Raw genomic sequence first — 114056 nt, forward strand, 5'->3', positions numbered from 1 at the left:
TCGCGGCCGCTGTGCGGAATAGCGGCCGGCCGCTGCCCGTAGCCGCGGTGTTGCACCGTCGTCCTGCCATGCGTTGTCGCTTTGCCTTGCCGTTCCATTCCCGCCATTGCCCCGTCAGGAACCGTCATGACCGCCCTTGTCACCCTGCGCAACATCACCAAGACCTACCAACGCGGCCCGGAAAAAGTGCAGGTGCTGCACGGCATCGACATGGAAATTGCCCGCGGCGATTTCGTCGCCATGATGGGGCCCTCCGGCTCCGGCAAGACCACCCTGCTCAACCTGATCGGCGGGCTGGACACGCCCAGCGGTGGCGAGATCGAGATCGAAGGCGAGCGCATCGATCGCATGAGCGGCGGCCAGCTCGCCACCTGGCGCAGCCACCATGTCGGCTTCGTGTTCCAGTTCTACAATCTGATGCCGATGCTCACCGCGCAGAAGAACGTGGAGCTGCCGTTGCTGCTCACCTCGCTCAACGCCGCCCAGCGCAAGCGCAATGCCGAGATCGCCCTGACCCTGGTCGGCCTGCAGGAACGCCGCAACCACAAGCCCAGTGAATTGTCCGGCGGCCAACAGCAGCGCGTGGCGATTGCACGCGCAATCGTGTCCGACCCCACCTTCCTGATCTGCGACGAACCCACCGGCGATCTGGACCGCCACAACGCCGAGGAAATCCTGCGCCTGCTGCAGGAACTCAACCGCGAACACGGCAAGACCATCGTGATGGTCACCCACGACCCGAAGGCCGCCGAATACGCCACCCATACCATCCACCTGGACAAGGGTGAGCTGGCCGACGCGCCACTCGCGCTGTAAAGGAGCGCTGCCATGAAGTATCTCTCGCTGGTGTGGGCGCAACTGTTCCGCAGCAAGACGCGCACCTTGCTGACACTGCTGTCGGTGGTGGCGGCGTTCCTGTTGTTCGGCATGCTCGATTCGGTGCGCGTGGCGTTTACCTCCGGCGGCAATGTCAGCGGCGTGGACCGGCTGGTGGTGGCCTCGCGGCTATCGATCACCCAATCGCTGCCGATCCGCCTGGAAAACCAGATTCGCAGCGTGCCAGGCGTGCGCGATGTGACCTCGGCGATGTGGTTCGGCGGCATCTACCAGGACCCGAAGAATTTCTTCCCGAACTTTTCGGTGGCGCCGAACTTCTTCGATGTCTACAGCGAATACCAGTTGCCCAAGGACCAGCTCAAGGCCTTCCAGACCACGCGCACCGGCGCGGTGGTCGGCGAGTCGCTGGCCAAGCAATTCGGCTGGAAGATCGGCGACACCATTCCACTGCAGGCCACCATCTTCCCGCGCAGCGGTAGCAACGATTGGCCGCTGCAACTGGTCGGTATCTTCCGCATGAAGGACCGCACCGTGGCAGCCAACCAGGAACGCCAGTTGATGATGAACTGGAAATATTTCGACGAATCCAACGACTACATCAAGAACCAGGTGAGCTGGTACACGGTGACCTTGCGCAGTGCCGACCAGGCCTCGCGCGTGGCGTTGGCGATCGATGCGTTGTCGGCCAACTCCGATCATGAAACCAAGTCGCAGACCGAATCAGCGTTCCAGCAGGCGTTCCTCAAGCAGTACGCCGACATCGGTTTGATCGTCACCTCGATCATGGCCGCAGTGTTCTTCACCTTGCTGCTGCTGACCGGCAACACCATGGCGCAGGCGGTGCGCGAGCGCATTCCGGAACTGGCCACGCTCAAGACGCTGGGATTCCAGGACCGCACCGTGCTGACGTTGGTGATGGTCGAATCGGTGTTGCTGATTGGCCTGGGCGGGTTGATCGGCATGGGGCTGTCGGCGTTGGTGATTCCGATGGTGGCCGCGCGTAGCGGTGGCCTGATGCCGACACAGACGGTGCCGCTGCAGACCTGGTTGGTCGGCCTGGGCCTGATGGCCGGGATCGGCATCGTGGTGGGTGTGCTGCCGGCGTTACGCGCGCAGCGCTTGAAGATCGTCGATGCCCTCGCCGGCCGCTGACAGGAGCACGCAGATGCAAAGCAAATGGAAGAACCGTCTGGTCAATCTGCTGTCGGTGGTGCTGCTGGCAATCGGCCTGGCTGCGTGGATCGCCTTGCCATGGACGTTGTTGCTGCCGATCGCCGCGCTGTTGGCGGTGTGGTTGGTGGTCACACGCAGCGGCCGGCTGTCGCTAGCGGCGGCACGCATCGGCATTGCGACGTTGCCGCAACGCTGGGGCTCCAGCTCGGTGATCGTGGTCGGCATCGCCGGTGTGGTCGGGGTGCTGGTGGCGATGCTGGCGATGGGCCAAGGCTTCCAGGCCACGCTCAACAACACCGGCGACGACAGCACCGCCATTGTGCTGCGCGGCGGCTCGCAAGCAGAAACCAACTCGGTGATTACCCGCGATCTGGTGCCGTTGATCAGCAACCTGCCCGGCATTGCGACCGATGCCAACGGGCGCCCGCTGCTGTCGCCGGAATTGGCGCAGGTGGTCAACATCGCCTCCAAATCCGATGGCACCGACGTCAACGCGCAATTGCGCGGGGTGGGTGAACAGGCCTGGGCGGTGCACACCAAGGTCAAGTTGGTGCAGGGCCGCCACTTCACGCCCGGCCTGCGCGAGATCGTGGTCGGCAAGGGCGCGTTGAATCAGTTCCGCGGGCTGGAACTGGGCAAGACGCCCACCCTGGGCAGCCAGCAGTGGACGGTGGTGGGCGTATTTGCGTCCGGCGATGCGCACGACTCGGAGATGTGGACCGACGCGCAGACCCTGGCCACCACCTACAACCGCAGCGCCTATCAGTCGATTACTGCGCGCACCGCCGGTAAACCGGGGTTTGCACAGTTCAAAGCCGCCATGGCGGCCGATCCACGGCTCAAGCTGGATGTGGACACCACCCGCGCGTACTACGGCAAGCAGGGCGGCGGCTTGAACAAGTTGATCAGCATCCTGGGCACGGTGATCGGCGCGATCATGGCGGTGGGCGCGGTGTTTGGTGCGCTCAACACCATGTATGCCGCCGTGGCCACGCGGGCGCGCGAGATCGCCACCATGCGCGCGATCGGCTTCCGCGGGGTGCCGGTGATCATGGCGCTGATGCTGGAAACCATGCTGCTCGCCTTGCTCGGCGGCCTGCTGGGCGGGCTGATCGCCTGGGCAGTGTTCAACGGCTACACCGTCTCCACGCTGGGCAACAACTTCAGCCAGGTGGTGTTCCAGTTCAAGGTGTCGCCGGAGCTGCTGTGGAGCGGGCTGAAGTGGGCGCTGGGCATTGGGCTGGTGGGCGGGCTGTTCCCGGCATTGCGCGCGGCGCGCTTGCCGATCACCACGGCATTGCGCGAGGTGTGAGGCGGGCGGCTGTCCGCCGGAATTGGGGAGTGGGGATTGGGAATGCATGACAGCCAGGGCAAACCATCTGGCTGCAGCTGAACGCCGGGCGGGCTGTCATCGTTTTGTCACCGCACTGCGGTAGATGCACGCGCCCGACAGGCCGTAGTCTGCTCGGCCGCTTCGCCCTTCGATGCATTGCCATGACGCGCCTGCTCCTGCTGGCCTGCGCCTGCCTTTGGCTGGCCGGCTGTTCCTCGTCCTCCACCTCGCTGAGCGAGCGCCTGGTCGCGCCCGGTGGCACCTCGCCGTTGCTGGACGAAGAGCGCATTGCCGCCACCATCGCCAGCGTGCCCAGCCGCAGCGGGCACGTGGTCACCCGCGATCAGGTGCCGATCTTCTGGCGCGCGATCGACCCGGGCCAGTACGCCATGCGCTACCGCTACCGCGGCCAGCGGCATGACCCGGCGCATGCGCTGGACGTGGATTTCAGCTTTACCGCGCCCACTGCGGCCGCGCCGGCCACACCGCGCGGCACCGTGGTGCTGCTACACGGCTGGATGATGGATGGCGACTCGCTGCTGCCGTGGTCGTTGGAGTTGGCGCAGGCCGGCTACCGCGTGGTCACCATCGACCTGCGCAACCACGGCCATTCCGGCGGTGGCCCGTCCGGCTACGGCACGCGCGAGTCCGACGACGTCATCGATGTGATCAATGCGCTGCAGCCGCGCGGCGAGATCCAGGGCCCACTGTACCTGTTCGGGATTTCCTACGGCGCGGCCACCGCGCTGTTCACCGCCGACAAACTGGGCGACCGCGTGGCCGGCGTGGTGGCCATGGAATCCTTCGCCAATGCCGGGCGCGGCATTCGCGACATGGTGCCGCACCTGCTCGCCAGCCAGCCCAACGGCTGGCGTGGTCAGGCGGTGGCGGCGTATGCGCGCTGGCGCTACGGCGGCCAGGACATCGATGCGGTGATTGCCGCGGCAGACACGCAATTGCAGCTGGATCTGGACCATGTCGACGTCACCCAGGCATTGGCCGCCACGCGCAGCTGCGTGCTGCTTTTGCATGGCGATGCCGATCAGCACATTCCGGTGGCGCATGGCCGTGCCCTCGCCCTGGCCAGCCCGCGCGCGCACTACCTCGAGCTGCACGACGAAGACCATCTGAGCCTGCCGTTGCGCCTGGACCTGCTGGCGCAGCCGATCGATGCCTGGCTGACGCAAACGCAACAGGACCGCGGCACTTGCCCAGCCCCGCAGGCACTGCCGGCCTCCACACTTGCTGTCGCGGCGGCTGCAATGCCGCCGCGTAGCTGATCGCAGGTAAGCCGTCGCTTCAGATCACTGCGCGGCGGCACGCAAGCGCGCGTAGCGAAACCAGATCGCACATCGAGTCCCGCACGCGCAGGTGCATCAAGCACACGACCACATTCCGCGCGCACTCTCACACCTGCATGCCACACGCTCCGCGTTCAGCGCGACGCCGCAGGCCTGCGCGCACGCCACACGCTGTCACCGACGAACAGCAACAAGCCCAGCCAGATCGCGGCAAATCCAATCGCACGGCCCTGGTCGAACGGCTCATGGAAGAACCACACGCCCAGCAGCAGCTGCAGGCTCGGCGCGATGTATTGCAGGATGCCCACCAGCGACAGCGGAATGCGCCGCACACCGTAGGCGAACCCGATCAACGGCAAGGCCGTGACCACGCCGCCGAAGATCAGCATCGCATCGGTGCCCAGGCTCCAGCTGCCGATAAAACCGCCGCCGTGGCCGTACTCGCCCCAGCCCACCAGCAGCAGTGCCGGCATGAACAGATACACGCTTTCCACGCCCAGGCCGGCCACCGGATCCACCGCCACCAGTTTGCGCAGCAAGCCATACAACCCGAACGAACTCGCCAGCCCCAACGCGATCCACGGCGGCGCGCCCGCATCGAGCGTCAGCCACAGCACGCCCAGCGCCGCGCATGCCACCGCCACCCATTGCAGGCGCCGCAGGCGCTCTTTCAACACCACCACGCCCAGCAGCACGCTCAGCAGCGGGTTGATGAAGTAGCCCAGGCTGCTTTCGATCACATGCCCGGCGTTGATCGCCCAGATATACAGGCCCCAGTTGAAGGCAATCGCCACGCTGCTGCCGGCCAGCATCGCCAGCGCGCGCGGCTGCGCGGCGATCGTGCGCCACCAGCGCAAGCCGGAGGTGGCCACCAGCCACGCCACCACCAGCAGCGCACTCCAGACGATGCGATGGCCAATGATCTGCAGCGACGGCACCGCCTTGAGCACATGCCAATACAGAGGAATCACGCCCCACAACACGAAGGTGGACGCGGTGATCAACAACCCGCGGCGCGCTTCGACCGGCGACACCGCGCTCATCGGCGCGCCTTGGCAAGCGTCACCACCAGCACGCCGCACAGGATCACCGCCATCGCGCCGATATCGTGCGCACTGAAACGTTCGTGGCCAAGCCAGGCGCCCAGGCTCACCGCAATCACCGGGTTGACGTACGCATAGCTGCCGGCCAGCGCCGGGCGCACGTGATGCAACAGCCACACGTACGCGGTGAACGCCACGATCGAGCCGAACACGCACAGGTAGGCCACCGCCAGCAGGCCCTGCGTGGTGGGCCAGGCGTGCGGGCGTTCGCCCAGCAACAGGCCGGTGCTCACCAGCAACACGCCGCCGCACAGCATCTGCCCGGCGGCGGTCATGAACGGGGTCGGCAGATCACGCCCGCGCGACCACACCGAGCCGAACGCCCAGCCGATCGGCGCGATCAGCAACAACACCAGCCCGCCCGGCGTGGAGGTCAGGCTGCTGCCGGCATTGAGCCAGACCACGCCAAGAAATCCGATCACGATGCCCAGCCATTCGCCGCGGCTGGCGTGCTGGCCGCGCAACGCGCCGAACAAGGCCATCCACAACGGCACCGATGCCACTGCGGTCGCCGCCAGGCCCGACGACACACTGCGCTCGGCCAGCACCACCATGCCGTTGCCCAACAGCAACAGTGCCGCGCCCATGAACGCCACATGCGTCCATTGCGCGGGTGTCGGTGCGGCCACGCCACGCCAGCGCAGCACCGCATACAACAGCGTGCCGGCAACGATGAAGCGCGCGCCGGACACCATCGTCAGCGGTTGCGCGCCGCCGGCCAGGGCGAAGCGGATCACCAGGTACGTCGAGCCCCACACCACGTAGACCAGCAGCAGCGCGAGAACGACCAGCCCGTTGCGCGCAGGCGCAGGCGCGGCAGCGTTGTGAGAGGAAGACATCGGACATGCCAAGTGCAGCGGAAGCTTCAATTCTAGAGCACCTGCACACGCCCACGTGCCGCATGCGCTCGCCTGCCGCGCGCGTTATGGTGCCTACCGACTCTCATCACGATGGAATGCTTATGCAGCGTCGCATCCCCTTGCTGGCCCTGGCCGCCCTGAGCCTGCTCTCCACCACTGCAGCGGCGCGCACGCCCGAGCCGTGGGAACTCACCGGGCAGGCGCTGATCGATGCCGGACTGGACGGTTCGCTGGCACCGGAAATCGACGCACCCGGGCAGCCCGAACTCAAGGTCATGGTCTCGGCCAGCCGCGCCGGCGCGTACGTGCTCGGCGTCGCCAGCACCGGCTATCGCACCAAGTGGTGCATGCCCGCAGGCAAGGCCGGCCCGCCAGACTTGCAGGCGATCATTGCCGATCTTGCGGCGCTGCCGTTGAAGCGTCTGGAAGAACCCGCTCCCGGCTTGATCCTGCAGGCGCTGGCCAAACGCTACCCGTGCCGCTGAGGGTCAGATTGCTTGGGCACTGCCGCAATCCTTCGGCGGCGTGCGCGATGCAGCTGAAGGTGCATCTGCACTCAGCGACGCCCGGGCCTGACCACCGCGCCGGGCACCTGCACCACGCAGCGCTTACTTTGCGCGCCGCATCGCTTTTGCTGCGGATCGCCTTGAATTCCGAACCGTCCTGCCAGCTCGGCCATTGGCGGTTGTTGGCCAGCGCCACACCCACGTCGTAAACCAGCGTGGTGTCGGCCGCATGGCCGCTGGCATCCCACTGCGGGGTCCAGCGATCGCAGGGCTGGTGATAGCACTGCGCAAAGTAGGTATCGCGCAGCGCCTTGCCGGCAGCCACACCACCGTCGAGCATGTCCAGGCCCGGGCCTGCGGTGATCGCCGGCACACCCATGCGGGCAAACGCGAAATGATCGGCGCGGTAGAAGAAGCCCGCTTCCAGATTCGGGTCCGGCGAATACGTGCGCCCACGCGCCTTGGCCGCCTGTTCCAGATCGCCCTCCAGCGAGACCCGCCCACGGCCCCACGAGGCGATGTCGCGGGTCGGGCCATTCGGGCTGAACATCTCCATGTTGAGCACCGCCACGGTCTTGTCCAACGGCGCCAGCGGATGTGCCGCGTAGTAGTTGGCACCCAGCAGGCCCTTCTCTTCGGCAGTCAACGCAATGAAGTACAGCGTGCGCTGCGGTCTGGGGCCGGCGGCGAATACGCGCGCCAGTTCCAGCACGCTGGCCACGCCGGTGGCGTTGTCCACCGCACCGCGCCGGATCGTGTCGCCGCTTGCATCGGCCTTGCCAACGCCAAACGCATCCCAGTGCGCGGAGAAGATCACCGTCTCATCCGGATGTTGGCTACCGGTGAGCTTGCCCACCACGTTGTGGGTCACCACCCGCTCGCGCTTGAGCTTGAAGTCTACCGACAGGCGCGCATCGCCCAGCGCGATCGGTGCGAAGTCGCGCTGCTGCGCACGCTGCTTGGCCTGCTCGAAATCCAGGCCGGCGCGCTGGAACAACGATTCCGCCAACGCACGCTGCATCCAGCCACGTACCGACACGTGCTGCGCGCGGGCGTCGGCATCGCTGCGTTCGATATCGAACAGCGGCGACAGGCCGGAGCTCTGCACCGTGGCCCAGCCATACGCGGCCGGCGCGGTCTCGTGCACGATCAACACACCGGCCGCGCCGCGGCGCGCGGCTTCTTCGTACTTGTAGGTCCAGCGGCCGTAGTAGGTCACCGCCTTGCCGTCGAACGCGCCCGGCTGCGGCGTATCGAAGTCGGCATCGTTGATCAGCACCACCGCGATCTTGCCGCGCAGGTCCACGCCCTTGTAGTCGTCCCACTGCCGTTCCGGCGCGCTGATGCCGTAGCCCACGAACACCAGCGGTGCATTCTTCAATGCCACCGTGTCGATCGGCCGCAGGCTCTGCAAGGTCACATCGGTGCCGTTGACCAGAGATTGGTCCTTGCCGCCCACATGCAACGTCGCGCGGACCGGCCCATCCACCTGCGCACGCACCAGCGGCACCGCCTGGGTCCACCCGCCCTGCTCGCCACCGGGCTGCACCCCTGCGGCCTTGAATTGCTCGACCAAATAATCCACGGTGCGCTGCTCGCCGGTGCTGGCCGGTGCACGCCCTTCAAAATCGTCGGACGCCAGCAGGCGCACATGCCGCGACAGCGCTTCGGCATCGATCCCGCCGCCGGGCAGATCGTTGGCGGCCTGCGCCACGCCTCCCACAAACAGGCAGGCGGACAACAGCAGGATGCGCATCGGATTCACGGCGTGGCCTTGCAACTCAAAGATGACCAACAGTTTACAAAGCGCGCGCGCAAAACCGTAGCGCTGTGTTGCTGCGTGATATGGGCAAGCGTGCTGCGCAGTGATTCGCACGCGGTTGCCGCCACTTGCAGCGCAACCACACGCCATACGCTGCCTCAGCCCGCGCGCACCGGCCGGTCCAGCCAGCAGGCCAATCCCTGCGCATTGAGTTCGATATCGGTGGCCAGCAAGTGCTCCACCGCGGCATCGTCCAATGGGCAGCCATGCTGGCGTGCGCGCTCCAGGTAGAGCGCGGTCAATGCGGCCACCAGGCAGCGATGGCGGTCGGCACGCTCGGCACAGCCGTGCGCGATCTCGGTCATCGCATGGATCTGCTGCACCAGCGCCTGCGCCAATCGCTGCGGATGGGTCACGCGACCATAGTGGGTGAGATACATCGCCTCTGGCGCCATTGCCATCAGCCGTGCGATGGACTGCAGCATGGTGTCGGGCTCGAACTGCACCGGCGATGAGGTCGGCAGGATGAAGGCGCCCTGCGCGCTATCGAGCTGGCGATACGACAAACCGAAGGTGTCGCCGGTGAACCAGCTGCGGCTGCGCGCATCCCACAGGCACAGGTGATGCCGCGCATGCCCGGGCGTGTCGATGCACTGCAACGCACGTGTACCCAACAGCAGCGTGTGCCCGTCCGGTGCCTGCACCACGCGTTCGGCCGGCACCGGCAGGATCTCGCCATAACTGCGCGCCAGCGCTTCGGCGCCATAGACGGCGGTGGCGCCGGCAATCAGACGCGCCGGATCGATCAGATGCGGCGCACCGCGCGGATGCACCAGCACGCGCGCATTGGGCAGGTGCTGCAGCAAGGCACCGGCGCCGCCAGCATGATCCAGGTGCACGTGGGTCAGGATCAACCACTCCACCTGCGCCGGCGTCAGCCCGCCATGAGTCAACGCCGCCAACATGTGCGGCACCGACAGACTGGTGCCGCAATCGACAAATGCGCCGCGTTGTTCGTCGACGATCAGGTAGGCGGCATCGAAGTTCGCGCCGCCAAAGCCGGTGTCGATGGTCTGGATGCCATGCTCGACGGGTTCTGTCATGCCCACCACACGATTGCCATGCGCAGCCTCAAGTGTAGACGCGTGCGCAGCGGGCCGCTGTGGACCACGTCAAGCGGCGACAATCACGCCTCGCGCAGCGCGCGCAATGCGGCAAGCACCGGCGCCGCATCGGCGGGCAGCTGCACACCCGGCAGTTGCAGCTGGGTGGTGTCTTCGGCCTGTTTCAAGCGCGCAATCAGCTGGCCCGCCTCGCGCGGCGATGCAAAGCCATCGCTCTGCAACAGCAAGGTGCCGGCCGCGTCGTGCAACTTGAAATAGAACTGGCCATCGCTCTCGCGGTATTGCTTGAATACCGGTAATGCAGCCTTGACCGCCGTCGCCGGACCCACCGCGCTGGCCTGGCTGGACAGATCGCGCAAGCCCACCGCATCGCGCAGTTGCGCCAGCAACGGCGTGGCATAACGGGCACGCAGGCGCGCACCGCCGGCACGCAGCGTCGCCTCGATCTTGGCCGGCTCGGCCATCAATGCCTCATAGCGTGCGCGCAGCGGTGCGATCTCCAGATCGATGCGTTCGAACAGCTGCTGCTTGGCATCGGCCCAGCTGATGCCATCGGCAAAGGCCTGTGCAAACGCAGCGGTTTCCTGCGGCGTGGCGAAGGCCTGGTACAGCTGGAACAGCGCCGAGCCCTGCGTGTCCTTGGCCTCGCCCGGCGCACGCGAGTCGGTCAGGATCGAGAACACCAATTTGCGCAATTCCTCGCGCGGGGCGAACAGCGGAATGGTGTTGTTGTAGCTCTTGCTCATCTTGCGGCCATCCAGGCCCGGCAAGGTGGCCACCTGCTCATCGATCACCGCATCGGGCAGGGTGAAATAGTCCTGCCCATACACATGGTTGAAGCGCTGCGCGAAATCGCGCGCCATCTCGATGTGCTGGATCTGGTCGCGCCCCACCGGCACCTTGTGCGCATTGAAGATCAGGATATCGGCGGCCATCAGCACCGGATACATGAACAATCCGGCGGTGACTCCGGCGTCTTCGTCCTCGCCCTCGGCGCGGTTCTTGTCCATCGCCGCCTTGTAGGCATGCGCGCGGTTGAGGATGCCCTTGCCGGCCACGCAGGTCAGTAGCCACATCAATTCGGTGGTCTCCGGCACATCGGACTGGCGGTAGAACCACACCTTGTCCGGATCCAGGCCACATGCCAGCCAGCTGGCTGCGATTTCCAGCGTGGAGCGCTGCGTCCGCGCCGGGTCCTGCGCCTTGATCAGGCTGTGCAGGTCGGCCAGGAAGTAGAAGCTCTCGGCATCGGTGGCCGTGCTGGCCTGGATGGCCGGGCGGATCGCACCGACGTAGTTGCCCAGGTGCGGTGTGCCGGAGGGAGTGATGCCGGTAAGAACGCGAGTGGTCATCTGCATAGGCCAGGGAATCAGCCTGCAAGTTTAACGGTTCCGCGCCAGGGCATCCGTTAGCGCCTGGCGCCGTTGCCGCGTACAACGAAAGACGGGCCGCAGTGCGGCCCGTCCCTTGCACACGCTGCTCAGCCGATGGGCGAGCGGGCACGGCGTGCCTTAGCGGTCGTCGCGCAGCGACTTCTCGAAGGCGCGCACCTCGGTCTGGGCGCGATCACGGTCCCAGCCATAGCGCTCCTGGAGCTTGCCTTGCAGGTATTCCGCATTGCCTTCGGCCACCTTGAAATCGTCGTCGGTGAGGTCGCCCCACTTGGCCTGCATCTGGCCTTTGAGCTGGGTCCACTTGCCGGAAATGATGTCAGTGTTCATTGCGATTCTCCGCTGCTTGCGGCCGCGATTGACCGTGGTGCCAGCTTGATTCTGGCCGCGTTCGGCACAGGTCAAAAGATGTCGAGCGCGCACTCACCGCGATGAACGGTTGCCATCGCAACGGCGTGCGACGGAGGTGCCTGCACCCGCACATAGCGCCGCGCGCCATTGCGTCATCCACAAAAAAAACGGGCCTTTCGGCCCGTTTTTGTTCACCGATGCAGCAAGTGGATCACTTGCGCGCGGCGTCTTCCACCTTCTCGCCAGCGCCCTGCACGTCCTTGCCGGCACCTGCGACGGTGTTGCAACCCGCCAGCATTCCAACCGACAACATCGACAGCACCAACAATGCAATTGCACGCTTCATAAACTCACTCCTTCATAGGCACGCGGCGGTCGCCGCAGATCAATCAAGACCAACCAAACAGATCAAACAAAACCGATTAGCACTTACCGTCGCTGCATTTGTCGGCGGTCTTCTCGACCTTGTCACCCGCACCCTGCATGTCCTTTCCGGCACCAGCCATGGTGTTACAGCCAGTCATCATGCCGGCCGAGAACAGGCCCAGCACCATCAGTGTCAGCAGTCGCTTCATTTGGTCTTCCTCGGTTCCGCGTCCGGTGCCGATGCACCCCGCTTGGCGCCAAATCTGACTGCGCGACCGTGGATTTGATGTGAACGCCGGGCCAGACGTTCAGGCACCGATCAATCTCGCATCAGCGTCGACTTGCCGAACAGGCTTTCCACCAGATCCACCGCCAGCTCGGCGGTGGCGTTGCGGTTGTCTAGCACCGGATTGAGCTCCACGATATCCAGCGACCCCATTCGCCCGGTGTCGGCGATCATCTCCATCACCAGCTGGGCCTCGCGGTAGTTCGGCCCACCCGGCACGGTGGTGCCTACGCCCGGCGCAATGCTGGGGTCCAGGAAGTCCACATCGAAGCTCACATGCAGGTGGGTATCGGCGCTCATGCCTTGCAGGGCCGCTTCCATGGTGCGCTTCATGCCGGCTTCGTCGATGTAGCGCATGTCGTAGACGTCGATGCGGTGCTGCTTGATCAGGCGCTTCTCGTCCGGGTCCACCGAGCGGATGCCGATCTGCCGGATCTGCTCGGGCAACACGGCGGGCGCGCTGCCGCCCAGGTGGGTCAGCGCCTGCGGGCCAAGGCCGCACAGGCAGGCCACCGGCATGCCGTGCACGTTACCGGACGGGGTTACCTCGCTGGTATTGAAGTCCGAATGCGCATCCAGCCACAGCACCCGCAGCGGGCGATGCTGCTCGCGGCAGTACTTGGCCACCGCGGTGATCGAACCGATGCCCAGGCAATGGTCGCCGCCCAGCATGACGGGCATGCGGCCTGCGCACAGCTGTGCGTAGCTGGCGTCCATCAACGCCTGGTTCCAGGCCACCACCTCGTCCAGATGCCGGTACCCGGCCTGCGGTGCCTGCCACGGATTGCGCGGGCCATCCAGATTGCCCAGGTCACGCACCTCGACGCCGCGCCCGACCAAGGCCTCCTGCAGCCCGGCGATGCGCAATGCCTCCGGCCCCATCCGGGCACCACGGTGGCCGGCACCGATGTCGGTGGGCACGCCAATCAGGGAAACCGGCACGTACTGCGTTGCCATGCATTGCTCCAGCATCGGGAAAGCCGCGCAGTCTAGTCGTCGCATCGCGCAACTACGCGCGGCAGCGCAGCACGGCACACCGCTTGCATCGTGGTGCGCAGTCGTCATGACTGCCGTGAGCACCGTCATAAGTGACGTTGCGGGGCAGTTTGTGGCACGCGCAGCTTTGCGGACTGTGCTTGTCTGACCGCACAGTTAAGAAGCTGAGGCCGGTATGACTTTGCCCTCATATGCCGATGGTATCGTTCGCCCGCCAGCGCAGGACCGGTGTCACTTATTCGCGCAGGCCGTTCGCAACAGGGGGAAAATTTTCATGCCGCACAACGCCGTCAACCAGGTCGTCAAGGCTGCCGTGGGCGAAGTCGCGCGGGCGTCGCATCAGTACGACCTGCAGCGCATCGGGCGCGAATTTGCGCAGACCATCGAGCGCGAACCGGGGATCCGGCTGCTGATGTTGTCCACCGCCGACGGGCGCGCGATCACCGAGCAATCCAGCCTCGACGCCGATGGCCGCCGGCTTGCCGCCATGGCCAATTCGTTTTTGACGCTGGGCGAGACGCTGGCGCGCGAATCGGGCCTGAGCGAAGCCGATTACGCCACCATCAGCACCCGTGGCGGGCAGTTGGTGCTGATCCGCATCCGTGCCGACAAACCGTTGACGCTGACCGCCGTGGGCGCCAGCGATCTCAATGCCGCCGCGCTGCTGTTCAACGCACGCGATTGCGCGGGCCGGCTGGCCACGGTGCTGGCAACCCCACCGCCGGCCGCCGCGTAGCAGTGCTCGCTTGGCACTGTTCGTGCTTGCGTGTGCGCACGGCATCCGCCCACTCATTTCTCAACGCTGGTAAGGACGACTCGTGTCAAAACTCAATCTGGAACAACTGCATTCGCTGGCCGGTTTCGTTGGCGCCGCGCTGGTCGATAGCGACAGCGGCATGGCGCTGGGCATGACCGGCGGCACCGAGCTCAACCTGGAACTGGCTGCGGCCGGCAACACCGAAGTAGTGCGCGCCAAGCGCCGCATCGCCGAACAGCTGGGCTTGAACGACACCATCGAAGACATCCTGATCACCCTGAGCAAGCAGTACCACCTGTTGCGCCCGCTGGAAAGCAACGGCGCGCTGTTTCTGTACGTGGTGCTGGACCGCGCCAAGGCCAACCTGGCCATGGCACGTCACGAACTGAAGGCGTTCGAGAAGACCCTCGACTTCGGTTGATCGGTTGATCGTTAAAGAACGGCGCCACTGCGCCGTTGCTATTGGCCTGCCGGCGCCCGCCGGCAGGCGTTGCTGCCTCGATGCGCCGCCAGGCGCCAGATCATGACCACACCCATCCACACCATGCGGGTCGCCACGGCCGGCCTGGACCTGCTGCACACCACGCGCCTGAAACTGGCCTGCTCGCTGCTGCTCGCCGAACGCATCGACGTGCAGCTGGGCGAGTGGCCCGAGCACGCCGCCGATGTGGTGGTGCTGGGTCTGGAAAGTGCCGATGGCCTGGCCGCGTGGCAGGCCTTGCAAGGCCAGCCGGTGCGGGTGTTGGTGGTGTCGCGCACGCCGGTGGCGGGCGCATGGCTCAAGCACGGTGCCACCGTGCGCGAACTCAACGAACAATTGCGCCTGCTGCTGTCCTCGCCACAGCACGCGCCGGCCGCCGAGCCGGCGCTGTTGCTGCGCCATTGCCGCGGCGAATTCGGCACCGATGCGGTGGTGCTGCAGCAAGCGCAGCTGCGCGTCCGTGTAGACCCGGGCAATGGCTGGCTGGAGTTGCCCGCCTCGCTGCCGCTGGCTGCCTTGGTGGCTGCGCTGGATCGCCCCGATTGGCAACGCGCAATGGGCGACATCGGCACCACCGCCACCCGACGCATCTCGCTGGAAGCGCTGTATTTCGCCTTGCCCGAACACCTGCGCCCGGCACTGCCGGCGGTGGAACCGGGCCACGCGCTGCAACTGCGCCAATGGCCGGAACTCAGCGCCGATACCAGCACGCCGTCACAGTTGCTGGCCATCGCGCACCTGCATGCCCGGCCGTGGCGCCCGCAGGCGCTGGCCAATGCTTGCAAGCTGCCGCTGCAAACGGTGGAATGCCTGTTCGCCGCCGCGCTGGCCAGCGGCCTTGCCCAGACAGCGGAGATTGCCGTGCCGTCCACGCCGCGTCGTCAGAACAGCAGCAATTCCCGGTTCTTTTCCTGGGTTGCACGTCGGTTCGGTCTCACCCTCTCCCAGGCACAGTCATGAGTCTTCCGGCCAACAAATTGGTGTTCGTGGGCGGCATGGGCGCGGGCAAGACCACCGCGGTGCGTGCGATCTCCGACGTGGAGCCGGTCAGCACCGAAATGCCGCTGAGCCAGGATGCCTACGGCGACAAGACCTACACTACCGTGGCGCTGGACTACAGCTCGATCGAGCTCGAAGACGGCGAGCTGCTGCACGTCTACGGCGTGCCCGGCCAGAAATACCTGGATTTCATGTGGCCGCTGGTGTGCGACGGCGCCCTGGGCGTGATCGTGCTGACCAGCGCACGCGATACGCAGATGCGCGACACCACGCTGGAGCTGCTGCGCGAATTTTCGCGGATTGCGCCAGAGGCCAGCCTCGCCGTTGGCGTCACCATGACCGACGAAGTGCAGGAATTTCTGCTGCCGCCGTTCCGCGAGGCGCTGGTGGTCGAAGGCTTCCGCATCCCGGTCATGCGTGTGGATGCGCGCTCGGCCACCCAGATCACCTTCCTGGTGAAAACGCTGCTGTCCTATCGCTACACCTCCGCGCCGGTCTGAGCGGAAGGTGGCCGTGCGCAATCAACGCGCACACAAAGTGAGTCAAGGAATCCGGTCACGACGGTGCCTGCAGAGGGCGTCACGCGGGGGATGCCGCCTCTAGGGTGGCGGCGACGCGTCCTTCATCCTTGAAGTCAGTAAAGCGTCGCTCAAACGCTACACGATTGAGCACCGTGCCTGACTTGTTCAGTATGACAACCGGGCACGAGCGGCGGCATCGGGACATTCCTGACACATACGGCGGCGAATGCTGCATGCGCTTGTCGGTGCACTGACCAGCACGCGACTGCACGCAGCAATCGGCGGATTCAGGGGGATCGGCTAAAGTAGCGTGATGACTATCGAACTCACGCCAGGCGGCTTGTTGATCGCGATCGAAGGGATCGACGGAGCCGGCAAGACCACCCTCGCCAGGAGCCTGGCCACACTGTTGGAGCAGGCCGGCGCGCGCGTCGTGCTGAGCAAGGAGCCGACCAACGGCCCCTGGGGCACACAGCTGCGGCAGTCGGCCGCCACCGGGCGGCTGAGCGCCCAGGACGAGGTCGACCTGCTGCTCCGCGACCGCCGCGAGCATGTGGAAGCCTTGATCGCCCCGGCGCTGGCGCGCGGAGAGATCGTGATCCTGGACCGTTATTTCCCGTCCATGGTTGCCTACCAGGGCGCCGCCGGCCTGCCGCTGGATGCGCTGCTAGCCGCCAACGATTTCGCGCCGCGCCCGGACCTGCTGTTGCTGCTCGACCTGCCGCCGCCCACCGGCCTGGCGCGCATCCGCGCACGCGGCGATGCCCCCAATCATTTCGAAACCCAGGACAACCTGGAACGCTGCCGCGCGATCTTTGCGGCGCTGCAGCTGCCGGGCAAGCACGTCATCGACGCCAGCGTCGATGCGGACAGCGTGCTCCGCCAAGCCCACGCCGTCGTCGTTGCAGCACTGGCCGACCGCCTGCGCGTCGGTGCCACCCACACCGACGCCGAAAAGGCCGCGCTGGAACTGCTATCGGCCGGTCGCCCGGCCTGAGTTGCTGCGCGTACTGCGCGCAGACAACAACAAACTGCACAATGCGCTTTGCGCGTACGGCGCAACGTATGTAAAGGCCTCTCCTTGCGGGAGAGGAATTGGTGCGGCCAGCAAGATTTCCAGAAAACGCGCAATCTCACCGTGCGCCGCGGAAACTCCGACAATCAATGCAGAGGCTATTGCATAGCTTTCAGGGCTCAACCGCACACGATGCTGGCCATGTGTGACGCATCAGCCAGGCGGGCTTGAAGAACACAGCGCAGGCGACAGCGCGCTGCCGTGGCATGCAATCAATCCGCAAGCCGATAACGCCGCCGAAAGTCCGAAGGCGTGCACCCCACTTCGCGCCTGAAAAACTTGTTGAAGTTGGTCGCTTCATCGAAGCCCAGCTTCTCTGCGATGGCAGCAACCGGCATCGACGTGTGCACCAGCAGGCGCTTGGCTTCCAAATTGATGCGTGCGGCAATGAAGGTCTTTGCGGTGGTGCCCATTGCCGATCGCACTGCGCGCGCCAGGCTCTTTTCCGTGCACCCAAGGCGATCGGCATAGTCCGCGACCTGATGCCACTGTGCGTGGCGGTCTTCGACCAGCTGCTGAAACCGGTGAAAACGTCGCAGCGCCGCAGACACTGCAACATCCCGCACTTGGGTACGACCGTGCAAAATGCTCAGCCGCGTCAGCAGCGCATGCAGCTGATGGCGCAACAGCGCATGGACGTCCTCTTGCGGGGCCAGCATCAGCGTGTCCTCGCGCATTTGCGCGATCACATCGGTCAGCCGCTTCAGATCATCGCCACCGAGCAGCACATGATCCGGCAACGTGCCCAGATCGAAGGCGAGCTTCAAATCGCCCGGCGTTGTCGCTGCCGGCAGCACGAACTCCTGGCGAAAGATCACATTCCAGCCATCCCAGTCGTCCTTGACGCCATAGCTGTGCGCCTGGCCGGGCCGCACGATCAGGAGCGAGCCAGGCGCGCAGGCGATGGCCTTGAAGTCGACCAGCTGGGTGCACTCGCCATGGGTCACACACAACAGGGTATGGAATCCGTAGCGGTGCGTTGCCTGCACTTCCTCCCTGGTCGCACGGGTTCGCAAATCGGCAACCGTGAAGACTTCCAGGTCGAGACGATAGGGATCTGCGGGCTGGTAGGCCAGATGCAGGATCTGGGAGGTCGCCTGCGCCGCCGCAGCGCGTGCGCGTCTGGTCGTCGTCATTGGCGTAGGCTCTTCAAAACATGTCCGCAAATGATCAGCATGTGTCCACTCTGGACCGCTCGGGCTGGCCAATCAAGTCCAATAATCACTCCTACACCACGTCCCGCCTGATTGAGAAGACCGACCATGAGAGTCGATATTGCAGAGATCACCCAGGCCATTCTGGCCGTGGACGACGGCATCAACGAACGCTGGAACCGCGGCGACGTCGATGGCGCACTGGAGGTCTACAGCGACGACGTGTCGTATTTCGCCCCCCTCACCGAGTTGCGTCTGGACGGCCACGCCGCGGTGGAGGCGTATTTCCACAAAGTGTTTGAGGGCAAGCTCAAGATCCTGCGCAACGACTACCTCCACCCGGTCGTGATGGTCAGCGATGGCGGCGACATGGCCGTGCTGCGCAACATCGTGAGCGACGGCCAGGGCGGTGAAAAGCCGGGCACTCCGTGGAATTCGACGCAGGTCTTTCGCCACATCGAAGGACGTTGGCGCGTGGTTCACGTCAATTGGTCGATCACCTTGCATCCGGGCGCCCTGCAAAGCCTGATGTCCTGACGGATCGCGGCAGATCGCACCGCTCTCTCCCACGACAGATCGGCCAGCCGGGCAGAAGCGCCGTCAAACCTTACGCTCCGACATTTCAACCAACCAAGGAAAGCACCATGAACACCATCGACATCGCCAAGTCCTACATCACCGCAATCCAGACCGGTGACCACGCAACGCTGGGCAGCATCATTTCGCCCGACGTGATCTGGCACCAGCCGGGTAACCATCAGTTCTCCGGCACCCACCGCGGCATGGCTGTCGTCGGGCCGATGTTGGGCAAGATGATGGAGGTCTCCAACGGCACCTTCGCCATCAGCCGTGCAGACGACTACATGGCCAGTGGCGACTGGGTGGCCATCACCCTGGAATTTTCCGGCCAGGCCAACGGCGTCACGCTCAAGCAAGCGGGCGTGGACCTGCTGCGCATCGAAGACGGCAAGATCGTCGAAGTCCGGCTGTTCTCGGCCGATCAAACCCAGGAAGATGCCTTCTGGGGACGCTGAACCACAGCGCGGCCAATGCCTGGAGACATGGACGTTTCCGGGATGCAGCGAAAGACCTTATGGTGCCGGCACCCGGATTCGAACTGGGGACCTACCGCTTACAAGGCGGTTGCTCTACCAACTGAGCTATGCCGGCAAAGGCCAAGCGCGTTGCGCGCCGGTGGGCATTCTAGCGCAGCGCGGTGCAGTCTAGCGATCGTTGCCGGCTCGCGCCCGCACTGCGCTGCAGGCTGGACACCGACGCACTGCTGCGCACGTCGATCCACCAGCGTGACTGGCCGGTGCCACTGGGCACCAGTTGCGCGGGAAAGCCGGCGCTGACCAGGCTGGCCTGGCGCCGCTCTGCACGCTCACGGCTCTGGTACTGCCCCAGCGCGATGCTGTTGTCCTCCCCCTGGGCAATGACGTAGTAATCGCCGATTCCGGCCGCAGCAATGCGCTTGACCAGCGCCTGCGCCGCGGCGCGGTCGCCGACATTCGGCAGCATTACCCGAAAGGTACTCACTCCCGCATCCTTGTCCTCGCGCACGCTGGTCCGGCTGGCCTGCCCGCGCAGTGCGGGCAAGGCCGCATCGGCTTCGGCACGCGCCGCATACGGCCCCAGGCTGGTACAGCGCTCGGCGGGTGCGGCAACGGCGGGCGGCGGGCTTGCGGCAACCGCCGCTGGGGTGACAGCGGCGGTTGCCGCCGGCGTGGGCGGTGGAGTGTTGTCCACCGCTGCGACAGCCGGCTGCGCTGCAGGGGCCGCCGGGGGCGGCACGGGCGCTGCTGCTGGCGCCACCGTGGCAACGGCGGGCGCGGCAGCGGTGGGCGGCGTGGGCAGCAGCTCCAGCCGCGCCACACCTGCCGGTTGCGACGGCGCCGCCGGCGGGACAGCCGCCGGTTGCAGTGCCCACCACAACGCCACGCCGGCGTTGAGGATGATCAGGACAACGATGAGTGCGCGTACGTACATGCGGCCGATTCTACGGCGCGGCCGAATGCGTCGCCCAGGTCGCCAGGCCGTCCAGCACCAGCGCGGCGCGGAACTCGGCCGTGGGCAGCAACGGCAGCAACGGCGGCGCGCCACCGCCGTGCACCAGCAAGCACACCGGCATGCCAAGGGTGCGCGCGGCGTGTTGCAGGCTGCGTTCGATCAAGGCCACCGCCGCGCCATCGCAGCCGGAGGTCAGCGCATCGTCGGTGTCGTTGGCCAGTTCGGCATAGGCGCCGCCGGTGGGCGGTAGCTGCACGGCGCGCGCATGCAGCGCCTCGCGCATTGTGGTCGGCGAGGCAGCGATCCGCCCGCCGTGATGCTGGCCGTCTGCGCCCAGCACGTCGATGGTCAGCGCGGTGCCGACCCCGGCCACCAGCACCGGCGCATCACCGCGCGCGCCGAGCAGGGCCAGGAAGCGGTCCACCCCGAACCGGCTCGGGTCGGCATAGGCAATCCGCACGCCGGCACAGGCAGCGGCGGTGCGCACCACCCGCACCTGCTCAAAGCGCGTGCGCAGGCTGGCCAGCACGCGCTCGGTCAGGCCCGCGGCGGCCACGCTGGCCACGTGCGCAACCTTGCCCGACGGCAGCGCCGACAACGCGGCGGTATCCATTGCCTCGGCCCCGTGCGCCCAGGCCTGCACATCGCCGGCGCGAGTGCCGTCCAGCGGCGCGTATTTGAAACGCGAATTACCCAGGTCGAACAGCCACTCACTCATGCAGGTCTCACGCTCACTTCTCCGGAGTGGAACAGGCGCACATCGCTGCCGATCTGCACACGCAGCGCGCCATCGGCCGCCAGGCCAAGCGCGGTGCCGCGGTGCAGGCTGCCGGCTTCCTCCACCTGCACCGCGCGCCCGCTCAGCAGGTCCAGCGCGGCATAGCGGCTCAGGAACGGGGCCAGCCCCTGCGCCTCGAACAACGCCAGCGCCGGGATCAGCCCGGACAGCACGGCCGCCACCATCTGGTCGCGCGACACCGGCCGGCCGGCCAGGGTATCCAGGTCTACCCAGGGCTGGTCGATGCTGGCAGCCGCAGCCGGCGGCATGTGCACATTCAACCCCAGCCCGATCACCGCGCGCGCATTGCCGGCCATCTCACCGCCGCCTTCGATCAACAGGCCGCCGAGCTTGCGCCCGCGGGCCAGCAGGTCGTTGGGCCACTTCAGCCCAACTTCGTTGAACCCGCAGCCGCGCAAGGCCTCGGCCACCGCCACCCCGACCGCCAGGCTCAACCCGGCCAGCTGCCCGAGCCCACCACTGAAGCGACGCGATGCCGACAGGTACAGGTGCGCGCCCAACGGCGAAGCCCATTGCCGGCCCCGGCGACCGCGCCCGCCGGTCTGCCGCTCGGCCAACAGCACCGCCACGCCCTGCTCGGGCGCTGGCCGCGCCAGCAGGCTGGTGTTGGTGGAGTCCACGGTCCAGGCCAGCTCCAGCGCCGCCAGCCCGGCGGCGGCATCGGCTTGCAGGGCGGCGCGGATGCGCTGGGCGTCGAGCAGGTCCAGCGGCGCCGCAAGCTGGTAGCCCTCGCCGGCCTGGCCGTCGATCGCAACCCCGGCCGCGCGCAGGTTCTGAATGCGCTTCCACACCGCGGCGCGGGTCAGCCCGGCCTCGCGCGCCAGCGTGTCGCCGGAGAGCCGGCCAGTCGCAAGTTTGGCCAGCAACGCGCGGTCGTCCACGGCAAGGTCCCCAAATCGATCCTTGAAATTATGCGCCAAGCTCCCCCAGGCGCCCAGCGCGGCTTGCGTGATGGGGTGAAAACCACGTTATGATCGGGGACTTACGCCGCTTGCCCTGGATGTGGACGATGCGCCGACTCACGCTCTGCCTGCTCTTGTTGTTGGCTCCGCTCGCCGCTCTGGCAACGGACCAGCTGGCCGACGGCGATCATGAGAGCTGCGTCAGCAGCAACTCGGCAGCACGCGGCAGAACGCCAAATGGCGAGGCACCCGCCGCGTCGCGCGCACCAGCCCACAAGCCTGCACCCGCCTCCAATGGCGGTGGTGGCGAAGGCGATGCGTTGTTCCCACGCATGCGCATGATGCCGCGCTGGCACAGCTTCCTGCCGGGCATGTTCCGCTGATCCAGTGGGTGTTGCGCTGGCTACGCCGGCCACCTGCTGCCCTTGACGATGTACTGTGGCAGGCGGTCTGCACAGAGTGCGCCTGGGTTGCCGCGCTCGATCCGCCGCGGCAACACCGCCTGCGCGCACTGACCACGCAATTCCTGCAGCAAAAGACCATTTCGCCGGTGCATGGGCTGACCCTGACCCCGCACGATGCCGTGCTGCTGGCGGCCACCTGTTGCCTGCCGCTGTTGAACATCGGCGCCGCCGGCTGGCGCGGCTGGTCGCAATTGATCGTGTATCCGGATGCCTTTCGCGTGCAGCGCACCCACATGGATGCGGCCGGCGTCATGCATGCGTGGGACGACACCCTGATCGGCGAGGCCTGGGAGCATGGCCCGCTGATCGTCAGTTGGGCCGATGTGCAGGCCGATCTGGCCGACCCCACCGCTGGCTTCAACGTGGTGGTGCACGAGATGGCGCACAAGCTCGATGCACTGGATGGCGCGCTCGACGGCACGCCGCCGCTGCCGGCAGCGCAGTACCGCGACTGGGCACGCGATTTCCAGCAGGCCTATACCGCGTTCTGCCGCCAGGTGGACGCCGGCACGCAGACCGACATCGACCCGTATGCCACCGAAGCGCCCGAAGAATTCTTCGCCGTGCTCAGTGAGTATCACTTCTCCGCACCGCAGGTGATCGCACGCGAGATGCCGCGCGTGGCCGCACATCTGACCCGCTTCTACGGCGCCTCGCCGTTCGCGCACACGCCGCCAAACTGAAGTAACACGACGGCCACGGCATCGCTTGCGATCACTGCCGCAGTGCCGGCAACGCACGCGCACCTGATACGCCGTGCCGCAGGTTCTGCATCATCGTGACTGCATTGGTTTGCTGCCTTAGACCAGCCCAAGATTGCGCGGCCTGGCGCCGGGGAATACCCGCTCCAGCTGCGATGGCGATAGCCCCCACAGCCGGCCCAACAGGCCACCAAACAGGTCGCGGTAGTTGTTGAGTACCGGGTAATCGCGGTTCTGCAGCAGTTGCGCCTGCGCCACCGCGACCTGCTCGCCGGCGATGCGCCCGCCATGCACGGCGCCGCCCAGCACCCAGTACGCGGTGCCGTGGCCATGATCGGTGCCCTTGCTGCCGTTTTCGCGGAAGGTGCGCCCGAACTCGGAAATCACCACCACCACGGTGTCCTGCCATGCCGGTCCCAGCGCGTCCGCATAGGCGGCCAGGCCCTGCCCGAGGTTGCGCAGGTTATTGGCCAGCCCACCTTCGACGCTGCCCTGGTTGGCATGCGTGTCCCATCCACCAACATCCACAAATCCCAGCCGGTAGCGGTCGCGCATCAAGGTCGCCATGCGCCGGGTCTCGTCGGCAAAGGTGCGTGCGCTGGCCGCACCGCGGCCGGCCTGTTCCATTTCCTCGCGCAGTTGGGTGGTCACCTGCTGCCGCAACGCCAGGCCATCGCGCGCGGCCGCGGCCAACGGCGTGGCGCCATACATCTGCGCCAGGATCTGCGCCTGGCGGTCATCAAGGCCGCGCTTGCCAATGCCCTTGAGCGAGACATTCGGCAGATCGCCGGCGCCCTGGAACGTCAGCGGCAAGGAATCGGTAAAAGCGATCGCCGGCACGCCGCTGAGCACACCCGACAATCGCGCCATGAAGCCGGAGCGGTAATCGCGGCGCTGCGTGGCCACCTGGCCGGATTCGATATCGTCCTGGGTTTCGAAATGGCTGCGCGACAGATCATCGGTACCGGCGAACGGCACGAACGCCAGTTGCTTGCGTTGCCACAGCGGCAGCAATGACTCGCCCACCACCGGGTTGAGACCCCACTGCGCATCCAGTGCCAACGCGCTGCGCGGATTGTTGGTGTCTGGCCGGGCGATCGCCAGCGTCGGACGCGCCTGGTAGTAGAAATCGCTGCCATGCGGCACCAACAGATTGTTGCTGTCGTAGCCGCCGCGCAGGAACACCACCAGCATGCGGGCGCTGTCGCGTGGGGCAGCAAACAGGCGGCCGCTCCACGGCAGACTCGCAGCGGCAGCGGAGGCCAGCAAAAATTGACGTCGTTGCATCGGTGCACCCCCGCTCAGCGATAGTTGAAATCCGGCGAAGACAGCAAGAACCCATTCCACTCCTGCGGCGTGCACGCCTGCTCCAGCGCCTGGCGCGTCTGCACCGACAGCGACGGTTGCAGCCAGCGGTATGCGGGGCGCGCATCGATGCGCGTTATTGGTGGTTTGCGCGCGTTGCTCAGCTCTTGCGGCACATCGTCACGTTGAAACAATTGCACCGGCGCGCTGCCCAGCGTGCGTGCCACTTCGAAGCGACGCGCCAGCTGCCCGGAACTGGTCCAGGCCTGCGATTGCAGCGACCATCCATCCGGCGTGATCCGTCCGAACAACGGCTCACCGAGTTGCTGCACCCAGCTCACCATCGGCGCGGCATTGGTGATGACTTCCCCGTCGTAGGCAAGCCGCATCGCCGACACCACCAGACGATTCGGGTCCTTGAATTTGCGCGGTTGCGCAGTGGCAAATTCCGGTGCGGCGAGCATGGTCTGCATTACTTGGGCGATGTCGCCGTCGCTGCGCTGGAACGTGGCGGCCATGCGCTTCACCAACGCCGCAGGCGGCTTGTCGCTGACGAAGTATTCGGCGAGCTTGTGCGAGATGAACTGCGCACACGCCGGCTGCCGCACCAGCAGTTGCACAGCCCGCTCGATCTCATCCAGGCCGCCACCGGCAATGCGCTGACCCAGCAAGGTCTTGTCGCCGGGCTGATGACGGGCCGGGTTGAATTCGAACAGCCCCTTGCGCACGACCTGTGCTTGATCCTTTGCGGGCGGCGGCACCAGGCCCTCGCGTTTGACCTGCACCAGGCCGGCGCCAGTGAGTATCAAGGCCAGCTGCTGCACATCCTGCTGCGTGTAGCCGCCATCCACGCCGAGCGTATGCAGCTCCATCAGCTCACGCGCGTAGTTCTCGTTGACCTTGCCCTTGGCATTCTTGGCGTTATCCAGATACTCCAGCATCGCCGGGCTCTGCAGCGTGGCCATCACCAGATCGGCGAACTTACCGGTGGCATTGGGGCGGATGGCGGTTTCCATGTAATCGGCGGCCATCCACTTCACGCGGCCCTTGTCGGCATACACGCTGAAATGATTGAGCCAGAACCACACCAGTTGCTCGCGCATCTGATCCGGCGCATACACCGCGCGCAATAATTGCGCCTGGCGCGCCTGGGTGAGCATCTGCCCACCGCGCGCGCGCCACTGTTTGCTCGCGGCCACCTTGTCATCGCCATCGGGCATCGCCTGCAAACGCGCCTTGTCGGCCTCGTATTGCACCAGCAAGGTGTCGAGCGGGGTATGCAATGCATCGAACTGCTGCAGCTGCGCGCGCACCGGTGCAGGCAACGCTGCATCGTCGCTGGCTTGCAGCAGGGCCGCGCTGTAACGCGCCTGGCCCAGCCGCAGCAACTGCGCCACGTTCTCCGCACTGGCACCGTAGGTAGCGCGCTGCAGCCATTGCAATTGCTGCGGTGTCGGCGCCGGCGCGGCGGTGGCCACCGCGCTGCAGACAAGCAGCCAGCCCGCGGCAAAAACGCCAACCCAATCGCGGCCGCGTATCACCCGCGCGGACGTGGCAGCTTCACTCTGCATGGCGTCGCTCTCCATCGTGGCGGCCGAATACCGGCCCAGTATGGTCAAGGCAACGCGTGAGGCGTTAAACGGTTGTCGGTGCGCCGCGCGGCAGTCGCAACGGGTTCATGCGACCGTGGGTGTCAGTTACAAGCCTGGCGGCAGGGTGACTTCGAAGCGTGCGCCGCCCAACTCCTGCGAGCGCAGCACCTGCAGCTCGCCGCGGTAGGCCTTGATCAGGTCCTGCACGATCGACATGCCGATGCCATGGCCCTGCACACGCTCATCGCCACGCACACCGCGCTGCAGGATCTTGGCCACATCTTCCGGCGCAATGCCGGGGCCATCGTCTTCCACCGACAGAATCATGCCGGCGCGGCGGCTGCCCGTGGTCGGGCCCGGCTGCGCGGTCAGCAGCACGCGGCTGCGCGCCCACTTGAAGCCGTTCTCCAGCAGGTTGCCCAACAGCTCCTGCAAGTCACCAGGCTCGCCGTGGAAACGCGCATCGGGCGAAATATCGAATTCGCACAACACGCCCTTGGCCGCGTAGACCTTTTCCAGGCCACGCACGATTTCCTCGGCGGTCGGCTCGATCGGCAATGGCGCGGCAAACAGCTTGTGGCCGCTGGAAGCAGCGCGCGCCAACTGGTAGGACACCAGATCATTCATGCGGCGCAGTTGCACGTCCATTTCTTCGTGCAGATCGCGCTCGGAGGCGCCGCTGTCCAATTGGGTGCGCAGCACCGCCAGCGGCGTTTTCAAACTATGCGCCAGATCGGCCAGCGTGTTGCGCTGGCGATCCAGGTTGTCGCGCTCACTTTCGATGAAGGCGTTGATGCTTTCGGTCAGCGGTTCGAGCTCGCGCGGATGCTGTTCGCTCATGCGTTGGATCTCGCCGCGCTGCACCTTGGTCAGCTCGTTGATCACTCGCCGCAGCGGGCGCAGGCTCCACTGCAGGATGAAGGCCTGCAGCACCAACAGCACCACACCGGCACTGCCCAGGTAGAACCACACCGCGCCGCGGAACACGCGCAACTGCGCGCCCATCGAGCGCGCATCTTCCATCACATAAATGGTGTACGGGATCTCGCCGCCGTTCTCGCGCTCGACATAGCTCACGCCCAGACCGTAGCGATAGACCTGCCCAGGGCTGCCGTCGATCTGGGTCATTTCCATCGGGCCGATGAATTCTTCCTGCCGCGGCTCCAGCATGCGCCCATGCGGAATGCTCGGCCCTTCGGCCGATACGGACGTATAGCTTTCATCAGGTCGCACCACTTCCACATACAGGCCGCCGCCCGGCACGTCGAAGCGCGGGTCCGGCGGCTGGCCGCCGAGATACAGCGAGCCATCGCGGACGAAGTCGATGTTGTAGGTGTAGGCGTTGGCGTAGTTCTTCAGCCGCTCACGCAGATTCTTCTCTGCGGTGTCGGCGAACGCCACGTCGAGGGCGTAGCCAGCCAAGGCCAGAAAGGCCACCAGACTGAGGCTGGCGGCCAACAGCTGGCGGGCCTGCAACGAGCGCGGCCGCCAGCGCCGATACCACTTGGAACGTCCCGACACTGGCCGATCGCCGCTGCGCTGACTCAGCCTTCGGTACGCGGGATGGCGAAGCGGTAGCCGCGACCACGCACGGTCTCGATCGGCTTCAACTCACCATCCGGGTCAAGCTTCTTGCGCAGGCGACCGATGAACACTTCCAGCACGTTGGAGTCGCGGTCGAAATCCTGCTGGTAGATATGCTCGGTGAGGTCGGCCTTGGAGACCAGTTCGCCGGCATGCATCATCAGGTATTCCAGCACCTTGTACTCGTAGCTGGTCAGATCCACATTGGCGCCGTTGACGCTCACCGTCTGCGCAGCAAGATCCAGGGCCACCGGGCCGCATTCCAGGGTCGGCTTGCTCCAGCCAGCCGCACGACGCAGCAGCGCATTGACGCGCGCCAGCAACTCTTCGACGTGGAACGGCTTGACCAGGTAATCGTCGGCACCCTGCTTGAGGCCTTCGACCTTGTCCTGCCAGCTCGAACGCGCAGTCAGGATCAGCACGGGGAATTTCTTGCCCTCGTCGCGCAGCGCCTTGATCAGTTCCATGCCCGACATCTTGGGCAGGCCCAGGTCGATGATGCCGACATCGAACGGCACTTCACGGCCCATGTAGAGACCTTCTTCGCCGTCCTGTGCAGCGTCAACAGCAAAGCCTTCGCGCTTCAGGCGCGCGGCAAGGGTCTCGCGCAGCGGAGCTTCGTCTTCGACCAAAAGGATACGCATGCACTCTCCCTACTTACGTTGTGTGGCCACAGGCCAGGGGATTTATGTCACTGAACGCAGAAGTATCTGCGCTTACTGGTGATCGGCGCGTGGTGGTGGCGGCGCGTCGGACGGAGATGGTGCCGGGCTGCGTGCATTGGCAGGCGGTGGTCCGCCTTGCCCGCCTTCGGGGTGGTAGACGATATGCACGCGGCCGCGTTCGTCCATGTACTTGACGCGCGTCAGCCGGCTATCGCCAAACGGAACACTCTCCGCACCAAGAATCTGTCCACCGGTAGACCGCTGCACGCGGCGAATGGTGTCAGAGAAAGAGCGGCTGTCGCGCGGGCCAACGCCTTCGCGACCGGCCTGCGCCATCGGATATCCCTGGCCCCACGCGGACGGCGCGACCACAGCAACCCAGAGGGCCACCAGGGCGAGACGACGGGACGTGTGGAAGGGCTGGGTCACGGATGAATCCTAGCGGGTTGTTCAGAAACATTCAAAATTCGTGAAACCGGCACCGTGTCACACCAATGCCAGCCGCAGAAATCGAGCCAAATTCTTGATTTTTCGGGGTGAATCCGATCTGAACTTTTTAGCTCGGTGTTAACGCCATTCAGTGAAATGAACATCTAGACGGCAATTCCGGGAAAGGACTGGAGTGGATAGCTGGCGCAATCGCGATGGCGCATGCCGCTGGCATGCCTCAACCGTACAGCAGCTGCCCATGCCCGAAAGATTGCAAAAACCGGGCCGAACTTTCGTCTTGGAGGTACTGACTGTTCAGGCAGCAATACGCCGCGCCTGATCGTCGGTGCGCTGTGACGCCTGTTCCACCAGCTCCCAACCCGCGCCGGGGCGATGGGCGCCCTCGCTCAGCACCTGGCGGAACACCCGGCCGCCGGGCTGCCCGTGGAACAAGCCGAGGATGTGCCGGGTCATGTGCTTCAGGGCCAGCCCCTGATCCAGTTGCGCCTGCACGTAGGGCTGGTAGGCCTGCAGCAGGTCTGCGCGCGCGCGCTCGGGGCGCCCGGACAAGGCCGCCTCCAGCTGATGCAGCACGTACGGGTCGTGATAGGCGGCCCGGCCCAGCATCACTCCGTCGGTGTGCTGCAGATGTGCCAGGGAGGCCTCGACGCTGGCGATGCCGCCATTGAGCACCACCGGCAAGGCCGGACGCTCCTGCTTGAGGCGGTAGGCCCAGTCGTACCGTAACGGCGGGACTTCGCGGTTCTCTTTCGGCGACAGGCCCTTGAGCCAGGCGTTGCGCGCGTGCACCACCACCATGGCGGCGCCAGCGCCGACCACCTGGTCGATGAAGCCGGCAAACACGGCGTAGTCGTCATCGTCGTCCACACCCAGGCGGCACTTGAACGTAACCGGCAGGGCGGTGGCCGCGCACATGGCCGCGACGCAATCCGCCACCAGCGCCGGCTCGCGCATCAGGCAGGCGCCAAAGCGCCCGGCCTGCACCCGATCGGACGGGCAGCCGCAATTGAGATTGATCTCGTCATAACCCCACGCCTGGGCGATCTGCGCCGCCTGGGCGAGCAACGCAGGATCGCTCCCGCCCAGTTGCAGGGCCAGCGGGTGCTCGACCGCATCGAAGCCGATCAGGCGCTGGCGATCGCCATGGATCACCGCATTGGCGTGCACCATTTCCGTGTACAGCCGCGCCGACGGCGCCAGCAGCCGGTGGAAGACCCGACAATGACGGTCGGTCCAGTCCATCATCGGGGCGACGGACAGGCGCAGGGAATCGGCGTACGCAGCGGGAGGGGGCAGAGTCATCGACGATGGGCCGCGCAACCGGCGGCCTGGAATGCGGAGCAGGATCAACAGCTTACACGGCAGGCGCTGAATCTGCGGCAGCGCGGCGTGCATGCTGGCGCCCCTTGCTGTCGGGCCCTGCTCGAGAATCAGCTGTTCGCTGCGCTATGTGATCGACCCTACCTGCTGGCCGAGTTCGAACAGTACGCGCGCTTGTGGATCCCGCTGGTGACGCGCTGTGGCGGCCAGCATCATGGCGACTTGCTGCCGTCCGAAGGGCGAACAACAGCGTCGCTTGCCGCGTACGAGCGCTATCGGAGCGCTTCACTAGAGGACGCCGAGTGCCTGGCGGCGTTTGCGTATGCCGAGCACACGCGGTGCATCATCAGTGACGAGCGGAGCTTCTTTCGTCCGCTACTGGGGTGAGCGCTGCGGCGCTCCCCATCACCGTCCGCCTTAGCTGCGGATGCTGGCGCGTTCTTCAACGCTGAGCGGCTTGCCGAGTGCGTGGTACGAGGCGACCAGCGTGATCAGGGCGGTGCCCATCACGGTGTAGAAGCTCCACGACTTGGCCAGCAGATGCACCTGACCGAACACCAGGGCCACGACAGCTGTCGCGGTGCACAGCACCATGGCCAGCAGGGACATCAGAAACGGGATGGAGGGATCGAGCTTCATGGTCCGGGTGTTCCAGGGTGCGATAGCTCCAGCATCGGCGTTCGCCGACCTTTCTTGAAGGATTTTTTGAGGTTTTTATCGCCGCTTTTTTCGCAAGTCAGCGAGCGCTCAGATAAATGTCAAACCCTTGGCGTGCAAGGGTTTGCGCGTCAGAAATTCCCTGACAGCAGCGCAGAAAAACGACCACGCGTGTCGGCATTCCAACGCACGTGCGGCGGAAAACCGACGGTGTTGCTGGTGAGATTTGGTCGGCGGAAATCGGGGTGGTCGACGGGCTGCGCGCCACCGTGGATGTCTATGCCGGAGCGCCAGATCATTGCAACGGTGCAAAGAGGAGCCAGCAGCAGGGACCCTCATCCCTGGCTGTCGCCTGGCGTGTTGCGGGGGCGGGACGACATCACCAACCCCGAAGTCCGCCTGCGGGATCGTTCGGCAAGCACACGAACGAGCGCCCTCTCGCACGCTGAAGCGCTGCTGCGCCTTCAGCGTGCCGGCGCGGTGGCGAATTCGCCGCGTTGCAGCTTGGTCACTTCATTGCCCTGCGCATCCTTGATGCTCAGGTCCGCTCCCTTGGCGGCGAGATCCTTGAGCACGTCGGTGCGCTGGAACAGCGCGGCGTACATCGCCGCGGTCTGGCCGGCATTGTTGCGCTGGTCCGGTGCGCAGTCGGCCTGCATCAGCCGTTTGGCGATGGCCAGCTCGCCCTTGAAGATCGCGCCCATCAGCGCGGTATTGCCACGCTTGTCCTGCGCGCACGGGTCCGCACCGGCCTGCAGCAACTGCTCCACTGCCGGGGCCTGGCCGTGATACGCGGCCAGGATCAACGCGGTGTAACCCTTTTCGTCGCGCGTATTGAGGTCGTAATGCGAGCGGATGAATTCGCCCAGCATGTCCTGACGCCCCTCACGCGCGGCGTCGAAGAAGTAGGTCTGCAGCTGTGTCTTGATCTGTGCAGGCGTTGCCGCCGCGGTCGGCGCCTTGGCCGCGACCGGTGCCGGCGAGGCAGCGTTGGCGGTTACGGCCAACGCCGACCACGCTAGAAACAACAGAGTGCGCATCTCGCTCTCCCGAAACGAAGGACGGCACCGCGGCATGGCGCCGCGATGCCGTCGGGTGGATCAGTCCTGCAGGGTCGACGCGAGCTGCTTCACGCGTGCCAGATCGCCCTTGGCCACGCGGGTGACGCCTGCGCCGTACTCGGGGTCGGCCTTGTACAGGAACGACAGCACCAGGTGCTTGCTCTCGGTGTCGGTGGTGGCCAGCGACTCGCCAAAACTCTGCACCAGATCGGCGCGATCCTTCTTGCTGTAGGACCGATACAACTCACCGGCCTGCTTGAAGTTCTGCTCGCGGGTGATCTTGGCCTGCTGGGTGGTGCCCGACAACGGCAGCTCGCTGTAACGGGCGGCGGTGTCCTGCGGACGCGGTTCAAGACGGCTCGGCTCGTAGTTCACGCCGCTGGTGGTGTGCCCGGTGTTGGCTTCGCCGTCCTGGTTGCCATTGTTGACGGCCACACGCGGACGGTTGACCGGCAGGCTCAGGCCATTGGTACCGATGCGGTACAGCTGCGTGTCGGCGTACGAAAAGATACGGCCCTGCAGCAGGCGGTCTTCCGACGGTTCGATACCCGGCACCAGATTGGCCGGCGCCATCGCGACCTGTTCGGTCTCCTGGAAGAAGTTGTCGACGTTCTTGTTCAACACCATCTGGCCAACCTTCTGCTCCGGCACATCCGGCCAGATCTTGGTGGCATCGAGCGGGTCGAAGTCAAACTTGGCCAGGTCGTCCGGCTTGAGCACCTGCACGTACAGGTCCCACTTCGGGTAGTCGCCCTTCTTGATCGCACCGACTAGATCGTTGGTCAGATGGCTGTAGTCCTTGGCCTGCACCGCGGCGACCTGCTTGGGGTCGAGATTCTTGATGCCCTGCAGCGTCTTCCAGTGGAACTTGACGTAATGCACCTCGCCTTGCGCGTTGACCAGCTTGTAGGCGTGCACGCCGTTGCCATCCATGAAGCGATAGCCGGCCGGGGTGCCTTCATTGGAATACAGCAGGGTCAGCGTGCGGGTGGATTCGGGCACGTGCGAGAAGAAATCGAAACGACGCGAATCATCGTCCAGGTTGGTGCGCGGATCCGGCTTGAACGCGTGGACCATGTCGGGGAACTTGATCGCATCGCGAATGAAGAAGGTGGGGAAGTTGTTGCCGACCAGATCCCAGTTGCCTTCGCTGGTGTAGAACTTGGTGGCGAAGCCGTGCGGGTCGCGCAGCGTTTCCGGCGAATGGTTGCCATGCACCACCGAGGAGAACCGCACGAACACCGGGGTCTTTTCGCCGGCGCTGAACACCTTGGCCTTGGTCAGGTTGGACAGATCGGCAGTGGCGGTGAACTCGCCTTTGACGCCGGTGCCGCGCGCATGCACCACGCGCTCGGGAATGCGCTCGCGATCGAAGCGCTGCAGCTTCTGGATCAGCTGCACGTCCTGCAGCAACGTCGGGCCGGTGGCACCGGCGGTCTGCGAATTCTGGTTGTCACCGACCTTGGCGCCGTTGTCGCGGGTCAGGACGGATTGGGCGAAGACCGGCGGGGCGATCAGCGTGGGGGCTAGCAGGGCTAGCACCATGAGGGATCCAGGGCGCATGGCGTCAGCTCAAGTTGAAGGTGCTGAATCATGGCTAGCCAGCTGATGCGTGAGAAGTCGTTAGTTCTGATAGCTGCGATAGGGGAACATGATGATGACTGCGTAGCGTGATATGCATCGCCAAATTCATCGGCAGCGTGTTGCAGATCGTCGCTGCATGCTTCGTCTTTGCGTTGAGCATCTCGCGGCGATGGTCAGCAGCTGCCGTGCGTTGCGTGCGCTGCGCGCTATAAATGCTGCGCTGCACGCATGCGTGCGTGCCTGGTCAAGACGGTGACTTACTTGGCAGGCCTGATCAAGGCAGCGATACGCGGATGTGCATGCGAATGGCAATGCAGACACGCATTTCTCAACCGCGCGACAGCGACATGCCGTGCGCTTGCAAGACGCACGCTCCAGCGTGCTGCTCGTCTACTGCATGGAGCAGTCTGTCTCGCGTGCATGACCTCACGACACGCCTGCCAGCTGCTACTGATGCCGCAATGATCATCATGGCTGCACGCGAGACGCGCTCACGCCCACCTCGCCAAGCAGTAGTGTGGATGCGCGGATGTGCATCGTGCCTGGCATCGCGCATCCATCCGCTGCACTGCGCGCCGCGCGCATCCGTCAAGCGTGCAGGCCGATGCACGCACACCAGCTCAGCGCCCGATCACCCGCTTGAACGGCGGCAGCGCATCGAGGATGCGTTTGCCATAGCGGCGCGTGAGCAGGCGCGAATCGAGGATGATGACGCGGCCGTGGTCGTTGGAACTGCGGATCAAACGGCCAGCAAACTGGGTGAGCGTGCGCAGTGCGTGCGGGATGGCGATCAGGTTGAACGCGTTGTGGCCGCGGCTTTCCAGCCACTCGCTCAAGGTGGAGGTCTGCGGGTCGGTGGGCACGGCGAACGGCACCTGGGTGATCACCACCGTGGTGCAGGCTTCGCCGGGCAGATCCAGACCTTCGCCGAAGGAGTTCAAGCCGAACAGCACCGAGCCCTCGCCTGCCGCGATCCGGCGCAGATGCTCGGTGATCAGTTGCGACTTGTTGCCTTCGCCCTGCACCAGCACGCGGTTGCGCTGGGCCAGCGGCAGCAGGTCGGCGACCTTTTCCATCTTCCAGCGCGAGGTGAACAGCACGATGCTGCCCTTGGCGGCCCAGTCCAGTTCGCGCACCAGATACTTGGCGACTTCCTTGGGATGGCCTTCGCGATCGTCGGGGGTGACCGGGAAATTGGGCACGATCAACTCGGCCTGGTTGGGCAGATCGAACGGCGAGGCCAGCGAGGCCATTTCGGCATGGTCGGGCAAACCGTTGTCGATGGCGAAGGATTGGAAATCGCCGCCGCCGGTCAGCGTGGCCGAGGTCATCACCACCGAATCGACTTCGTTCCACAGCAGGGTGCGCAGCACCTGGGCGGCGGAGACCGGCGAGCAATGGCAGATCAGATCGCCATCGCGCGAGAGCGTGATCCAGCGCGCCATCGGCGGCTGGCCGTCCTTGTCTTCGCGGCGCCAACCGCTCCACAGATTGTGCTGCTGCTCGGCCATCTCCAGCGCCATGCCCAGGCTGCGCTGCAGGCGCTCGCGCGCGGCATCGTCCTGCTTGCCCTTGGCCACGGTGCCGTGTGCGGCGTGTACCCAGTTGAACAGCGCGCGGGTTTCCTCGCCCAGTTCTTCGATCGCCGGGCCCCATTGCGGCGGCAGCTTGCCGTTGGGCGCACGCCACAACGGATCGCGCTCGCCGGGTTCGGGCTTCCAGACGCGTTCGACTTCGGTATGGAACGCCTTGAGCAACTTGGACACGCGCGCGGCCACCTCGATGGCTTCGCTGGGCAGCAGGTTGCCGATCTTGTCCTTGTCCACCGCGCGGTACGCGGCGGCGATCAGGATCTGCATGCGGCCGGTGCGCTTGGCCATGTCGTCCAGCGGCAGGTTGGCCGCGCCCTGGTCAATCGCCACGCCGGCAATGTGATGGCCTTCGTCGAGCACCAGCAACATGTCCGAAGGCGGCGCAATCAGCGGCTGGCCGTTCTCGGCATCGCCCAGCGACAGCGACGACAGCAGCAAGGCGTGATTGGTGACCACGATCTGCGCCTCGCGCACATCGGTGCGCGCCTTGAGCACCGGGCACTGCGCCGCATAGCTGCAGCGACGTCCGGCGCAGCCGGAGGCCGGCGTGGTGACGCGCATGCGCAGCGGCACCGACACCGGCTCCGGGGCGTCGTCCAGGTCACCGTTCCAGGTACGTGCGGCGTAGGCCTTGGCCAGCCGCTTGGCCAGGTCGGCATCGGCCGGGCTGAGCGGGCGGTCGTATAGCACCTGCTCGTCCTCGAACATGCCGTTCTGGCTGGTTTCGCCTTCCAGCTCGGCGGCGTTGCGCGTGCACAGGTACCGGGTGCGGCCCTTGGCCAGCGCGACGGTCGCCTCCAGGCCGGTGGCCTTGAGGAAGGCGGGGATGTCGCGTTCCACCAACTGCGATTGCAATGCGACCGTGCCGGTGCTGATCACCAGCTTCTTCTTGGTGGCCAGCGCGATCGGCACGCCGGCGGTCAAGTAGCCCAGGCTCTTGCCCACGCCGGTCGGCGCCTCGGCCACGCCGATGCCGCCGGAGGTGGCCAGCGCGCGCGACACCAGGCCGATCATCTGGCTCTGCGCGCGGCGGGTGGCGAAGCCGGGTGTATTGGCCTGCAGCTTGGCGTAGGCCTCGCGGATGCCGGCCTTGACCGGCTCGGTCAGGGTGCGCTGGGTAGGAACGGGCGCCGACGGGGCGGCCGGTGTGGCAATGTCACTCATCGCGCTATTTTCGCACGGACCGACGCAGCGCCTGCGACCGCGCCGCGCACCGGCTGAACCGCTGGGCAAAGTACAGGGGTGGCGCGATCAGGCACGCTGCGGCGGGCCTGAGTGCCACCGGGCCGGCGTGCCGCCGGTTCGGGCGCGATCACCTCCTGTGACTGCCGCTCGCCTGACTGCCGCTCGCCCGTTTCAGACGCGGCGTGGCCAGGCGTAGCGGGCCCAGACCAGGCCGATCACCAGCATCGCCAGGCCCATCACCAGCATGCCCACGCCCACGCCGTTTGGCCCGAAGCGTTCGTACAGCAGGCCGCCGCGGTTGACAGTGGCCAGCCGATCCGGGTGCAGCAGCGTCCAACCGCCCTGCCCGGCACAGACCAGCCCGATCAGGGTCAACGCGATCGCCTTGAGCGGAATCACTGCAACGCTTCCGGCGTAGGCCGCGCCCGCTGCAGGCTACTGGCCAGGGTCCAGACCAGCACGCCCAGCGCCACGCCCTGCACGCTGACCAGCACCAGCCGCGACACGCTCATCACCATCGAGATGCGCGCCACGCTGCCCTGCTGCATCAACCACAACGCCACCGCCTGGATCGTGACTTCGGCCACCGAGCAGGCCAGCAGCAACCACAGCGCCGCCAGCGCGGCCCGGCGTGCCGCCACCGGCGGCGTGCGCCAGACCAGCACCAGGCCCAGCACCAGGGCAATCAGCACCGGCACCCGCGACAGCAGGCTGGTGACGATGGACAACAGCAGATCGGTGGTGGTCATCGCAACGCGCTCAGTCGGCGCTGACCAACACGGCGTCGCGCGCACGCAGCGCGTCGTACACCGGGTCGGTCTGCGGGCGCACGCCGTGCCACAGCGCAAAGCTTTCCGCGGCCTGCTCGACCAGCATGCCCAGGCCGTCGATGGCGTAGCGGCACTGCGCCGAACGTGCCCAGGCAAGGAAGGCGATGGCGGTGGCGCCGTAATTGAGGTCCACCGCCGCAGTGAGGCTGTTGACCAGGCCCAGCGGCAGCGCGAACGCACCGGCGTCGCGATCGCGGCCGGCAGCGGTGGCATTGACGATCAGCTCGAAGTCGCCCAGCTCGCGCAGGTCTTCCAGATAGCGCGACACCACGCGCCCGGGTTCGCCCAGCGCATCGCACAGCGCATCGGCGCGCTCGGGCGAGCGGTTCACCACCACCATCTCGGTGATGCCGGCCTCCAGCAGCGCCGGCGCAACGCCGCGTGCGGCACCGCCGGCGCCCAGCAGCAGCACGCGGCGGCCGCGCAGATCCAGGCCGTGCCGCTCGGTGAGGTCACGCACCAGGCCGGCGCCATCGGTGTTGTCGCCCTGCCACTGGCCGTCGTTGCGCACCAGCGTGTTCACCGCACCAGCCACGCGCGCGCGGTCGCTCGGGCTCGCCGACAGGGCGAACGCGGCTTCCTTCAGAGGCAGGGTCACGTTGGCGCCCTTGCCACCGTCGGCCGCGAAGCGCTCCAGCGCGGCGGTGAATTCCTCCGGCGCGGCGTCGATGGCGGTGTAGTCCAGCGCGATGCCGGTCTGCTTCCCGAAGTCGGCATGGATGGCCGGCGACAGCGAATGGGCGACGGGGTGTCCGAACACGGCATAACGGGATACGGGCATGAAACGCTCTCTGGGTTGACTAGACTGGGCGCGACTCAGGCAGGAACACCCCATGCAACTTCGAGTGACGCTGCTCGCGCTGGCGGCAAGTTTACTCTTCGTCCCGTCTGCTTCGGGACTTGCCGAGTTCGGCATCGAGGGCATGGGCGTGGTCTCCACGCCCGCCAACGAGGCACGCGCCACGCTCAGCCCCGACGGCCAGCGCATCGTCTGGGCCAGCGATCGGGCGGGCGGCGCGGGTGGCTGGGACCTGTGGCAGGCGCAGCTGGTCGGCGGACGCTGGCAGCAGGCCACGCCGTTGCCGTTGAACACGGCGCAGGACGAGACCACGCCGGTGTTCAGTGCCGACGGGCGCTGGTTGCTGTTCGCCTCCACGCGCGCCGGTGGCGTCGGTGGGAGCGATCTGTATCGCTTGCCGGTGGACGCACAAGGGCAACTGGGTGCGGTGCAATCGCTGGGCCCGGCGATCAACAGCCGCGGCAACGAGACCGCGCCGACGCTGTCGCTGGACGGTACCGCCCTGCTGTTCGCCAGTGACGGCCATGGCGGTGCCGGCGGCCTGGATCTGTTCGTCGCGCACTGGAACGGAGCCGCCTTCATCGCCCCGGCAGCGCTGGGCGAGGTCAACAGCGCCGCGGACGAACGCGACGCGGCCTGGCTCGGCGATGGCCGCGCACTGGTATGGGCGCGCGGCACGTCCGCAGGCCCGAGTCAGCTGTTGCTGGCTGCCTGCAAGGGCGGCCACTACGGCCAGGGCCAGCCGCTGCCGCTGTCGTTCAACGGCCCGCAGGAACGCACCTTCGGCGCAGTGGTGGACGCAGCAAAGCCCGGCGAACTGCTGGTGACCGGCAGCGCCCGCGCGCCGCGCGCCGGCCAGCTGGATATCTACCGGATGAAGGCACCGGTGGCGGATGGCGAGATGGGGTGTCGGTGAGTTGGCCGAGTGTGGTCGAGCGCTGCGTCAGGTGATGCTGCGTTGACCGTGTTGGGGGCGAGCTTGATCGGATAGTCGGCCGTCGAACTGGCACGGTTTTAGCCACCGGCAAGTCTGGTTGCGCGGCCGCGACGTCTCGCCACGAGGGCAGGCAGGTTGACACCACCCAACCCTATGCTGGTCGAGAACATCAGGTCGCCTGTTTCCAGGCGTTGCTTGGTGTGCACGCTGCGTAGGACGCCATTCTCTTAATGCACGCGGGAATGGCGGGTGTTGGCTTTCCCGATATCGATATCGATATCGATATCGATGTCCTCGCCACACTGCCAGCACAGATGAGGTGTGCCTGAGCACATGCGATCCATCGACGCTGCTCGTCACTCCAAACCAATGCGCTTGGCGTCCCGTGTCGGCGCACAAGGTACGCCTGCGGACTGCACTCAATACACGTCGCGTCGATACCGGCCGGCGGCGGTGAGCAACTCCAGCCGCGTCTCGCCCAGGATCTCGCGCAGGGCCGCATCCACCTCACGCGCCATGCTGTCCAGGCTGCCGCACACATAAATGACGGCGCCGCGGTCGATCCAGTGCCGCAGCGTCTCGCCGCGCTCGCGCAGGCGGTGCTGCACATAGCGCTTGTCGGCCTGGTCGCGCGAGAACACCCAATCCAGTTCCTGCAGATGTCCGGCGGCCTGCCAGGCCTGCAATTCATCGCCGAACAAGCGGTCGTGCGCGCGATGGCGTTCGCCGAACAGCAGCCAGTGGCCGTGCACGCCCGCCAGCTCGGCGTCGCGCAACAACGCGCGTAATCCGGCAATGCCGGTGCCATTGCCGATCAGCACCAGCGGCGCACCGTCCACACGGTGGAAGCCGGGATTGGTGCGCAGGCGTGCGCGCACCGGTGCGCCCAGCGGCGCATGGCAGACCAGCCAGCCAGAGCCCAGGCCCGGGCTGCCATCGGCGCGCGTGGTCAGCCGCACCACCACCTGCGCGCTGCCATCGGCGGGCACGCTGGCGATGGAATAGTCACGCGTCGGCAGCCACGCGCAGCCATCGAGCCAGGCCTGCGCCACCGTGCCGGGCACCGGCGGCTGCGCAGGCGGCTCGGGCAGCACGCGTTCGGCGGCGGCCTGGTGCAGCGGCAGCAATTGCGCGTCCACATGCACCAGCGCATCGGCCGCCAAGCCCCAAGCTTGCAGGCAGGCGCGCACGGCGGCGTCGGCATGCGCAGGTTGCACTTCCAGGATGTCGCCGGCCAACCACTGCGCCCCTGCCGGCGGTTGCAGGTCCACCTGCCAGATCGGTGCGCCCACGCTGCCTGGATTGAGCTGGGTCCGCGACCGCACCGGCCAGTCCATCAGCGCCGGGCGTGCCAGCGGCACGGCCGCCAGCGGCGCGCCGCTGACCTGCGCCAGCTGCGCGTGCCATTGCGCCAGGGCCTGCGGATCGGTCTGGTCCATTTCCACCGCCGGGAACAGCGCACGTGCGCCCTGCGCCTCCAGCCACTGTTCGATACGCCGCGAAAACCCGCAAAACCGCGCGTACTGCCGGTCGCCCAATGCCAGCACTGCGTAGGCCAGCTGTGGCAATGCCAGTGTCTGCCGCAGCATCTCGCGCTCGAATCCGCGCGCCGCATCCGGCGGCTCGCCGTCACCGAAGGTGCTGATGACAAACAGCGCATGCCGCGACTGCTGCAGTTGCGCCGCATCCAGTTGTGCCAGCGAGCGCACCTGCACCGGTACCCCGGCCGATTGCAGATGGCCGGCCGCCTGCCAGGCCAGCCGCTCGGCAAATCCGCTTTGACTGGCAAACCCGATCAGCCACGGCGCGGCCTGCGAGGCGGGCGGCGCGCTCTGCAGCACCTCGCGCGCTGCGCGCAGCTCGCGCTTCTTGCGCCGGCGATCCAGATACAGCATCCAGCCGGTCACGAAGAACACCGACATGCCCGCACTGGCCAGCAGCACCACGATGCGCCCGGGCAGGCCGAAGAAACTGCCCGAATGCAGCGGGAACATGCTCACCAACAGCTGCTGGCCAAGCGGCAGCCGGGCGTAGTCCTGGCGCCGCAACAGCACGCCGCTGTGCGCATCCAGCTCCAGGTTGTCGTAGGCGCGATCATGGGCGGGCGCATCCGGCAGGAAACGCACGCTCAGCGGCTGACCGGCGCGGGTGGGAATGCGCAGATCCATCGCCGCGCTGCGGGTCCCCGCAATCCCGTCGAGGGTGCGCTGCACACGGGTGAAATCCACCGCGGGCGGCCGGTGCCCGCGCCCATCGCCGCGCATCGCCGGCTCAGTACCCAGCAGCGCCACCATGCCGTCGCGGTACCAGGTGTAAGACCAGGTCAGCCCGGTCAAGGCAATCAACAGATACACCAGCAGGCACCAGGTGCCGAACACCGCGTGCAGGCTCCACAGAAAACTGCGCCCCTGCCGCCGCCATTCCACCGCCCACCAGGTCCGCAGGCTCCACCAGCGACGCGGCCAGCGCAGATACAGGCCCGAGGCGCAGAAGAACAGCAGGATCAGCGTACTGGCGCCGGTGATGGCCTGGCCGCGCTCGCCGGCGGTGAGATGCCGGTGCAGGTCTTCGATAAAGGCGAATGCCCCGCTCAGCCGTGGCGCGCCCACGCGCGCGCCGGTGTACGGATCGAAGTACACACGGCCGCCGGGCTTGCCGGCCAGACGCACCGTGGACGGGCGCCCACCGGTCGGGTCGATCAGCATGCGGGTGATGCCCTGCCCCGGCGCCAGGTCGAGCCGGCGCACCAGCACATCCACGGGCAGTGGCGCCTGCCCGGCGGCATGCCGCTCGGCCAGCTGCGCGATGGCCGGGTTGGCCAGGCGCACGATCTCGTTCTCGAAGGACATCAATGCGCCGGTCAGTCCCATGACGGACAGCACCAGCCCGGCAGTGATGCCCAGCAACCAGTGCAGTTGGAACACAACCGTCTTGAACACGCGCGAGCAGCCTGAAGCAGATGGCTTGCCATTGTAGATGAGAATCGTTATCGCAGTTGCGCAGGCGCGGGAGCGCCGCGCACCGCATTCAATCGCTCACCACATGAAAGAGGCGCCCGCAGGCGCCTGTTCGTGGGCTTGCTGCTGCGCTTAGCCCTCGCGCAGCCAGCGCGCCACCTGCGGCGCGAAGTAGGTCAGCACGCCATCGGCACCGGCGCGCTTGAACGCCATCAGCGCTTCCAGCACACACTTGCGTTCGTCCAGCCAGCCATTGGCGCTGGCGGCTTTCAGCATCGCGTACTCGCCGCTGACCTGGTAGGCGAAGGTCGGCACGCGGAACTCTTCCTTGACCCGCCGCACCACATCCAGATACGGCATGCCCGGCTTGACCATCACCATGTCCGCGCCCTCTTCCAGGTCCAGCGCGATCTCGCGCATGGCCTCGTCGCTGTTGGCCGGGTCCATCTGATAGGTGGTCTTGTCGGCCTTGCCGAGATTGCCGGCGCTGCCCACCGCATCGCGGAACGGGCCGTAGAACGCGGAGGCGTACTTGGCCGAATACGCCATGATGCGCACGTTGAGATGGTCGTCGGCATCCAGCGCGCGGCGGATCGCGCCGATGCGCCCGTCCATCATGTCCGAGGGCGAAATGATGTCCACGCCCGCCTGCGCATGCGACAGCGATTGCTTCACCAACGCCTCGACGGTGATCTCGTTGAGCACATAACCCTTGGCGTCGATCAAACCGTCCTGGCCGTGGGTGGTGTACGGGTCCAGCGCCACGTCGGTCATGATGCCCAGCTCGGGAAAGCGCGCCTTAAGGGCGCGCACTGCACGCTGCGCCAGCCCGTCCGGATTCCAGGCTTCGGCCGCGTCCAGGCTCTTGCCGGCGGGGTCGATCACCGGGAACAGATCGATCACCGGGATGCCCAGTTCCAGCGCGTTTTCCGCCTCGCGCAGCAACTCGTCAAGCGACAGACGTTCGACGCCGGGCATCGAGGCAATCGGCGCGCGCCCTGGCAACTCATGCACGAACACCGGCCAGATCAGATCGTCGGTGGTCAACGTGTTCTCGCGCATCAACCGGCGCGAAAACGCATCGTGGCGCATGCGGCGGGGACGGTAGTGGGGGTGGGCCATCGTGGGCTCCTGTCAGCAGTCGGTAAGTTTACGCCCGCCATCTGTCGCTGGACGTGCTGCGACGCTGTGTCGCAGCACTGCAACGGGTCAGATCACCCCACCGCCCAAGCCCAGGCGGATCACCCCGACCACGATCACCACGGCATTGAGCAGCAAGCCGGTCTTGGCACGCCCGCGGTTGCCGACCGAGGTAAACAGCAGCGCGATCGCCGCGATCAGCGCACCAAAGGCCGCAAACGGAATCAGGAACCAGTTGCCCCAACCCAACAAGGGGATAAAGGCCAGAACCATCCACAGCAGCGCCACAATGCCCCACAGCAGGCTGATCAATCCCACGTGTCACCTCGCCATTCATAGAAGGCCTGAGCTTAGCGCCGCGTTCGCCAAGACGCAGTGGGCAGGTGGTCACCCTGACCAATGGCGGCTTGGCAGCAGCCTCACATGGGCATGGCTAGGGTGCGGCAAAGTCCGGCGCGATTCAGTGCGGGCGCCGGATCATCGCAGTCACTGTCGTTCAACAGGGGGCTTCACCATGAACAAGCATGTCGTCATCGCCGCTGGGCTCGCCATGCTCCTGGCCGGCTGCGCCAGCAGCTCCAAGGTCATGCTGGGTCAGGCGCGTGCACCGATAGACCCGGCGCAGGTCCAGGTGTATTCCAACGCCCCGGTCGGCTCGGTGGAGATCGCCCAGCTCGAATCCACCAGCGCAGCCGGCTTCGGCACCCAGGGCCAGACCGATGCCGCCGTCATGCGGCTCAAGCGCGAAGCCGCCAAGCTCGGCGCCAACGGCGTGATCATCGTCGGCGTAGGCTCCGAACGCTCCGGCGGCGGCTTGTCGGTGGGCGGCGGCAGCTACGGCGGACGCGTCGGTGGTGGCCTGGGGATCGGGATCCCGACTACGCAGAAACGCGCGGCTGGTATGGCGATCTGGGTGCCTGCGGGGACAGGCGATGAGGCGCGACCGGAGCGGCGGCCAGAGCACTGAATCTCTGGCTGCTCGCGGTGCTTTTAAATCAAGGAAATGGCCAGAGTTAGCTAGACGCTGGTCATTTTTAATCGGTTTGTGGCCGACCGCAGACGGTGCGCCAGCCCCTGGTGAAACCCCAAACCGGATGCAGTATCCTCCGCCGACGGACAGGTTGAGCCGGCCAGGCGATGGTTTTGCTAGCGACTTGCAAGACATCACTAGCTTTTGGCAGAGCGCAACCCTTGATCTCAATCACCTAAGGAATAGCCATGAAAAGCTTGATAGGGATGTTGATGTTGGCGGGATGCTTCGCTGGACAGGCAGCAGCGCAGACCAAGGGTGTCACGCTGGTATGCCGCATGGATGATCCTTTCCTTTTCTGCTCAGACGGCTGTGCGGACCCGGACCACCATTGGGCACCGCTGGATCCCATCCAGGCCACGATAAAACCTGTTGTGCCCTATTGCCCGTTTCCGACAACTGCGGATACGAATTACTGCAAGGGTTGGTCACAACGTGCGTTTACGGCTTATTTCCAGTACGTCAATGTCTGCCCGAAGGCAAACAAGACGGGCGAGTGGAAGGGCAAAAAGCCTGCGGACATGGTGCCGTTCAAGCATTGAATCCAGCCCAGGCGGTATGGAGCGGAAACTTCGCCTCGCTAGTCCAGGGACGGCCTCTTACTAAGATGCGCTAACGGGCATCTGCACATGCGCATCTCTTTCAACGGCTGTCGGTTTTTTGCAGTGCTCAGGCACCGAAGCAGTTGATATTCCTGGCTAGCTTGAAGAGCGCACCAGGATATCGAGCAACAGAAAATCAGGGCTTGCTGAATTCTGTAGCGGCCCTGCCTCTATTGGCGTGCGCTGGAATGAACTGCTTTTCCACCGCCTGGGCCAGCTGGTCTGGCGGCAGCAGGCCCTGGTCGAGCAGGAAGTTGTTGAAGGCCAGGCGGTCGAACTTCTTGCCCAGGGCCAGTTCGGTGCGCATGCGCAGTTCCAGGATGCGGGTGTAACCGTAGAAATAACTGCCAGCCTGGCCGGGGGCGCGAACGGTGTAGCGGTCCAGTTCCTGGCGGGTCATGGCGGTCGACAGGCCGACGTCGTCTTCGAGCACCTGGCGGGCGCGTTCGCGGTCGATCAGGCCCAGGTTGAGCATTGGGTCGAGCATGGCGCGGGCGGCGCGCAGCAGGCGGAACTGCAAAGCGATTAGCTGCCCGTCGAGCGGTTCGTACGGCACCATCTCGGCTTCGGCATATAGCGCCCAGCCTTCGACATTGACGGAGTTAAAGGCGAACATGCTGCGCGCCAGCGACACGCCGCGCTCCACCATCGCAGTGAACTGCAGTTCGTGCCCCGGGCGGCCTTCGTGGGCGCTGAGCGTCCAGGCGGCCGAGCCGAAGTTGAAGTCGTCGTACTGTTCCTTCTTGCCACCCTCCGCGCTGGGGTTGCCCAGCGGCAGCACGAACTGGCCCTGCTGGCCGGTGTTGCCGATCAGCGGTGCGGGCAGGAAGTGCGGCGCCGGCTGCGCGGCGCTTTCGGCAGCACTGCCCAGGCGCATCTGCATCGGCCGCTTGGGCACATCGACGATGCGCTGCTGGCGGATGATCGGGTCGATCTGGTCGATCACGCCGCGGTAGTGGGTTTCCAGCTGGTCATCGGCAATGGTGTTGCGCTTGAGCGCGCGGATCACCTGAACGTAGTCCTCACCCTGCACACCTTTGGCCTTGGCCACCAGCGGCGCGAGCTGGCGCATCGCCGAGCGGGTTTCCATGAACTCCAGCTGCGCGCGCTGGATCAGCTGCTGCGGCGCGATGTCGATACCCACCTGCTTGAGCTGGTAGGCATACAGCGGCTCGGGCAGGCGGGTGTCCTTGCGCGCCTTCGGCAGCACGGTGCTGCGGGTCCAGCTGGCGTAGTCCTTGAGCTGGGTGGACATGGCCTTGAGCGCCTCGTCGGCGCCGGCGATCTTGTACTTGGCAAACAACTCGCCGATGCCGGCCACATAGGTGTCCACGTTCGCCAAGGCCTGCTCGACCTCGCGCTCGGTCGGCTGCAGCAAGGTCTTGTTGCCCAGCTGCTCCTCGTAGCGCTGGCGCGCCAGGGTGGTGGTCGGAGTGGTGCCCGGGACCAAGCCCACGTAGCGCTTGAGACGGTCCAGCGCCTTGGCGCGGCGATCCGGCGCGGTCTGGTCGGACAACAACCCGTTGAGGCCACTGAAGACCAGCTGCGGCGCATCGTTCCATGGCAGCAGGTAGCGCTCGTTGAGCTCGCTGCCTTCGATGTTGTCGGTGGCCGCACCGATCATGATCTGCAGGTCCTGGCGCACGTTGGGATCGCGCTCGCTGGCCAGCTTGGCCTGCAGCGCGGTGCGCGCGGTGGCCATCGCCTCGCGGTAGCGCTTTGCGTTGTTCGGACCCAGATCGACCACCTGATCGTCGTAGCCGGGCACGCCGAAGAAACTGGCGTATTCCGGCTGGAACGGTGCCTGGGCGCTCAGCAGGAGTTGCGCGTAGCCGTTGCTGGTCTTGACCCATGCCGGAGTGGCGGGTGCGCTGGTGGTGCCGGTGGTGGCAGGACTGTTTTGCGCGTGCAGTGGCAGGGAGGCGCCGAGCGCCAGGGCGACAGCAATCACGAGAGGCTTCATCGGGCGGATTTCCAACAGGAGATGCGCGACCGTACGCGGCACACGCGGCGCCGGCAACCTGCCGGAGGTCACGGCCGGCGAACTCGGATCAGGCGGCGGCCGCGGCCGTGGGGTGAGATGCAGTGCGCCGTCACAACGTGCAGCGTCGCTACCAAAATGTGAACCGCTACGGCTAGGTGCGTCGCTGAGCGCCTAGCGCGCGTTACCGATGTTGTTCTTTTCCTGGCGCGACAGTGTCGGTCGTTTCAATATCCGGATCAGTCCCGGCATCGGTCGCGCGTGGCCGGCCGGCGGCAGCCGTGACGGCGTCCAGCAATGCGATCGTGTCGCCGACGTCCGGAACCACCTGCACGCTGGTGTAGTGCCATTGCCCGGCATGGCGCTCGGCTTCGATATACAGGGTGCCGTTGCCACGTGCTCCGTGCAGCGACACGCTGAGGGTGGCGTGTCCGCCACCACCGCTGGTCGCGATGTTGCCGCTGGGGAGGAAGCCGTCTTCGATCGGCGCACCGAGTACGGTGGCAACGCGCGGATCGTGTTGCGCCGTCAACACGCCGACACGGTAGGGTTCGGTCGATTTCATGACGCGCGCGATGCCTGCCACGAGCGCGCCGATGGAGACGGCCAGGACCACGATCAACAGCAGCGCCAGCAGCGGCACCGCCCATTTCCAATGCCGTGACCACCAGCCGCGCCTCGCCGGTGGCGACGGTGTTGCGGAATGCGGCAGCGATGGGGGCATGGACATGCGCAGAGCTCCTTATCGACGGCGAACGTGGGGCGGCGTGCTCAGGGCTGCAGGCAACGCGCCAGGAACGCTTCTGCCGTCTTGTAGCGATGCAATGCGGTCTTGCCCGACAACCCATGCTTGGCGCCGGGATAGGTCATCAGTTCGAATGGCGTGCCGCGTTGTTGCAGGCCGCTCATCAGCGCGGTGGAGTTGGTGAACAGCACATTGTCGTCGGCCATGCCGTGGATCAGCAGCAGCTTGGCGCGCAGGCCATCCAGGTGGGTGGCGATGCGTGCCTCGCGATAACCGGCCGCGTTGCCGGCAGGCAGGTCCATGTAGCGCTCGGTGTAATGGGTGTCGTACAGGCCCCAATCGGTGACCGGTGCGCCCGCCACCCCGCAGGCATACGCCTCGCTGTGCTTGGCCAGCAGCATCAAGGTCATGTAACCGCCGTTGGACCAGCCCTGCACGCCGATGCGTGCCGCGTCCACCCAGCGTTGCGCTTTCAACCACGCCACGCCCTGCAACTGGTCGTCCACTTCCACCGTGCCCTGCTTGCCGTACAGCGCGCCACCGAACGCGCGGCCACGCCGCGGGGTGCCGCGGTTGTCCAGCGAAAACACCACGTAGCCACGCTGCGCCAGGTATTGATCGAACAGCGCATCGCCACGACCGGGCCAGGCATCGACCACGGTCTGCGCGGCCGGGCCGCCGTAGACATACACTACGACCGGATAGCGTTTTGACGGGTCGAAACCGGCCGGCTTGATCAGCCGGTAGTGCAACGGCGTGCTGCCATCGGCGGCAGTGAGCGTGCCGAATTCCACCGGGCGCTGCGCCTGGCGGTATTTGGCATAGGGATGCTGCGGGTCGGCCACATCGTTCTGCAACAAGGTGGCGATCTTTTCGCCATTGGCGCGAAACAGTTCGATCTGCGGCGGCGTGGTGGTGTTGGACCACGTATCCACATACACGCTGGCGTTGTTGGCGAAGCTGGCCGCATGCGTGCCGTTGGATGCCGAGCGTTTTTCGATGGCGCCGCCGCCCAGTGCCACCGCGTAGATGTGGGTTTGCGTCGGCGAGTCCTTGCTGCCGGCGAAGTACACCAGGCCAGCCTGCTCATCGACCGCCAGCAATGCATCCACCACCCAGGCGCCGGAGGTCAGCGGCGTGAGCGTGGTGCCGTCCTCAGAGGCAACGTACAGGTGCTCGTAGCCGCTGCGCTCGGAGTTCCAGAGAAAGCGGCCGTCCTTGAGAAAGCGCAGATCGTTGGTGAGCGGCACCCAGGTTGGCGAGGTCTCGGTGATCAGCACACGCTGCTTGCCGCTGGCCAGCGTGGCTTCGATCAGCTGCAGGGTTTTCTGGTCGCGTGACTGGCGCTGGAAGGTCAGCCGCTGCGCATCGCGCCAGTCCACCCGCGCCAGGTAGATGTCCGCTTGCTTGCCGAGGTCGATCCACTGCGGCGTTGCTGACGCGCGCGGCACGATCACGCCGAGCTGCACGGTGACATTCGGTTGGCCGGCTTGCGGATAGCGCTGGTCGATCACCTCGGTGTGGTCGGCGTAGACCTCCGGGCGCTTCTGGATGGGCACGGCGGATTCATCGATACGCGCGAAGGCGATCGCCGAATCGTCCGGTGCCCACCAGTACCCGGTGTGGCGATCCATTTCTTCGTCGGCGACGAATTCGGCCACGCCATTGCCGATGGTGTCGCTGCCATCGCGGGTCAGCTGCAGCTGTTTGCCGCTGGCAAGATCGATCACCCACAGATTGCGCGCCCGCACGAAGCTCACAAAACCGCCCTTGGGCGAGAGCTTGGCATCGGTGGCGAAACCTTCGCCATGCGTGAGTTGGCGCACCGCGGCGCTGCCGGTCTTGCGCAAGTCGTACAGATACAGCTCGCCGCCCAGCGGGAACAGCAGCGCGTGCGCATCCGGCGCCCATTGGTAATCGACAATGCCGGCGAAGGCCGCGATGCGTTGGCGCTCGCGGCGGGCTTTTTCGGCATCGCTCAGGGTCTCGGTGCCGGGCAGCACCACCTTGGAATCCACCAGCAGCCGGGTCTGGCCACTGGCGATGTCGTATTCCCACAGGTCCAACTGGTTACGGTCGCTGTCCTTTCCGCGCAGGAAGGTCACCCGCGAACCATCAGGCGCGACCTTGGGCTTCATCAGCGTCGGGCCAGACAACGGCAACGGGCCGGTGATGGCCTCCAGAGTGAGTTTTTCGGCGTGGGCCATGGGGACGGTGCTGAGCATGAGGGCAAGGGCGGCGAACAGGGCGCGCATCGAAGATCCTGTCTTGGGATAGCGCAAAGGATGCGGGCGCGTGGAGTATTTGAGAAGCACGGTGGTGGTGCGTGTGTGCGATGAGGGGCTGTGTATGCGGCGGTGCGCGAGTGCTGCAGCGTGGTGCTGGGGTGTTGTGGTTGCGCTGCTTTCCGGCGAGCAGGGGTGCCTGTGGGCTGGTGGCTGCAATTGGCGCGCTGCCGATGAGGGGCGCGCTTTTTTCATGCGGCGCACGTTGCGGGAGCGGTGGGTCTGGCGCCACTTGCGTACCCTCACCCCAACCCCTCTCCCGGGGGGAGAGGGGCTAGAGCTGCCGGGTTGTGTCGTGCGCGGCTGATGTATGCGCGTGCCGCTGCCAACCCCTGATGCTGCTTGCTGTTGTTGCTTGCTGTTGCTACTTGCTGTTGCTGCTTGTCTTTGTTACTTGCTGATGCGGTTTTACGCTGATTCTTGCTGCGCAGTTGCAACAGTCGCCGCTCTCGCCGCATGTCCTGTTGCGCGACCGCTCCTACCGCTTTGCCTCAGCGCTTGCCGAACAGGTGCTTGCGCTCTTCCTCGCTCAGCGGCTTGCCGGCATCCGGGTTGACCTTGTCCTTCAACGCGTACGCGCGCTGGGCGGCCGGGCGTGCGGCGATGGCGTCGTGCCAGCGCTTCACATGAGGGAACGCGGCATAGTCCGGCTTGAGGTCGCCATACACTTCGATCCACGGGTAGCTGGCCATGTCGGCGATGCCGTATTCCGGGCCGGCCAGGAACGCGTGCTCGGCCAGGCGCTTGTCGAGCACGCCATGCAGCCGGCGCACCTCGGCGTTGTAGCGTTCGATCGCGTAGGGAATCTTTTCCGGCGCATAGACAGTGAAGTGGCCCATCTGGCCGCTCATCGGGCCCAGCCCGCCCATCTGCCAGAACAGCCATTCCAGCGCCGCGATGCGGCCGCGTGCGTCGCGCGGCAGAAAGCGCCCGGTCTTCTCGGCCAGGTACAGCAGGATCGCGCCGGACTCGAACACGCTCAGCGGCGCGCCACCGCCGGCCGGTGCGTGGTCCACGATGGCCGGCATCTTGTTGTTGGGCGAAATCTGCAGGAAGGCCGGCTCGAACTGGGCGCTCTTGCCGATATTGACCGGCTTGAGCGTGTACGCCAGCCCGGCCTCTTCCAGAAACAAGGCGACCTTGTGGCCATTGGGGGTGGGCCAGTAGTACAGGTCGATCATCAGATGCTCCAGTTCGGAAGGAATACGCACGCAGCGGCGCGCCGGCAACGTCCGATGGTACGGCCAAGCGTAGCCAGGCAACGGTGATCAATGCCGCGCAGGCTGGAACGATGTGTGACGCGATTGGCTCGCGGCCGATGCTGCAGTGCAAGTTGACTTGTTAAGAGCCGCGCTAACAAATGCACGACTGCTTAATTAACCTTGCCTGTCCAGCTCGGACCGGCGTTTTGTTCATTTGGGGAAGAAACACCGTGAGAGAGCCACGCACCTTGCCGCGTACGCGACGCCTGACGTCTGCCTTGCTGTTTGCACTGTCCGCACCGCTGGCCGCGCAAACCGCGCCGGCGCCGCAGTCGGCCTCGACCGTCCCCGGCTCCAGCCAGGCCGACCCCGCCACGCTCGATACCGTGCAGGTCAGCGGCATCCGCGGCAGCCTCACCTCGTCGATGAACGTCAAGCGCGATGCGCAGGGCATCGTCGACGGCATCGTGGCCGAAGACATCGGCAAGTTCCCCGACACCAACCTGGCCGAGTCGCTGCAGCGCATCAGCGGTGTGTCGATCGACCGCTCGCTGGGCGAAGGCTCGCGCGTCACCGTGCGTGGCGTCGGCCCGGACTTCAACCTGGTGCTGTTGAACGGCCGGCAGATGCCCGGCGCCAGCATCGAAGAATCCAATGCCTCCAACTCGCGTGCGTTCGACTTCGCCAATCTGGCGTCCGAGTCGATTTCCGGCATCGAGGTGTTCAAGACCAGCCGCGCCAGCACGCCCACCGGCGGCATCGGCGCCACCATCAACATCAAGACCGCCCGGCCGCTGGACAACCCGGGCATGCATGCCAATGTGGGGCTGAAGGGCGTGCACGATGCGTCCAACGAGAACCTGCCTGGCCGTCTGCAGGGCGATGCGCTGACGCCGGAAATCTCCGGCATCTTCAGCACCACCTCGGCCGATGGACGCTTTGGCGTGTCGCTGAGCGGCAGCTACCAGGAACGCGACTTCGGCTACAGCCAGGTCGGCGTGCCCAATGGCTGGCGTTCGTTCCGCGGCGATTCCACGGCCTACGGCACCATCCCGCAGCCGGGTGCGCCGGGCTCGGAAAACATCACCAACCGCCCGGGCCCGAACGACATCTACTCGGTGCCGCAGAACCTCAACTACCGCGTGGTCGGCGTCGAACGCCAACGTACCAACGGGCAGCTGGTGCTGCAGTACAAGCCACTGGACAACATCACCACCACGCTGGATTACACGTACTCGGAAAACAAGATCCAGCAGCAGCGTAATGAAATGTCGGTGTGGTTCAACTATGGGCCTTCGGCCAGCGCCTGGACCAATGGTCCGGTCGCCGGCCCGGTGACCTATTCGGAAATCGTCAATCCGGCCACCAGCGATCTGGCCACCGCCGGCTCCAATGCGGCCACGCGCAACCAGAACAAGTCGCTGGGCTTCAACGTGGATTGGGCGGTGAACGATCAGTTCAAGCTCAACTTCGATATCCACCGCTCCACGGCCGAAGCCGGTGCAGATAGCCCGTACGGTTCTAGCAATTCGTTGGGCGTGTCCGGCTTCTACCGTGGTACCTCGGTGGTGGATTTCAGCAAGGATTTTCCGGTGTTGCAGCAGCAGTTGGGCTTTGGCCTGAACGGGCTGGACCCCTCGCGCACGCTGGTCACCGGCTCGGCGTTCCGCAACAGCTACATGAAGTCGGAGATCGACCAGGCGCAGGTCAACGGCGACTTCACCTTCGAAAACTATTCGCAGTTGAAGTTCGGTATCGGCAGCACCGAGGTCAAGAACCGCTCGGCGTTCTCCAACGTGCAGCGCGATACCTGGGGCGGCAACGGCACCGCAGCCGATTATCCGGACGATCTGTGGATTCCCAGTTCGTTTGCGCAGTATTTCGATGCGATCGACGGCAGCGGCAACCCGCCGCAGTTCAACCAGCTGTTCCTGTTCGACTTCGAACGCGCACGTCAGGCCGCCGCGCAAGTGGCCGGCGACGATGCGCTGTACCGCATCTCGCCGGTGTTCACCACCGACCGCCGCGTGACCGAAAAATCCAAGAACGCCTACCTGCAGTGGAACAACAGCTGGGACGATCTGCGCGTGCCGATCAGCCTGGCCGCCGGTGTGCGTTACGAAGAAACCAAGGTGGACGCGCAGGCACTGGTGCCGGTGGCAGTGGGCATCGACTGGGTCGCCAACAACGAGTTGCCGATCCGTGTGGCCAACTCGGCGTTTGCCAGCGGCAGCGGCAAGTACGAATACTGGCTGCCCAGCCTGGACCTGAGCTTCAAGCTCACCGACGACCTGGTGCTGCGCGCCAGCTACGGCGAAACCATCGGCCGGCCCGGCTGGGGCGATATCCAGGGCGGGCAGACGCTTAGCGAGATCGCGCGCGTAGAAGGCGGCACCGGCCAGGAAGGCAATCCCGGCCTGAAGCCGCTGCTCTCGCACAACATCGATTTCTCGCTGGAGTGGTACTACAGCGATGCCAGCTACGCCTCGGTGGGCTTCTTCCGCAAGAACATCGACAACTACATCGGCGTGACCACGCGCAACGACACCTCGCTGGGATTGAACACCCCGATTGGCGGCGCGTACTGGAACGAAGCACTGGGCAACGGCTGCGCCTCGGCCGACCTGACCTGCATCCGCAACTACATCTTCCGCAACCGCGGCGGCGCGCCCGGCGTGGTACGCGGGGCCGATGCCAACGGCAATGCCACCGGCGTGATCAGCGGCCAGCCCGGCGACCCGGTGGCCAACTTCGCCATCACCGCGCCGGCCAACCAGCGCTCGGCGTCGCTGGACGGTTGGGAATTCAACCTGCAGCACATGTTCGGCGACAGCGGGTTCGGCGTCTCGGCCAACTACACCATGGTCGACTCGGGCCTGACCTACGACAACTATGTGATCGGCGAGCAGTTCGCGCTGGAAGGCCTGAGCGATTCGGCCAACGTGGTGGGCTTCTACGACCGGGACAAGTGGCAGGTGCGTGCGGCCTACAACTGGCGCGACGAGTTCCTGGCCGCACGCTTCGATGGCAGCGGCCAGCCCAATCCGGTCTATACCGAAGCCTATGGCCAGCTGGATCTGAGCATCGGCTACCAGTGGACCGAGAACCTGTCGCTGAGCCTAGAGGCGATCAACCTCACCGACGAGGTGCAGCGCCAGCACGGCAGGCAGTCGAACCAGATCGTCTATGCCACCCAGACCGGCCCGCGCTACATGCTGGGCGTGCGCTACAAGTTCTGGTGATGCGGTTCTGATGCGATTGCTGTGTTGATCCAATGCGTTTCCCGGCAGCCTGGCTGGCGGGAAACGTACATGGCCGTTGCGGCCGGCCCTGCGGCGTTGCGCCATGGGGCTTGCCGTCGCACGGCGATTCGTTGAAGCATGGGCCACGCGCCCCGCGTGCTGTGCCATTCCCCATGACCGATCCCGTGCTGTTGAACAATCTCGATCACCGCGACCTGCGCGTGATCACCACACACGGCGCCGCCTATGGCGACAACGTGATGTCGGCCGCCACTTTTCCGCTGGAATTTCGCCAACTTCAGGCGCAATACCCGATCGTGTTCCATCGCGATGCCGATGGGCAGTTCCAGCCGCTGTCCCTGCTGGGCCTGCGCATGGGCGAAAACCTGTTCCTGGACGGCGCGCGCTGGGATGCGCCGTATGTGCCACTGGCGATCCAGCGCCAACCGTTTTTGATCGGCCAGCAGCCCGACGGGCCGATGGTGCATGTGGATCTGGACAGCCCGCGCATCAGCACCGCCGAAGGCGAGCCGCTGTTCCGCGAGCACGGTGGCACCACTGAGTTTCTGGAGCGCATCAGCCAGGTGCTGCGCACGCTGCATGACGGGCTGCATGCCACGCGGGACTTCATGAGCCGCGTGCTGGCGCACGACCTGCTGGAACCGTTCGTGTTCGAGGCCACGCTGGACAACGGCGTGGAATGCCGGCTTGCCGGCCTGTATGCGGTGCACGAAGAGCGCCTACGCGCGCTGGGTGACGAAGCACTGCTCAGCCTGCACAAGCATGGCGATCTGGAACCGCTGTATATGGCGGTGGCCTCGATCGCGCAGTTCCGCCACCTGCTGGACCGCATGAACCGCCGCCATGCCGGCTGAGCCGCGCCCCATCCCCGAAGTGCACGGGCTGGATCCACTGCAACTGGATCCGGCACTGCTGCGCTCGACCACGCCGCTTGTGTTGCGCGGGCTGGTGCGCGACTGGCCGCTGGCCCGCGCCGGCGCGCAGTCTGCGCAGGCCGCCGCCCAGTACCTGCGCAGGTTCGACCGCGGCGAGGCGGTGGTGGCGCAGGTCGGGCCACCGGAGATCGCGGGGCGGTTCTTCTACAACGCCGACATGAGCGGCTTCAACTTCCGGCCCGAGCGGGTGCCGCTGGCGGTGGTGCTGGAGACCCTGCTGCGCGATCTGGAGGTTGCGCAGCCGCCGGCGATCTACGTGGGCTCCACCACGCTGGACACCTACCTGCCCGGCCTGCGCGCGGACAACCCCATCACCCTGCCGCAGGCCGAGCCGCTGGCCAGCATCTGGATCGGCAATCGCACCCGCATTGCCGCTCACCAGGACCTGCCCGACAACCTCGCCTGCGTGGTGGCCGGGCGCCGCCGCTTCACGCTGTTTCCGCCGGAGCAGCTGGCCAATCTCTACATCGGCCCGCTGGATCTCACCCCGGCCGGCCAGCCGGTCAGCCTGGTGGATATCACCGCGCCGGACCTGGAGCGCTTCCCGCGCTATGCGCAGGCGCTGGAGCACGCATTGGTGGCCGACCTGGAACCGGGCGATGCGGTGTTCATGCCCAGCATGTGGTGGCACCACATCCAGGCACTGGACGGCTTCAACGTGCTGGTCAATTTCTGGTGGCGGCAAAGTCCGGCCTACATGGATTCGCCAATGAACGCGCTGATGCTGGCGCTGCTCACCATCCGCGACCTGCCGGCCGAACAACGCGCCACCTGGCAGGAAGTGTTCCGCCACTATGTATTCGACGCCGATGCCGACACCGCCGCACATCTGCCCGAGGCCGCGCGCGGTGTGCTCGCCCCGATGGACGACGCCCGCGCCCGCGCCCTGCGCGCACGCCTGCTGCAACGCTTGAATCGCTGAGGATTTCCCATGCACGCCCCTGCCCCCTCCGAGTCGCAACGCCTGGTCCGCCGCGTGGTCATTGCCGGTGGCGGTACTGCCGGCTGGATGGCCGCCGCCGCGCTGTCCAAGCTGCTCGGCCGGCAGTTGCAAATCACCCTGGTGGAATCGGACGAGATCGGCACCGTGGGCGTGGGCGAGGCCACCATTCCCAGCCTGGTGACCTTCCACCGGCTGCTGGAGATCGACGAAGCGCAGTTCATGGCCGCCACCCAGGCCACCTTCAAGGTCGGCATCGCCTTCGAACATTGGCGCGATGTGGACCGCCACTACATCCATTCCTTTGGTCACACCGGCACCGATCACTGGAGCGCGGGCTTTCAGCACTTCTGGCTGAAGGCGCGCGCACGCGGCGTGGCGCGCGACTTCGGCGACTACTGCCTGGAGCTGCGGGCCGCGCAGGAAGGCCGCTTTGCGCATCTGCCCAACGGCGGCATGAACTACGCCTATCACCTGGACGCCGGGCTGTACGCGCGCTTCCTGCGCCGCTTCAGCGAAGGCTTCGGCGTGCAGCGCATCGAAGGCCGCATCGGCAGCGTGCAGACCGACGCGCACAGCGGCGACATCGCCGCCCTGGTGCTGGACGACGGCACCCGCATCGAGGGCGACCTGTTCCTGGATTGCACCGGCTTTCGCGCGCTGCTGATCGGCCAGACGCTGGGCGTGGGCAGCGAGGACTGGTCGCGCTGGTTGTTCGCCGACAGCGCGCTGGCCGTGCAGACCGAATCGGTGGGCGCGCCAGTGACCTTCACCCGCGCGCGCGCCGATCGCGCCGGCTGGATGTGGCGCATTCCGCTGCAGCACCGGGTGGGCAACGGCATCGTGTATTCCAGCCGCTACACGGACCAGGACAGCGCCGCCCAGGTGCTGGAACACAACCTGCAGGGCCGCGCACTCACCACCCCGCGGGCATTGCGCTTCACCCCCAACCAGCGCCATCGCGTGTGGGAAAAGAACTGCGTGGCGCTAGGCCTGGCCAGCGGCTTTCTGGAGCCGATCGAGTCCACCAACATCCATCTGATCCAGCGCGGCATCGTCCGCCTGCTGCAGACCTTCCCGCAGGTCATCGACCCGGTGGACATCGCCGAATACAACCGACAGGCAGCCGAGGAGATCGCGCATATCCGCGATTTCGTGATCCTGCATTACCACGCCACCGACCGCCGCGACACGGCGTTCTGGCGCGATTGCGCGAGCATGGAGATCCCCGACAGCCTGCGCCACCGCATGGAGCTGTTCCGCCAGAGCGGGCGCGTGTTCCACCAGGGCAATGAGTTGTTCGCGGAGAATTCATGGATCCAGGTGATGCTGGGCCAGGGCATCGTGCCGCGGCACCACCACCCGGTGGCCGACCTGATGGGCGATGCCGAGCTGAGCCAGTTCCTGGAGGGCATCCGCCAGCGCGTGGAAGCCACCCTGGCCCGCCTGCCGCCGCATGCCGAGTTCCTGCGCCGCTATTGCCCGGCCCCGGCACCGCCCGCGCCCATGCCACAGCCGGCACCGGGCACGCCGCTGGCCGCACCGGCTGCCTGAATTTCGCGGGCATCTCGGCAACCCTTGGCTTAGACCGCCCCAGCAATGCTAGATTGCGGCATTGCCGACCCTTGCGGGAACAAGGGCCGGCGCTCACCGCAGCAACGTTATCTTTCGCACTCGGGGTAAGGGGGACGCATGTTGGATCTGACACAGGGCCGTATGGCACGCCGGATCGCGCCGGTCATTTTGCTGGTTGGCCTGGCCGCCTGCTCCAAGCAGGAAGAAAAACCTGCCGCCACCGCGGGCACCACGCCAGCGGCACCGGCCACCGCGCCGGCACCTACGGCAGCCACTGCGGTCTCCCCGCAGGTGCAGTCGATGGCAGCCGATCAGCTGCGCGAATCGGCCACCAAGGCGCTGCAGGACAACCGCATGTACGCCCCGGCCGGCGACAACGCGGTGGAGTATTACCTGGCGCTGCGCGAGAAGCAGCCGCAGGACGCTACCGTCAACAGCGCGCTGACCGACCTGATGCCGTACACGCTGATCGCCGCCGAACAAGGCATCAGCCGTGAGGAGTTCCCCGAAGCGCAACGGCTGATCGCGCTGATCGAAAAGGTCGACCCCAGGGCACCGGCGCTGCCGCGTCTGAAGAGCGGCCTGGAAGCCGGCATGAAGACCGCCGCCAATCGCACCGAGCAGGACGCCGAACAGGCCAAGAAGCTGGTCGAAGACAAGGCCAAGCAGGCCGCCGAGCAGAAGCGCCTGGCCGAGCAGCAATCGCGCGAGGCCGCTGCGGCCCAGCAGATTGCCGCCCAGCAGGAAACAGCGCGCCAGCAGGCGGCCGAAGCCGAACGCCAGGCCGCCGCCAAGCGCCCGGCCGAGCCGGCGCCCACGCCCGCCGCGCCACGCCCGGCGCCGGCCGCTGCAGCCGCCGCCCCGGCGGCCGCGTCGCTGCGCCCGATCAGCACCCCGGCCCCGCGTTATCCCCCCGAAGCCCTGCGCGCCGGTACCTCCGGCGAAGTGCTGGTGGAGATCACCGTGGGCACCGATGGCTCGATCACCGCCTCGCGCGTGCTGCGTGCCAACCCGCCACGCGTGTTCGACCGTGAAGCCCTCAACGCCGTGAAGCGCTGGCGCTTCGAGCCGGTGGCCGCGCCGGTGACCACCCGCCGCACACTGTCGTTCAACCCGGGCGGCTGAGTGAGTGGCTGGGTACTCACAGGGGCTACGCGCGGCTGAGTTGGTACGTTGGTCGTTGTTGATGGCCAATGGCTGATGGTTGATGGTTGATGGTTGATGGTTGATGGTTGATGGTTGATGGTTGCTGACGATTGATGCACTGCACTTCTGGCAAATACCAGGCGCCCAACAAAAAACCCGCAGCGATGCGGGCTTTTTGTTGGCTGGCCATCCGTACCCTCATCCACCCTTCGGGCACCTTCTCCCGAGGGGAGAAGGATTAAAGCCCCTCTCCTGCGGGAGAGGGGTTGGGGTGAGGGTACGGCGGCAGATTGGACATCACGAACTGCATCGGCAACAGCAACGTTCAATCATTCAACATCAACATCTGTAACAGGCATTCGCACCAACAACCCGTACGCTCATCCGGCGCTGCGCGCCACCTTCTCCCGACGGGAGAAGGAACATCAGCCCGAAATCGCCAGCCGCTCCTGGTGATATCGGCGCACCGCGGCGTACCACAGCACCCCCGCCAGACCGAACCCGGCCAGCAGGTACACCGCCCAGGTCTGCAGCGTGATCTGTTCGTGGCGGATCACCTTCAGCAACATCTGGTTCTGCGCCAGGAACGGCACTGCGAAATGCCACAGCTGCGTCTTCAGCGGGTACGCCATCAGCGCATAACCGGGCAGCATTGGTAGCAGCAGCAGCCAGGTCATGTGCGCCTGCGCCTCTTTCATGCTTTTCGCAGCCGCGGCCAGATAGGTCAGCAGCGAGGTACCGATGAACAGCATCGGCACCAGGATGAAGAGCATCTGCAGGATCGGCACGAAGCCCACGTTGAGCTGGCGCCCCAGGTTGGAGCTGGACAACTGCGCGCTGAGTTTGAAGGCCAGCAACGTCAGCAACAGCGACACCATGCCGATCACGCAGGCCGCGGCGATCTTGCCGCTGACGATCGCACTGCGAGGCGCGGGCGTGGCCAGCAGCGGTTCCAGCGACTGCCGTTCGCGTTCGCCGGCGGTGGCGTCCAGGATCAACGACGCGCCGCCCAGGAACGAGGTGATCACCAGCAGCACCGGCAACAGCATCGCCATCATCTGCCCGCGCTTGGCCTCGGCGGTGGCCAGGTCCTGCGCGGCGATCTCCAGCGGCCGCGCCACCTGCGCATCGATCCCGCGCGCCAGCAGACGCAACGCACCCACTTGCTGGCTGTAGCCGCTGAGAACGGCCTGCAGGCGCATCGCCGGCACGTCGGCTTCGCGGCGCGTGCTGTCCTTGATGATCTCCACCAGCGCCGGCCGCCCGGCACGCCAGTCGTCGGCGTAGTGCACGCTGATGCGCAGCGCCACGTCTACGTCCTGGTCGCGGATGGCGGCGGTCAGATCGGCCGGCGCGTCCACTGCGTTGAGCCCTTGCGCAGCGAGAAAGCGCACCAGATTGGGCGCGTGCTCGCGGCCAAGCACCGGGATGTCCAGCGGCTTGTCGGTCTGCGTGCGCACGCGGCTTTCGCTGAGCGCGCCCATGCCCAGGATCAGGATCGGATACAGCAACGGCGACAATAACAAGGCCAGTGCCAGGGTGCGGCGGTCGCGGCCGATGTCGCGCAGTTCCTTGCGCAGCACGGTGCCCAACGTGGCGAAAAATGACATCTTGCTCATGCGTGCAGTCCCTCGTCCGAACCGATCGCCTTGACGAAGGCGTCTTCCAGGTTGTCTTCGCCGGTGGCCGCGCGCAGTTCATCGGCGGTGCCGGCGGCCACCACGGTGCCCTTGGCAATGATGACGATGCGATCGCACAGCGCCGCCACCTCTTGCATGATGTGGCTGGAGAAGATCACGCAGCGCCCTTCGGCGCGCAGTTGCTGCAGGAAGCCGCGCATCGCGCGCGTGGTCATCACGTCCAGCCCGTTGGTGGGTTCGTCCAGGATGACGTTGCGCGGGTCGTGCACCAGCGCGCGCGCAATCGCGGTCTTGGTGCGCTGGCCCTGGCTGAAACCTTCGGTCTGCCGGTCCAGGATGTCGTCCATGTCCAGTGCATGCGACAGCAGGCGCGTGCGCTCGGCAATCTGCGTGCGCGACATGCCATGCAATTGGCCGAAGTAGGCGATGTTCTCGCGTGCGCTCAAGCGCCTGTACACGCCGCGCGCATCCGGCAGCACGCCCAGCGCGCGGCGTACCGCGACCGGGTCGTGCGCGGCATCGACGCCATCCACGCGGACGCTGCCCTGGTCGGGCGTCATCAAGGTGTAGAGCATGCGCAAGGTGGTGGTCTTGCCGGCACCATTGGGACCGAGCAAGCCGGTGATCTGGCCATCGGCGGCGTTGAAGCTGACCCCGTTGACCGCCTTCACCAAGCCGGTCTTGGTCTTGAACGATTTGTGCAAGCTGTCGACGACGATCATGCGTGCGCCTCCGTGGCGTGGTCGGTGCGGCTCATGGTTCCCATCCGTTGAACGAGGTAAACGCGGGCACATCGGTCAGGCTGTCCACGCAGCGCGCGTCCAGGCCCTTGGCATCGGCGGTCTGCAGGAATTGCCCCAGCACCTTGGGCATGCAGCCCAGCCGGAACACACCGTGGCTCTGCCCGGGCGCGATCAGATGCCGGCCGTTGGGCAGACCTTGCAGCACACGTGCGGCGTAGCGCGGCGGGGTCACCGGATCGAGCTGGCCGGATAACAGCAGCACCGGCAGCGTGGAGCGGAATGGCGCAAATGCCGCCGCCGGAGTGGGCTTGGACGGCCATGTCTTGCATGCTGCGAAGAACATCTCCGCCACCTGCGCGCCCAGCAAGGTGTCGTCCTGCGCAGCCGGCGCGCGATAGCGCCCCGCATCTTCGCTGCACAGCACCGACCACTGCATCGGGCGATTCATCTGGTCGGCCATGTCCGAGCCGCTCATCTGCGCCAGCGCCATCAACGACGCGTAGCGCCCCGCAGCGGCTTCGTCCAGCACCAGCGGCAGCAGCGAGGCGGTTTCCGGCGCATACGAAAACCCGAACGCCAGGCCGGCTACGGTATCGGCGTTGACCTCCTGGTGATGCAGTTCACCGGTGCGTGGGTCGCGGTAATCCACCGGTGCCGGCGCCTGGCGCAGGCGCTCCACCACCTGGCGCAGCTGGGTGCGCGTGTCCACCGGGAAGCGCTTGGCGCAGGCTGGCTGCGCCTTGCATTGGGTGGTCTGCAACGCGATCGCGTCTTCAAAGGTGCGCGCAAATTCGCCGCCAATGACCAGATCGTTGGGGGCCACGCCATCGAGCACCACGGTGCGGGTGTGCTGCGGGTAGCGCGCCGCGTACTGCTGCGCGACGCGCGTGCCGTAGGAGCCGCCGATCAGGTTGATCTGTTGCGCGCCCAGCGCCTCACGTACCGCATCCAGATCGCCGATGGCTTCGCTGGTGGTGAAATAGCGCGGGTCGGCATCGTTGCGCAGCCCTGCAGCACAGCGCGCCGCATAGGCGCTCAGCTGCTCGGAGGTGGCGGCACTGTCGTTTTCCAGCACCAGCGGCGTGCCGTCCGCATCGCGGCATTCCAGCGGATGCGAGCCGCCGGTGCCGCGCTGATCGACCAGAAAGATGTCGCGTTGCTTGCGCACTTCGCGCAGGCCCATGTCGACGATCGCCGCCACCTGCGTAGCCGATTGCCCGGGCCCGCCGGCGATGAAGAACACCGGGTCCGGCGCGTGGCTGGCGCCTGCATCACTTTCCAGCCAGGCGATCTTGAGCGCGAGCTTGCGCCCGTTCGGCGCGGCCGGATTTTCCGGTACCTGCAACTGTGCGCACTGCGCCTCGATGTTGCCGGCGGCGCTGCCGGAGCTGAGCGTGCATGGCGAAAACTGCAGGCGGCCGTAGGCATTGCCCGCCATCGTGGTGGACGCGGCCTGCCCCTTGCCCGTGGCCGCCACGGCGCCCTCGCCCGCGCGCTGGCAGCCGCCCAGCGCCACTGCCAGCGCAAGCACCAGCGTTATTGTCCTAACGTGCTTTGCCATTCCCGCTGCTCTCCGTGTGATCCATGGTCCTGTGACGCTGCATCCGGCCCGACGTGACCGTTGCGGCTACTGCCCGTCTTCAAACAGGAAGACGTGCTCGATCGATTCCCCAAACAGACGCGCGATGCGAAACGCCAACGGCAGGCTGGGATCGTACTTGCCGGTCTCCAGTGCGTTGATCGTTTGCCGCGACACGCCCAGCCGTTCGCCCAACTCCCCTTGCGACCAGCCACTGGCCTCGCGCAGTTCCCGCACGCGGCTGTTCATTGATAGCGGCGCGCGTTGACGCCTTTGGTGATGCCGTAGGTGGCGCACAGGACCGGGAACACCCACAACATCGCGACCGTGGCCGGGATGTCGATCAACTGCGCCGCCTGCAGGAACCCGCCGGTCATGTACGCAGCACTCACCAGCCCGGCAGCGATGGCGATCGATTCCAGTTCGATCCGCCGCTGCATCTCGTCCGAATCACGCACGAAGCGCGCCACCGCACGGATCACCAGCATCAACAACAGCGCAGGCAACAACGCAATGAGCGTGCGCGCCCAGTGCGGCCCCACGCGCGCCAGCAGCGTTGGCCAGCACAGCATGACCGCCACGTACAACAGCATCGGGATGCCGAATTCACGGTAGTAACGCCGCGCCAGCGCCGGCAGTGCACTGTCGCGCATGCCGCCGGGTGACAGCCACAGCATCAGCGCCATCAACAGGCCCGCCGCCCCCATACCGACGCACAGGCCAATCAGATACTGGCCCAGCGGCAGCACCCGCCAATACCCAAGTGCACCGCCGCCGAGCAAGCTCAGGCTGATGCCCAACGCCACCAGTGCACTGCGTTTGCAGCCGCTCATGCGCGTTGCGCCTTTCCGGATGTTGCGTGCAATTGCAGTGCATCAGCGTGCGCGTGGTTGCGGCGACGCGGTGCTGCCGGAGGCACTGACGCCCAGTGCGGTGGGAGGTGCTGATGCATGCGACATGCCTGTCAAGTTCACTTGACAGGCACAATGCGCGGCACCGGGCGGACTGTCAAGCGTCCTTTACATGTTGCGCGGCTCGGCAGGCGGCGCATGGGCGTCCTGGCTGCCATGGATCACGGATTGGTGGAGCACGCGCCAGAGCTGAGCGTTGCGGGTCCGGGCATGCACGAATTCGACGTGGGAGCGGCTTCGAGGCGATCGTGACGTCCCGAAGACGAGGGAATATCTCCGGAGCCGCCGAGTCAAAACCTTCTGCCCCAGCGCCGCAGCGCGCGTGCCGGCAGCGATGCGATTGATGAGTCGTTGTTCGCGGCCACGCGATTGCATGCAACGCTTCAATCGGTGCATGCAGCGCGCGCCGCGCTACTTCAAATACGTCTTGAGAATCGCCGCCACCTCGTCCACGGCCTGCTCGCGCGTGCCGCGCGCGTCCGGTGCAGCGACATGGTGCTGCAGGTGCTCGGTCAGCAGCTCCACCATCAGGCCTTGCGCAGCACCGCGGAAGGCGGCGACCTGGGTCAGCAAGGCGGTGCATTCCACATCCTGCGCCAGCGCTTTCTCCAGCGCCTCGACCTGCCCGCGAATCTTGCGGACCCGCGCGAGCAGCTTGGATTTGTCCTGAGTTAGATGCGCCATGCAGATACCCCCCAGGGGTATTTCGGATACCATCGGGGGGTATCTTAGTCAGGCCGCCTCGCCCATGTCGAACACCCCGCCCCTCCCGCACTGTGCGCAACCGCAGGCCTTTGTGGGTGGCAACCCGCTTGCCGAGCGCAGCACCCGCAAGGCGGTCGTGCTGACCGCGCTGATGATGGTGGTGGAGATCGTGGGCGGTTGGGTGCTCAACTCCATGGCCCTGCTTGCCGACGGCTGGCATATGAGCTCGCATGCGCTGGCACTGGGCTTGGCGTTGTTCGCCTACGCATTCGCGCGCCGCCACACCCGCGACGGGCGCTTCGCGTTCGGCACCTGGAAAGTCGAAGTGCTGGGCGGCTACTCCAGCGCAATCCTGCTGTTGGGTGTGGCCGGGTTGATGGCCTTCCAGTCGGTGGAGCGGCTGGTCTCGCCCAAACCGGTGCATTACCCGGAAGCCACCGCGATCGCGGTCGTCGGCCTGCTGGTCAATCTGATCTGTGCGTGGTGGCTGCGCGATTCGCATGGCCATGCGCATCACCATGATCACGCGCATGGGTATGGACATGCGCACGGACATGGACCACATGGCCACGCGCACACGCACGGCCACAGCGATCTGAACCTGCGCGCGGCGTATCTGCACGTGGTGGCGGATGCAGCCACCTCGGTGCTGGCGATCGTGGCGCTGGTGGTCGGCATGCGCTGGGGCGTGACCTGGATGGATCCGCTCATGGGCATCGTTGGTGCGGTGCTGGTCACCGTATGGGCCTGGGGGCTGTTGCGCAGCACCGGCCGGGTGTTGCTGGATGCGGAGATGGATGCGCCGGTGGTGGAGGAAATCCGCGAGGTGATCGCTGCACTGCCCTACGCCGCACGCATTGCCGACCTGCATGTGTGGCGCATCGGCACAGACCGCTACGCCTGTCTGATCAGCCTCGTCACCGAAGCCACCGTCGCCGCAGAAGCCATCCGCGCGGCGCTACAGATCCACGAAGAACTGGTGCACATCACGGTGGAAGTGCAGCGCCCCGAGGGCGCTTCTGCAGCGGTGTAAGACGCGTAATGCGCCGTGCGATCACGCACGGCAGCAGTGCATCGCCCACCGCCATGCAGCGTGCGCTTGAGCGCGCTTTTCAGCGGGCGCAGCAGTGCGCAGCGCATCGGTCACACGTGCACGAGTGCGCTACGCTTGCGCATCACTCATGCTCGGGAGTCGCGATGCGCTTGACCCTGTTACTAGCCACCACGCTGGCATGTTGCCTGGCAACCGCGGCCTCGGCGCAACCCGCCGCGCAACGTGAGATCCAGTTGGACATCGCCAGCGCCGGCGCACCAGTGGATCGGTTCTATGCGCTGTCGGTCGTCTCGGATTTTCCCGGCACCTTGATCCGCGACGACACCCAGGCGCATCTGGTGCCCGCAGTGCAGGAACTGGGCTTTCGCTATATCTGCTTCCACGACGTGTTCCATGACGTGCTCGGCACGGTCAAGGAGGTCGACGGCACGCTCGTGTACGACTGGACGCAGCTGGACAAACTCTACGACGCACTGCTGGCCAAGAAGATCCGCCCATTCGTCGAACTGGGTTTCACCCCGACCGCGATGAAGACCTCCGAGCAGACCCTGTTCTACTGGAAGGGCAACACCTCGCATCCGGACCCGGCCAAGTGGACGCAGCTGATCGATGCATACGTGCGCCACATTCGCGCACGTTACGGCGCGGATGAAGTCCGCCAGTGGTATTTCGAAGTATGGAACGAGCCCAATCTGAAGGACTTCTGGGAGAACGCCGACCAGCAGGCCTACTTCGCTCTGTACGCCAACACCGCGCGCACCATCAAGGCCATCGACCCGCAGCTGCGCGTGGGCGGGCCTTCCACCGCCGGCGCGGCGTGGGTGCCGGAGCTGCTGGCCTTCGTGCAAAAAAACACGTTGCCGATCGACTTCGTCACCACCCACACCTATGGCGTGGATGGCGGGTTTCTCGATGAAGACGGCAAGCAGGACACCAAGCTCTCCGCCTCGCCCGAGGCCATCGTGGGCGATGTACGGCGCGTGCGTGCGCAGATCCAGGCCTCGCCCTATCCGGATCTGCCGCTGTTTTTCACCGAGTGGAGCAGCAGCTACACGCCGCGCGATTTCGTCCACGACAGCTACATCAGCGCGCCGTACATCCTGACCAAACTCAAGCAGGTGCAGGGCCTGGTGCATGGCATGAGCTACTGGACCTATACCGACTTGTTCGAAGAGCCCGGCCCGCCGCCGACGCCCTTCCACGGCGGCTTGGGGCTGATGAACCGCGAAGGCATCCGCAAGCCGGCCTGGTTCGCTTACAAGTATTTGAATGCCCTGCAGGGGCGCAGCCTTGCGGTGGACGATGCGCACACGCTTGCCGCAGTGGACGGCAAGCGCATTGCCGCGGTGGCCTGGGATTGGCAGCAGCCGGTGCAGGCGGTGAGCAATACGCCGTTTTATACCCGCCAGGTGCCGGCGAGCGACAGCAAGGCAATCGTGTTCCGGTTGGCGCATGTGCCGGCGGGCACCTATCGGCTGCAGGTGCGCAAGACCGGCTACCGCCGCAATGACCCGCTGTCGCTCTACATCGACATGGGCATGCCCAAGCAACTTGCTGCAGACCAGCTGATCCAACTGCAGCAGGCCACGCGCGATGCGCCCGAGCAGGACCGCCGCGTGCGCGTGGGCGCCGACGGTGCGGTTGCGGTTACGGTGCCGATGCGCAGCAACGATGTGGTGCTGCTGACGCTGGAACCGGCAACGCGCTGAGCGTTGCCGCCTTCCTGCCCTGGCGCTGCGCGCGCACACACGTTGCAGGCGGCCGCCTCAACGCACCGCGCTCAAGCCGCAGGCTTGGGCGGTGATGAGCTCACGTATTTCTCGCGGCGGATCTGTGCATTCGGCAGGCCGGCCTCGCGCAGCGCCACCGCGCAGGTGTCCACCATGTCCGGGTTGCCGCACAGGTAGGCGATGTCGCCATCGGCCGCCGGCGCGAACTCGGCCAGATGTTGCTGCACGTAGCCATGCCGTACGTCGGCATGCGGCTGTTCGGGCAGAGCGCGTGAGAAGCACGGCACGTAGCGGAACTGCGGATGCGCATCGGCAAATGCGCGGAAGTCATCGCCGTACAGCAGCTCGGCGGGCGTGCGTGCGCCTTGCAGCAGCACCACCTCCAGCCCCCGGCTGGCGATTGCCTCGGCCAGCAGCGGCAGCATCGAGCGATACGGCGTCACCCCGGTGCCGGTGGCGATCAGCAGGTAGCGCCGGTTGTGGTCGCCCGGCAGCAGGCAGAACTTGCCGTAGGGGCCGCTGGCCTGCAGCTGGTCGCCAATCTCCAGGCCTTCGAACAGCGCGGTGGCCGAGCCGCCGGGCACGAAACTCACCGCGATCTCCACCGCCTCGCCCGGTCCCAGCGCGTGGTCGTGGATGGTCGCCAGCGAATAGCTGCGCTTGGCATCGGTGCCATCGGCGTACTGGAAATGGATCTGAATGAACTGCCCGGGCTGGAAATCCAGCGGCTGCCCGTCATCACGCAGGAACTGGCAGTGGGCCACGGTGGGCGCGAGCATGCGCCTGTCGACAAGCTTGAGGGGGAATTGAACGGGCACGAACGGATTTAGGACAGTCTGTGATCGGGGCGAACCCCCACGGGCTTCTATAATAGCGGCTGCAACTCGCTGCGCCGTCACGCTGACGCGAAGGACCATCTTGAATTCCCCATCTCCGACCGCGGCACCCGCCCTGCGCGTGTGCGACCTGCGCAAGACCTACGACAACGGCACCGAGGCGCTCAAGGGCGTGTCGCTGGACGTGGCGCCTGGCGACTTTTTCGCCCTGCTCGGCCCCAACGGGGCGGGCAAGTCCACCCTGATCGGCATCATCAGCTCGCTGGTGAACCTCTCGCAGGGCCAGGTCGAGGTCTTCGGCACCGATCTGGTCCGCCACCGCAGCGATGCGATGCGGCTGATCGGCCTGGTCCCGCAGGAAGTGAACTTCAACCTGTTCGAAAAGCCCTTCGACATCCTGGTCAACTACGCCGGTTTCTACGGCATGCCGCGCGAGCAGGCTGCCGCCCTGGCGGAGGCCGAGCTGCGCCGCGCGCATCTGTGGGAAAAGGCGCAGGTGATGAGCCGCACGCTCTCCGGCGGCATGAAGCGCCGCCTGATGATCGCCCGCGCCATGATGACCCAGCCGCGGCTGCTGATCCTGGACGAGCCCACCGCCGGTGTGGACATCGAGATCCGCCGCGACATGTGGCGCGTGCTCAAGGAGATCAATGCCGCCGGCACCACGATCATCCTGACCACCCACTACCTGGAAGAGGCCGAGCACCTGTGCCGCAACCTGGCCATCATCAACCACGGCCAGATCGTCACCCAGGGCCCGATGCGCGAGCTGCTGGCCAAGCTCGACGTGGAAGGCTTCCTGTTCGATATCGATGGTGAGTTGCCGGCGCAGCTTCCGGTGATCGAAGGCACCACGCTCACCGCAATCGACGGCCATACGCTGGATCTGGACATGCCGCGCGCGATGGACCTCAACCGCGTGTTCGCTACCCTGGGCGATGCCGGCATCCGGGTGCGCTCGATGCGCACCAAGAGCAACCGGCTGGAAGAATTGTTCGTCCGTCTGACCGGGCCTGGCGACACCACCGTTGCCACGCCCCCTGCTGCAGCGGCGCCCGTGCGCCCGGCAGGTCACCCATGAGTTCCCCGGAGCCTTCGATGTCCGCTGTTCCCGCTACCTCCCGCCAGCGCAACTGGGTTGCACTGGGCACCATCGTGCGCCGCGAAGTGCAGCGCATCCTGCGCATCTGGGGCCAGACCCTGGTGCCGCCGGCTATCACCATGACGCTGTACTTTTTGATCTTCGGCGGGCTGATCGGCTCGCGCGTGGGCGACATGGGCGGCTACACGTACATGCAGTTCATCGTGCCGGGCCTGGTGATGATGAGCGTGATCCAAAACAGCTACGGCAACATTTCCTCGAGCTTCTTCGGCGCCAAGTTCGGCCGCCACGTGGAAGAACTGCTGGTCAGCCCGATGCCCAACTGGGTGATCCTGTGGGGCTACGTGGCAGGCGCGGTGCTGCGCGGAGTGATGGTGGGCGCGTTGGTGCTGATCATCGCCATGTTCTTCACCCCGGTGCGCATCCCGCACCCGCTGGTGACGCTGACCACGGTGCTGCTGGGCGCGACGATCTTCTCGCTGGCCGGCTTCGTCAACGCGGTGTACGCCAAGAAGTTCGACGACGTGGCCATCGTGCCCACCTTCATCCTGACCCCGCTGACCTACCTGGGCGGCGTGTTCTATTCGGTGAAGCTGCTGCCCGGCTGGGCCGAAGCCGCCACCCACGCCAACCCGATCTTCTACATGGTCAACGCATTCCGCTACGGCCTGCTCGGCAGCTCCGACGTGCCGATCTGGGTGGCCTACGCGCTGATGCTCGGCTTTGTCGCGGTGCTGAGCGCGTTGGCGCTGTGGCTGCTGCGGCGTGGCGTGGGTTTGCGGAGCTGATGGTGAATAGAAAGCATGTGACGCAAAGCATGGAAGGTTATTCGCACGCGCTTCTCGCGAACGCAGCGCGTAATTTCCTTGAAAGAAGCGGAGATGCCGCAGAGGAACAACCTAACCAGTTCGCGCTGGGCGCCATGATGATGTGCTGCTTTGCTTTGGAGGCCTACTTCAACCAGCTCGGTCATGCGCTACACGAACGTCGAATGATTCCGCAGCTTGTCGATATCGAGGATTTTGAGCGGACCGCGCCAGATCAGAAATTTCTAGCCTTAGTTGATGCGCTTGATATGTTAATGCAGGCCATCCCGCACGCGTGGGTAGATGAAGCATTCCGCTTCCGCAACAAGGTTGCTCATGCAAAGCCTTACGCGCGCGAAGATGAGAAAGCTACATGGAAGGGGGTGAGTCCACTTACTCCTAGCACCGATCCGCCGTGGGCTAGGCAAGCAAGGCCGCAAGAAGCCAGCCGGTTCGTGGGAAACATGGAAGAAGTTATTAATCAAATGAATAAGGCCAGCTTGAAAAAGCTAGGCACTGACTTCCCAATACATATTGTTGGTAGATGTAGTCAGATCTACTGACCAAACAAAAGGCCCCGGCGAGTCCGCCAGAGCCTGATGCCGACCGAGAATCCCCGATCCGGCCGAAAGCATAGCTGAGCGTCTTAGATGTTCCAACATCAAGCTGAACGGAGATTCTGATGCATATCCTCATCCTCGGTGCCGGCGGCACCGGCGGCTACTTTGGCGGGCGGCTGGCGCAGGCTGGCGTGGATGTCACCGTCCTGGTGCGCGAGGCCCGTGCGGCGCAGCTGCAGGCGCAGGGCCTGCGTATTCGCAGCCCCCTCGGCGATGCCGATCTGCCGGTGGCCACGGTCACCGCGCAGGCGCTGCCCGCGCTGGTGGCGCAGCGGCCATTCGATCTGGTGATCCTCAGCTGCAAGGCCTACGACCTGGACAGCGCGATCGAGGCGATTGCACCGGCGGTCGGCGAGCACACCACGGTGCTGCCCATCCTCAACGGGCTGCGCCATTACGCGGCGCTGGACGAACGCTTCGGTGCGGCCCGCGTGCTTGGCGGGCTGTGCTTCATCAGCGCCTCCAAGGGCGCCGATGGCGAAATCCTGCACCTGGGCAAGCCGGCCTCGCTGACGTTTGGCGAGCGCAGCGGCGAGGCGGCCTCTGCACGCGTGCAGGCGTTTGCCGCCGCCTGCGCGCAGGCCGGCATCGACCATGTGGCCAGCACCCAGATCGCGCAGGAGCAGTGGATCAAGTACAGCTTCCTCACTGCGTTGGCGGCGGCGACCTGCCTGATGCGTGCGCCGGTGGGCGCGATTGTGGCCACCGATGACGGCCGCGCCTTGATCAACGGCCTGTACAACGAATGCCTGTGGGCCGCCGATGCCGCCGGCCAGCCAATTCCCGAACCCGCGCGCGCCAAGGCGCTGCAGACGCTGCTGCAGGTGGACTCGCCGCTGAAGGCCTCGATGCTGCGCGACCTGGAGGCCGGGCAGGATGTGGAAGCGGCGCAGATCGTCGGCGACATGCTCAAGCGCGTGCGCGAGACCGGGCGCAACGCGCCGCTACTGATGGCGGCCAACGTGCATCTGCAGGCGTATCAGGTGCTGCGGCATAGCTGAGGTTGTTGGGGTGTGCGGGGCGGTTGTTGGGCTGCGTGTAAACCGTACCCCCATCCGCCCTGCGGGCACCTTCCCCCGATGGGGGAAGGGTTGTAGCGCTCTGGGTCGATGTCGATACGTCGAGGTGGCGTTGCGCATCACTGCACGTGAAGCGCTGCCATGCGCGGCGCGCGCTCAAGATCAGCATTGCCATTGCCTTCGCGCCGTAACGACGCGATGCACACGATGCTCTGCCTCCCTTCGCCCGTGTCGCCTCCGATGAAACTGCTCAGCCACCTGTTCCGTGCCGGTCACTTCGTGATCCTGGCGTTCTTCGTGCTGTGCGCCTGCGGGCTGGTGGGCATGGCCGCGCTGGAGCTGTGGCATGGCTTCACCCCGGGCGGCGACATGGTGGTCCGCGACCGCTTCAACGTGGTGCTGGAAGCCATCGGCCTGCTCACCGTGGCCTTGGTGACGCTGGAATTGGGCCAGACCATCTTCGAAGAAGAGATCCTGCGCGACGTCAAAGTGAGCGGCCCCACGCGCGTACGTCGTTACCTGTCGCGCTTCTTCGTGGTGATCGTGATCGCGCTGGCCATCGAAACCCTGGTGTCGATCTTCGAGCTGATGCACGACGACCCCGCCAAGTTGCCGTATGCCGCCTCGGTGGGCTTCTGTGCCGGCCTGCTGCTGATTGCCTGGGGCGTGTTCGTCAAACTCAATCGCAGCGCCGAAGAGCTGGAGCCCGAAGCGATGGCCGAAACCAAGCGCGAAGACAACGAAGTGCAGGAGTAAGCACGGCGATTACAGCCACGATGCGTTCGCCAGATCGGCACGGCTGCTAGGTGTTTAGATCGGCCGCGGGTCAGTGCGGTGCTTGCCGGCGTTCCACACGTGTTTTGCGACACCGTGCGACGTGGTGTTCGTCACTCCGGGCGTTCGGTGCAACAACACGACAGCGTCGCAAGGCATCACCGTACCTCGTTGGTGTTTAAGGTCGCGTAGTTGCAGCGGTGGCCTTTGCGGGTATCAACAGTCGCATTCCCTCGCTGGATTCATCGCCGCCGCGCTGCACCGGCGTCTGCCTCGGCACGATCGGTGGGCGGCGCTCGCGCGGCGACAGCAATGTGATCGATCCCGCCTTGAGCGTGGTGATGCTGCCTGCCGCATCGCCACGGCCCACCGGGTGGCCACTACTGCGGGGCTGGTCGGCAGCAATGGCCTGCGCAACCTCGGCCACCACGCCCCAGACCTGCACGCGGTCGCCGCTGCGCACACGGGTGCCCAAGCGCAGGGTGAACTCGCTCTCGCCGGGCATCCCGATGCCGGTGTCGTAGCCCTGGTCGAGCACGAACAGCGCGTCGGACGTGGCGTCCACGCCATCGCCTTCGTCCTGCACGAACCAACCGATCGGCCTGCTGCGGGTAGCCTCGCCCACCGTCTCGATGACTTCCTGCGCAAGATCGTCCTCATCGCCGGCCAGGCTGCGGGTCACGATGCCTTCGATGCGGACTTCCTGCCCCAGCAGCGGGCTGCTGGCACCCGCGCCTTGCACGCGACCGATCAACACACGGTCCGCGTCCATCGGCACGACGGTCTGGTCACTCTCGCCCGGCAGCGGCAAGCGGCACGCACTCAACAAAGTGAGCACCAGCAAGGGTGCTCCCCAGCGCACGCGGTGGCGGTGTTGCATCACTCGACATCCTTGTGGAGACACTGCAGCGGGCCGTTGGCCGCATCGCAACGGCGCGTGGTTCGGCGCTAGGCTGCCGGCAGCGCCGGCACCGAGGTCGGCTTGCCGTCGTCGCCGAGCGCGATCATCACGAAGTGGCCGCGGGTGCACAGTTCGCGTGCCCCGCTGAGCAGATCTTCGGCGATCAACTCCACTTCCACCTTGATCGAACTGCGCCCCACCGAGACCACGCGCGCGATGGTCTCCACCATCTGCCCCTGGCGGATCGGCAACTTGAAATCGACCTGGTCCGAGCGCGCGGTCACCACGGTGCGACGCGCATAGCGCGAGGCGGCCAGGAACGCGGCCTTGTCCATCCACGCCAACGCCTGGCCACCGAACAGCGTGCCCATGTGGTTGGTGTGGTTGGGGAACACGATCTCGGCCATGCGCGCTTCGATCGGTGGAGGGGTCTGCGGGCTATCGGACATCGTGGGATCCAGAAAGAAGGTGGAACAAACGGCCCGCGCGGGCGATGCGGCCGCGGCGGCTGTGTGGCATGCACGCGTTCGACATGCCTTGCGTGTCGAAGCACAACGATAGCCTGATCCGCGCGATGTGCAGGCGACGGTGCTGCGCAATGCGGGGCATTCGTGCTGCCTGGGGTTCGTCACGGCTGCGCTGCGGCTGGCGGCTGGGAGGACGAACAGCCACACGCGCTGTGTGTCACCACATGCAAAGCCAGGGTGTCGGTGCAAAGGTGCAGCGAATGCAGCAAGGGCGTACGCGGGACAAGCACCCGTCGGCGGCTGTCGCGGCCGGGTCCGCTCCTACGAGAGCGGATTCCCCACTAGCGTCGGGTCACGCGTTGCGTGCACAAGCACGCGCCGCACCAGAGCTCGCTCAGAGGCTGGTCTTGACCGCGGTTTCCACCTGCGCCGGCGACTGGAAGCCAGGCAGGCGTGCCACCTCGCTGCCGTCGCGGTACAGCGCCAGGGTCGGCGTCTGGCGCAGGCCCAGATCGCGGAAGAATTCCTCGCCCACCACTTCCAGCTTGACCTTCAACAAGGCCACGCCGGCGGCGGCGTCGCTGGCGGAGAACTTGTCCAGCGACATGTCGAGCATCTTGCAGCCCGGGCAATTGTCCTTGTAGAAATCCACCAGCGCGCGCGGGTGCGCGGCGAGGACTTCGGTGTAGTGCTCAGGCGACGTGACGGTAATGGTCTGCATCATGGGGATCGTTCTTGCATTGGGCCAGAACCTCGTCGGTCCAGGCGGCGATGGCGTGCGCATCACGAACGCCGTGGGGCATCTGTTCGATGGTCAGGCGAGGAAACGGGCTGTCGAAGAAACGTGCGATGCGATGCACGGCTCCGCAGAAATAGTCCTCGCCCCACTGCGTCTCGCCGGTACCGAACACCGCCACCTGCGGTGGCTTGCCCAGCGTTTCGACCAGTTCGACGATGAAGCGTTTCATCTCTGTGGGCGTGCGCCCGCCGTTGTCGGTCCAGCTCCCGAGCAGGAACAGATCGTACTGCCCCGGCGCATGCGGCACCTGCGCCAGGCGCTGCAGATCGGTTTCCACCCAGGTCACCACATGCCCCGCCGCCTCGCATTGCAGCGCGACACTGCGCGCCACATCACGCGTGTTACCGCTCAACGAAGCCAGTGCGAGCAGGATGTTCATGGTGAGGCCGGGAATGGGGAATCGAGAGTCGTGAATCGAAAGAGCGGGGGTACGGTTGCTTTTACCATTCCCGATTCCCGATTCACCACTCCCGATCAATCACAGATCGTCGAAGCCGTTATCCGAGTTGGTCTTCTTGTACGAGGCATTGCGCATCTCGAAGAAGTCGGTCTTGGTCTCGGTGAAGTTGTCGGCGTAGGCCTTGATCCACGGCATTACGTTGTCGTTGGCGCCTTCGTACAACTTCTCGATACCGAGCATGCCGGCCATCTTGTTGGCGCGGTACTTCACGTAGCGGATCATTTCGTCGACGTCGATGCCGTCGATGCCGTCCAGCACTTCGGCCGTCCACACCGTTTCCAGGTCGATCGCGTGCTCGAAGGCCTTGTGCACGTAATCGGTGAGCTCATCGCCCTGCAGCGCCTGGTTCTCTCCGATGATGGCGCGGATCAATTCGCTGATGAACTTGGAGTGGGCCAGCTCGTCGCGGTTGATGAAGCTGATGATCTTGCCGGTGCCGGTCATGCGGTTCTGGCGGACCAGATTGTAGAAGTACGCAAAGCCGGAATAGAAGTTGATGCCTTCCAGGATCGAGGACTGGATCAGCGCGCGGATCAGCGTTTCGGCCGTCTTGTCGCGCATGAAGTCGTCGTAGGCGCCCATGATCGGCGCATTGCGCTTGATGATGGTCGGGTGCGTGCGCGCAATCTCGAACACGCGGTTCTGATCGGCCAGGCCGGTGATGGAGGCCAGCACGTAGCTGTAGCTCTCGTTATGGATCACTTCCTGCTGGCCGATGATCGCAGCATTGGCATGCGCGGCCGGGTCGGTGATGTATTCGGCGACGTTGTAGATGAAGCGCGTCTGCGGCGAATCCAGCGTGGCCAGCAAGCCGATGATCGAGTCATAGGCATTCTTCTCGCGCGCCGAGAGCTCGTTGTACTGGCGCGCGTCGCCCTTCATGTCCACCTCGTCGGGGATCCAGAAGTTGGTCGACAACTCCTTGTACGCCCGATAAAAGGACGGGTACGGAATGTCGTTCCAGTTGAGGATGCCGGACGTGGAGCCATTGATGATGGCAGTGGAGCGATTGGGGTGACGCGGCTCCAGGATCTTGATGCGCTCAAGCGGTGTTGCGGACATGGGTCTTTACTCGTCTTTCAGGCGTCACGCGTCCACATGGGAACGGCGACAGCAAAATCGTGCTGGAGAAAAGCCCCCCTGAGTCAGGGGGGCGCGCCGAAGGCGCAGGGGTGTGGATGCTAATGAGCCGGGGCCCGCGGTTCGCAGGGCGAACCGTGGGGAGCTAAGCGCGAATGCGCTTAGCTCGAACACCACTCACATTCACTGATATCGATATCGTTGGAACGCACGTAGTACGTGGTCTTCAAGCCTTCACGCCAAGCGGTCATGTGCAGATCCAGCAACGTGCTCGCACGGATGGTGCTGGGCACATAGAAGTTGAAGCTGATCGACTGGTCGATGTGGCGCTGGCGACGCGCGTTCTGGCGCACGCTGGCGAACTGGTCGACCTTGTAGGCGCCCTTTTCGTAGTACGGCCAGGTGTCCAGCGACAGGCCGGGCGCGGCCACGGGGCGACGGAAGTCCTTCTTTTCTTCGTAGTAGAACGCGCTGTAGATCGGGTCGATCGACGCGGTGGAACCTGCGATCTGCGCGGTGCTCATGTTCGGCGCCACGGCCAGCATCCAGGCGTTACGCACGCCGTTGACCGCCACCTGCGCGGACAGCTCCAGCCACTGCGGGCTGTTGTAATCGCGCGCACGGAAGTACTCGCCGGTGTGCCAGTCGCTGCCGCGGAACACGCTGTAGGTGCCCTTTTCCTTGGCCAACTCCATGCTCGCCTGGACGGTCAGGTAGTTGATGCGCTCGTACAGCTCGTCGCTGTAGTCCTCGGCTTCCTTGGCATTCCAGTGGATCGCCTTCTGCGCGAGCAGGTGATGCCAGCCGAAGGTGCCCAGGCCGATGGCGCGGTACTTCTGGTTGGTGATGGTGGCCTGCGGCACCGGCAACTGGTTCAGATCGATCACGTTGTCGAGCATGCGCACCTGGATCGGGATCAACCGCTCCAGCACGTCGGCACCCAGCAGATCGGCCTGGTCGGCCTGCACGGTGATCGCGCGGCCCAGGTTGATCGAGGACAGGTTGCACACGACGAAGTCGCCGGCCTTCTTGGTGGTGACGATCTGATTGCCGCTGATGATTTCCTGCATCATCCGCGTGGGGCTCATGTTCTGCAGGATCTCGGTGCACAGGTTGGACGAATAGACCATGCCCTCGTGCTTGTTCGGATTCTTGCGATTGACTTCATCGCGGTAGAACATGAACGGGTTGCCGGTTTCCAGCTGGCTGACCATGATCCGCTTGAAGATCTCGATCGCCTTGACGGTCTTGCGGGTGATGCGCTCGTCGGCAACCACTTCCTCGTACTTCTTGCGGAAGCTGCTGTTGGCGTCGCCCTTCTTCTCGTCATAGAAGTCCTGCAGGTACCAGCCCTTGATGCGCTTGACTTCATGCGGATCGAACAGGTACCAGTCGCCGCGGCGCTCGACCGCTTCCATGAACAGGTCCGGGATGCACACCGAGGTGAACACGTCGTGCGCGCGCAGACGCTGGTCGCCGTTGTTCAGGCGCAGATCCAGGAACGATTCGATGTCGCGGTGGAAAATGTCCAGGTAGACCGCGATGGCGCCCTTGCGCTGGCCCAGCTGATCCACCGACACGGCGGTGTTGTTGAGCTGCTTGATCCACGGCACCACGCCGCCGGACGAGTTGGACACACCGCGGATCGCCGAGCCCGACGAACGCACATAGCCCAGGTACGCGCCCACGCCGCCGCCGTGCTTGGACACGCGCGCCACGTCGGTGTTGGAGTCGTAGATGCCCTGCAGGCTGTCGTCGACGGTGTCGATGAAGCAGCTCGACAGCTGCCCGCCGACCTTGCCGGCATTGGCCAGCGTCGGGGTTGCCACGGTCATGTACAGGTTGGACAGCGCCCAGTAGGCCTCGCCCACCAGCTGCATGCGGCGCTCGCGCGGCTTCTCGTCCTGCATCAGGTACAGGGCGATGGTCAGCCAGCGCTCCTGCGGCAGCTCGAACACGCCGCGCGAGTTGTCGGTGGCCAGGTAACGGGTGGCCAGCAGGTACAGGCCGTTGTAGGCGAACAGCGTGTCGCGCTCGGGCGCAATCATCTTGCCCGCCTCGATGAGCTCTTCCTTGGAATAGCTCTTGAGGATGTCGTTGGAATAGACGTTACGGTCGGCCAGGCTTTCCTGCAGGCCCACGAACGAGCCGTACTTCTGGCCGGCGTCGTAGAAGCGGTTGCGGCTGGCGCGCTTGTACAGGCGGCGCAGGTACAGACGCGCAGCGAAGTGCTCCCACTCCGGGGTGGTCAGATCGACGCGGGCCTCGGCCTCGCGGATCAGGTGGTCGACCAGGTCGTCGGCGTTGACACTGTCCTTGCGCTCGACGAAGCCGAACACCGAGCGCTTGTAGTCGCCCACGTCCAGCTGCGGGAATTCGGCATGGATCTGGTCGATGGCGCGCTCCAGGCGCGCCGGCTCGAACGGGATCTTGCGGTTGCCGGCTTCCTTGGTGATCCAGGTGGAAACGGTTTGTTCTTCGATGGTCTGTGCGTGCATTGCAATGGCTTGGCGGGGGGGCGGCACGACGTCCGACGGGTCACTCAACTCCGGGTGTGCGGGGCTGGGCACGGTCACACTGGCGGGAGCGCTGGTGGGTGCAAGGGTACCGGCGGCGATCGCGGCAAGGGTGTCGTTGGTGGTCATGCGTCCTCCATGCGTAGGCACACGGACCCGCCTGGGGACGGGGTGCGGCCGGATCCGGATTCCCTGGACAGCGATGGCGGTGCAAGGCGCGCAGCACGCAAGACTTGTGGTCCGCGGCTACATCGCCCTCACCCGCCATCTCCTCACCGGAGATTCCACGGCCGCCACCGCGCGGTGTGCTGTCGCGTGGTGGTCGGTGGCGAAACAACCGCAGCGCACCGGCCCCACGCAGTTCGCTCCACGGCACTGCCCTGGATGACTGAATGAAACCGATTGCGGCTGCGGCGAGGAGGCTCATCAATCGCAGGATGCCCGCTGATTGTGCTCTTTCAGGTCCGGCCGCTTGGGGCGGCCAACCACCGACTCCCCCAAGATAGTGGGGTGCTCCCGAGGGGTCAACACATAATGTGGGAAAAACCCGCAAACCCTTGTGGCGCAAAGCGTCGTCTGACGAACGGTCGTTTCGGCGCGCCCAACTGCCCAATCCGAGTGCGCAGTCAAGGCCTGGAGCGGCGTTTTTGCCGACTGGTTGGGTTCGGTTAGGTCAGCTGCGGCACAGGCCGATGCTGAAGCTGGTCACAGTTGGGTGCGGCTGTGTCAGGCGTCACCGCAGGCTTGGCGCGACTGCTCTGGCCCCGGCAGCCACTGCTGCATCCATGGTGGGAAGCGGACTTCTCCCGGGCGTTGCGGTCGAGGGCGCGGTGCCCTCGCCGCTCGCGGGACACGCCGTGAACCCCTCCCTGGGGGCTCGGTGGCGGCATCCATGCCGCCACACGGTCCCGCAAGCGGCGAGGACACCGCACCAGAGGGTTGGTCGGTCGCTTCTTTTATGAAAGCCATGCACACCTACGTTCTCGACTGGTCCTTGCCCGCCCACCGCCGCGGGACCTTACGCGGCATGGATGCCGCGTAAGCGCTTACAAGGACGTACTTGCAGCGTGTCCCGCGATGGTGGGCGGGCAAGGGCTCTGCAGCCAAGCCACAGAAGGAGCGGCGCCGGTCCGTCAGCAGCACCCATCCGACAGCCACGAAGGCGCTCCGTAGCCGCTCTTAAGCGGAGCGCGGCCCGTGGCGGGATCAGATCTCGGTCGGGCCGATGTGATGGCGCTTGCGGTAGCGGATCGACGACCACACCGAGGCGGCGATGAAGGCCACGCCGATCAGGCCGGTCAGCACTTCCGGCACGTGGTAGACGGTACCCACCAGCATGATGATCGCCAGCACGCCGATGGCGTAATGCGCGCCGTGCTCCAGGAACACGAACTCGTCCAGGGTGCCCTTGTGCACCAGGTAGACGGTCATCGAGCGCACGAACATCGCGCCGATCGCCAGGCCCAGCATGATGATCACCACGTCGCGGGTGATGGCGAAGGCGCCGATCACGCCGTCGAACGAGAACGAGGCGTCCAGCACTTCCAGGTACAGGAAGGCGGCAATGCCCGAGCGCTTGGCCGGGCCCATGCTGCCGTCTTCGCTCTCTTCGGCCTCGAACAAGGCATCCACGCTACCCACCAGCAGATACAGCAGGATGCCGCCCAGCCCGGCGAACAGCACGCTCTGGAACACCGCATCGGGCAGGAACAGCTTGGTGCCCAGCAGCACCGACACCGCCACGATCACCGACATTGCATCGGCCTTGCCCAGCTTGCCGACCAGCCGCTCCACCGGCCCGAGCCAGTGCAGCTTGCGGTCCTGGTCGAACAGGAAGTTCAAAAACACCAGCAGCAGGAACATGCCACCGAAGGCGGCGATGGACGGGTAGTGGTCGGTCAGCACCTGGCTGTAGCGGTCCGGCTCCTTCAGCGCCATCTGCATCACCGGCACCAGGCCCATGCCGGTGGCCACCGACACGATCACGATCGGGAACACCAGGCGCATGCCGAACACGGCGATCAGGATGCCCACGGTGAGGAACAGCTTCCGCCAGAACTCGTTCATGTGCTTGAGCACACCGGCGTTGACCACCGCGTTGTCGAACGACAGCGACACCTCCAGCACGCTCAGCACCAGGCACAGCCATAACGCCTGCCAGATGCCCATCGACGAGGTGTGACCCCACCAGGCGGCCAGGCCCAGGCAGATCGCAGTGACCAAAAACGACATTCTGAAATCGCGAAACATTGACACTCCCAGGCGGGCCGAGACGACAGCCGGACGGCGACACCAGGGCAAGGCCTGGCCGGTCCGGCATGCGGTGGAGGATGGGGGACCGCGGCGTGACGGGGAGTCAGGCCGGGCGTGGCTCGCCCATTATAGGGAGTGTCACCGCCATCAGGGTCGGGTCGTCCGGATCCGGGCGCACGCCGAAGCCCAGGCTCTGGCACATCGCCAGCATGGTGCGGTTCTCGCGCAGCACCTGGCCTTCGATCAGTTTCAGGCCCAGCCAGCGCGCGTACTCGATCATGATGCGCATCAGCTGCCAGCCGATGCCGTGGCCCTTGAGGTCGGAGCGGATCAGGATGCCGTATTCGCCGCGCGCGTAATCGGCGTCAGCATGCAGGCGCACCGCGCCGAGCATGTCGCCGGTCTTGGGGTCGATGGCCACCAACGCGATGGAGCGTGCGTAGTCGAGCTGGGTCAGCCGCGCGATGAATTCGTGGCTGAAATGCTTGACCGACTGGAAGAAGCGCAGCCGCAGGTCTTCGACGGTGACCCGGGCGAAGAACGCGCGGAACAGGGCGTCGTCCTCGGGCCGCACCGGGCGCACCAGCGCGTGCGCGCCATCGCCCAGCGCGATGCGGCGCTCCCATTCCTTGGGGTACGGGAAGATCGCAAACCGCGGATGGCCACGGCCCTTGTGCAGCTTGCGCACCGGCGCCACCGCCACGCGCGCATCCAGCGCAATCACGCCCTCGCGGTCGGCCAGCAGCGGGTTGATGTCCAGCGCGGTGATTTCGGGGATGTCGGCGGCCAGCTGCGCCAGCTTGACCAGCACCAGCGCCACCGCGCGCTCGTCGGCGGCCGGCACATCGCGATAGGCCTTGAGGATGCGCGAAACGCGGGTGCGGCCAATCAGTTCGTGGGCCAGGCGCAGGTCCAGCGGCGGCAGCGCCAGCTCGCGGTCGTTGATCACCTCCACCGCGGTGCCGCCACGGCCGAACACGATGGCCGGGCCGAACACCGGGTCATCGGCAATGCCGGCGATCAGCTCGCGCGCCTTGGGCCGCAGCACGGTGGGCTGCACGATCACGCCCTCGATCAGCGCATTGGGGTGCGCGGCGCGGGCACGCGCCAGGATGCCGGCCGCCGCCTCCCGCACCGCCGCCACGCTGGACAGATTCAGGCGCACGCCGTCCACGTCCGACTTGTGTGCGATCTCGCTGGAAAGCACCTTCAAAGTGACTGTGCGCCCCATTGCCAGCAACGGGTCGGCCAGCAGCGCGGCCTCGTTGGCGGTGGCGGCCACCTGCACCGGCACGATCGGGATGCCGTAGGCGGCCAGCAGGCGGTTGGTTGCGACCGGATCCAGCCAGCGCCGGCCGGCGGCCAGCGCTTCGTTGACCACCGCTCGGCCGATGCCGGCATCGACCACGAAATCTTCCGGCAGGCTGGGCGGGGTCTCCATCAAGGCGGCCTGCGCCTCGCGGTAGCGCACCAGGTGGGTGAAGCCGCGCACCGCGTCCGACTCGGTGGCGTAGGTGGGCACGCGTGCAGCGTTGAGCGCGGCGATCGCCGCGTCGTCCTGGCCCAGCCACACCGCAAACACCGGTTTCTCGCGCTGGTAGCGGCTGCGCTGCTCCAGCGCGCGTGTCAGTGCCTTGGCCGCATCGGCCGAGGAGGTGAAGGCGGTGGGCACGTTGACCACCAGCAGCGCGTCGTTCTCCGGATCGTCCAGCAACGCTTCGATCGCGGCCGCATAGCGCTCGCCATCGGCGTCGACAATGATGTCCACCGGATTGCTGCGCGACCAGCCTTCAGGAAGCGATTGATCCAGCCGCTCCAGCGTCTTGGCCGACAACTCGGCCAGGGTGCCGCCGCGCAGCAACAGCTGGTCCATTGCCAACTGCCCCACCCCGCCGCCATTGCTCAAGATCGCCAGCCGACGGCCCGGAAAACTACCCAGGCGGCCCAGCGTTTCGGCCGCGGCGAACAGTTCGTCCAGCGCCCCCACCCGCAACAGCCCGGCCCGCGCGAAGGCCGCGCCATACACCGCATCCGAGCCGGCCAGCGCCTGCGCGTGGGTGTCGGCATTGGGATCAATGCGGAACTGCCGCCCGGACTTGACCACCACCACCGGCTTGGCGCGCGCGGCGGCACGCGCCGCCGACATGAACTTGCGCGCATCGCCGATGCGTTCGACATACAGCAGGATCGCGCGGGTGCGGTAGTCGGTGGCGAAGTAATCCAGCAGATCGCCGAAATCCACGTCCAGCGTGTCGCCCAGCGAGACCACCGCCGAAAACCCGACCGAGCGCGCCACGCCCCACTCCACCAGCGCTGCGGCAATGGCGCTGGATTCGGAGATCAGCGCCAGGTCGCCGGCCTGCGGGCAATGCGCGGCGATGCTGGCATTGAGCCGCGCATGCGGGGCGATCACGCCTAAACAGTGCGGGCCGAGAATGCGCATGCCCTTGGCCCGCGCCGCCGCTTCCACGCGTGCGGCCGGCGAGCCGGCACCACTGCCCAGGCCGGCAGTGAGAATGATCGCCGCTGCCACACCACGCCGCGCGGCGATGGAGACGATGCGCGGCACGATGCGCGCCGGCGCGGTGATCACCACCAGGTCCGGCACCCAGGGCAGGTCGGTCAACCGCGCCACCGTGCGCACGCCGTCGATTTCGGTATAGCGCGGGCTGACCCAGCCGATCTGCCCGGGAAACCCGGCCGCGCGCAGGTTGCGCACCACCGCGCGCCCGGCCGAGCGATCGCGCGGACTGCCGCCCACCACCGCGACGGTGGTGGGGCGGAACACCTGTTGCAGGTGATACGTACTCATCGTGCAGAAGATGCAGAAACCATCGCGCTACGGTACACGCAGTGGCGTGCGAGGGCACCGTTGCGGCCCGTGTGTGACCGTGCGTTGCTGTGGAGTGCGATGGAGTTGCTCCACTGCGTCATGGTCGTCGGACCTCTTGGCTGCAACGCATCGGACGCGGCAACGGCCTGCCCGTGCGCACGCAGCCGTGGCGGTGCGGGCAGCGCCGTTACTTCACAAATGTCGAGGTGCCCTGCCGGCAACGCGTCGCGCCGTAGGCCATCGTGTAACTTTCGTCGAAGCAGCGCAGCAGGCCATCCACCACTTCCAGATTGGGTGGCGAACGCGCCTTTCCTTTATCTCAGGACGGCCGGGCACGGCCCGCAAGATCATGGGCCTTCCTGCCCGTGTCCACGTCCCTGCCCGGCCTTGCAGCGAACCTTACAACAAGGTTCCGCTGAGAATCGCCGCGGCAATGCTGAAATAGATCACCAACCCGGTGACATCCACCAAGGTGGCCACGAACGGCGCCGAGGCACTGGCTGGATCGAAGCCGAAGCGTTGCAACACGAACGGCAGCATCGAGCCGGACAAGGAGCCGAAGGTGACGATGCCCACCAGTGCCGCGCCGATGGTGAGCGCCACCATCTGCCAGTGCGGGCCGTAGTCGTACAGGCCGGCGTTCTGCCAGATGGCGATGCGCACGATCGCCAGCACGCCCAGAATGGCGCCCAGCGTGAGCCCGGTGGGCAACTCGCGCAGCGCCACCTTCCACCAGTCGCGCAGGCGGATTTCGCGCAATGCCAGCGAGCGGATCAGCAGCGAGGTGGCCTGCGAGCCGGAGTTGCCGCCCGAGCTCATGATCAACGGAATGAACAAGGTCAGCACCACCGCCTTGGACAGCTCGTCCTCGAAATGCTGCATGGCGCTGGCGGTGAGCATTTCGCCCAGAAACAACACGCTCAGCCAGCCGGCGCGCTTCTTGATCATCTGCCCGAAGCCAATCTGCATGTACGGCTTGTCCAGCGCTTCCATGCCGCCGAACTTGTGCACGTCTTCGGTGGATTCGGCGATCAACGCATCCAGCACATCGTCGACGGTGACGATGCCCAGCACGTGGCCGCAGGCATCCACCACCGGGATCGCCAGCAGGTCATGGCGGCGGATCAGCCGCGCCACTTCTTCCTGATCCAGGGCCGGGTCCACGGTAACCGGCGGATTGACCTGTGCCACCTCCAGGATCGGTGCCTCGGCCGCGCCGGTGATCAACCGGCGCATGGTCACCACCTGCTGCAGCACACGCGTGTGTGGATCCAGCAGATAGATCGCATACACGGTCTCGCGGCTGCGCTCCACATCGCGGATGTGCTGCAAGGTGCGCCCCACCGTCCAGTCCGACGGCACCGCCACGAACTCGGTGGTCATCAGCGCACCGGCGGTGTTGGGCGGGTAGCGCATCAAGGCCTGGATCGACAGCCGCGCTTCGGCGCTGAGCCGCCACAACAGCGGCTCGCGTTGATCGGCGTCCAGGCCGTGGAAGATGTCGGTGGCGCGGTCGTCGGCCATCTGCCCGAGCAGCACGGCGGCATGCTCGGCCGGCAGCTGTGCAACCAGCGCACTGGCATCGCGCAGCTCGGGTTGTTCGAGCAGCTTCACCGCACGCGGCTGCGGCAACACCGCCAGCAGATGCGCGGCGGCGTCACGGTCGAGGGTGTTGAGATATTCCACCGCATCGGCCGTGTTGAGCTCGGCCAGGGGTGCGGTCAATGCATCGACGCCTTGGGCAAGGCGCAGGGTTTCGTTGTACATGGGGGTTCGCCTGGTGACGACCGTCGTCGATGACAGCCGGCGAACCTGAAGCCTCAGGCGCTCGTCAGCTGGGTCATCGACCCGGGTCTAGGGTGACTGTCGCTGGACATGAGAGTGAGCTCCGTAAGTGCGGCCGAGCGGATGCCCCGGTCGGTGCGCGGCGCAGTCTGCGCGCATGTGTCCGCCTGGTCAATGCCTCGCGTGCGGCGCGCTTAAGTGCGCGTTTGGCAGGGCAATCGCGTGCTGCATGCGGCCGGCGTTGTCACGCGTCGCGACGCTTGGCAGCGGCGTTTCGCCTGCAACAAAATTGCGACACGCACAGATCCTGCTACGGCGCGCACGCAGGCACGGGGCAGGCGCAGCGTTGCCATCGGTTGCCGTTGCATCCTGCACGTAGATGCGCATGCGCCGATCAGCCGCAGTGAACCGGCTGTCGCAAACCTGTGCTGTATGGCACGGCAATCGGTACAGTTCGCTTCCCGGCATCGCCGTTCCCGCACAGCGTTTGCGGGAGCCGCACCGGCCATCGCATACACGCCACTTCGCTGCTTTGCCAGGAACCTTTCATGCCGTCTTTCAAGTCGTTTTTGTTACACCGCGTCAGCCCCGTGTACCTATGCGTTGCCGCTGGCTGGGGCACGGCGGCGATGGCGCAGACCGTGTTGCCCGACGCCACGCCAGTGCACGCGCATGAAACCACCCAGCATGACGGGCACGAGTGGGGTTACACCGGCCCGGAAGGCGCCGAGCACTGGGCCGAACTGGCCAAGGAAAATGCGCTGTGCGGCAATGGGCAGCAGAACAGCCCCATCGATCTGAAGGACGCGATCGACGCCACGCTGGGCAAGCTGCAACTGGACTACAGCGCAGTGCCGCTGGTGGTGCGCAACACCGGCCACTCCATCCAGCTGGATCTGCACGCCGGCGGCACGATGCGGGTCGGCGGCAAGCAATACGATGCTCTGCAGCTGCATTTCCATCATCCCAGCGAGCACCTGTTGAATGGCCGGCGCTTCCCGATGGAGGCGCACATCGTGCACCAGGGCCCGGATGGAACGCTCGGCGTGCTGGCGATCTTCTTCGAGACCGGCAAGGCCAATCCGGCCTTCCAGCGCGTGCTCGACGCCATGCCGAACGACAAGAACCAGACCCGGCAGGTGGCCGATGCGGTCGTGCGCGCCAGCGATTTTCTGCCGCCCGCCACTCAGCGCAGCTTCTACCGCTACGAAGGCTCGCTGACCACCCCGCCCTGCAGCGAAACGGTGGACTGGGTGGTCTTGAGTCAGCCGGTGCAGGTGTCCAGGGAACAGATCAATGCGTTCGAGCGCGTGTACCCGTTCAACGCACGACCGCTGCAGCCGCTGGATCGTCGCTTCCTGCTCAAGAGCCACTGAGCCTGGCGCGAGCGCGTTGCCTCCATCGCAGCGCGCTGAGCACTGTGTTTGCTCCTAGCTCCGCGTCTGCTCGCTAAACCGACAGCCGACATCCGTTGTGCGTTGGCTGTCGGGTTGGCTGCCTGCCTTGCGTGGCATAGCGGAGATCAGCGCGTTGCACGCGTGCGGATCGCGCGCGGCGGCTTGCGTCGTCGTGCCGGGGTTTGGGGGACGGGCACACTCCGCTTCCACCGCACGTAACAAGAGCACTCGGCCGCCATTGTCTGAGGGCGAGGGTCGAGGCTCATGCGTGACGGCCGCCGCCAGCGGCCCCGGCACAGGCATGCAAGCCGGCTGCCTGCCTTGCGCGGCATAATGCGCACCTCAACGGAGAGTGCAACATGCATAGCGGCGGCCTCGAACTGGCCTTGGTCCTGATGCTGGCGGCGATCGTGGCCGTGCCGGTGTTCAAGCGCTTCGGCCTGGGGGCGGTGTTGGCCTACCTGGTCGCCGGTGTGGTGCTCGGGCCCGATGGCGTGGGCGTGGTGCAGGATGCCGAACGCATCAGCGGCGCGGCCGAGATCGGTGTGGTGATGCTGCTGTTCGTGATCGGGCTGGAGCTGTCGCCGGCGCGGCTGAAGGTGATGCGCCACTCGGTGTTCGGTGCCGGCACCACCCAGGTGGTGATGACCGCGCTGATCCTGGGCGGCCTGCTGATGGCCGGGCAACTGGGCTGGAAAACCTCGCTCATCGTCGGCGTGGCGCTGGCGCTGTCGTCCACCGCGGTGGGGCTGCAGCTGCTGGCCGAACGCAAGGCGCTGGGCAGCGATTACGGACGACTGGCCTTCGCCATCCTGCTGTTCCAGGATCTGATCGCCATCCCGCTGCTGGCCGCCATTCCGCTGCTGGGCGGCAGCAAAAATGCCACGCTGGACTGGCAGGACGTGGCCAAGGCGCTGGTGGCGTTGACGCTGGTCATCCTGTGCGGCCGCTTCGTGCTGCGGCATCTGTTCAATGTGGTGGCGCGCACGCGCATGCCCGAGGTGTTCACCGCCAGCGCCTTGCTGGTGGTGCTGGGCACTGCCTGGATCATGCAGGAGGCCGGCCTGAGCGCTAGCCTGGGCGCCTTCATCGCCGGCGTGCTGCTGGCCGATTCGGAATTCCGCCACGAGCTCGAATCGCAGATCGAGCCATTCGAAGGCTTGCTGCTGGGGCTGTTCTTCATCTCGGTAGGCATGGGCATCGATCTGGACCGGGTGGTGTCCGAACCGGGGTTGATCGCCGCCGGCGTGGGCATCTTGCTGCTGGTCAAGTTCGCGCTGCTGGTGGGGATCGGCACGGTGGCGAAGCTGCCGCTGCGCAGCAGCCTGATGCTGGGCGGTGTGTTGTGGCTGGGCGGCGAATTCGCATTTGTAGTCTTCAACGAGGCTGATCGCGTGGGTCTGCTGGACGCCGCCAACCACGACCGCCTGGTCGCCATCGTGGGTGTGTCGATGGCGCTGACGCCGCTGTTGCTGCTCGGCATCCAGCGCGTGCTCAATGGCCCGCTACGCATCAAGGTGCCCAAATCCGAGCGCCCCTACGACACCATCGACACGCAGACGCCCAAGGTGCTGATCGCCGGCATGGGCCGCTTCGGCCAGGTGATCGCACGCCTGCTCACCGCGCGGCACGTGCCGTTCGTGGCGCTGGAACACAACCCGGACACGGTGGAGGATCTACGCCGCTTCGGCAGCCAGCTGTACTACGGCGACCCGACCCGCCCGGAGCTGCTGCGCGCCGCCGGTGCCGAGCGCATCAGGGTCTTTGTGATCGCGGTGGACGACCCGGACACCAACATCAAGACGGTGCGGCTGATCCGCCGCCTTTACCCGAACGCCACGGTGCTGGCGCGTGCGCGCAACCGCCAGCACGCCTGGAAACTGATGGACCTGGGTGCCGAGCCGTTCCGTGAAGTGTTCGCCTCCAGCCTGGAGCTGGGCGGGCGCGTATTGACCTCGTTGGGGCTTGGCGAGGCCGACGCGCAGGAGCACGTCACACGCTTCCGCCACCACGACGAAGACCTGCTGCGCCGGCAGCATCTGGTCTACGACGACGAAGCCAAGGTGATCCAGACCTCGCGCGATGCACGCGAAGACCTGATGCATCTGTTCGAAGCCGACGTCAAGGCCGAAGTGGATCCGGAGCCTGCACCGGTCACGCCCGAGCGATAAGACACGCAAGGGCGCATGCGATCACGCGCGCTTGGTCGCAGTTGAGAGAAGCCCGTAGGAGCGCGCTTGCGCGCGATGAGGCTTTACCGGGGTCTATCGGTATAGACGTGTGAAAAACCGATGCTCCTGTTCCAGAGCAACATTCGAAAACAACCTCAATTCGCCATGGGTTCGCATCTCCCATGCACCCCAGCCGCACACACGTAGGAGCGCGCTCGCGCGCGATGCGGCGTTACCGGATATCTGTCGGTCCATACGCACGAAAGATGATCCCTCTGTTCCAGAGCACCTTCAAAGAAAACATCAAAGCCTCAGCGGTCCCACAACGCCTGTTGATAGTCACATCAACGTAGGAGCGCGCTTGCGCGCGATGGGGCGTTCCCGATAAAGCCTCATCGCGCGCAAGCGCGCTCCTACGCAATCTTCTCCCGTCTCTACGAAGCGCTCTTCTTGACGGCTTTGGTTGCCGGCTTCGTCGCCTTTTTGGTGGCGCGCTTGGTGACCGCCTTGGTGGTCGCCTTACTCGGCGACGCCGCCGCTGCAGATTTCCCGGCCGCCGCAGCGCTGCGCTTGGCAGGCGCCTTGGCGACTTTTTTCGCAGCCTTTTTGACCGCCTTCTTGGCGCTCTTCTTCGCCGGTGCCGCAGCACCCGCACGTGCCTCAGGCGGGCGCCGCGGCGGCGGTTTGCGGCCCGGCGTGAGCGCACGCCAGGCGTGCCCGCCGTTCATCGCCAGCAACGCATCGGCCGCCGACGGGCCGGCACTGCCAGCCGCGTAATTGGGAAAGTCACTGGGCGGTTGTTTCCACGCATCCAGGATCGGCTGCACGATGCGCCACGCGCCTTCCACCATCGCTGCATCCTGGAACAGACCGGCCTCGCCATTCATGCAGTCCTGCAGCAAGCGCTCGTAGCCAACGGTGTATTCCTTCGGGAACCAGTCGCGGTAGCGGAAGTCCATCCGCACCGGCGCCAACGCCACTTGCGCGCCCGGGCGCTTGACGTCGAACTGCAGCGAGATGCCTTCGTCGGGCTGGATATGCAGCACCAGCCAGTCGGGGCCGTAGCCGCCCACTTCGGTGCTACGAAATGGCGCCAGCGGTGCGGGCTTGAAGCGGATCGCAATCTCGGTGGTGCGTTCGCGCAGGCGCTTGCCGGTGCGCAGATAGAACGGCACGCCGGCCCAGCGCCAGGTGTCGACCTGCAACTTCATCGCCACGAAGGTTTCGGTTTCCGACTCGTCCGGTACCGTGTCTTCCTCGCGGTATCCCGGCACGGCGCTGCGATTGACCGCACCGGACGCGTACTGCCCACGCACCACGTCTTCGGGTTTGATCGGGCGCACCGCTTCGATCACTTCGGCGCGGCGGCGATGCATCGCCTCGGTGGTGAACGCGGCCGGCGGCTCCATCGCAATCATCGCCAGCAGCTGGAACAGATGGTTGGGCACCATGTCGCGCAGGCAGCCGGTGGGATCGTAGAAACGCCCGCGCCCTTCCACACCGATGGTTTCGGCGGCAGTGATCTGCACATGGTCGATCCGGTCGCGGTTCCACACCGGCTCGAACAGGCCATTGGCAAAGCGGAACGCCAGGATGTTCTGCACGGTTTCCTTGCCCAGGAAATGGTCGATGCGGAACACCTGGTCTTCGTGCAGCACGCGCGCAACTGTGGCATTGAGATGCTTTGCGCTGGGCAGGTCGTGGCCGAACGGTTTTTCCACGATCACCCGGCGCCAGCCAGCGCCCTCGTGCTGCTTGACCAGCCCGGCCTCACCCAGATTCAGCAACACCGGCTCGAAAAAGCGCGCGGCGGTGGCCAGATAGAACAGCACATTGCCGCGGGTGCCATAGCGCTTGTGCAGTTTTTCCAGCACGCCGTCCAGCGCCTGGTAGGCACGCAGGTCGGTGAAGTCGCCGCGCACGTAATGCATGCGCTCGCGCAACCAGTCCCAGGTATCGGTATCGAATCCATCGGCCTGGAACTCGGCATCGCGGCTGCTCAGCAGCTCGGTCATCGCCTTGCCCATGTTGGTGCGCCAGGCACGCTCGGTGATGTCGCCATGGTCCATGCCGACAATGGCGAATTCATCGCCAAGTGCACCGGCGCGGCGCAGGTTGTATAGCGCCGGCATCACCAGGCGCCGGGTCAGGTCACCGCGCGCACCGAACACCACGATGATGCACGGCGGGGTGGTCACTTGCTCACTCATGGATGCGTCTCCTTCTCGCCCATGCGTCCATGCAGGCGCAATGCCGCATTGACCAGGGCCACGTGGGAATACCCTTGCGGGAAGTTGCCAAGCATGCGTTTTCCGCGCGGGTCGTACTCTTCGGCGAGCAGGCCCACGTCGTTGCACAGCCCGAGCAGGCGCTCGAGCAATGCGCGCGCCTGCTCGGTGCGGCCGAGCAAGGCGTAGTTTTCCACCAGCCAGAAACTGCAGGCGATGAAGGTGCCCTCGCCGGCCGGCAGGCCATCGGCACTGTCGTCGGCGCGATAGCGTTCGACCAGGCCATCGATGGTGAGATCGCGCGCGATGGCGTCGGCGGTGGCGGCAATGCGCGGATCATCCGGCGGCAGGAAGCCGACGATGGGAATCAGTAATAACGAGGCATCCAGCCGATCCGAGCCGTAGCTCTGCACGAAATATCCATCCGGGTGCACGCCTTTTTCCAGTACCTCGGTGCGGATCTGCTCGGCGATGCGGCCCCAATGCGCGCGTTTTTCGGCGCTGGCATTGGTGATGCCGTCGCGGCAGCCGCAATCGAAGGCCAGCCATGCCATGACCTTGGAATGCACGAAGTGGCGGCGCTCGTCGCGCACTTCCCAGATGCCTTCGTCGGGCGTGCGCCACAGGTCTTCGAGCATTTCCAAGAAATGCTCCAGCAGCGAGGCCGAAGAACCGTCGTCATCGGCCGGCGGCGGGACGCCTTTTTCGCGCGCGTAGTGAAACGCGCCGATCAATTCGCCGTAGACGTCGAGCTGAAACTGGTCCACCGCGCCGTTGCCAATCCGCACCGGCGCCGAGCCTTCGTAGCCAGGCAACCAATGCGCTTCCCACTCCTGCAAGCGACGCTCGCCGGCGATGCCGTATAGCGCCTGCAGCTGATCCGGCGAACCGGCGATGGCCCGTTGCACCCAGTCGCGAAATGCCGAGGCTTCATCGCGGTAGCCGGCCTGCAACAACGCGATCAGGGTGAACACCGAATCGCGCAGCCAGCAATAGCGGTAATCCCAGTTACGCGTGCCGCCCAGGTGTTCGGGCAGCGAGGCGGTGGGCGCGGCGACAATGCCGCCGGTGGGCAGATAACTCAGCCCCTTCAGCACCACCAGCGATCGCTTCACCTGCTGCGTCCACGGCCCCACATCGGTGCACCGCCGCGCCCAGCCGTGCCAGAACGCGGTGGTGCGCTGCAGGGCTTCATCCGGGTCGATGGCCGGCGGCACGGTCTGGTGCGACAGGCCGTGACTGAGCAGAAACCAGGTGCTTTCGCCCTCGCGCAGGGTGAAGTCGGTTTCGGTGCCCAGGTCCTTGCCTTGCAGCGTCTGCGGCGTGCGCAGGGCCAGCTGATCCGGACCGGCAATGGCGCGAATGCCGCCATCGATGCTGGTCACCCACGGCACCGTGCGGCCGTAATTGAAGCGGAAAGTCAGGCGCATGTGCATGGGCACTTCGCCCTGCACGCAGCGCACCATGCGCACCAGATGCTGATGCACCTCACCATCGTCGCTGGCCACCATGAAGTCGACCAGTTCCACCGTGCCGGTGTCGGTGATGAGCCGGGTGCGCAGCACCAGGCTGTCGTCTTCGTAGGCGCGCTCGCTGCGGAAATCGGCAGCTGGCGCCAGCGCCCATTGGCCGTGTTCCGGCGTGCCCAGCAGGGAGGCGAAGACTGCATCGGAATCGAAGCGTGGCAGGCACAGCCAGTCGATGGTGCCGCAGTGGTCGACCAGGGCCGCGCTGTGGCAATTGCCCAGCATGGCGTGGTCCTCGATACGGACGCTCATCGGGTGGGCGCTTCCTTCGTGCGAGTCAAACCCCAGTGTTGCACGCGAGGTGTCGGGATCGGGTTACGAATGCGCCGGCAAACGCAGCAGTGGTGGCACCGTGTGTTCCAGCCGGCGGATCAGTTCCGGCTGCATGTAGGTGTAGTCGTCGGGAATCTGCAGGCAGGCCACACGGCAGTGCCGCAGGTGCGCAGCGAAGCGCCGGCGCAACAGCTGCAGATGGCGGCGCTCCATCACCAGCACCAAGTCGCTGTCGTGCAGCAGCTCGGGCGTGACCGGTTGTTCGGCATCGGGCGCCAGCCCGGCCGATTGCGTGAGCACATTCGGCCACTGCGCGAAGACGTGCTCGGCGGTAGGGCTGCGCAGCCGGTTGCGGCTGCACACGAACAGCACCCGCAACGGCGCAAAGGCGCGCTGGCTCAGCGGCCTTCGCGCAGAAAGCGCGCCATCGACGACACCCCCGGCAACGCCGGTTCGAACTGGCCCGCCACGTCGATGAAGCCGCGCATGATCGCAATCTCGCGCGGGGTGCGGTTGAGCGCGTCGCGGCGGTCCGAATCGGCGCCGGCACGCAACAGGCGCTGCACCAGCAGGGGCAGCCCATGCAGGGCCGCCAGATGCAGTGGGCCGAAGCCGCGTTGATCGGCCACGTCCAGCGCCACGTCTTCGTCGAGCAGGCGCTCCACACCGGCCAGTACGACCTGCTCGTCGCAGGCGGTGCCAGGTTCGGCGCGTGCGCCCAGCAACATCAGCAGCGGGCTGACCCGCCCGCCGGCCAGGTAATCCGGGTCGGCGCCGGCCAGCAGCAAGGTGTCCAGCAGCGCGAGCAGGCGGATCTTGTCGCGCGCGGTGAAGCCGTACAGTGCGGCGCAATGCAGCGCCGCCAGGCCCTGGTCGTCGTTGGCATGCACGTCGGCGCCAGCGGCGAGCAGGCGCGCCACGATGTCAGGCAGGCCCAGCGCACAGGCCAGCATCAGCACGGTGACGCCACCGGGCAGGCGGTGTTCGATCTGCGCGCCGGCCGCCAGCAGCGCCGCCACGATCTCGGTCTGGCGCATGCTCACCGCCGCCGACAATGGCGTGGCGCCGCTGTTGGCGGCACGCTGCGGGTCCGCGCCACGGCCGAGCAGATGGGTCACCACGGCCAGATGGCCGCTGCCGGCTGCACGCAGCAGTGCGGTGCAGCCCTGCGCGTCCACCGCATCGACCGGCAGGCCGAGGTCGATCAGGCGACGCACCGCATCGGTATCGCCGGTCATCGCCGCGGCCGGCACATCGGCCTCGCGCAGCGTGCGGCGTGGCAGCGACCAGATGCGCCAGTCCAGCCAACCGGCCAGATCGCGCCGGCCGATCGACAACGCCACGCCCAGCGGGGTCTGCCCGTCGGCGGCGCGCGCTTCCGGCGAGGCGCCCTGCTTGACCAGCAATTTGAGCGAGGCCTCGCGGCCCAGCGCGGTGGCCAGATGCAGCGCGGTCATGCCGTGGCTGTCGCGCGCTTCGCGGTCCACGCCGTGTTCGAGCAGCCACTGCTGCAGTCGCAACCACCCCAGGCGCACCGCCAGCGACAGCGGCGGGTCGCCAGCGGCCGACGGCGCGAACGGGTCGGCGCCGCGTTCCAGCAATTCCAGCGCGAACTGTTCCAGCCCGCGCGAGGCCGCGTCGTGCTGCACGCAGGCGCTGAGCAGGCGGGTCAGCCCGCCGGCACCGGCCGGCGAGACGCCGTGGCGCAGCAGCACCTGCAGCGCCGGTACCGCTTCGACACCACGCGAGAGCAGCGCGAACATCGGCACGTCGCCGCAGGCATCGCGCACCTCGGCATCCGCCCCGTGGCGCAGCAGCCAGTCGACCGCGTCGGCATTCAAGGCCAGGTGCGCGTCGTGCAGCAGGCCGCCCAATTCTTCCGGGCCGCACAGCCTTGCCAGTGCAACCAGGCCATCGCGCTGGCCCAGCTGCAGGCCTTCGCGCAACAGCACCAGCGGCGGGCGGTCCGGTAGTTGCGTGGTGGGACTGACACCGTCGCCCTGCGCGTCACTCACCGCCGAGGGCAGTAGATAGGCCGGATCGAGCAGGCGCACGATCGCCCAACGGCCTGCTTCGGCGGCCACATCCACGGCGCGGCGGCCGTGCATGTCCTGCGCATCGGCGGGGACGTCCAGCTCCAGCAGGCGACGGATCAGCGCTGGCGACACGGTGTCGGCAGCGCAGGCCAGCATCACCGCATTGCGGCCGTCGCCATCGATCGCCAGCACGTCGGTCTTGCGCGCCACCAGCCGCTCCAGCACCGCACTGCGGGCCTGGCGGGCGGCATCCAGCCACGGCGTGCGGCCGAGCAGGTCGCGCGCTTCCAGATTAGCGCCGGCCGCCAGCAGCGCCTCGACGATGTCGCCGTGCCCGGCCAGCGCGGCTTCGTGCAGCGCGCTGCGGCGCTGGCGGTCGCGCGCATCCACGCGCGCCTTGTGCTTGAGCAGCAGCTGAACGCCGGCCGGGTCGTCTTCCTCGGTCCCTGCGGCCGCCAGCAACACCGGCGCACCACCGGCCGGCTCGGACTGCGCGCCGCGTTCCAGCAGGAACTTGGCCAGGCGCCAATTGCCGACCTGGCAGGCCATTGCCAGCGGCGAGTGGCCTTCGTTATTCAGCGCATCCAGTTCGGCGGCGGCATCGCGCAGCAGCGCGGCCACGCCGGGGTCGGAACTGCGCACCGCGTGGTGCAGCGGCGTGTTGCCATCGTTGTCGGTGGCGCGCGGGTCGGCGCCGTTGGCCAGCAGCGTCATCACCGCATCCGGGCGGCCATGCCAGCTGTCGCGGGTGGCCGCCAGCAGCGGGGTCATGCCGCGGTGCGGCTGGTTCACATCTACGCGCCGGGTGATCAGTTCGCGCAACAGGCGCAGGTCCGGCAGCACGGCAGCCAGCGCCGGCAGGCTGCGTTGATCGCGCCATTCCGGCAGCGGCAGCGCCTGCGGGTCGGCGCCGGCCTCGAGCAGTTGCAGCGCCCGATCCACGCGCCCGCCGCGGGCGGCTTCATACAGCTCCGGCACCAGCTGGTGCTGGGCCACCGGTTCCAGCGGGCCGGGTTCGGCCGCGGCTTCGGAGAAGAAATCTGCGGCCTGGCGGGGCGCCAGCGTCTCGGTGCGCGCCGGCGGCACGGTGCGCTGCAGCAGCAGGTGGGCAGCTGGCAGCAACACGCTCGCGGCGACCGCCAGGCCCCAACGCAGCCCGCCGGACAGACCGCCCGGCCATGCCAGCGCCACGCCCAGCCCGCACACCGCCAGCACCAGGGCCGCGACCAGCAGGCCGCGCCAGGCGTGCAGTTCCTGCGTGGCCAATGCATGCCAGCGTGGCGTCAGCGGGCCGCCGTCGCGTTCCACCTCGCCCCACAGCGGCCAGGTGCGCCACAGCCCGAGCAACGCGGCGCTCACCGCCACACTGAGCGCCAGCGCGGCGGCCAGGCTGCCGCTGTCGCGCAGGGCGGTCAGCGGCCAAGTAATCAGCGCGCCCAGGGCGAGCAGCCCAACGCCCCACAGCGTCAGCAAAGGCGGCAGGCCTGGCAGCAGTGCGCGGGGGTGGGACGGCAACGCGCGGGTGCCGCGCAGCCAGGACACCGCCAGCGCGAAGGCCGGTTGCGCCAGCCACAGTGCCAGCGCGGCAACAACGCCGCCCACGCCGCCGAGCAGGGTGAGCACCACGCCGGCCGCAGCGGCCAGCCCCGCAGCGCGCAGCCGCGCGGCTCGCTGCGGCTCAGTCATAGTCGCACTCGCCCGCCAGCACCACCGTCTTCGGCAATTGCAGATAGAAGCCGTGGCTGGCCAGCGCCGCGCGCACGGTGTCCGCGTCGGCCTGCGCCAGGCGGCGCTCCGGCGTCAACGCCACGTCCAGCACGAACGCGAACGGCGCCAACCGCGCCTGCACGTCGGCGGGAATCACGGAGAAATCGTCACGCGTGGCGAGATAGACGAACGTGTCCTGCTTGCGTTGGCTTTTATAGACGTAGGCGTGCATGCGCGCGTGGTCGCGCTCTAGGTGATGTGGGTCGCAGGATTGTGTCCCAATTGCGGCCATGGCGAAAGCGCGGCACGCGCGGAAAATCCCAGTCGCGTCAGCCACATGACCGTCACGTTCAGTTGCGCCATCGACGGGTGGTCTACCCGCCACCGATATACTGCGGTCACTTTTTGCCAGCCAGACCACCGTGAGCCAAGCGCATCGTTCGTCCCAGATGGCCCCGGTCGCCATCACTGCCTTCACCGCCACTACTGCGCTCGGCGCCGGATTGGACGCCCAGGCCAGCGCGCTGCGCGAACGCCGCAGCGGCATGCGCCGCAACGATTTCGGCCCGCAGCCGCTGGAATGCTGGATCGGCCGGGTTGCCGGCGTGGAAGACGTGGTGCTGCCAGACGCGCTGCAAGGCTGGGACTGCCGCAACAACCAGTTGGCCTGGCTGGCCCTGCAACAGGACGGCATGGCCGCCGCCGTGCAGGCCGCCGCCCAGCGCTATGGCGCCGAGCGCGTGGCGGTGGTGATGGGCACGTCGACCTCCAGCGTGGGCGCCAGCGAAGAGGCCTACACGCGCCTGGTCGAAGACGCCCACGGCCTGCGCTTCCCGGACGACCTGCAGCGCCCGATCGTGCATACCCCGCATTCGCTGGGCGATTTCGTGCAGCACGCCACCGGCCTGCGCGGGCCGGCGATCACCGTGGCCACGGCGTGTTCGTCCAGCGCCAAGGTGTTCGCGCAGGCCGCGCGGTTGATGGCGGCCGGCGTGGTCGATGCGGCCGTGGTCGGCGGCGTGGACACCTTGTGCGGCAGCGTGTTGTTCGGCTTCAACTCGTTGCAGGTGGTGGCACCACAGCTGTGCCAGCCGTTCGACGCACGCCGGGTCGGCCTGAGCCTGGGCGAGGCCGGCGGCTTTGCCTTGCTCGAACGCCCCGCCGCCGCCCCGGACGCTGCGCAGTGGCTGTACGGCTATGGCGAATCCAGCGATGCCCACCACATGTCCGCCCCGCACCCGCAGGGCCTGGGCGCGCAGTTGGCGATGCGTGGCGCGCTGGACACCGCCGGGCTGGATGCCGCGGCGGTGGGCTATCTCAACCTGCACGGCACCGCCACGCCGGCCAACGACAGCGTCGAGGCGGCCGCGGTGGCGGCGATCTTCCCCGACACCCTGCATGCCAGTTCGACCAAGGCCTGGATGGGCCACACGCTGGGTGCGGCCGGCATCGTGGAGTCGGTGATTGCGCTGCTCGCGCTGCGCGACGGCCTGCTGCCGGGCACGCTCAACAGTGCGGTGCCCGATCCCGCCTGCGGCCCGCAGATCCGCTTCGATAACGCCCATTCCCGGATTCAGTACGCAATGAACAACTCCTTTGGCTTCGGCGGCAACAACTGCTCGCTGCTGTTCGGGCAGGCACGCTGATGTTGACGGCCACCATCGAAGGCATCGGTTTCTGGACCCAGGGCCTGCCCACCTGGGATGCCGCGGTCGCATTCGCGCATGGCGCTGACCTGCAGGACACCCCGGCCCGTCCGTCCCCGCAGTTGCTCGCCCCCAACGAGCGCCGGCGCGCGCCGGACACCGTGGCGGTGTCGCTGGACGCCGCGCTAGCCGCCTGCCACGCCGCTGGCCGCGACCCCACCACGCTGCCATCGGTGTTCACCTCCACCCACGGCGATCTGGCGATCACCGACTACATGTGCACCACCCTGGCCAGCGACCCAACGGCCATCTCGCCAACCAAGTTCCACAACTCGGTGCACAACGCCGCCGCCGGTTACTGGACCATCGGTGCCGGGGCGATGACCCCGACCACCGCGCTCAGCGCCGGCGCCGGCAGCTTCGCGCAGGGCCTGCTGGAGGCGCTGATGCAGCTGGGCGCCGGCGCCGATGCGGTGTTGCTGGTGGGCTACGACGCGCGCTCGATCGGGCCGCTGGGGCGGGTGTCGCCCAGCGAAGGCCTGCTTGGCGCCGCACTGGTGCTGGGTGCGCCCGGCCAGGCCGGCAAGCCGCAGCTGGCACTTCGCTTCGACGACGGCGTGCCCACGCCGGGCGATGGCCCGCTGGCGCGCCACATGGCCGCCAACGCCATGGCGCCGATGCTGCCGCTGTTCGACGCACTGGCCGCAGGCAGCACCCACACCGCGCTGTACGCCGGCCCGGGGCGCGTGCTGCAGGTGGAGGTGCAGCCATGAGCCGCATCCCGCTGAGCCGCGACGACACCGCCATCCTGGTGCCGGCCTTGAACGAGTCGCTGCGCATCCGCGAAGTGGTCAACGACGCGCTGACCTATTGCTCGCAGGTGATCGTGATCGACGACGGCTCCGATGACGGCACCGCCGATTGCATCGCCGATTTGCCGGTCACCCTGATCCGCCACCCGCAGCGCATGGGCAAGGGTGCCGCACTGCGCAGCGGCTTTGCCGAAGCCCAGCGGCAGGGCATGCGCGCGGTGATGACCATGGACGGCGATGGCCAGCACAAGGCCGCCGATTTCCCGCGCCTGCTGGCTGCGGCGAACCGCCACCCGGGCGCGGTGATCGTCGGCGCGCGCATGCGCAAGCGGGCCACCCAGCCCACCATCCGCCGCATCGGCAACGACTTCGGCGACTGGGGCATCGCCTGGGCCTGCGGCTTCCGGCTGGTCGACAGCCAAAGCGGCCAGCGCCTGTATCCGGCCTCGGTGTTCACCCTGCCCAACGTACCCGGCGAAGGCTTCGTGTTCGAAGCACAACTGCTGATCTCCGCCGCGCGCCAGGCCGGTGCACGCGTGGTCGCGGTGCCGATCGAAACCCGGTACGCGGGCACCTCGCCCGGCACCTTCCGCAAGAGCCATTTCCGGCTGGTTCGCGATCTGTGGAACATCACCTCGCACGTGGTCAAGCAGGTGTGGGCTTACGGCCACATCTGGCGCGAATACCGCCGCGTGCGCGCACACCCGGTGCTGATTGACGACCCGGACGGCGAATTTGCTACTGTGCCCGCGGTCACCAAGAGCAATCCATCCACATGAGTGCACAACGCGCAGATGTCGTGATCACCGGCGGTGGCCTGGCCGGCCTGAGCCTGGCGCTGCAGTTGCGCCAACGCGATCCGGCACTGGCCATCACCGTGCTGGAACGCCGCGCGCACCCGGTGCGCGAGGCGGCCTTCAAGGTCGGCGAATCGACCGTGGAGATTGGCGCGCATTACTTCGCCGATGTGCTCGGCCTGCGCGAACATCTGGAAGCGGAGCAGATCCGCAAGTTCGGTTTCCGCTTCTTCTTCTCCGACAAGCGCGACGACATCGACCGTTGCACCGAACTGGGCGTCAGCAAGATCCTGCCCACGCCGTCATGGCAGATCGACCGCGGCCGCTTCGAGAACTTCCTCGGCGAGCGCGCGCGCGCGCAAGGCATCGTGTTTCTGGATAGCTGCAGCGTCAAGGGCGTGGACCTGAGCGACGACGATGCCAGCGACCACAGCGTGCGCTACGAACGCGGCGGCGAAGCCGGCACGCTCAACGCACGCTGGGTGGTGGATGCCAGCGGCCGCGCCGGATTGCTCAAGCGCAAGCTGGGCCTGGCGCAGGACAACGCACACGACGCCAACGCGGTGTGGTGGCGGGTAGAAGGGCTGATCGACCCCAATGCCTGGTCGCAGGACAGCAGCTGGCTGCAGCGCTGCACGCCGCCGGACCGCTGGCGTTCGACCAATCACATGTGCGGGCCGGGTTACTGGTTCTGGCTGATTCCGCTGTCGTCCGGTGCGCATTCGCTGGGCATCGTCTGCGATGCGGCGATGCATCCGCTGGAAACAATGAACACCCATGACAAGGCGATGGCCTGGCTGCGCACGCATCAGCCGCAGGTTGCCGCCACCCTGGACCAGACCGATTACCGGCTGCAGGACTTCCTGTTCCTGCGCAACTTCTCGTACGGCTGCAAGCAGGTGTTTTCCACCCAGCGCTGGGCGCTCACCGGCGAGGCGGGCGTGTTTCTGGACCCGTTCTATTCGCCCGGCAGCGACTTCATCGCCATCTCCAACACCTACATCTGCGAACTGATCGGCCGCGACCGCGCCGGCCGCTCGCTCAGTCCCTACGTGGAGCTTTACGAGCAGCTGTATTTCTCGTTCTACGACAACACCTTGAGCCTGTATCAGGACCAGTACGCCTTGTTCGGCGATGCACAGGTGATGCCGGTCAAGGTGATCTGGGACTACACCTATTACTGGTCGTTGCTGGCGCCGCTGTTCTGCAGCGGGCGCATCGCCGACCTGGGCCTGCTGGCGCGCATGAAGGCGGACTTCTTCTATGCGCGCGACATGAATCTGGCCATGCAGCGCGTGCTGCATGACTGGGGCCAGCACAACACCGCGCTGGGCACGGTTACCGGTGACGGCCGCCTGCTCGATCAATACCTGATCGGCTGGTTCAATGAACTCAACGGCGCACTGCACGACACCCTGGACGACGAGGCATTTGCCGCGCGCATCCACGCCAACATCGCGCGCATGGCGGTGCTGGCCCGCGAGATCCTGGAACAGGCCCGCCAACGCCACCCCGCCCTGCCCGACCACGGCCTGGCCGCACTCACCGCCAACGCCGTCGGCGACCCTATCCTCACCGCCGCGTGGTATGCCGACGCGGCGTGACAACTACCCCTCTTTAAGTGACCGTTTTCGATAAAGAGAATTTACGTCAGCTTTAAACTGAGCATAAGAGGGGAGTTGGCAAATGGGTCCTTCTGCATCTATAGCAGAAACTAACCTAGCGCGCATTTTACCGAACAAGTTTTTAAACTTCTTAAGCTTGATTCCCTGTAGTTCGCTGCATTCACATAATGCATCTAGCAGGAGCCTTTTACTATCGACGACGTTCTCCAAAGCTTTAATTGCAGGTACGCAACCGATCTCACCGTAGCTAGCTTTTCCTGCCACCCTACTAATCGCCGTCATATCCACCAATAGCCACGTTTCAAGCATTTTCACTGGCACAACGGGAATCACGGCTTCCGGGTCGAAAATTCCGACGCAGGCATCCTGTATCTCCTGTCGCCTAGCTTTCAGACCCTTAGAATCAGCGTCTCGGTGCACAAATATCACGTCCGCGGATGGATACAGATCGCGTACAGCTAGCAACTTTTCTTTTACTGAATGACCGACATGAAACGGCAACCTTGATGGGTCAAAAGGTGTTCCACTAACCTCTGAGAAACCAGCATTTACCAACAATGTCTCAATGTGGTCAACCAAATTTAAATCTGATGCGCCTTCGCCAGTCAGCACAAACCTAATCTTCATACGGTGGCTTCCAGATTTATCGCTACACCGGTCGTTTTGAGGTTAAGAGATATCTGCCTATCAGGCGGCAATTCAAGATAAGAAATTATGGAGGCGCGATCAATTCCATTACCTTCCTCATCAGAGAATCTCCAGCTTTCGCGCAAACATTTACATCTTATAGTTGTAGCCGGCATTCCATTGGGACCTTTGACCTTAACCACATCTGCAAATATCAAATCATTCGGCTCTTCCAAAGAGACCAGGACAGGCGAGTGTGTTGCCACTACGATCTGCCTCATAGAGTTTGATTCAGACACCTCATCGTGAGGATCGACGGACAGTTCTTTCAACAATGCCAACATTGCTCCAACTCGTGCAGGATGAATCCCATTTTCGGGCTCCTCGAAGCACAAAACACCATTAAAATCAGGATCTTCCGCAATTATTGAGAGTGCTAAGAATCTCAAAGTTCCATCAGAAAGTGCGCGAGCAGGTAAAAACGCGCCGCTCCTTTCTTTGACCTCGACGGATAAAAGCTGACGGACCTGATCTACATCTACTCGAATGTCAGAGGTGGGCACAATTTCGGATAGTCGACTTGCTACACGGGTGTAAACAGAGGGATCTTTCCTGTGTAGCTTGTAAAGTGCCGCCCCTAGGCGCCCGCCCCCTGAACTGACCGCACCTTCTTCGTGTATTTTATTAGAGCGTCGCATCGCGCTTGGCTCGAGCGACAGAAACCGCCAAGACTGCATCTCGCGCCTAGCCGCAAGAATTGTGGGCCAGACGCCGCTATTAGTGTTGGACACCACCGTCTTAGGCGCATTCCTCGCAGGGAACTTCTGCGGCTGCCCGCTACTTCCTCCATCCTGATGGAGATGGATCTCAACAATTCCATCACGATCCTGATGCGTGGAGATAAAACCTGCACCTTTTCGTTTGTTAATTACAATATTTTCCCTAAACTTTGCCGCACTCATAGGAAAGCGCAACCGATCTACAGCCTCTCCTTTATTAATGTGAATCAAAGTTTCTTTAACTAGATGCAAGCCAAGAGAGCCAGACTCTCGCTCGCCATCATCTCTCGCTAGCTCGACCTCGTAACGCAAGAAAGTTGAAGTTGCTTTTGCACGACGTCCGAAATCATCAATAACGTCGACAGGGACAATCATTTCAACGGCAAGAGAAAGGCGCTCGGATCGAAATTCGCCATTTGTCCAAAAAATATCAAGTGGATCAGTGGAATCAGACTCTCTAACTTCTAAAGCAGCCTCCACTATTGATTTATCTGCTAAAAGAGATAAAAACTTTATTGAGTCAAATATATTTGACTTACCAACCCCATTGAGCCCCGCAACGCAGTTAAAAGGCCCGAAGTTTACTGAAAATCCCAGGAGGTTTTTAAAGCAATTTACTTCAAGCCGCGTTAACATTTAACAGCGCTCCTAAATATGATAAGCATACCTGAGAAAATTCAGCCCATGCCGCCGTTGATGCCAATTATCTGGCCGTTGATGTAACCAGCCACATCCGAGCACAGGAACGCCACCAGCGCGGCAACTTCGTCGGGTTTGCCAACGCGGCCAGCCGGCACCATCTGCTTGATCAGTTCCGGCGCGAAACTGTCGCCGACCATCTCGCTTTCGATCACGCCCGGTGCGACCACGTTGACAGCGATGCCGCGGCTGGCCATCTCGCGCGAAAGCGATTTACTGGCGCCGTGCAGCGCGGCCTTGGCAGCGGCGTAATTGGTCTGACCGCGATTGCCCAGCACCGCCGCCACCGACGACACGCTGACGATGCGGCCCCAGCGCGCGCGCGCCATCGGCAGCAGCAGCGGTTGGGTGACATTGAAGAAACCGTGCAGCGACACATCGATGACCCGATGCCACTGTTGCGCGTTCATGCCGGCCATCGGCGCATCGTCGTGGATGCCGGCGTTGTTGACCACGATGTGGATCGGCCCGGCCTCCAGCAACGCCGCCAATGCATCCGCACTGGCCTGCGCATCGGCCACATCGAAGGCGACCGCTTCGGCACTGCCGCCCGCGGCCACGATGGACGCCACCACTTCCTCGGCCCGGGCGAGATTGCGATTGGCATGCACAATGACGTGCCGGCCCTGCGCGGCCAGCTGACGGCAGATCGCACCGCCAAGATCGCCGCTACCGCCGGTGACCAGCGCACGGCGCTGTGGAACAGATGTGCTCATGGAAACCTCGTCGGGGCCGCAATTGGCAGCAGCAAGCGCACCATCCTAGCGATTCACAAGCGTCGCCGGAACCGCCGCCCTACGTAGGAGCGCGCTTGCGCGCGATGATGCTTCCCCGCGAATGCCTATCGTGCGCGAGCGCGCTCCTACGCGAATAAGAGCAGCGATCGATTAGGCCTGCGCGGCGCCCAACATCACCGTGGCGCGCCCTTCGGCCAGCAGCTGCTCGCCGTGGGTCAGCCGGAAGCTGTATTGCTGGCTGTCCTCGCCCTGCAGCAACACCTGCGCTTCGCAGGTGATCGCATCGGGCAGGTCATCGAGATAGGCCACGTGCAACTCCACGCCGCGTAGCGCCACCAGCATGCCCGGGCGCACCGGTTTGCCCGATGCCTGCCCCAGCAACCCACCGTGCACCGCCATCGCCTGCGCGCCGTATTCGCACAGATGCAGCGCACGCAGGCGGCCATCGGCACGCAATGGGTGCTCGGCGCTGTGATGCGCGCGGCTCTGCACCACGATACGCTGCGCGTCCCAGTCCAGCACCGCTTCCCACAGGCACATGGCGCCCTGGTGCGGAATCAGCGCCGCAATCGCCTCACGTCCGAGCATCGGTCACCTCGCCTGCGGTGCGCTCCAGCGCCGGCTCACGCGACACCAGCAACGCCAGGATGAAATTGAACAGCACGCCCAGTGCGACCGTGCTGCCAATGGCGCGCAACACCGGGATGCTGGAGGCCGCCAGCAACGCGAACACCAGCAGCGTCATCAGGCTGCAGACGATCAGCGCGTGCAAGGTGCGCAATTGATCGGCGTGATCATCGCCGGCATGGTCGAAGAACAGCGCGTAATCCAGGCCCAGCCCCGCGGCAAGGATCAGCGCGATCAGGTGGAACAGGTTGAGCTCCACGCCCATGCCGCGCAGGATCGCCAGAATAAGCACGGTGGTCAGCGCCATCGGCAGCAACACGCGCACGATACGACGCGGGCTGCGCAGCGCAATCGCCACCGTCGCTGCCAGCAACAACGCGGCCAGCAGCAGCGCACCGAGTACGCGCCCACGGTAGGCGGCGACCAGCGATTCGGACGCCTCCTTCAGATCGAGCAGCTGCGCGCCGCTGCCTTGCACGGCGCTGGCGATGACGGCCGGATCGCGCAGGCCGGTGAGCGATACCAGCGCGGTGCTGCGATCGCTACGCCCCAGCAACAGCCCGCCGACCGACGTCGCCAGCGGCGAGCCGGCCAGATCCTTCGGCGCCAGCGGCGCGGCCTGCTTGGCGGTCTGCAGATCCTGCAGGAACGGGGCAAACACATCGCTGCGAAACGGCGTGGCTGCCACCGCTTGCTGCAGCAGCGCGCTGGCCTGGGCTGCATCGGGCAACGCGGCCTGGCGTGCCTGCTGAGTCTTGGCGCTGGGCAAATACCGCGCCGCCATGTCGTAACCGGCCAAGGCACCCTCACGCACCAACGCATCCAGACGCGGGCGCAAACGCTCGCTGGCCTGCAGCGCGGCTTCGTCCGATGGCGCGGACAGCGCCAGCACATACCGCACATCCGGTGCGCCCAGTTCCTGGCGCAAATGGGTGTCCTGCGCCAGCGCCTTGGGCGGTACGGGAGTGAGTTTGGACAAGTCGTTCTGCCAGAACTGCCCGGGCGCGAAGGCAATCACCGCGATGCCGACCACCGCAATCACCGCCAGGCTGATGCGCGGGCGTCGCAGCCGCGCAATCGCGCGCCACAGCGTGGCCAGCAGGCGCGAATCGGCATAGTCGCGCGGCGCCGGATCGATCAACCACGGCAGCAGCCAACGCGTGGTGGCCGCCGCAGTGGCCAGGCCGGCGATGGTGAACACCGCCAGCTGGCGCAGGCCGTCCACACCGGAAAACAGGAAGGTCACATACGCAATGCAGGTGGACACCACGCCGGTGGCCAGCGTGGGCCACAGATGCCGCGCGTTGGCGCGTGGATCCAGGCCCGGGCGTTGATGACTGAACAGGTGAATCGGGTAGTCCTGCACCACGCCGATCAAGGTGAAACCAAAGGCCACGGTGATGCCGTGCACGCCTTCGAACAGCAGCGCCACTGCGCCCAGGCCTGCCAGCCCGGCGCTGGCCAGCGGCAGCACGCCGAGCACCGGAATCTTCCAGCTGCGGTAGGCCACCAGCAGCAACAGCACCAGACCCACCGTGTCCAGCGTGCCGATCCACTGCGCCTCGCCCTGCGTGCGCGCGGTGATCTCCACCGCGAACGCACCCGGGCCGGTCAGCGTCATCCGCGTGGCGGTGCCGGCGCTGACCTTGGCAAAGGCCGCCTGCACGGCGTCGTAGGCCAGTTGCTGGCCGGTCGGGTCGAAGCCGGCGGCACGCGTCTGCACCACCAGCAGCGCCGAGGTGCCGGCACGGTCGAACCAGACCTCATCGTGTGTCTGCGGCGCGGCGGCTGGCTGCAAGGTTTCGGCCAGATGCAGCACTTCCAGCGTAGGGTCACGCGGCAGCAGCGGTTCCACCATCGCGCCGGCGGGCGAACCCAGATCCTGCACGCGCGCCTGCAGCGCCGTCTCCAGCGCAGCGGCATCCAGGGGTGCGGCATCGAAGCTGTCGCTGAGCAGGTAGCGGTACGGCAGCAGGCGCTGCGGAATCGCCTCCAGGCCAGCGCTACCGCCATTGCCGACCAGCTCGAACAGGTCCGGCTGCGCGGCCAGTGTGCGATACAGCGCGCGCGACTGCGCCGCCAAGGTCGCCGGGTCGCTGTTGGATAGCGACATCAACAACAGCCGCGAGCCAGGGCCTTCGCCGAGTTCTTCGATCAACAGCTTCTGCGCCGGCGTGCGCGGAGCGGGCATGAATTTACGCAGGTCACCGGAGACCTTGAGCGTTTCGCTCAACCAGAAACCAGCCACCGCCAGCAGCGCCAACCACAGCAGCGCCAAGCCGATGCGCCGGTTGGCATTTAACTCAAACGCCATGTGCCAGCTCCCGCTGCGTGGCCGAACGTGCACTGGCCGCACGCGCGGCATCGGGCAGCAACAGTGCTTTCAGTTTGCTGAGAGCGGGCATGAACTTCCTTAAATCGCCCGACACCTTGAGCGTTTCGCTCAACCAGAAACCGGCTATTGCCAGCAGCGCCAGCCACAGCAGCGCCAAGCCGATGCGCCGGTTGGCATTCAACTCAAACGCCATGTGCCAGCTCCCATGTCATGGCACCACGTGCACCGGCCGGGTGCGACATCAAGAGGTGCTGGCGCTGTGCGCTGCCGATGGGCGCGATCACGCCGCCGGGCCGTGGCACAGGGTGGTGAGCGCCGCCGCGTCGGTCACGGCCGCCGCATCGCGTGCCGCACCGGCCAGCAAGGTGCGTTGCACATCGCCCTTGACCGGCACACTTTCGATGCAGCGCAGCTCATCGCCACGCCCGTACAGGCGCAACTCGCGCACCTGCTTGGCCACGGCCGCATCCTTGGGCTGCAACTGCAGCTGCCAGGCCTGCGGCCGGCCCTGCCCGCTGACGCGGTACTGCTGTTCCAGCAAGGCGCGATCGCCGGACAGCAGCGCACCGAAGCCGGACTTCAAGCCGGCCAGTTCGGGGACGCGGCTCAAGGAAAAACGACGCGGCGATTTGCCTTCGCGTTCCAGCACGCCTTCGTCGCCGCGCAAGGTGGTCGTCTCGCGATACGGCGCGCTGACCTCGCGCACCAGGGTTTGCGCATCCGGGCGGCGGTAATGGCCCTGCACGCGCAGCGGCGACTTCAGCAGCGCCGAGCCACGCAACTCCACGAACTCGGTGCTGACCGGGGCCGGGCGTGCCAGGCGTTGCAGCACCTGGCCTACATCCAGCGCCTCAGGCGGTGCGGCGCATAGCGGTGCGGCGCTGAACAGCAGTATCAGCATCCACGGCAGGGTGCGGCGCATCGGCATGATGGGTGTTCCAGAAATCGTAGAAGTTGAACCAGTTGTACGGCGCGTAGCGTGTGTAATGTTCCAGCCTGGCGGCGTAATCGCGCATGAGCACGGCCAGCACCGGCGCACGCTGGCGACGCGGCACGTCCAACCCTTCGCTGAAGGTCTCGAAGGCCAGCTCGTAATGGTTGCCGCCGCGGTACAGGCCGAAGGCCAGCACCACCGGCACCTTGAGCGCAGCGGCAATCAGCCACGGCGAGGTCGGGAACATCGCATTACGGCCGAGGAACATCGCCGGCAACGCCGGGTCGCCCTCGCGCGGGCGATCGATCAGCAGCGCCACCAGCGCGCCGGCGTCGGTGGCTTCCTTGATCGCCATGACGATCGAGGTCGCATCCATCCCGGCATCGATGATGTTGGCGGCCAGCTGCGGATTGAGCGCGCCCAGCAGATCGGTCATGGCGCGGTTATGCGCCTTGTCCAGCACCACCTTGACCTGCACGTCCGGGCGTTCGGTGGCCAGCACGCGCAACGCATCGAAACTGCCCAGGTGCGAGCCGAAGATCAGCACGCCACGGCCGCGGTCCATCTGCGTGTGCAGTTGATCCAGCCCGGTGATATCGACCTGGAAGCGCTGCATCTGGCCGCACAGCATGTACACGCGGTCCAGGATGGTGGAGGCAAAGGTATGAATATGGCGCGCCACATCGCGCACCGTGGCCGGCCGGCCGAGCACACGCGCCAGGTAGGCGCGCGAGGCGGTGCGCTCAGGCCCGCGCACCAGCAGGAAGTACAGCGTGATCGGATACAGCAGCGCGCGCCCGACCGAACGCCCGGAGTGCCGGGCAATGCCACGGATCAGCCACAGCGCGAACCGGCCGCCGCCCTCGGGGCGTTGTTTCCAGTGATTGCTCATGCCGCCGCCTCCGCCACCAGCTCGCCACTGACCAGCAACTGGCCGTCGCGCTGCACGCGGAAGCGCCAGCGCGGGCCATCGCCTTCCAGCGTCACCGAGGCCGTCTGGCCAGGCAACAACGGTTGCACGAACTTCACCTGCGGCAAGCGTGCCGGCGCACGCGCACCGTGCACCGCTTCCACGGCCTGCAGCACGTGGTCGAGCACCACCACGCCAGGCACCACCGGGCGGCCGGGAAAATGCCCAGGCAGGGAGGGATGATCATGCGGTACGACGAAATCCATAAGCGTGGAACTCAGATCCTGGGTTGAAGCATTGCAGCCACCATACGGTGTGCCTGCTCGGTCAATTGTTGGCGGTCCGGCGCGTCCGGCCCGGTCACCGGGATGGGCGCGCCGATGCGCACGCGGATCACGCCGGGCCTGACCCGGAACAGCCCGTCCACCGGCAACACCTTGCCGCATCCATCCACGGCCACCGGCACCACCTGCACACCAGCATCGATAGCGGCCTGCAGTAGCCCGGCCTTGAATGGCAATAGTGCGCCTGTGCGGCTGCGCGTGCCTTCGGGAAACAGACACAACTGTTGACCATTGCGCAGCAAGGCGGCTGCCTGCCGGCGCACCATCGCACCGGCGCGACGGCTGTCGCGGTCCAGGAACAGCATGCCGGTGGCGCGCGCATACCAGTTCACGAACGGCACCTTGAGCATTTCTTCCTTGAGCAGAAAGCGCAGCGGCACCGGCAAGGCGTAGAACAACGCGCAGATGTCGATGATCGACTGGTGGTTGCTGACGAACAGATAGTTCTTGGACCAGTCCACGCGCTCGCGGCCTTCCACGATCACCTTGGCACCGGCGCCGCGAAACAGCACCGGCGCCCACATCCAGGCGCCCATGCGCAGCAGCCGGTCCGCATCGCGCGTGATCGCCAGCAGCACCAACGCATACACGATCCCGCCAGCGGTAAACGCCAGCGTGAAAGCGAATTGCAGGAGGTTGAACACAGCCCACGCCAAGCGCGACGGCATCCTTGCCAACGGCATTTTTGTCTTGTCCCCGAAAATGTGCACGTACGTCGGTGCCCCTGGCTACACCGTCAGCGTAGCAAATCGCGCCAGAATTCCGGCCCGAGCTGCGCCATCTGGCGCAAGAAGTCGGGCAGATTACGATAGGGGCGCTGCGGAAACCAGCGGCCGCGCAACAGATATTCGCCAACGAAGAACCCGCCGACCACGCCATAGGCCAGCAGATTGGCGAACAACGAGGCGCGCGCGTCGCTGATCGGCAGCGGTGAGGCGTAGCCCAGCTGCGCCAGCACGCCACTGGGTTCGGCGCACAGCCCCAGCACCAGATTGACCAGGGTCAGCAGCGACAACAGCACCGCCCAGCCCAGCGTGAGCCGGCGCGTGTAGGTGTATTGCGCAGGGGTGATCGGCATGCCCGCCTGGCGGTACAGCCCTTCCACGATGCGGGTGATCAGCGGCGTGCGCCCGCGGCGCAGGCTGCGGCCGAAGAACCAGGCGATCCAGCCGGTGAACACCACCGGCGGCGCGGCCAGCAGCAACATGGCGTAGGGCGAGTGCCACAGCGCGCCCAGCCCCACCAGGATCAGCGCCGCCAGCGCCCACGCCCACACACGGCGGCTGGCCAGCGGCTCGATCAACACCATGGCCAGCAGCAGGCCGCCAGCGATGACGGCCAGGTCCGAGCGATGCGTGGCGTTGGCCCAGTGCGCCAGCGGCGAATACGCCACGGCCAGCAGCACGCCCAGCCCCAACACCCACGGCGCCGCCTGCGCAGGCGGCGTGGCCGGAACCTCAGGTGGTTTTGTTGGCTTCGACATGCGCCGACAATGCGCGCAGCGACGCGAAGATGCGACGGTTCTCGTCGTTGTCCGAACGCAGCTGGAAGCCGTAGCGCTTGCTGATCGCCAGCGCCAGTTCCAGCGCGTCGATCGAATCCAGCCCCAGGCCGGTATTGAACAGCGGCGCCTCCGAATCGATGTCGGCGGGCTGGACGTCTTCCAGGTTCAGGCTTTCGACCAGGAGTTCGGCCAGTTCACGTTCGGCAGCGGTTTGCGAGGACATCCAGGGAGCTTCCAGGCTGAGGGGTGCGGGTAACGATTGCGGTGATCGGCGCCAGGGCATAACTGCCCCGGGCCGCCGGGCAGGCTATCATGACTCAATGACGCTCGCCCGCTGCAGGTTCGTTCCAGGATGACTTCCACTGTTGTTCGCCCCACCCCGTCCGCCATGCCGGCAGCCGGGCAGGCTCCCGGGCCGGAGTGTCCGGATGTACTGATCATCGGCGGTGGCCCCGCCGGTTGCGCTGCAGCCATCGTGCTCGCGCAGCAGGGCTGGGCCGTGACCCTGCTGGAAAAAGAGCAGCACCCGCGCTTCCACATTGGCGAGTCGTTGCTGCCGATGAACATCCCGATCCTCGAACGCCTGGGCGCGCTCGAGCAGGTGCGCGCGATTGGCGTGCTCAAGCGTGGCGCCGACTTTCCCAATGATGCCGGCGGCTACAACACCTTCCGCTTTTCGCATGCGCTCGATGCCAAGGCCGACTACGCCTTCCAGGTGCCGCGTGCGCAGTTCGACCAGGTGCTGTTCGCGCGGGCGCGCGAAGTTGGCGTGGATGCGCGCGAACAGGTCAAGGTGGAGAGCGTGGCGTTCGATGGCGAGCAGCCGGTGCTGCAGGCACGCGGCGTGGACGGCGTGCAGCAGTTCCGCCCGCGTTATCTGCTCGACGCCAGCGGCCGCGACACGTTTATGGGCAATCGCCTCAAGCTCAAGCGCGCCAATGCGAAGCACCAGTCGGCAGCGGTGTTCAGCCATTTCCGTGGCGTAACCCGGCGCCCGGGCGAGGATGCCGGCAACATCAGCATCTACCGCCATGCGCACGGCTGGATGTGGCTGATTCCGCTCCCGGACGATGTGATGAGCGTGGGCGCGGTCTGCTACCCCGACTACATGAAGACGCGCAAGGGCGACAGCGAAGGCTTTTTGCTGCGCACGCTGGCGTTGAATCCGGAAGTGGCCGCGCGCATGGCCGATGCCGAGCGCGTGGCGCCGGTGCACGCCACCGGCAACTACGCCTACGAATGCACGCGCATGAGTGGCCCGCGCTGGCTGCTGCTCGGCGATGCCTACACGTTTGTCGACCCGATGTTCTCCTCCGGCGTGTTCCTGGCCATGCACAGCGCCGAACGCGGCGCGGCCATGGTGGATGCGGTGCTGCGCGCGCCGCAGCGCGAAGCCAGCCTGCAGCGCGCGTTGTCGCGCGAGCTGGCGCGCGGCCTGAGCGAGTTCAAGTGGTTCATCTACCGCTTCACCTCGCCCACCATGCGCGCACTGTTCGCGCAGCCGCAGAACGTGTGGCAGGTGGAACAGGCGGTGGTGGCGATGCTTGCCGGCGACGTGTTCGACAGCCCCAAGGTGCGCCGCCGCCTGCGCGTGTTCCGCGCCATCTATTCCGTCACCGCGCTGTCGATGCTGCCGCGCGCCTGGCATGCCTGGCGGCATCGCCGGCGCCAGGCCCGGCTCGGCTTCGACGGTGACACCTTGCACAGAGACGCTCCATGACCGCGCCAACGCTCCAGCCCAACCAGACCGTGCGGCATCCGCGCCTGCAGGTCGACTATGTCGCGCAGACCGATCCCTCCACGCTGCTGCAGGATGCGCAGGTGCTGGCGGTGTTCGGTTTCGGCGATGCCGCGCCGCGGCTGGACGACCCACGCTATTTGCGCGTGCCACTGCAGCCGTACGCGGCCGATGTGCTGGAAGTCTGGCGCACCGACGCACCGGTGCGCAGCGGCCGCGACGGCAACATTGCCTGGTCCAGCGACGGCCGCCTGCAGTTCGGCGTGATCGAGATCGACGAGCAGGAGGTCGAGATCGAAGAAGCCGCCGCCAAGGCGTATGCGGAGATCACCGCGTTCGTCTCCGGCAGCCAGACCCCGCGCCTGTTGCGCATCTGGAATTACCTGGATGCGATCACGCTGGGCAGCGGCGACCGCGAACGCTATCGGCAGTTCTGCGTGGGCCGTGCGCGCGGCCTGGGCGCCTTCGATGTTGCGCAGTTGCCCGCCGCCACTGCCGTGGGCCGCTGCGATGCCGAGCGCATCATCCAGATCTACTGGCTGGCCGCGGCGGATGCCGGCACGCCGCTGGAAAATCCACGCCAGGTCAGCGCTTACAACTACCCGCGCCAGTACGGCCCGCAGCCGCCAAGTTTTGCCCGCGCGATGCTGCCACCGGCCGGCGGCGACATGCCGCTGCTGCTCTCGGGCACCGCTGCAGTGGTTGGCCACGCCTCCATGCACACCGGGCAGCTGCTCGCGCAGCTGGAAGAAACCTTCGCCAATTTCGACGCCCTGCTCGGCGCCGCACGCCAGCACGCACCCGGCCTACCGGCGCAGTTCGGCGCCGGCACCCGCCTGAAGGTCTACGTGCGCGAACGCGAGGATCTACCCAAGGTGGCCCAGGCCCTGGACACACGCTTCGGCGACGCGGTCCCGCGCCTGCTGCTGCACGCGGTGATCTGCCGCGACGAGCTGGCAGTGGAAATCGACGGCGTGCACGGCTGAGTCACGGCGCGCACTGGCTGATGCACGTGGTGGCCCGCGGCGGCACGCGCAAACACCTCAGCTACTGAGCAACCCCAACACCAGATCGCGCGGCAGCTTGCCGGTTTCGTTGCGTGGCAGGGCGGCGAGCTTGCGCAGGCGGCGCGGGAGGAATACCGGGTCGAAGCTGCCGCGCAAGGCGGTGAGGATCTGTGCCTCGTCCAGGCTCGGGGCCACCACCAGCGCGGCGATGCGGCCCACCGATTGGCCGTGTTCCGGCGCGAGTTGCACGATGGTGCCGTCGACCACGCCCGGCACGGCGAGCAGGCGGCGGGTGAGATCTGCGAGCGAGGCGCGTTTGCCGGCGATTTCCAGCAGATCGGCCTGGCGGCCACGCACCTGGAAACGGCCA

105 protein-coding genes, 1 tRNA gene and 1 pseudogene (1 of these 107 only partly in view) are annotated in these 114056 nt (G+C 66.0%); 37 read left to right on the forward strand and 70 right to left on the reverse strand.

Going from position 1 to position 114056, the window contains the following annotated elements:
- The first annotated feature begins 126 nt into the window (after window positions 1–126).
- The 4 genes from ACCQ09_RS20210 (at window position 127) to ACCQ09_RS20225 (ending at window position 4623) form a co-directional block, all read left to right on the forward strand.
- On the forward strand, window positions 127–816 hold the full coding sequence (locus tag ACCQ09_RS20210; protein ID WP_011038986.1) for an ABC transporter ATP-binding protein: 690 nt from the start codon (window positions 127–129) through the stop codon (window positions 814–816).
- 12 nt (window positions 817–828) lie between these two features.
- Window positions 829–1989: an ABC transporter permease gene (locus tag ACCQ09_RS20215; RefSeq protein ID WP_040942006.1), complete on the forward strand. Its 1161-nt coding sequence runs from the start codon at window positions 829–831 to the stop codon at window positions 1987–1989.
- Between the two features lie 13 nt (window positions 1990–2002).
- Entirely contained in the window at window positions 2003–3322 is a 1320-nt protein-coding gene (locus ACCQ09_RS20220; RefSeq protein WP_040942007.1) for an ABC transporter permease, read from the forward strand.
- Window positions 3323–3504: 182 nt separating this feature from the next.
- Entirely contained in the window at window positions 3505–4623 is a 1119-nt protein-coding gene (locus ACCQ09_RS20225) for an alpha/beta hydrolase family protein (RefSeq protein ID WP_040942008.1), read from the forward strand.
- Between the two features lie 155 nt (window positions 4624–4778).
- Here the strand turns inward: ACCQ09_RS20225 and rarD are convergent, their stop codons facing one another.
- Together rarD and yedA are read right to left on the reverse strand one after the other, a co-directional pair.
- Window positions 4779–5687, reverse strand: a complete 909-nt coding sequence (rarD, locus tag ACCQ09_RS20230) for an EamA family transporter RarD (RefSeq protein ID WP_040942009.1) — start codon at window positions 5685–5687, stop codon at window positions 4779–4781.
- Window positions 5684–6586 carry a drug/metabolite exporter YedA gene (yedA, locus tag ACCQ09_RS20235; RefSeq protein WP_040942010.1) on the reverse strand — a complete coding sequence of 301 codons (903 nt, stop codon included), beginning with the start codon at window positions 6584–6586 and terminating at the stop codon, window positions 5684–5686. The genes rarD and yedA overlap by 4 nt, the downstream gene beginning before the upstream one ends.
- 122 nt (window positions 6587–6708) lie before the next feature.
- Here yedA and ACCQ09_RS20240 point away from each other — a divergent pair, with 122 nt between their 5' ends.
- The gene (locus ACCQ09_RS20240; protein ID WP_016944600.1) at window positions 6709–7092 is read left to right on the forward strand and encodes a Rap1a/Tai family immunity protein; all 384 of its coding nucleotides are present in this window, start codon (window positions 6709–6711) and stop codon (window positions 7090–7092) included.
- A gap of 127 nt (window positions 7093–7219) precedes the next feature.
- Here ACCQ09_RS20240 and ACCQ09_RS20245 read toward each other — a convergent pair.
- The 7 genes and pseudogenes from ACCQ09_RS20245 to rocF all read right to left on the reverse strand — a co-directional run.
- Window positions 7220–8869 (reverse strand): annotated as a pseudogene (locus ACCQ09_RS20245) (M28 family metallopeptidase); the annotation flags it as partial.
- A gap of 164 nt (window positions 8870–9033) precedes the next feature.
- Window positions 9034–9978: an MBL fold metallo-hydrolase gene (locus ACCQ09_RS20250; RefSeq protein WP_068574725.1), complete on the reverse strand. Its 945-nt coding sequence runs from the start codon at window positions 9976–9978 to the stop codon at window positions 9034–9036.
- Between the two features lie 83 nt (window positions 9979–10061).
- The gene (locus tag ACCQ09_RS20255; protein ID WP_029629069.1) at window positions 10062–11351 is read right to left on the reverse strand and encodes a tryptophan--tRNA ligase; all 1290 of its coding nucleotides are present in this window, start codon (window positions 11349–11351) and stop codon (window positions 10062–10064) included.
- Window positions 11352–11510: 159 nt separating this feature from the next.
- Window positions 11511–11720 carry a CsbD family protein gene (locus tag ACCQ09_RS20260; RefSeq protein ID WP_011038998.1) on the reverse strand — a complete coding sequence of 70 codons (210 nt, stop codon included), beginning with the start codon at window positions 11718–11720 and terminating at the stop codon, window positions 11511–11513.
- 232 nt (window positions 11721–11952) lie between these two features.
- On the reverse strand, window positions 11953–12087 hold the full coding sequence (locus tag ACCQ09_RS20265; RefSeq protein ID WP_011270059.1) for an entericidin A/B family lipoprotein: 135 nt from the start codon (window positions 12085–12087) through the stop codon (window positions 11953–11955).
- A gap of 76 nt (window positions 12088–12163) precedes the next feature.
- A complete protein-coding gene (locus ACCQ09_RS20270; protein ID WP_011038999.1) occupies window positions 12164–12316 on the reverse strand; it encodes an entericidin A/B family lipoprotein in 153 nt (50 codons plus the stop codon).
- A 110-nt stretch (window positions 12317–12426) separates the two neighbouring features.
- A complete protein-coding gene (gene rocF, locus ACCQ09_RS20275) occupies window positions 12427–13350 on the reverse strand; it encodes an arginase (RefSeq protein WP_011039000.1) in 924 nt (307 codons plus the stop codon).
- Window positions 13351–13663: 313 nt separating this feature from the next.
- Between rocF and ACCQ09_RS20280 the strand changes: the two genes are divergently transcribed.
- The 5 genes from ACCQ09_RS20280 (at window position 13664) to tmk (ending at window position 17144) form a co-directional block, all read left to right on the forward strand.
- The gene (locus ACCQ09_RS20280; RefSeq protein ID WP_011039001.1) at window positions 13664–14125 is read left to right on the forward strand and encodes a roadblock/LC7 domain-containing protein; all 462 of its coding nucleotides are present in this window, start codon (window positions 13664–13666) and stop codon (window positions 14123–14125) included.
- 82 nt (window positions 14126–14207) lie between these two features.
- On the forward strand, window positions 14208–14567 hold the full coding sequence (locus ACCQ09_RS20285; RefSeq protein WP_011039002.1) for a roadblock/LC7 domain-containing protein: 360 nt from the start codon (window positions 14208–14210) through the stop codon (window positions 14565–14567).
- A gap of 102 nt (window positions 14568–14669) precedes the next feature.
- Window positions 14670–15587, forward strand: coding sequence for a hypothetical protein (locus ACCQ09_RS20290; RefSeq protein WP_012439506.1), 918 nt, complete (start codon window positions 14670–14672; stop codon window positions 15585–15587).
- Window positions 15584–16126 (forward strand): GTP-binding protein, encoded by a 543-nt coding sequence (locus ACCQ09_RS20295; protein WP_012439507.1) that lies wholly within the window; start codon window positions 15584–15586, stop codon window positions 16124–16126. Before ACCQ09_RS20290 ends, ACCQ09_RS20295 begins: the two co-directional genes overlap by 4 nt.
- Window positions 16127–16460: 334 nt before the next feature.
- Complete coding sequence (tmk, locus tag ACCQ09_RS20300) at window positions 16461–17144, forward strand: dTMP kinase (protein ID WP_228428218.1); 684 nt, start codon at window positions 16461–16463, stop codon at window positions 17142–17144.
- Window positions 17145–17434: 290 nt separating this feature from the next.
- Here tmk and ACCQ09_RS20305 read toward each other — a convergent pair whose 3' ends face one another.
- Window positions 17435–18430, reverse strand: coding sequence for a helix-turn-helix domain-containing protein (locus ACCQ09_RS20305; RefSeq protein ID WP_228428220.1), 996 nt, complete (start codon window positions 18428–18430; stop codon window positions 17435–17437).
- Between the two features lie 54 nt (window positions 18431–18484).
- Here ACCQ09_RS20305 and ACCQ09_RS20310 point away from each other — a divergent pair, with 54 nt between their 5' ends.
- Both ACCQ09_RS20310 and ACCQ09_RS20315 read left to right on the forward strand, forming a co-directional pair.
- Entirely contained in the window at window positions 18485–18913 is a 429-nt protein-coding gene (locus tag ACCQ09_RS20310; protein WP_040942014.1) for a YybH family protein, read from the forward strand.
- Window positions 18914–19020: 107 nt separating this feature from the next.
- Entirely contained in the window at window positions 19021–19410 is a 390-nt protein-coding gene (locus ACCQ09_RS20315; protein WP_011039008.1) for a nuclear transport factor 2 family protein, read from the forward strand.
- A gap of 60 nt (window positions 19411–19470) precedes the next feature.
- Here ACCQ09_RS20315 and ACCQ09_RS20320 read toward each other — a convergent pair.
- The 4 genes from ACCQ09_RS20320 to birA form a co-directional block, all read right to left on the reverse strand.
- A tRNA-Thr gene (locus ACCQ09_RS20320) sits at window positions 19471–19546 on the reverse strand.
- 33 nt (window positions 19547–19579) lie between these two features.
- On the reverse strand, window positions 19580–20365 hold the full coding sequence (locus ACCQ09_RS20325; RefSeq protein WP_011039009.1) for an SPOR domain-containing protein: 786 nt from the start codon (window positions 20363–20365) through the stop codon (window positions 19580–19582).
- Between the two features lie 10 nt (window positions 20366–20375).
- Window positions 20376–21104, reverse strand: a complete 729-nt coding sequence (locus tag ACCQ09_RS20330; RefSeq protein WP_011039010.1) for a type III pantothenate kinase — start codon at window positions 21102–21104, stop codon at window positions 20376–20378.
- Window positions 21101–22066: a bifunctional biotin--[acetyl-CoA-carboxylase] ligase/biotin operon repressor BirA gene (gene birA, locus ACCQ09_RS20335; RefSeq protein WP_011039011.1), complete on the reverse strand. Its 966-nt coding sequence runs from the start codon at window positions 22064–22066 to the stop codon at window positions 21101–21103. Before birA ends, ACCQ09_RS20330 begins: the two co-directional genes overlap by 4 nt.
- A gap of 89 nt (window positions 22067–22155) precedes the next feature.
- On the opposite strand from birA, the gene ACCQ09_RS20340 reads away from it, so the two are divergent.
- On the forward strand, window positions 22156–22470 hold the full coding sequence (locus tag ACCQ09_RS20340) for a hypothetical protein (protein ID WP_040942016.1): 315 nt from the start codon (window positions 22156–22158) through the stop codon (window positions 22468–22470).
- Between the two features lie 8 nt (window positions 22471–22478).
- Window positions 22479–23234 (forward strand): M90 family metallopeptidase, encoded by a 756-nt coding sequence (locus ACCQ09_RS20345; RefSeq protein ID WP_040942017.1) that lies wholly within the window; start codon window positions 22479–22481, stop codon window positions 23232–23234.
- Between the two features lie 117 nt (window positions 23235–23351).
- Here the strand turns inward: ACCQ09_RS20345 and ACCQ09_RS20350 are convergent, their stop codons facing one another.
- The 14 genes from ACCQ09_RS20350 to aroE form a co-directional block, all read right to left on the reverse strand.
- Complete coding sequence (locus ACCQ09_RS20350; protein ID WP_040942018.1) at window positions 23352–24539, reverse strand: DUF1501 domain-containing protein; 1188 nt, start codon at window positions 24537–24539, stop codon at window positions 23352–23354.
- 14 nt (window positions 24540–24553) lie between these two features.
- On the reverse strand, window positions 24554–26143 hold the full coding sequence (locus tag ACCQ09_RS20355) for a DUF1800 domain-containing protein (protein WP_011039014.1): 1590 nt from the start codon (window positions 26141–26143) through the stop codon (window positions 24554–24556).
- A 111-nt stretch (window positions 26144–26254) separates the two neighbouring features.
- On the reverse strand, window positions 26255–27625 hold the full coding sequence (locus ACCQ09_RS20360; protein ID WP_197708571.1) for an ATP-binding protein: 1371 nt from the start codon (window positions 27623–27625) through the stop codon (window positions 26255–26257).
- A gap of 68 nt (window positions 27626–27693) precedes the next feature.
- Window positions 27694–28377, reverse strand: coding sequence for a response regulator transcription factor (locus ACCQ09_RS20365; RefSeq protein ID WP_002808458.1), 684 nt, complete (start codon window positions 28375–28377; stop codon window positions 27694–27696).
- A gap of 72 nt (window positions 28378–28449) precedes the next feature.
- Entirely contained in the window at window positions 28450–28770 is a 321-nt protein-coding gene (locus ACCQ09_RS20370; protein ID WP_223648076.1) for a hypothetical protein, read from the reverse strand.
- Window positions 28771–29142: 372 nt separating this feature from the next.
- Window positions 29143–30150, reverse strand: a complete 1008-nt coding sequence (gene dusA / locus ACCQ09_RS20375) for a tRNA dihydrouridine(20/20a) synthase DusA (protein WP_228428221.1) — start codon at window positions 30148–30150, stop codon at window positions 29143–29145.
- Between the two features lie 435 nt (window positions 30151–30585).
- On the reverse strand, window positions 30586–30807 hold the full coding sequence (locus ACCQ09_RS20380; protein WP_014506215.1) for a hypothetical protein: 222 nt from the start codon (window positions 30805–30807) through the stop codon (window positions 30586–30588).
- A 149-nt stretch (window positions 30808–30956) separates the two neighbouring features.
- Window positions 30957–31124, reverse strand: coding sequence for a hypothetical protein (locus tag ACCQ09_RS20385; protein ID WP_154727161.1), 168 nt, complete (start codon window positions 31122–31124; stop codon window positions 30957–30959).
- Between the two features lie 165 nt (window positions 31125–31289).
- Window positions 31290–31865 (reverse strand): ankyrin repeat domain-containing protein, encoded by a 576-nt coding sequence (locus tag ACCQ09_RS20390; protein ID WP_011039020.1) that lies wholly within the window; start codon window positions 31863–31865, stop codon window positions 31290–31292.
- A 60-nt stretch (window positions 31866–31925) separates the two neighbouring features.
- Window positions 31926–33431 carry a catalase KatB gene (gene katB / locus ACCQ09_RS20395; RefSeq protein WP_014506212.1) on the reverse strand — a complete coding sequence of 502 codons (1506 nt, stop codon included), beginning with the start codon at window positions 33429–33431 and terminating at the stop codon, window positions 31926–31928.
- Window positions 33432–34090: 659 nt separating this feature from the next.
- Complete coding sequence (gene dinG, locus ACCQ09_RS20400) at window positions 34091–36226, reverse strand: ATP-dependent DNA helicase DinG (RefSeq protein ID WP_040942022.1); 2136 nt, start codon at window positions 36224–36226, stop codon at window positions 34091–34093.
- A 192-nt stretch (window positions 36227–36418) separates the two neighbouring features.
- Entirely contained in the window at window positions 36419–36646 is a 228-nt protein-coding gene (locus ACCQ09_RS20405; RefSeq protein ID WP_228428223.1) for a hypothetical protein, read from the reverse strand.
- Entirely contained in the window at window positions 36643–36996 is a 354-nt protein-coding gene (locus ACCQ09_RS20410; RefSeq protein WP_012439519.1) for a hypothetical protein, read from the reverse strand. Before ACCQ09_RS20410 ends, ACCQ09_RS20405 begins: the two co-directional genes overlap by 4 nt.
- Window positions 36997–37006: 10 nt before the next feature.
- Window positions 37007–37858, reverse strand: a complete 852-nt coding sequence (gene aroE / locus ACCQ09_RS20415) for a shikimate dehydrogenase (protein WP_012439520.1) — start codon at window positions 37856–37858, stop codon at window positions 37007–37009.
- Between the two features lie 52 nt (window positions 37859–37910).
- Here aroE and ACCQ09_RS20420 point away from each other — a divergent pair, with 52 nt between their 5' ends.
- Window positions 37911–38792 carry a TolB family protein gene (locus ACCQ09_RS20420; protein ID WP_040942023.1) on the forward strand — a complete coding sequence of 294 codons (882 nt, stop codon included), beginning with the start codon at window positions 37911–37913 and terminating at the stop codon, window positions 38790–38792.
- Window positions 38793–39232: 440 nt separating this feature from the next.
- Here the strand turns inward: ACCQ09_RS20420 and ACCQ09_RS20425 are convergent, their stop codons facing one another.
- From ACCQ09_RS20425 to ACCQ09_RS20435, 3 genes are all read right to left on the reverse strand, one after another.
- The gene (locus ACCQ09_RS20425; protein WP_228428225.1) at window positions 39233–41752 is read right to left on the reverse strand and encodes a PepSY domain-containing protein; all 2520 of its coding nucleotides are present in this window, start codon (window positions 41750–41752) and stop codon (window positions 39233–39235) included.
- Window positions 41753–41902: 150 nt separating this feature from the next.
- A complete protein-coding gene (hemB, locus tag ACCQ09_RS20430; protein WP_070693821.1) occupies window positions 41903–42892 on the reverse strand; it encodes a porphobilinogen synthase in 990 nt (329 codons plus the stop codon).
- A gap of 87 nt (window positions 42893–42979) precedes the next feature.
- On the reverse strand, window positions 42980–43222 hold the full coding sequence (locus ACCQ09_RS20435) for a hypothetical protein (protein ID WP_012439524.1): 243 nt from the start codon (window positions 43220–43222) through the stop codon (window positions 42980–42982).
- A 202-nt stretch (window positions 43223–43424) separates the two neighbouring features.
- On the opposite strand from ACCQ09_RS20435, the gene ACCQ09_RS20440 reads away from it, so the two are divergent.
- Window positions 43425–43877, forward strand: a complete 453-nt coding sequence (locus ACCQ09_RS20440) for a hypothetical protein (protein WP_011039030.1) — start codon at window positions 43425–43427, stop codon at window positions 43875–43877.
- A 251-nt stretch (window positions 43878–44128) separates the two neighbouring features.
- Window positions 44129–44482: a hypothetical protein gene (locus ACCQ09_RS20445; RefSeq protein WP_011270063.1), complete on the forward strand. Its 354-nt coding sequence runs from the start codon at window positions 44129–44131 to the stop codon at window positions 44480–44482.
- A gap of 196 nt (window positions 44483–44678) precedes the next feature.
- Here the strand turns inward: ACCQ09_RS20445 and ACCQ09_RS20450 are convergent, their stop codons facing one another.
- The 4 genes from ACCQ09_RS20450 to ACCQ09_RS20465 form a co-directional block, all read right to left on the reverse strand.
- Entirely contained in the window at window positions 44679–46505 is a 1827-nt protein-coding gene (locus tag ACCQ09_RS20450; protein WP_029217010.1) for a DUF885 domain-containing protein, read from the reverse strand.
- Window positions 46506–46707: 202 nt separating this feature from the next.
- The gene (locus ACCQ09_RS20455; protein ID WP_011039032.1) at window positions 46708–47253 is read right to left on the reverse strand and encodes a cytochrome c oxidase assembly factor 1 family protein; all 546 of its coding nucleotides are present in this window, start codon (window positions 47251–47253) and stop codon (window positions 46708–46710) included.
- 41 nt (window positions 47254–47294) lie between these two features.
- The gene (locus tag ACCQ09_RS20460) at window positions 47295–49523 is read right to left on the reverse strand and encodes a S9 family peptidase (RefSeq protein ID WP_016944591.1); all 2229 of its coding nucleotides are present in this window, start codon (window positions 49521–49523) and stop codon (window positions 47295–47297) included.
- 521 nt (window positions 49524–50044) lie between these two features.
- A complete protein-coding gene (locus ACCQ09_RS20465) occupies window positions 50045–50734 on the reverse strand; it encodes a glutathione binding-like protein (RefSeq protein ID WP_228428229.1) in 690 nt (229 codons plus the stop codon).
- Window positions 50735–50985: 251 nt separating this feature from the next.
- Between ACCQ09_RS20465 and ACCQ09_RS20470 the strand changes: the two genes are divergently transcribed.
- The 5 genes from ACCQ09_RS20470 to ACCQ09_RS20490 all read left to right on the forward strand — a co-directional run bounded on the left by ACCQ09_RS20470 (window position 50986) and on the right by ACCQ09_RS20490 (window position 58593).
- Window positions 50986–53997, forward strand: coding sequence for a TonB-dependent receptor (locus tag ACCQ09_RS20470; RefSeq protein WP_075286301.1), 3012 nt, complete (start codon window positions 50986–50988; stop codon window positions 53995–53997).
- Window positions 53998–54170: 173 nt separating this feature from the next.
- Entirely contained in the window at window positions 54171–54872 is a 702-nt protein-coding gene (locus tag ACCQ09_RS20475; protein ID WP_040942027.1) for a SapC family protein, read from the forward strand.
- A complete protein-coding gene (locus tag ACCQ09_RS20480) occupies window positions 54862–55875 on the forward strand; it encodes a cupin-like domain-containing protein (RefSeq protein WP_011039037.1) in 1014 nt (337 codons plus the stop codon). The genes ACCQ09_RS20475 and ACCQ09_RS20480 overlap by 11 nt, the downstream gene beginning before the upstream one ends.
- 9 nt (window positions 55876–55884) lie before the next feature.
- Window positions 55885–57447 carry a tryptophan halogenase family protein gene (locus tag ACCQ09_RS20485; RefSeq protein WP_011039038.1) on the forward strand — a complete coding sequence of 521 codons (1563 nt, stop codon included), beginning with the start codon at window positions 55885–55887 and terminating at the stop codon, window positions 57445–57447.
- 138 nt (window positions 57448–57585) lie between these two features.
- Entirely contained in the window at window positions 57586–58593 is a 1008-nt protein-coding gene (locus ACCQ09_RS20490; RefSeq protein ID WP_011039039.1) for an energy transducer TonB, read from the forward strand.
- A 25-nt stretch (window positions 58594–58618) separates the two neighbouring features.
- Here ACCQ09_RS20490 and ACCQ09_RS20495 read toward each other — a convergent pair whose 3' ends face one another.
- The 7 genes from ACCQ09_RS20495 to ACCQ09_RS20525 all read right to left on the reverse strand — a co-directional run bounded on the left by ACCQ09_RS20495 (window position 58619) and on the right by ACCQ09_RS20525 (window position 64171).
- Window positions 58619–58804: a hypothetical protein gene (locus ACCQ09_RS20495; RefSeq protein WP_228428311.1), complete on the reverse strand. Its 186-nt coding sequence runs from the start codon at window positions 58802–58804 to the stop codon at window positions 58619–58621.
- A 235-nt stretch (window positions 58805–59039) separates the two neighbouring features.
- Window positions 59040–60233: an ABC transporter permease gene (locus tag ACCQ09_RS20500; RefSeq protein ID WP_372386262.1), complete on the reverse strand. Its 1194-nt coding sequence runs from the start codon at window positions 60231–60233 to the stop codon at window positions 59040–59042.
- A complete protein-coding gene (locus tag ACCQ09_RS20505; protein ID WP_040942030.1) occupies window positions 60230–60976 on the reverse strand; it encodes an ABC transporter ATP-binding protein in 747 nt (248 codons plus the stop codon). The genes ACCQ09_RS20500 and ACCQ09_RS20505 overlap by 4 nt, the downstream gene beginning before the upstream one ends.
- 31 nt (window positions 60977–61007) lie before the next feature.
- Entirely contained in the window at window positions 61008–62558 is a 1551-nt protein-coding gene (locus ACCQ09_RS20510; protein WP_040942031.1) for an alpha/beta hydrolase, read from the reverse strand.
- Window positions 62559–62624: 66 nt separating this feature from the next.
- A complete protein-coding gene (locus tag ACCQ09_RS20515; protein WP_006449488.1) occupies window positions 62625–62825 on the reverse strand; it encodes a helix-turn-helix transcriptional regulator in 201 nt (66 codons plus the stop codon).
- Window positions 62822–63409, reverse strand: a complete 588-nt coding sequence (locus ACCQ09_RS20520) for a hypothetical protein (protein WP_012439532.1) — start codon at window positions 63407–63409, stop codon at window positions 62822–62824. The genes ACCQ09_RS20515 and ACCQ09_RS20520 overlap by 4 nt, the downstream gene beginning before the upstream one ends.
- A 489-nt stretch (window positions 63410–63898) precedes the next feature.
- A complete protein-coding gene (locus ACCQ09_RS20525) occupies window positions 63899–64171 on the reverse strand; it encodes a metal/formaldehyde-sensitive transcriptional repressor (protein WP_070693844.1) in 273 nt (90 codons plus the stop codon).
- A 64-nt stretch (window positions 64172–64235) separates the two neighbouring features.
- Between ACCQ09_RS20525 and dmeF the strand changes: the two genes are divergently transcribed.
- On the forward strand, window positions 64236–65225 hold the full coding sequence (gene dmeF / locus ACCQ09_RS20530; RefSeq protein WP_076035788.1) for a CDF family Co(II)/Ni(II) efflux transporter DmeF: 990 nt from the start codon (window positions 64236–64238) through the stop codon (window positions 65223–65225).
- Window positions 65226–65389: 164 nt separating this feature from the next.
- On the forward strand, window positions 65390–66955 hold the full coding sequence (locus ACCQ09_RS20535) for a GH39 family glycosyl hydrolase (RefSeq protein ID WP_228428312.1): 1566 nt from the start codon (window positions 65390–65392) through the stop codon (window positions 66953–66955).
- Window positions 66956–67026: 71 nt separating this feature from the next.
- On the opposite strand, the gene ACCQ09_RS20540 is transcribed toward ACCQ09_RS20535, so the two are convergent.
- Window positions 67027–67893: a ferredoxin--NADP reductase gene (locus ACCQ09_RS20540; protein ID WP_162274439.1), complete on the reverse strand. Its 867-nt coding sequence runs from the start codon at window positions 67891–67893 to the stop codon at window positions 67027–67029.
- Between the two features lies 1 nt (window position 67894).
- Here ACCQ09_RS20540 and ACCQ09_RS20545 point away from each other — a divergent pair, with 1 nt between their 5' ends.
- From ACCQ09_RS20545 to ACCQ09_RS20565, 5 genes are all read left to right on the forward strand, one after another.
- Window positions 67895–68893 (forward strand): ABC transporter ATP-binding protein, encoded by a 999-nt coding sequence (locus ACCQ09_RS20545; RefSeq protein ID WP_011039048.1) that lies wholly within the window; start codon window positions 67895–67897, stop codon window positions 68891–68893.
- The gene (locus ACCQ09_RS20550) at window positions 68890–69702 is read left to right on the forward strand and encodes an ABC transporter permease (protein WP_170873844.1); all 813 of its coding nucleotides are present in this window, start codon (window positions 68890–68892) and stop codon (window positions 69700–69702) included. The genes ACCQ09_RS20545 and ACCQ09_RS20550 overlap by 4 nt, the downstream gene beginning before the upstream one ends.
- Window positions 69702–70283, forward strand: a complete 582-nt coding sequence (locus ACCQ09_RS20555; protein WP_228428313.1) for a hypothetical protein — start codon at window positions 69702–69704, stop codon at window positions 70281–70283. Before ACCQ09_RS20550 ends, ACCQ09_RS20555 begins: the two co-directional genes overlap by 1 nt.
- 119 nt (window positions 70284–70402) lie before the next feature.
- On the forward strand, window positions 70403–71341 hold the full coding sequence (gene panE, locus ACCQ09_RS20560) for a 2-dehydropantoate 2-reductase (protein ID WP_228428314.1): 939 nt from the start codon (window positions 70403–70405) through the stop codon (window positions 71339–71341).
- Between the two features lie 258 nt (window positions 71342–71599).
- Window positions 71600–72115 (forward strand): hypothetical protein, encoded by a 516-nt coding sequence (locus ACCQ09_RS20565; RefSeq protein ID WP_014506181.1) that lies wholly within the window; start codon window positions 71600–71602, stop codon window positions 72113–72115.
- Window positions 72116–72311: 196 nt separating this feature from the next.
- On the opposite strand, the gene ACCQ09_RS20570 is transcribed toward ACCQ09_RS20565, so the two are convergent.
- The 9 genes from ACCQ09_RS20570 to mgtE form a co-directional block, all read right to left on the reverse strand.
- Window positions 72312–73013 carry a single stranded DNA-binding domain-containing protein gene (locus tag ACCQ09_RS20570; protein WP_228428315.1) on the reverse strand — a complete coding sequence of 234 codons (702 nt, stop codon included), beginning with the start codon at window positions 73011–73013 and terminating at the stop codon, window positions 72312–72314.
- Window positions 73014–73081: 68 nt separating this feature from the next.
- Complete coding sequence (locus tag ACCQ09_RS20575; protein WP_011039053.1) at window positions 73082–73483, reverse strand: acyl-CoA thioesterase; 402 nt, start codon at window positions 73481–73483, stop codon at window positions 73082–73084.
- 412 nt (window positions 73484–73895) lie between these two features.
- Window positions 73896–74222 carry a thioredoxin family protein gene (locus tag ACCQ09_RS20580; RefSeq protein ID WP_011039054.1) on the reverse strand — a complete coding sequence of 109 codons (327 nt, stop codon included), beginning with the start codon at window positions 74220–74222 and terminating at the stop codon, window positions 73896–73898.
- Complete coding sequence (locus ACCQ09_RS20585) at window positions 74194–74679, reverse strand: flavodoxin (RefSeq protein WP_011039055.1); 486 nt, start codon at window positions 74677–74679, stop codon at window positions 74194–74196. Before ACCQ09_RS20585 ends, ACCQ09_RS20580 begins: the two co-directional genes overlap by 29 nt.
- A gap of 99 nt (window positions 74680–74778) precedes the next feature.
- Window positions 74779–75822, reverse strand: a complete 1044-nt coding sequence (locus tag ACCQ09_RS20590) for a ribonucleotide-diphosphate reductase subunit beta (RefSeq protein WP_040942038.1) — start codon at window positions 75820–75822, stop codon at window positions 74779–74781.
- A 179-nt stretch (window positions 75823–76001) separates the two neighbouring features.
- On the reverse strand, window positions 76002–78485 hold the full coding sequence (locus ACCQ09_RS20595; protein WP_011039057.1) for a ribonucleoside-diphosphate reductase subunit alpha: 2484 nt from the start codon (window positions 78483–78485) through the stop codon (window positions 76002–76004).
- Between the two features lie 1077 nt (window positions 78486–79562).
- Complete coding sequence (locus ACCQ09_RS20600; protein ID WP_011039058.1) at window positions 79563–80606, reverse strand: DUF475 domain-containing protein; 1044 nt, start codon at window positions 80604–80606, stop codon at window positions 79563–79565.
- A gap of 106 nt (window positions 80607–80712) precedes the next feature.
- A complete protein-coding gene (locus tag ACCQ09_RS20605) occupies window positions 80713–83421 on the reverse strand; it encodes a bifunctional acetate--CoA ligase family protein/GNAT family N-acetyltransferase (RefSeq protein WP_228428316.1) in 2709 nt (902 codons plus the stop codon).
- 420 nt (window positions 83422–83841) lie between these two features.
- Complete coding sequence (gene mgtE, locus ACCQ09_RS20610; protein WP_011039061.1) at window positions 83842–85209, reverse strand: magnesium transporter; 1368 nt, start codon at window positions 85207–85209, stop codon at window positions 83842–83844.
- Between the two features lie 566 nt (window positions 85210–85775).
- Between mgtE and ACCQ09_RS20615 the strand changes: the two genes are divergently transcribed.
- Window positions 85776–86603 (forward strand): carbonic anhydrase, encoded by an 828-nt coding sequence (locus ACCQ09_RS20615; protein ID WP_228428317.1) that lies wholly within the window; start codon window positions 85776–85778, stop codon window positions 86601–86603.
- Window positions 86604–86983: 380 nt separating this feature from the next.
- Window positions 86984–88795: a monovalent cation:proton antiporter-2 (CPA2) family protein gene (locus ACCQ09_RS20620; RefSeq protein ID WP_040942041.1), complete on the forward strand. Its 1812-nt coding sequence runs from the start codon at window positions 86984–86986 to the stop codon at window positions 88793–88795.
- 434 nt (window positions 88796–89229) lie between these two features.
- Here ACCQ09_RS20620 and zwf read toward each other — a convergent pair whose 3' ends face one another.
- The 5 genes from zwf to ACCQ09_RS20645 form a co-directional block, all read right to left on the reverse strand.
- Entirely contained in the window at window positions 89230–91005 is a 1776-nt protein-coding gene (gene zwf, locus ACCQ09_RS20625) for a glucose-6-phosphate dehydrogenase (RefSeq protein WP_228428318.1), read from the reverse strand.
- Entirely contained in the window at window positions 91002–92801 is a 1800-nt protein-coding gene (locus ACCQ09_RS20630; RefSeq protein ID WP_228428319.1) for a glycoside hydrolase family 15 protein, read from the reverse strand. The genes zwf and ACCQ09_RS20630 overlap by 4 nt, the downstream gene beginning before the upstream one ends.
- A 63-nt stretch (window positions 92802–92864) precedes the next feature.
- Window positions 92865–93194, reverse strand: a complete 330-nt coding sequence (locus ACCQ09_RS20635; RefSeq protein ID WP_014506165.1) for a low molecular weight protein tyrosine phosphatase family protein — start codon at window positions 93192–93194, stop codon at window positions 92865–92867.
- Window positions 93195–93220: 26 nt separating this feature from the next.
- Complete coding sequence (locus ACCQ09_RS20640) at window positions 93221–96544, reverse strand: ankyrin repeat domain-containing protein (RefSeq protein ID WP_014506164.1); 3324 nt, start codon at window positions 96542–96544, stop codon at window positions 93221–93223.
- Window positions 96537–96797, reverse strand: a complete 261-nt coding sequence (locus ACCQ09_RS20645; RefSeq protein ID WP_011270071.1) for a YcgL domain-containing protein — start codon at window positions 96795–96797, stop codon at window positions 96537–96539. Before ACCQ09_RS20645 ends, ACCQ09_RS20640 begins: the two co-directional genes overlap by 8 nt.
- A 217-nt stretch (window positions 96798–97014) precedes the next feature.
- Between ACCQ09_RS20645 and ACCQ09_RS20650 the strand changes: the two genes are divergently transcribed.
- The 4 genes from ACCQ09_RS20650 to ACCQ09_RS20665 are packed head-to-tail and all read left to right on the forward strand — an operon-like array spanning window position 97015 to window position 101424.
- The gene (locus ACCQ09_RS20650) at window positions 97015–98211 is read left to right on the forward strand and encodes a beta-ketoacyl-[acyl-carrier-protein] synthase family protein (RefSeq protein ID WP_011270072.1); all 1197 of its coding nucleotides are present in this window, start codon (window positions 97015–97017) and stop codon (window positions 98209–98211) included.
- Entirely contained in the window at window positions 98211–98984 is a 774-nt protein-coding gene (locus tag ACCQ09_RS20655) for a beta-ketoacyl synthase chain length factor (protein ID WP_040942044.1), read from the forward strand. The genes ACCQ09_RS20650 and ACCQ09_RS20655 overlap by 1 nt, the downstream gene beginning before the upstream one ends.
- Window positions 98981–99802 carry a glycosyltransferase family 2 protein gene (locus ACCQ09_RS20660; RefSeq protein WP_012439553.1) on the forward strand — a complete coding sequence of 274 codons (822 nt, stop codon included), beginning with the start codon at window positions 98981–98983 and terminating at the stop codon, window positions 99800–99802. The genes ACCQ09_RS20655 and ACCQ09_RS20660 overlap by 4 nt, the downstream gene beginning before the upstream one ends.
- Window positions 99799–101424 (forward strand): NAD(P)/FAD-dependent oxidoreductase, encoded by a 1626-nt coding sequence (locus tag ACCQ09_RS20665; RefSeq protein WP_040942045.1) that lies wholly within the window; start codon window positions 99799–99801, stop codon window positions 101422–101424. The genes ACCQ09_RS20660 and ACCQ09_RS20665 overlap by 4 nt, the downstream gene beginning before the upstream one ends.
- Before the next feature lie 3 nt (window positions 101425–101427).
- On the opposite strand, the gene ACCQ09_RS20670 is transcribed toward ACCQ09_RS20665, so the two are convergent.
- From ACCQ09_RS20670 to xanC, 12 genes are all read right to left on the reverse strand, one after another.
- Window positions 101428–102072, reverse strand: a complete 645-nt coding sequence (locus ACCQ09_RS20670; RefSeq protein WP_012439555.1) for a hypothetical protein — start codon at window positions 102070–102072, stop codon at window positions 101428–101430.
- Window positions 102069–103487, reverse strand: coding sequence for an AAA family ATPase (locus ACCQ09_RS20675; protein ID WP_040942046.1), 1419 nt, complete (start codon window positions 103485–103487; stop codon window positions 102069–102071). The genes ACCQ09_RS20670 and ACCQ09_RS20675 overlap by 4 nt, the downstream gene beginning before the upstream one ends.
- Window positions 103488–103528: 41 nt before the next feature.
- Complete coding sequence (gene fabG, locus ACCQ09_RS20680) at window positions 103529–104266, reverse strand: 3-oxoacyl-ACP reductase FabG (RefSeq protein WP_040942047.1); 738 nt, start codon at window positions 104264–104266, stop codon at window positions 103529–103531.
- 171 nt (window positions 104267–104437) lie between these two features.
- Entirely contained in the window at window positions 104438–104875 is a 438-nt protein-coding gene (locus ACCQ09_RS20685; RefSeq protein WP_040942048.1) for a hotdog family protein, read from the reverse strand.
- A complete protein-coding gene (locus ACCQ09_RS20690; RefSeq protein WP_011039076.1) occupies window positions 104862–107228 on the reverse strand; it encodes an MMPL family transporter in 2367 nt (788 codons plus the stop codon). Before ACCQ09_RS20690 ends, ACCQ09_RS20685 begins: the two co-directional genes overlap by 14 nt.
- Window positions 107218–107442, reverse strand: a complete 225-nt coding sequence (locus ACCQ09_RS20695; protein WP_040942050.1) for a hypothetical protein — start codon at window positions 107440–107442, stop codon at window positions 107218–107220. Before ACCQ09_RS20695 ends, ACCQ09_RS20690 begins: the two co-directional genes overlap by 11 nt.
- 87 nt (window positions 107443–107529) lie before the next feature.
- Window positions 107530–108177 (reverse strand): LolA-related protein, encoded by a 648-nt coding sequence (locus tag ACCQ09_RS20700; RefSeq protein ID WP_011039078.1) that lies wholly within the window; start codon window positions 108175–108177, stop codon window positions 107530–107532.
- On the reverse strand, window positions 108101–109075 hold the full coding sequence (locus ACCQ09_RS20705) for a lysophospholipid acyltransferase family protein (protein ID WP_228428320.1): 975 nt from the start codon (window positions 109073–109075) through the stop codon (window positions 108101–108103). Before ACCQ09_RS20705 ends, ACCQ09_RS20700 begins: the two co-directional genes overlap by 77 nt.
- Entirely contained in the window at window positions 109072–109359 is a 288-nt protein-coding gene (locus ACCQ09_RS20710; RefSeq protein ID WP_011039080.1) for an ApeI family dehydratase, read from the reverse strand. The genes ACCQ09_RS20705 and ACCQ09_RS20710 overlap by 4 nt, the downstream gene beginning before the upstream one ends.
- 11 nt (window positions 109360–109370) lie before the next feature.
- Window positions 109371–110120, reverse strand: coding sequence for a lysophospholipid acyltransferase family protein (locus tag ACCQ09_RS20715; protein WP_011039081.1), 750 nt, complete (start codon window positions 110118–110120; stop codon window positions 109371–109373).
- 53 nt (window positions 110121–110173) lie between these two features.
- Window positions 110174–110857, reverse strand: coding sequence for a ketosynthase (locus ACCQ09_RS20720; protein ID WP_014506152.1), 684 nt, complete (start codon window positions 110855–110857; stop codon window positions 110174–110176).
- 37 nt (window positions 110858–110894) lie between these two features.
- Window positions 110895–111164, reverse strand: a complete 270-nt coding sequence (xanC, locus tag ACCQ09_RS20725; RefSeq protein ID WP_014506151.1) for a xanthomonadin biosynthesis acyl carrier protein XanC — start codon at window positions 111162–111164, stop codon at window positions 110895–110897.
- Between the two features lie 165 nt (window positions 111165–111329).
- Between xanC and ACCQ09_RS20730 the strand changes: the two genes are divergently transcribed.
- Window positions 111330–112661 carry an NAD(P)/FAD-dependent oxidoreductase gene (locus ACCQ09_RS20730; protein ID WP_016944515.1) on the forward strand — a complete coding sequence of 444 codons (1332 nt, stop codon included), beginning with the start codon at window positions 111330–111332 and terminating at the stop codon, window positions 112659–112661.
- Window positions 112658–113665: a chorismate transformation FkbO/Hyg5 family protein gene (locus tag ACCQ09_RS20735; protein WP_012439560.1), complete on the forward strand. Its 1008-nt coding sequence runs from the start codon at window positions 112658–112660 to the stop codon at window positions 113663–113665. Before ACCQ09_RS20730 ends, ACCQ09_RS20735 begins: the two co-directional genes overlap by 4 nt.
- 57 nt (window positions 113666–113722) lie before the next feature.
- On the opposite strand, the gene xanA2 is transcribed toward ACCQ09_RS20735, so the two are convergent.
- Window positions 113723–114056 carry the 3' portion of a xanthomonadin biosynthesis 3-hydroxybenozate--AMP ligase XanA2 gene (xanA2, locus tag ACCQ09_RS20740; protein WP_016944516.1) on the reverse strand. Its footprint extends 1007 nt past the window's final position, so only the last 334 of its 1341 coding nucleotides appear in the window; its start codon lies off the right edge, out of view; the stop codon is at window positions 113723–113725.

Source organism: Xanthomonas sp. NCPPB 2586, assembly GCF_041475775.2.
Taxonomy (GTDB): Bacteria; Pseudomonadota; Gammaproteobacteria; order Xanthomonadales; family Xanthomonadaceae; genus Xanthomonas; species Xanthomonas campestris.

Coding starts and splice junctions, on each gene's coding strand:
- ACCQ09_RS20595 (WP_011039057.1), bottom strand. CDS start 78,485: ATGACCACCAACGACACCCTTGCCGCGATCGCCGCCGGTACCCTTGCA.
- ACCQ09_RS20445 (WP_011270063.1), top strand. CDS start 44,129: ATGAAAAGCTTGATAGGGATGTTGATGTTGGCGGGATGCTTCGCTGGA.
- rarD (WP_040942009.1), bottom strand. CDS start 5,687: ATGAGCGCGGTGTCGCCGGTCGAAGCGCGCCGCGGGTTGTTGATCACC.
- ACCQ09_RS20380 (WP_014506215.1), bottom strand. CDS start 30,807: ATGAAGCTCGATCCCTCCATCCCGTTTCTGATGTCCCTGCTGGCCATG.
- ACCQ09_RS20605 (WP_228428316.1), bottom strand. CDS start 83,421: ATGAGTACGTATCACCTGCAACAGGTGTTCCGCCCCACCACCGTCGCG.
- ACCQ09_RS20730 (WP_016944515.1), top strand. CDS start 111,330: ATGCCGGCAGCCGGGCAGGCTCCCGGGCCGGAGTGTCCGGATGTACTG.
- ACCQ09_RS20350 (WP_040942018.1), bottom strand. CDS start 24,539: ATGCAACGACGTCAATTTTTGCTGGCCTCCGCTGCCGCTGCGAGTCTG.
- ACCQ09_RS20565 (WP_014506181.1), top strand. CDS start 71,600: ATGAAACTGCTCAGCCACCTGTTCCGTGCCGGTCACTTCGTGATCCTG.
- ACCQ09_RS20675 (WP_040942046.1), bottom strand. CDS start 103,487: ATGTTAACGCGGCTTGAAGTAAATTGCTTTAAAAACCTCCTGGGATTT.
- ACCQ09_RS20260 (WP_011038998.1), bottom strand. CDS start 11,720: ATGAACACTGACATCATTTCCGGCAAGTGGACCCAGCTCAAAGGCCAG.
- ACCQ09_RS20340 (WP_040942016.1), top strand. CDS start 22,156: ATGATCGGGGACTTACGCCGCTTGCCCTGGATGTGGACGATGCGCCGA.
- ACCQ09_RS20365 (WP_002808458.1), bottom strand. CDS start 28,377: ATGCGTATCCTTTTGGTCGAAGACGAAGCTCCGCTGCGCGAGACCCTT.
- panE (WP_228428314.1), top strand. CDS start 70,403: ATGCATATCCTCATCCTCGGTGCCGGCGGCACCGGCGGCTACTTTGGC.
- ACCQ09_RS20510 (WP_040942031.1), bottom strand. CDS start 62,558: ATGGCAAAGCACGTTAGGACAATAACGCTGGTGCTTGCGCTGGCAGTG.
- xanC (WP_014506151.1), bottom strand. CDS start 111,164: ATGTCCTCGCAAACCGCTGCCGAACGTGAACTGGCCGAACTCCTGGTC.
- ACCQ09_RS20600 (WP_011039058.1), bottom strand. CDS start 80,606: ATGTTTCGCGATTTCAGAATGTCGTTTTTGGTCACTGCGATCTGCCTG.
- ACCQ09_RS20210 (WP_011038986.1), top strand. CDS start 127: ATGACCGCCCTTGTCACCCTGCGCAACATCACCAAGACCTACCAACGC.
- ACCQ09_RS20505 (WP_040942030.1), bottom strand. CDS start 60,976: ATGATCGTCGTCGACAGCTTGCACAAATCGTTCAAGACCAAGACCGGC.
- ACCQ09_RS20665 (WP_040942045.1), top strand. CDS start 99,799: ATGAGTGCACAACGCGCAGATGTCGTGATCACCGGCGGTGGCCTGGCC.
- ACCQ09_RS20330 (WP_011039010.1), bottom strand. CDS start 21,104: ATGAGTGAGTGGCTGTTCGACCTGGGTAATTCGCGTTTCAAATACGCG.
- ACCQ09_RS20385 (WP_154727161.1), bottom strand. CDS start 31,124: ATGATCTGGCGCTCCGGCATAGACATCCACGGTGGCGCGCAGCCCGTC.
- ACCQ09_RS20550 (WP_170873844.1), top strand. CDS start 68,890: ATGAGTTCCCCGGAGCCTTCGATGTCCGCTGTTCCCGCTACCTCCCGC.
- katB (WP_014506212.1), bottom strand. CDS start 33,431: ATGGTGCTAGCCCTGCTAGCCCCCACGCTGATCGCCCCGCCGGTCTTC.
- ACCQ09_RS20220 (WP_040942007.1), top strand. CDS start 2,003: ATGCAAAGCAAATGGAAGAACCGTCTGGTCAATCTGCTGTCGGTGGTG.
- ACCQ09_RS20525 (WP_070693844.1), bottom strand. CDS start 64,171: ATGGCGCATCTAACTCAGGACAAATCCAAGCTGCTCGCGCGGGTCCGC.
- ACCQ09_RS20515 (WP_006449488.1), bottom strand. CDS start 62,825: ATGAACAGCCGCGTGCGGGAACTGCGCGAGGCCAGTGGCTGGTCGCAA.
- ACCQ09_RS20735 (WP_012439560.1), top strand. CDS start 112,658: ATGACCGCGCCAACGCTCCAGCCCAACCAGACCGTGCGGCATCCGCGC.
- ACCQ09_RS20240 (WP_016944600.1), top strand. CDS start 6,709: ATGCAGCGTCGCATCCCCTTGCTGGCCCTGGCCGCCCTGAGCCTGCTC.
- mgtE (WP_011039061.1), bottom strand. CDS start 85,209: ATGTACAACGAAACCCTGCGCCTTGCCCAAGGCGTCGATGCATTGACC.
- ACCQ09_RS20310 (WP_040942014.1), top strand. CDS start 18,485: ATGAGAGTCGATATTGCAGAGATCACCCAGGCCATTCTGGCCGTGGAC.
- ACCQ09_RS20420 (WP_040942023.1), top strand. CDS start 37,911: ATGCAACTTCGAGTGACGCTGCTCGCGCTGGCGGCAAGTTTACTCTTC.
- ACCQ09_RS20475 (WP_040942027.1), top strand. CDS start 54,171: ATGACCGATCCCGTGCTGTTGAACAATCTCGATCACCGCGACCTGCGC.
- ACCQ09_RS20270 (WP_011038999.1), bottom strand. CDS start 12,316: ATGAAGCGACTGCTGACACTGATGGTGCTGGGCCTGTTCTCGGCCGGC.
- ACCQ09_RS20500 (WP_372386262.1), bottom strand. CDS start 60,233: ATGAGCAAGATGTCATTTTTCGCCACGTTGGGCACCGTGCTGCGCAAG.
- hemB (WP_070693821.1), bottom strand. CDS start 42,892: ATGGCCCACCCCCACTACCGTCCCCGCCGCATGCGCCACGATGCGTTT.
- ACCQ09_RS20490 (WP_011039039.1), top strand. CDS start 57,586: ATGTTGGATCTGACACAGGGCCGTATGGCACGCCGGATCGCGCCGGTC.
- ACCQ09_RS20410 (WP_012439519.1), bottom strand. CDS start 36,996: ATGACCACCACCGATCTGCTGTTGTCCATCGTCACCAGCCTGCTGTCG.
- ACCQ09_RS20655 (WP_040942044.1), top strand. CDS start 98,211: ATGTTGACGGCCACCATCGAAGGCATCGGTTTCTGGACCCAGGGCCTG.
- zwf (WP_228428318.1), bottom strand. CDS start 91,005: ATGAGTGAGCAAGTGACCACCCCGCCGTGCATCATCGTGGTGTTCGGT.
- ACCQ09_RS20280 (WP_011039001.1), top strand. CDS start 13,664: ATGCCGCACAACGCCGTCAACCAGGTCGTCAAGGCTGCCGTGGGCGAA.
- dmeF (WP_076035788.1), top strand. CDS start 64,236: ATGTCGAACACCCCGCCCCTCCCGCACTGTGCGCAACCGCAGGCCTTT.
- ACCQ09_RS20290 (WP_012439506.1), top strand. CDS start 14,670: ATGACCACACCCATCCACACCATGCGGGTCGCCACGGCCGGCCTGGAC.
- ACCQ09_RS20710 (WP_011039080.1), bottom strand. CDS start 109,359: ATGGATTTCGTCGTACCGCATGATCATCCCTCCCTGCCTGGGCATTTT.
- aroE (WP_012439520.1), bottom strand. CDS start 37,858: ATGCCCGTATCCCGTTATGCCGTGTTCGGACACCCCGTCGCCCATTCG.
- ACCQ09_RS20520 (WP_012439532.1), bottom strand. CDS start 63,409: ATGAGCGGCTGCAAACGCAGTGCACTGGTGGCGTTGGGCATCAGCCTG.
- tmk (WP_228428218.1), top strand. CDS start 16,461: ATGACTATCGAACTCACGCCAGGCGGCTTGTTGATCGCGATCGAAGGG.
- ACCQ09_RS20695 (WP_040942050.1), bottom strand. CDS start 107,442: ATGGCGTTTGAGTTGAATGCCAACCGGCGCATCGGCTTGGCGCTGCTG.
- ACCQ09_RS20390 (WP_011039020.1), bottom strand. CDS start 31,865: ATGCGCACTCTGTTGTTTCTAGCGTGGTCGGCGTTGGCCGTAACCGCC.
- fabG (WP_040942047.1), bottom strand. CDS start 104,266: ATGAGCACATCTGTTCCACAGCGCCGTGCGCTGGTCACCGGCGGTAGC.
- ACCQ09_RS20570 (WP_228428315.1), bottom strand. CDS start 73,013: ATGCAACACCGCCACCGCGTGCGCTGGGGAGCACCCTTGCTGGTGCTC.
- ACCQ09_RS20620 (WP_040942041.1), top strand. CDS start 86,984: ATGCATAGCGGCGGCCTCGAACTGGCCTTGGTCCTGATGCTGGCGGCG.
- dusA (WP_228428221.1), bottom strand. CDS start 30,150: ATGACTCTGCCCCCTCCCGCTGCGTACGCCGATTCCCTGCGCCTGTCC.
- ACCQ09_RS20265 (WP_011270059.1), bottom strand. CDS start 12,087: ATGAAGCGTGCAATTGCATTGTTGGTGCTGTCGATGTTGTCGGTTGGA.
- ACCQ09_RS20295 (WP_012439507.1), top strand. CDS start 15,584: ATGAGTCTTCCGGCCAACAAATTGGTGTTCGTGGGCGGCATGGGCGCG.
- ACCQ09_RS20615 (WP_228428317.1), top strand. CDS start 85,776: ATGCCGTCTTTCAAGTCGTTTTTGTTACACCGCGTCAGCCCCGTGTAC.
- ACCQ09_RS20465 (WP_228428229.1), bottom strand. CDS start 50,734: ATGATCGACCTGTACTACTGGCCCACCCCCAATGGCCACAAGGTCGCC.
- ACCQ09_RS20535 (WP_228428312.1), top strand. CDS start 65,390: ATGCGCTTGACCCTGTTACTAGCCACCACGCTGGCATGTTGCCTGGCA.
- ACCQ09_RS20355 (WP_011039014.1), bottom strand. CDS start 26,143: ATGGAGAGCGACGCCATGCAGAGTGAAGCTGCCACGTCCGCGCGGGTG.
- ACCQ09_RS20700 (WP_011039078.1), bottom strand. CDS start 108,177: ATGCCGATGCGCCGCACCCTGCCGTGGATGCTGATACTGCTGTTCAGC.
- ACCQ09_RS20455 (WP_011039032.1), bottom strand. CDS start 47,253: ATGTCCATGCCCCCATCGCTGCCGCATTCCGCAACACCGTCGCCACCG.
- ACCQ09_RS20640 (WP_014506164.1), bottom strand. CDS start 96,544: ATGACTGAGCCGCAGCGAGCCGCGCGGCTGCGCGCTGCGGGGCTGGCC.
- rocF (WP_011039000.1), bottom strand. CDS start 13,350: ATGGCAACGCAGTACGTGCCGGTTTCCCTGATTGGCGTGCCCACCGAC.
- yedA (WP_040942010.1), bottom strand. CDS start 6,586: ATGTCTTCCTCTCACAACGCTGCCGCGCCTGCGCCTGCGCGCAACGGG.
- ACCQ09_RS20440 (WP_011039030.1), top strand. CDS start 43,425: ATGAACAAGCATGTCGTCATCGCCGCTGGGCTCGCCATGCTCCTGGCC.
- ACCQ09_RS20690 (WP_011039076.1), bottom strand. CDS start 107,228: ATGGCGTTTGAGTTAAATGCCAACCGGCGCATCGGCTTGGCGCTGCTG.
- ACCQ09_RS20540 (WP_162274439.1), bottom strand. CDS start 67,893: ATGGTCCTTCGCGTCAGCGTGACGGCGCAGCGAGTTGCAGCCGCTATT.
- dinG (WP_040942022.1), bottom strand. CDS start 36,226: ATGAGTGACATTGCCACACCGGCCGCCCCGTCGGCGCCCGTTCCTACC.
- ACCQ09_RS20585 (WP_011039055.1), bottom strand. CDS start 74,679: ATGAACATCCTGCTCGCACTGGCTTCGTTGAGCGGTAACACGCGTGAT.
- ACCQ09_RS20215 (WP_040942006.1), top strand. CDS start 829: ATGAAGTATCTCTCGCTGGTGTGGGCGCAACTGTTCCGCAGCAAGACG.
- ACCQ09_RS20705 (WP_228428320.1), bottom strand. CDS start 109,075: ATGAGCAATCACTGGAAACAACGCCCCGAGGGCGGCGGCCGGTTCGCG.
- ACCQ09_RS20225 (WP_040942008.1), top strand. CDS start 3,505: ATGACGCGCCTGCTCCTGCTGGCCTGCGCCTGCCTTTGGCTGGCCGGC.
- ACCQ09_RS20670 (WP_012439555.1), bottom strand. CDS start 102,072: ATGAAGATTAGGTTTGTGCTGACTGGCGAAGGCGCATCAGATTTAAAT.
- ACCQ09_RS20460 (WP_016944591.1), bottom strand. CDS start 49,523: ATGCGCGCCCTGTTCGCCGCCCTTGCCCTCATGCTCAGCACCGTCCCC.
- ACCQ09_RS20660 (WP_012439553.1), top strand. CDS start 98,981: ATGAGCCGCATCCCGCTGAGCCGCGACGACACCGCCATCCTGGTGCCG.
- ACCQ09_RS20325 (WP_011039009.1), bottom strand. CDS start 20,365: ATGTACGTACGCGCACTCATCGTTGTCCTGATCATCCTCAACGCCGGC.
- ACCQ09_RS20450 (WP_029217010.1), bottom strand. CDS start 46,505: ATGAAGCCTCTCGTGATTGCTGTCGCCCTGGCGCTCGGCGCCTCCCTG.
- ACCQ09_RS20485 (WP_011039038.1), top strand. CDS start 55,885: ATGCACGCCCCTGCCCCCTCCGAGTCGCAACGCCTGGTCCGCCGCGTG.
- ACCQ09_RS20645 (WP_011270071.1), bottom strand. CDS start 96,797: ATGCACGCCTACGTCTATAAAAGCCAACGCAAGCAGGACACGTTCGTC.
- ACCQ09_RS20495 (WP_228428311.1), bottom strand. CDS start 58,804: ATGGCCAGCCAACAAAAAGCCCGCATCGCTGCGGGTTTTTTGTTGGGC.
- ACCQ09_RS20580 (WP_011039054.1), bottom strand. CDS start 74,222: ATGCAGACCATTACCGTCACGTCGCCTGAGCACTACACCGAAGTCCTC.
- ACCQ09_RS20255 (WP_029629069.1), bottom strand. CDS start 11,351: ATGACCACTCGCGTTCTTACCGGCATCACTCCCTCCGGCACACCGCAC.
- ACCQ09_RS20555 (WP_228428313.1), top strand. CDS start 69,702: ATGGTGAATAGAAAGCATGTGACGCAAAGCATGGAAGGTTATTCGCAC.
- ACCQ09_RS20480 (WP_011039037.1), top strand. CDS start 54,862: ATGCCGGCTGAGCCGCGCCCCATCCCCGAAGTGCACGGGCTGGATCCA.
- ACCQ09_RS20315 (WP_011039008.1), top strand. CDS start 19,021: ATGAACACCATCGACATCGCCAAGTCCTACATCACCGCAATCCAGACC.
- ACCQ09_RS20575 (WP_011039053.1), bottom strand. CDS start 73,483: ATGTCCGATAGCCCGCAGACCCCTCCACCGATCGAAGCGCGCATGGCC.
- ACCQ09_RS20715 (WP_011039081.1), bottom strand. CDS start 110,120: ATGCCGTTGGCAAGGATGCCGTCGCGCTTGGCGTGGGCTGTGTTCAAC.
- ACCQ09_RS20250 (WP_068574725.1), bottom strand. CDS start 9,978: ATGACAGAACCCGTCGAGCATGGCATCCAGACCATCGACACCGGCTTT.
- ACCQ09_RS20590 (WP_040942038.1), bottom strand. CDS start 75,822: ATGTCCGCAACACCGCTTGAGCGCATCAAGATCCTGGAGCCGCGTCAC.
- ACCQ09_RS20650 (WP_011270072.1), top strand. CDS start 97,015: ATGGCCCCGGTCGCCATCACTGCCTTCACCGCCACTACTGCGCTCGGC.
- ACCQ09_RS20630 (WP_228428319.1), bottom strand. CDS start 92,801: ATGAGCGTCCGTATCGAGGACCACGCCATGCTGGGCAATTGCCACAGC.
- ACCQ09_RS20685 (WP_040942048.1), bottom strand. CDS start 104,875: ATGCTCGGACGTGAGGCGATTGCGGCGCTGATTCCGCACCAGGGCGCC.